The organism is Paraburkholderia franconis (assembly GCF_009362735.1).
GTDB classification, from domain to species: domain Bacteria; phylum Pseudomonadota; class Gammaproteobacteria; order Burkholderiales; family Burkholderiaceae; genus Paraburkholderia; species Paraburkholderia franconis.
On record NZ_WHNP01000025.1, the window covers coordinates 1 to 115,343 of the forward strand.

Annotated in this window: 101 protein-coding genes, 5 pseudogenes and 3 riboswitches (1 of these 109 running past the window's edge); of the genes and pseudogenes, 62 read left to right on the top strand and 44 right to left on the bottom strand. The window is 59.7% G+C overall.

Annotated elements, in window-relative coordinates; genetic code table 11:
• Positions 1-1,172, top strand: a 1,172-nt coding sequence (locus GCT13_RS24550; RefSeq protein WP_152762514.1) for an arsenic transporter, incomplete at its 5' end; no start/stop codon positions are given.
• Positions 1,173-1,764: 592 nt separating this feature from the next.
• Here GCT13_RS24550 and GCT13_RS24555 read toward each other — a convergent pair.
• The 3 genes from GCT13_RS24555 to GCT13_RS24565 are packed head-to-tail and all read right to left on the bottom strand — an operon-like array spanning position 1,765 to position 8,532.
• Complete coding sequence (locus GCT13_RS24555) at positions 1,765-2,994, bottom strand: EAL domain-containing response regulator (protein WP_152762516.1); 1,230 nt, start codon at positions 2,992-2,994, stop codon at positions 1,765-1,767.
• Positions 2,995-3,018: 24 nt separating this feature from the next.
• Positions 3,019-4,182, bottom strand: a complete 1,164-nt coding sequence (locus tag GCT13_RS24560) for a response regulator (RefSeq protein WP_152762518.1) — start codon at positions 4,180-4,182, stop codon at positions 3,019-3,021.
• A gap of 12 nt (positions 4,183-4,194) precedes the next feature.
• Complete coding sequence (locus tag GCT13_RS24565) at positions 4,195-8,532, bottom strand: PAS domain S-box protein (RefSeq protein WP_193727749.1); 4,338 nt, start codon at positions 8,530-8,532, stop codon at positions 4,195-4,197.
• Between the two features lie 511 nt (positions 8,533-9,043).
• Between GCT13_RS24565 and GCT13_RS24570 the strand changes: the two genes are divergently transcribed.
• Positions 9,044-11,062 carry a putative bifunctional diguanylate cyclase/phosphodiesterase gene (locus GCT13_RS24570; protein WP_152762521.1) on the top strand — a complete coding sequence of 673 codons (2,019 nt, stop codon included), beginning with the start codon at positions 9,044-9,046 and terminating at the stop codon, positions 11,060-11,062.
• 690 nt (positions 11,063-11,752) lie between these two features.
• Here GCT13_RS24570 and GCT13_RS24575 read toward each other — a convergent pair.
• Complete coding sequence (locus tag GCT13_RS24575) at positions 11,753-12,079, bottom strand: hypothetical protein (protein WP_152762523.1); 327 nt, start codon at positions 12,077-12,079, stop codon at positions 11,753-11,755.
• Between the two features lie 793 nt (positions 12,080-12,872).
• On the opposite strand from GCT13_RS24575, the gene GCT13_RS24585 reads away from it, so the two are divergent.
• Together GCT13_RS24585 and GCT13_RS49445 are read left to right on the top strand one after the other, a co-directional pair.
• Entirely contained in the window at positions 12,873-13,127 is a 255-nt protein-coding gene (locus tag GCT13_RS24585; RefSeq protein ID WP_152762525.1) for a hypothetical protein, read from the top strand.
• Positions 13,128-13,284: 157 nt separating this feature from the next.
• Positions 13,285-13,395 (top strand): annotated as a pseudogene (locus tag GCT13_RS49445) (alpha/beta hydrolase); the annotation flags it as partial.
• A gap of 143 nt (positions 13,396-13,538) precedes the next feature.
• Here GCT13_RS49445 and GCT13_RS24595 read toward each other — a convergent pair.
• The gene (locus GCT13_RS24595; protein WP_152762527.1) at positions 13,539-13,727 is read right to left on the bottom strand and encodes a hypothetical protein; all 189 of its coding nucleotides are present in this window, start codon (positions 13,725-13,727) and stop codon (positions 13,539-13,541) included.
• 395 nt (positions 13,728-14,122) lie between these two features.
• Positions 14,123-15,493: an FAD-binding oxidoreductase gene (locus GCT13_RS24600; RefSeq protein WP_152762529.1), complete on the bottom strand. Its 1,371-nt coding sequence runs from the start codon at positions 15,491-15,493 to the stop codon at positions 14,123-14,125.
• Positions 15,494-16,339: 846 nt separating this feature from the next.
• Here GCT13_RS24600 and GCT13_RS24605 point away from each other — a divergent pair.
• On the top strand, positions 16,340-16,777 hold the full coding sequence (locus tag GCT13_RS24605; protein ID WP_152762531.1) for a response regulator: 438 nt from the start codon (positions 16,340-16,342) through the stop codon (positions 16,775-16,777).
• A gap of 435 nt (positions 16,778-17,212) precedes the next feature.
• On the opposite strand, the gene GCT13_RS24610 is transcribed toward GCT13_RS24605, so the two are convergent.
• Positions 17,213-17,563 (bottom strand): hypothetical protein, encoded by a 351-nt coding sequence (locus GCT13_RS24610; RefSeq protein ID WP_193727750.1) that lies wholly within the window; start codon positions 17,561-17,563, stop codon positions 17,213-17,215.
• A gap of 706 nt (positions 17,564-18,269) precedes the next feature.
• Here GCT13_RS24610 and GCT13_RS24615 point away from each other — a divergent pair.
• Positions 18,270-18,518, top strand: coding sequence for a hypothetical protein (locus tag GCT13_RS24615; RefSeq protein ID WP_152762533.1), 249 nt, complete (start codon positions 18,270-18,272; stop codon positions 18,516-18,518).
• A 653-nt stretch (positions 18,519-19,171) separates the two neighbouring features.
• On the opposite strand, the gene GCT13_RS49450 is transcribed toward GCT13_RS24615, so the two are convergent.
• The 4 genes and pseudogenes from GCT13_RS49450 to GCT13_RS24635 all read right to left on the bottom strand — a co-directional run bounded on the left by GCT13_RS49450 (position 19,172) and on the right by GCT13_RS24635 (position 21,914).
• A complete protein-coding gene (locus tag GCT13_RS49450) occupies positions 19,172-19,687 on the bottom strand; it encodes a hypothetical protein (protein ID WP_227746986.1) in 516 nt (171 codons plus the stop codon).
• Positions 19,688-20,652: 965 nt separating this feature from the next.
• Positions 20,653-20,850, bottom strand: a pseudogene (locus GCT13_RS49455) (MFS transporter); the annotation flags it as partial.
• A 342-nt stretch (positions 20,851-21,192) separates the two neighbouring features.
• On the bottom strand, positions 21,193-21,360 hold the full coding sequence (locus GCT13_RS49460; RefSeq protein WP_227746987.1) for a hypothetical protein: 168 nt from the start codon (positions 21,358-21,360) through the stop codon (positions 21,193-21,195).
• The gene (locus GCT13_RS24635; RefSeq protein ID WP_227746988.1) at positions 21,357-21,914 is read right to left on the bottom strand and encodes a phosphatase PAP2 family protein; all 558 of its coding nucleotides are present in this window, start codon (positions 21,912-21,914) and stop codon (positions 21,357-21,359) included. The genes GCT13_RS49460 and GCT13_RS24635 overlap by 4 nt, the downstream gene beginning before the upstream one ends.
• Before the next feature lie 940 nt (positions 21,915-22,854).
• Here GCT13_RS24635 and GCT13_RS24640 point away from each other — a divergent pair.
• Both GCT13_RS24640 and GCT13_RS24645 read left to right on the top strand, forming a co-directional pair.
• The gene (locus GCT13_RS24640; RefSeq protein WP_321574600.1) at positions 22,855-24,414 is read left to right on the top strand and encodes a hypothetical protein; all 1,560 of its coding nucleotides are present in this window, start codon (positions 22,855-22,857) and stop codon (positions 24,412-24,414) included.
• Between the two features lie 117 nt (positions 24,415-24,531).
• Positions 24,532-24,798, top strand: a complete 267-nt coding sequence (locus GCT13_RS24645; RefSeq protein WP_152762539.1) for an alpha/beta fold hydrolase — start codon at positions 24,532-24,534, stop codon at positions 24,796-24,798.
• 89 nt (positions 24,799-24,887) lie between these two features.
• Here the strand turns inward: GCT13_RS24645 and GCT13_RS24650 are convergent, their stop codons facing one another.
• Positions 24,888-25,916, bottom strand: a complete 1,029-nt coding sequence (locus GCT13_RS24650; RefSeq protein WP_152762541.1) for an NHL repeat-containing protein — start codon at positions 25,914-25,916, stop codon at positions 24,888-24,890.
• Positions 25,917-27,004: 1,088 nt separating this feature from the next.
• Between GCT13_RS24650 and GCT13_RS24655 the strand changes: the two genes are divergently transcribed.
• The 4 genes and pseudogenes from GCT13_RS24655 (at position 27,005) to GCT13_RS49475 (ending at position 28,446) form a co-directional block, all read left to right on the top strand.
• Positions 27,005-27,292: a hypothetical protein gene (locus tag GCT13_RS24655; protein ID WP_152762543.1), complete on the top strand. Its 288-nt coding sequence runs from the start codon at positions 27,005-27,007 to the stop codon at positions 27,290-27,292.
• Positions 27,293-27,326: 34 nt separating this feature from the next.
• A complete protein-coding gene (locus GCT13_RS49465; protein ID WP_227746989.1) occupies positions 27,327-28,052 on the top strand; it encodes a hypothetical protein in 726 nt (241 codons plus the stop codon).
• Positions 28,053-28,127: 75 nt separating this feature from the next.
• Positions 28,128-28,238: pseudogene (locus GCT13_RS51265) on the top strand (hypothetical protein); the annotation flags it as partial.
• A 1-nt stretch (position 28,239) separates the two neighbouring features.
• A complete protein-coding gene (locus GCT13_RS49475) occupies positions 28,240-28,446 on the top strand; it encodes a hypothetical protein (RefSeq protein WP_227746990.1) in 207 nt (68 codons plus the stop codon).
• Positions 28,447-28,855: 409 nt separating this feature from the next.
• Here the strand turns inward: GCT13_RS49475 and GCT13_RS24665 are convergent, their stop codons facing one another.
• The 5 genes from GCT13_RS24665 to GCT13_RS24690 form a co-directional block, all read right to left on the bottom strand.
• Entirely contained in the window at positions 28,856-29,554 is a 699-nt protein-coding gene (locus GCT13_RS24665; RefSeq protein WP_152762544.1) for an OmpA/MotB family protein, read from the bottom strand.
• A gap of 58 nt (positions 29,555-29,612) precedes the next feature.
• Complete coding sequence (locus tag GCT13_RS24670; protein ID WP_152762546.1) at positions 29,613-30,377, bottom strand: flagellar motor protein; 765 nt, start codon at positions 30,375-30,377, stop codon at positions 29,613-29,615.
• Between the two features lie 76 nt (positions 30,378-30,453).
• Positions 30,454-31,689: a Crp/Fnr family transcriptional regulator gene (locus tag GCT13_RS24675; RefSeq protein ID WP_193727755.1), complete on the bottom strand. Its 1,236-nt coding sequence runs from the start codon at positions 31,687-31,689 to the stop codon at positions 30,454-30,456.
• 320 nt (positions 31,690-32,009) lie between these two features.
• Complete coding sequence (locus tag GCT13_RS24680) at positions 32,010-32,198, bottom strand: hypothetical protein (protein ID WP_152762550.1); 189 nt, start codon at positions 32,196-32,198, stop codon at positions 32,010-32,012.
• Positions 32,199-33,107: 909 nt separating this feature from the next.
• The gene (locus GCT13_RS24690; RefSeq protein ID WP_152762552.1) at positions 33,108-34,151 is read right to left on the bottom strand and encodes an NAD-dependent epimerase/dehydratase family protein; all 1,044 of its coding nucleotides are present in this window, start codon (positions 34,149-34,151) and stop codon (positions 33,108-33,110) included.
• A gap of 59 nt (positions 34,152-34,210) precedes the next feature.
• Between GCT13_RS24690 and GCT13_RS24695 the strand changes: the two genes are divergently transcribed.
• Positions 34,211-35,374, top strand: coding sequence for an RtcB family protein (locus tag GCT13_RS24695; protein ID WP_152762554.1), 1,164 nt, complete (start codon positions 34,211-34,213; stop codon positions 35,372-35,374).
• A gap of 921 nt (positions 35,375-36,295) precedes the next feature.
• On the opposite strand, the gene GCT13_RS24700 is transcribed toward GCT13_RS24695, so the two are convergent.
• The gene (locus GCT13_RS24700; protein WP_152762556.1) at positions 36,296-37,240 is read right to left on the bottom strand and encodes a LysR family transcriptional regulator; all 945 of its coding nucleotides are present in this window, start codon (positions 37,238-37,240) and stop codon (positions 36,296-36,298) included.
• A gap of 163 nt (positions 37,241-37,403) precedes the next feature.
• Here GCT13_RS24700 and GCT13_RS24705 point away from each other — a divergent pair, with 163 nt between their 5' ends.
• Positions 37,404-38,621, top strand: a complete 1,218-nt coding sequence (locus GCT13_RS24705; RefSeq protein WP_152762558.1) for an FAD-dependent monooxygenase — start codon at positions 37,404-37,406, stop codon at positions 38,619-38,621.
• A gap of 238 nt (positions 38,622-38,859) precedes the next feature.
• Here the strand turns inward: GCT13_RS24705 and GCT13_RS24710 are convergent, their stop codons facing one another.
• The 5 genes from GCT13_RS24710 to crcB all read right to left on the bottom strand — a co-directional run bounded on the left by GCT13_RS24710 (position 38,860) and on the right by crcB (position 43,034).
• Positions 38,860-40,068, bottom strand: a complete 1,209-nt coding sequence (locus tag GCT13_RS24710; RefSeq protein ID WP_152762560.1) for an MFS transporter — start codon at positions 40,066-40,068, stop codon at positions 38,860-38,862.
• A 252-nt stretch (positions 40,069-40,320) separates the two neighbouring features.
• Positions 40,321-40,737: a universal stress protein gene (locus GCT13_RS24715; RefSeq protein WP_152762562.1), complete on the bottom strand. Its 417-nt coding sequence runs from the start codon at positions 40,735-40,737 to the stop codon at positions 40,321-40,323.
• A 12-nt stretch (positions 40,738-40,749) separates the two neighbouring features.
• On the bottom strand, positions 40,750-41,961 hold the full coding sequence (locus GCT13_RS24720; protein ID WP_152762564.1) for a cation:proton antiporter: 1,212 nt from the start codon (positions 41,959-41,961) through the stop codon (positions 40,750-40,752).
• A gap of 221 nt (positions 41,962-42,182) precedes the next feature.
• Positions 42,183-42,242, bottom strand: a riboswitch (Fluoride riboswitch).
• Between the two features lie 55 nt (positions 42,243-42,297).
• Positions 42,298-42,636, bottom strand: a complete 339-nt coding sequence (locus GCT13_RS24725; RefSeq protein WP_152762566.1) for a DUF190 domain-containing protein — start codon at positions 42,634-42,636, stop codon at positions 42,298-42,300.
• A gap of 11 nt (positions 42,637-42,647) precedes the next feature.
• A complete protein-coding gene (crcB, locus tag GCT13_RS24730; RefSeq protein ID WP_152762568.1) occupies positions 42,648-43,034 on the bottom strand; it encodes a fluoride efflux transporter CrcB in 387 nt (128 codons plus the stop codon).
• 101 nt (positions 43,035-43,135) lie between these two features.
• A riboswitch (Fluoride riboswitch) is annotated at positions 43,136-43,204 on the bottom strand.
• Positions 43,205-43,316: 112 nt separating this feature from the next.
• Positions 43,317-43,385, top strand: a riboswitch (Fluoride riboswitch).
• Between the two features lie 22 nt (positions 43,386-43,407).
• On the opposite strand from crcB, the gene GCT13_RS24735 reads away from it, so the two are divergent.
• Complete coding sequence (locus tag GCT13_RS24735; RefSeq protein ID WP_152762570.1) at positions 43,408-44,997, top strand: MutS-related protein; 1,590 nt, start codon at positions 43,408-43,410, stop codon at positions 44,995-44,997.
• On the top strand, positions 44,994-46,520 hold the full coding sequence (locus GCT13_RS24740) for a MutS-related protein (protein WP_152762572.1): 1,527 nt from the start codon (positions 44,994-44,996) through the stop codon (positions 46,518-46,520). Before GCT13_RS24735 ends, GCT13_RS24740 begins: the two co-directional genes overlap by 4 nt.
• Before the next feature lie 82 nt (positions 46,521-46,602).
• Here GCT13_RS24740 and GCT13_RS24745 read toward each other — a convergent pair whose 3' ends face one another.
• A complete protein-coding gene (locus tag GCT13_RS24745; RefSeq protein WP_152762574.1) occupies positions 46,603-47,598 on the bottom strand; it encodes a YncE family protein in 996 nt (331 codons plus the stop codon).
• 523 nt (positions 47,599-48,121) lie between these two features.
• Between GCT13_RS24745 and GCT13_RS24750 the strand changes: the two genes are divergently transcribed.
• Positions 48,122-48,865, top strand: coding sequence for a hypothetical protein (locus tag GCT13_RS24750; protein WP_152762576.1), 744 nt, complete (start codon positions 48,122-48,124; stop codon positions 48,863-48,865).
• Positions 48,866-48,976: 111 nt separating this feature from the next.
• On the opposite strand, the pseudogene GCT13_RS24755 reads toward GCT13_RS24750, so the two are convergent.
• A pseudogene (locus GCT13_RS24755) lies at positions 48,977-49,171 on the bottom strand (IS6 family transposase); the annotation flags it as partial.
• Between the two features lie 809 nt (positions 49,172-49,980).
• Complete coding sequence (locus GCT13_RS24760) at positions 49,981-50,385, bottom strand: hypothetical protein (RefSeq protein WP_152762578.1); 405 nt, start codon at positions 50,383-50,385, stop codon at positions 49,981-49,983.
• A 447-nt stretch (positions 50,386-50,832) separates the two neighbouring features.
• Between GCT13_RS24760 and GCT13_RS24765 the strand changes: the two genes are divergently transcribed.
• Positions 50,833-51,246, top strand: coding sequence for a PPC domain-containing DNA-binding protein (locus tag GCT13_RS24765; protein WP_152762580.1), 414 nt, complete (start codon positions 50,833-50,835; stop codon positions 51,244-51,246).
• A gap of 118 nt (positions 51,247-51,364) precedes the next feature.
• Here GCT13_RS24765 and GCT13_RS24770 read toward each other — a convergent pair whose 3' ends face one another.
• From GCT13_RS24770 to GCT13_RS24800, 6 genes are all read right to left on the bottom strand, one after another.
• On the bottom strand, positions 51,365-51,538 hold the full coding sequence (locus GCT13_RS24770) for a hypothetical protein (RefSeq protein ID WP_227746991.1): 174 nt from the start codon (positions 51,536-51,538) through the stop codon (positions 51,365-51,367).
• 136 nt (positions 51,539-51,674) lie between these two features.
• Entirely contained in the window at positions 51,675-51,950 is a 276-nt protein-coding gene (locus GCT13_RS24775; RefSeq protein ID WP_152762702.1) for a hypothetical protein, read from the bottom strand.
• Positions 51,951-52,242: 292 nt separating this feature from the next.
• Positions 52,243-54,435: a penicillin-binding protein 1A gene (locus tag GCT13_RS24780; RefSeq protein ID WP_152762582.1), complete on the bottom strand. Its 2,193-nt coding sequence runs from the start codon at positions 54,433-54,435 to the stop codon at positions 52,243-52,245.
• A gap of 567 nt (positions 54,436-55,002) precedes the next feature.
• Entirely contained in the window at positions 55,003-55,350 is a 348-nt protein-coding gene (locus tag GCT13_RS24785; RefSeq protein WP_227746992.1) for a hypothetical protein, read from the bottom strand.
• 1,580 nt (positions 55,351-56,930) lie between these two features.
• A complete protein-coding gene (locus tag GCT13_RS48535; RefSeq protein ID WP_193727751.1) occupies positions 56,931-57,074 on the bottom strand; it encodes a hypothetical protein in 144 nt (47 codons plus the stop codon).
• Positions 57,075-57,399: 325 nt separating this feature from the next.
• Positions 57,400-57,786, bottom strand: coding sequence for a hypothetical protein (locus tag GCT13_RS24800; protein ID WP_152762588.1), 387 nt, complete (start codon positions 57,784-57,786; stop codon positions 57,400-57,402).
• A 560-nt stretch (positions 57,787-58,346) separates the two neighbouring features.
• Here GCT13_RS24800 and GCT13_RS24805 point away from each other — a divergent pair.
• Positions 58,347-58,581, top strand: a pseudogene (locus GCT13_RS24805) (cold-shock protein).
• 128 nt (positions 58,582-58,709) lie between these two features.
• On the opposite strand, the gene phbB reads toward GCT13_RS24805, so the two are convergent.
• Positions 58,710-59,450 (bottom strand): acetoacetyl-CoA reductase, encoded by a 741-nt coding sequence (phbB, locus tag GCT13_RS24810; RefSeq protein ID WP_152762590.1) that lies wholly within the window; start codon positions 59,448-59,450, stop codon positions 58,710-58,712.
• A 541-nt stretch (positions 59,451-59,991) separates the two neighbouring features.
• On the opposite strand from phbB, the gene phaP (GCT13_RS24815) reads away from it, so the two are divergent.
• From phaP (GCT13_RS24815) to ligD, 10 genes are all read left to right on the top strand, one after another.
• Positions 59,992-60,555 carry a TIGR01841 family phasin gene (phaP, locus tag GCT13_RS24815; RefSeq protein ID WP_152762592.1) on the top strand — a complete coding sequence of 188 codons (564 nt, stop codon included), beginning with the start codon at positions 59,992-59,994 and terminating at the stop codon, positions 60,553-60,555.
• Between the two features lie 1,475 nt (positions 60,556-62,030).
• Positions 62,031-63,773 carry a putative bifunctional diguanylate cyclase/phosphodiesterase gene (locus tag GCT13_RS24825; RefSeq protein ID WP_227746993.1) on the top strand — a complete coding sequence of 581 codons (1,743 nt, stop codon included), beginning with the start codon at positions 62,031-62,033 and terminating at the stop codon, positions 63,771-63,773.
• A gap of 428 nt (positions 63,774-64,201) precedes the next feature.
• Positions 64,202-65,233 carry a hypothetical protein gene (locus tag GCT13_RS24830; protein ID WP_152762598.1) on the top strand — a complete coding sequence of 344 codons (1,032 nt, stop codon included), beginning with the start codon at positions 64,202-64,204 and terminating at the stop codon, positions 65,231-65,233.
• Between the two features lie 380 nt (positions 65,234-65,613).
• Entirely contained in the window at positions 65,614-65,817 is a 204-nt protein-coding gene (locus GCT13_RS24835; protein WP_227746994.1) for a hypothetical protein, read from the top strand.
• Positions 65,818-66,308: 491 nt separating this feature from the next.
• Entirely contained in the window at positions 66,309-66,659 is a 351-nt protein-coding gene (phaP, locus tag GCT13_RS24840) for a TIGR01841 family phasin (RefSeq protein WP_152762600.1), read from the top strand.
• 75 nt (positions 66,660-66,734) lie between these two features.
• A complete protein-coding gene (locus tag GCT13_RS24845) occupies positions 66,735-66,932 on the top strand; it encodes a hypothetical protein (RefSeq protein WP_152762602.1) in 198 nt (65 codons plus the stop codon).
• 126 nt (positions 66,933-67,058) lie between these two features.
• A complete protein-coding gene (locus GCT13_RS48540) occupies positions 67,059-67,217 on the top strand; it encodes a hypothetical protein (protein WP_193727752.1) in 159 nt (52 codons plus the stop codon).
• Positions 67,218-67,854: 637 nt separating this feature from the next.
• Positions 67,855-68,583 (top strand): hypothetical protein, encoded by a 729-nt coding sequence (locus GCT13_RS24850; RefSeq protein WP_227746995.1) that lies wholly within the window; start codon positions 67,855-67,857, stop codon positions 68,581-68,583.
• Positions 68,555-68,860, top strand: a complete 306-nt coding sequence (locus GCT13_RS24855) for a hypothetical protein (protein WP_227746996.1) — start codon at positions 68,555-68,557, stop codon at positions 68,858-68,860. Before GCT13_RS24850 ends, GCT13_RS24855 begins: the two co-directional genes overlap by 29 nt.
• 64 nt (positions 68,861-68,924) lie before the next feature.
• Complete coding sequence (gene ligD / locus GCT13_RS24860; RefSeq protein WP_227746997.1) at positions 68,925-69,863, top strand: non-homologous end-joining DNA ligase; 939 nt, start codon at positions 68,925-68,927, stop codon at positions 69,861-69,863.
• 204 nt (positions 69,864-70,067) lie between these two features.
• On the opposite strand, the gene GCT13_RS24865 is transcribed toward ligD, so the two are convergent.
• The 3 genes from GCT13_RS24865 to GCT13_RS24875 form a co-directional block, all read right to left on the bottom strand.
• Positions 70,068-71,264, bottom strand: a complete 1,197-nt coding sequence (locus GCT13_RS24865) for an arabinose transporter (RefSeq protein WP_152762708.1) — start codon at positions 71,262-71,264, stop codon at positions 70,068-70,070.
• 35 nt (positions 71,265-71,299) lie between these two features.
• The gene (locus GCT13_RS24870; RefSeq protein WP_152762606.1) at positions 71,300-71,503 is read right to left on the bottom strand and encodes a tautomerase family protein; all 204 of its coding nucleotides are present in this window, start codon (positions 71,501-71,503) and stop codon (positions 71,300-71,302) included.
• Between the two features lie 67 nt (positions 71,504-71,570).
• The gene (locus GCT13_RS24875) at positions 71,571-71,981 is read right to left on the bottom strand and encodes a (R)-mandelonitrile lyase (RefSeq protein WP_152762608.1); all 411 of its coding nucleotides are present in this window, start codon (positions 71,979-71,981) and stop codon (positions 71,571-71,573) included.
• 114 nt (positions 71,982-72,095) lie between these two features.
• Here GCT13_RS24875 and GCT13_RS24880 point away from each other — a divergent pair, with 114 nt between their 5' ends.
• The 5 genes from GCT13_RS24880 to GCT13_RS24900 all read left to right on the top strand — a co-directional run bounded on the left by GCT13_RS24880 (position 72,096) and on the right by GCT13_RS24900 (position 78,877).
• A complete protein-coding gene (locus GCT13_RS24880; RefSeq protein WP_152762610.1) occupies positions 72,096-73,001 on the top strand; it encodes a LysR family transcriptional regulator in 906 nt (301 codons plus the stop codon).
• A gap of 297 nt (positions 73,002-73,298) precedes the next feature.
• A complete protein-coding gene (locus GCT13_RS24885) occupies positions 73,299-74,834 on the top strand; it encodes a hypothetical protein (RefSeq protein ID WP_152762612.1) in 1,536 nt (511 codons plus the stop codon).
• A gap of 635 nt (positions 74,835-75,469) precedes the next feature.
• Positions 75,470-75,961 (top strand): RidA family protein, encoded by a 492-nt coding sequence (locus GCT13_RS24890; protein WP_152762614.1) that lies wholly within the window; start codon positions 75,470-75,472, stop codon positions 75,959-75,961.
• A gap of 172 nt (positions 75,962-76,133) precedes the next feature.
• Positions 76,134-77,156, top strand: coding sequence for a zinc-binding dehydrogenase (locus GCT13_RS24895; protein WP_152762617.1), 1,023 nt, complete (start codon positions 76,134-76,136; stop codon positions 77,154-77,156).
• A gap of 746 nt (positions 77,157-77,902) precedes the next feature.
• Positions 77,903-78,877, top strand: a complete 975-nt coding sequence (locus GCT13_RS24900; RefSeq protein ID WP_152762619.1) for a hypothetical protein — start codon at positions 77,903-77,905, stop codon at positions 78,875-78,877.
• A 460-nt stretch (positions 78,878-79,337) separates the two neighbouring features.
• On the opposite strand, the gene GCT13_RS24905 is transcribed toward GCT13_RS24900, so the two are convergent.
• On the bottom strand, positions 79,338-79,826 hold the full coding sequence (locus GCT13_RS24905; RefSeq protein ID WP_227746998.1) for a DUF7686 domain-containing protein: 489 nt from the start codon (positions 79,824-79,826) through the stop codon (positions 79,338-79,340).
• A 449-nt stretch (positions 79,827-80,275) separates the two neighbouring features.
• On the bottom strand, positions 80,276-80,602 hold the full coding sequence (locus GCT13_RS24910) for a hypothetical protein (protein ID WP_152762710.1): 327 nt from the start codon (positions 80,600-80,602) through the stop codon (positions 80,276-80,278).
• A 754-nt stretch (positions 80,603-81,356) separates the two neighbouring features.
• Between GCT13_RS24910 and GCT13_RS24915 the strand changes: the two genes are divergently transcribed.
• Positions 81,357-82,001, top strand: a complete 645-nt coding sequence (locus tag GCT13_RS24915) for a MarR family winged helix-turn-helix transcriptional regulator (protein WP_152762621.1) — start codon at positions 81,357-81,359, stop codon at positions 81,999-82,001.
• A 204-nt stretch (positions 82,002-82,205) separates the two neighbouring features.
• On the opposite strand, the gene GCT13_RS24920 is transcribed toward GCT13_RS24915, so the two are convergent.
• Genes GCT13_RS24920 through GCT13_RS24935 form a run of 4 tightly spaced genes read right to left on the bottom strand, consistent with a single transcriptional unit; the run spans position 82,206 to position 86,140 of the window.
• Positions 82,206-85,265: an LPD7 domain-containing protein gene (locus GCT13_RS24920; protein ID WP_152762623.1), complete on the bottom strand. Its 3,060-nt coding sequence runs from the start codon at positions 85,263-85,265 to the stop codon at positions 82,206-82,208.
• A 3-nt stretch (positions 85,266-85,268) separates the two neighbouring features.
• Positions 85,269-85,502, bottom strand: coding sequence for a hypothetical protein (locus tag GCT13_RS24925; protein ID WP_152762624.1), 234 nt, complete (start codon positions 85,500-85,502; stop codon positions 85,269-85,271).
• A 14-nt stretch (positions 85,503-85,516) separates the two neighbouring features.
• On the bottom strand, positions 85,517-85,882 hold the full coding sequence (locus tag GCT13_RS24930; protein ID WP_152762626.1) for a plasmid mobilization protein: 366 nt from the start codon (positions 85,880-85,882) through the stop codon (positions 85,517-85,519).
• Positions 85,883-85,885: 3 nt separating this feature from the next.
• Positions 85,886-86,140, bottom strand: a complete 255-nt coding sequence (locus tag GCT13_RS24935) for a hypothetical protein (RefSeq protein WP_152762628.1) — start codon at positions 86,138-86,140, stop codon at positions 85,886-85,888.
• A 320-nt stretch (positions 86,141-86,460) separates the two neighbouring features.
• On the opposite strand from GCT13_RS24935, the gene GCT13_RS24940 reads away from it, so the two are divergent.
• Positions 86,461-86,958: a hypothetical protein gene (locus tag GCT13_RS24940; protein WP_152762630.1), complete on the top strand. Its 498-nt coding sequence runs from the start codon at positions 86,461-86,463 to the stop codon at positions 86,956-86,958.
• A 327-nt stretch (positions 86,959-87,285) separates the two neighbouring features.
• Here the strand turns inward: GCT13_RS24940 and GCT13_RS24945 are convergent, their stop codons facing one another.
• Complete coding sequence (locus GCT13_RS24945) at positions 87,286-89,184, bottom strand: ParB/RepB/Spo0J family partition protein (RefSeq protein WP_456093721.1); 1,899 nt, start codon at positions 89,182-89,184, stop codon at positions 87,286-87,288.
• A gap of 360 nt (positions 89,185-89,544) precedes the next feature.
• Here GCT13_RS24945 and GCT13_RS24950 point away from each other — a divergent pair, with 360 nt between their 5' ends.
• From GCT13_RS24950 to GCT13_RS25015, 13 genes are all read left to right on the top strand, one after another.
• Positions 89,545-89,952 carry an antirestriction protein gene (locus tag GCT13_RS24950; RefSeq protein WP_152762634.1) on the top strand — a complete coding sequence of 136 codons (408 nt, stop codon included), beginning with the start codon at positions 89,545-89,547 and terminating at the stop codon, positions 89,950-89,952.
• A gap of 52 nt (positions 89,953-90,004) precedes the next feature.
• Positions 90,005-90,832 carry a DUF932 domain-containing protein gene (locus GCT13_RS24955; RefSeq protein WP_152762636.1) on the top strand — a complete coding sequence of 276 codons (828 nt, stop codon included), beginning with the start codon at positions 90,005-90,007 and terminating at the stop codon, positions 90,830-90,832.
• 48 nt (positions 90,833-90,880) lie between these two features.
• Positions 90,881-91,189: a hypothetical protein gene (locus tag GCT13_RS24960; protein ID WP_152762638.1), complete on the top strand. Its 309-nt coding sequence runs from the start codon at positions 90,881-90,883 to the stop codon at positions 91,187-91,189.
• A gap of 77 nt (positions 91,190-91,266) precedes the next feature.
• A complete protein-coding gene (locus GCT13_RS24965) occupies positions 91,267-91,476 on the top strand; it encodes a DUF3717 domain-containing protein (protein WP_152762640.1) in 210 nt (69 codons plus the stop codon).
• A 1,957-nt stretch (positions 91,477-93,433) separates the two neighbouring features.
• Positions 93,434-94,696 carry a ParA family protein gene (locus tag GCT13_RS24975; protein WP_152762644.1) on the top strand — a complete coding sequence of 421 codons (1,263 nt, stop codon included), beginning with the start codon at positions 93,434-93,436 and terminating at the stop codon, positions 94,694-94,696.
• Positions 94,693-95,718, top strand: a complete 1,026-nt coding sequence (locus GCT13_RS24980; RefSeq protein ID WP_152762646.1) for a ParB/RepB/Spo0J family partition protein — start codon at positions 94,693-94,695, stop codon at positions 95,716-95,718. The genes GCT13_RS24975 and GCT13_RS24980 overlap by 4 nt, the downstream gene beginning before the upstream one ends.
• Positions 95,719-96,015: 297 nt before the next feature.
• A complete protein-coding gene (locus tag GCT13_RS24985; RefSeq protein ID WP_152762648.1) occupies positions 96,016-97,164 on the top strand; it encodes a hypothetical protein in 1,149 nt (382 codons plus the stop codon).
• Between the two features lie 1,689 nt (positions 97,165-98,853).
• Positions 98,854-99,192, top strand: a complete 339-nt coding sequence (locus GCT13_RS24990) for a hypothetical protein (RefSeq protein WP_152762650.1) — start codon at positions 98,854-98,856, stop codon at positions 99,190-99,192.
• A gap of 170 nt (positions 99,193-99,362) precedes the next feature.
• Positions 99,363-100,391 (top strand): tRNA 2-selenouridine(34) synthase MnmH, encoded by a 1,029-nt coding sequence (mnmH, locus tag GCT13_RS24995; RefSeq protein ID WP_152762652.1) that lies wholly within the window; start codon positions 99,363-99,365, stop codon positions 100,389-100,391.
• A 531-nt stretch (positions 100,392-100,922) separates the two neighbouring features.
• Positions 100,923-101,375 (top strand): hypothetical protein, encoded by a 453-nt coding sequence (locus tag GCT13_RS25000; protein WP_152762654.1) that lies wholly within the window; start codon positions 100,923-100,925, stop codon positions 101,373-101,375.
• A 296-nt stretch (positions 101,376-101,671) separates the two neighbouring features.
• Entirely contained in the window at positions 101,672-101,959 is a 288-nt protein-coding gene (locus GCT13_RS25005) for a hypothetical protein (RefSeq protein WP_152762656.1), read from the top strand.
• Positions 101,950-102,663, top strand: coding sequence for a helix-turn-helix transcriptional regulator (locus tag GCT13_RS25010; RefSeq protein WP_152762658.1), 714 nt, complete (start codon positions 101,950-101,952; stop codon positions 102,661-102,663). The genes GCT13_RS25005 and GCT13_RS25010 overlap by 10 nt, the downstream gene beginning before the upstream one ends.
• A complete protein-coding gene (locus GCT13_RS25015) occupies positions 102,647-103,651 on the top strand; it encodes a fatty acid desaturase (protein ID WP_152762660.1) in 1,005 nt (334 codons plus the stop codon). Before GCT13_RS25010 ends, GCT13_RS25015 begins: the two co-directional genes overlap by 17 nt.
• A gap of 43 nt (positions 103,652-103,694) precedes the next feature.
• Here GCT13_RS25015 and GCT13_RS25020 read toward each other — a convergent pair whose 3' ends face one another.
• Entirely contained in the window at positions 103,695-103,982 is a 288-nt protein-coding gene (locus tag GCT13_RS25020) for an Arc family DNA-binding protein (RefSeq protein WP_152762662.1), read from the bottom strand.
• An 89-nt stretch (positions 103,983-104,071) separates the two neighbouring features.
• Between GCT13_RS25020 and GCT13_RS25025 the strand changes: the two genes are divergently transcribed.
• The 13 genes from GCT13_RS25025 to virB11 all read left to right on the top strand — a co-directional run.
• A complete protein-coding gene (locus tag GCT13_RS25025) occupies positions 104,072-104,257 on the top strand; it encodes a hypothetical protein (protein ID WP_152762664.1) in 186 nt (61 codons plus the stop codon).
• Positions 104,258-104,462: 205 nt separating this feature from the next.
• On the top strand, positions 104,463-105,128 hold the full coding sequence (locus GCT13_RS25030) for a lytic transglycosylase domain-containing protein (protein ID WP_152762666.1): 666 nt from the start codon (positions 104,463-104,465) through the stop codon (positions 105,126-105,128).
• Between the two features lie 53 nt (positions 105,129-105,181).
• The gene (locus tag GCT13_RS25035; RefSeq protein WP_193727753.1) at positions 105,182-105,547 is read left to right on the top strand and encodes a hypothetical protein; all 366 of its coding nucleotides are present in this window, start codon (positions 105,182-105,184) and stop codon (positions 105,545-105,547) included.
• A gap of 9 nt (positions 105,548-105,556) precedes the next feature.
• Entirely contained in the window at positions 105,557-105,997 is a 441-nt protein-coding gene (locus GCT13_RS25040; RefSeq protein ID WP_152762668.1) for a VirB3 family type IV secretion system protein, read from the top strand.
• Entirely contained in the window at positions 105,994-108,564 is a 2,571-nt protein-coding gene (locus GCT13_RS25045; RefSeq protein ID WP_152762670.1) for a VirB4 family type IV secretion system protein, read from the top strand. Before GCT13_RS25040 ends, GCT13_RS25045 begins: the two co-directional genes overlap by 4 nt.
• Positions 108,565-108,588: 24 nt before the next feature.
• Complete coding sequence (locus GCT13_RS25050) at positions 108,589-109,266, top strand: type IV secretion system protein (RefSeq protein WP_321574606.1); 678 nt, start codon at positions 108,589-108,591, stop codon at positions 109,264-109,266.
• Entirely contained in the window at positions 109,256-109,498 is a 243-nt protein-coding gene (locus tag GCT13_RS25055; protein WP_152762672.1) for a hypothetical protein, read from the top strand. The genes GCT13_RS25050 and GCT13_RS25055 overlap by 11 nt, the downstream gene beginning before the upstream one ends.
• A 123-nt stretch (positions 109,499-109,621) precedes the next feature.
• Positions 109,622-110,437, top strand: coding sequence for a type IV secretion system protein (locus tag GCT13_RS25060; protein ID WP_227746999.1), 816 nt, complete (start codon positions 109,622-109,624; stop codon positions 110,435-110,437).
• A gap of 320 nt (positions 110,438-110,757) precedes the next feature.
• On the top strand, positions 110,758-111,615 hold the full coding sequence (locus GCT13_RS25065) for a virB8 family protein (RefSeq protein WP_152762676.1): 858 nt from the start codon (positions 110,758-110,760) through the stop codon (positions 111,613-111,615).
• A complete protein-coding gene (locus GCT13_RS25070; RefSeq protein WP_152762678.1) occupies positions 111,612-112,568 on the top strand; it encodes a TrbG/VirB9 family P-type conjugative transfer protein in 957 nt (318 codons plus the stop codon). Before GCT13_RS25065 ends, GCT13_RS25070 begins: the two co-directional genes overlap by 4 nt.
• Positions 112,569-112,584: 16 nt before the next feature.
• Positions 112,585-113,994 carry a TrbI/VirB10 family protein gene (locus GCT13_RS25075; RefSeq protein ID WP_152762717.1) on the top strand — a complete coding sequence of 470 codons (1,410 nt, stop codon included), beginning with the start codon at positions 112,585-112,587 and terminating at the stop codon, positions 113,992-113,994.
• A 20-nt stretch (positions 113,995-114,014) separates the two neighbouring features.
• Positions 114,015-114,644: a hypothetical protein gene (locus GCT13_RS25080; RefSeq protein WP_152762680.1), complete on the top strand. Its 630-nt coding sequence runs from the start codon at positions 114,015-114,017 to the stop codon at positions 114,642-114,644.
• Between the two features lie 56 nt (positions 114,645-114,700).
• Positions 114,701-115,343, top strand: the 5' portion of a protein-coding gene (gene virB11, locus GCT13_RS25085) for a P-type DNA transfer ATPase VirB11 (protein ID WP_152762682.1). The gene runs 410 nt beyond the window's last position; the window shows 643 of its 1,053 coding nt (coding positions 1-643); the start codon lies at positions 114,701-114,703; its stop codon lies beyond the right edge, outside the window.

Genomic DNA, 115,343 nt, shown 5'->3' on the forward strand with positions numbered 1-115,343 from the left:
TCCCCGAAGCCATCTGGGCCGTGCTCGGCGCCCTGACGCTGTGCGTCTCGGGCAGGCTGCCGTGGCTTGAGGCCCTGCATGCCGTCGGCAAGGGCACAGACGTCTATCTGTTCCTCACCGGCATGATGCTGGCGTCAGAGTTAGCGCGCAGGGAAGGACTGTTCGACTACATGGCGGTGCTCGCTGCGCGAAAGGCAAACGGTTCGGCTACGCGCCTGTTCTTCCTGCTGTACTGTGTCGGCACGGTCGTGACTATCCTGATGTCCAACGATGCGACGGCCGTGGTCCTCACGCCGGCGGTCCTCGCTGTGGTACGGTCGGTCAGGGCCGAAAGACCACTGCCGTATCTGTACATCTGCGCATTCGTCGCGAACGCGGCGAGTTTCGTGCTGCCCATCTCGAACCCCGCGAATCTGGTCATCTTTCGCGAGCACATGCCAACGCTTGCGGCGTGGGTCGCGCACTTTGCGCTACCGTCAATGCTATCGATTGTCGTGACTTACGTTGTCCTCCGGTTCCTGCAGCGCGACTCGCTGTCACAATCCATTGGCAAGGAATCCAAACCGCCCCGTCTGTCCGGAGCGGGCCGGACCACCGGATGGGGCATCGTAACGATGGCAATCATCATGCTCGCAGCTTCAGCACTCGATGCTCCGTTGGGCTGGCCGACCTTCGCTGCGGGTATCGCGGTCTTCGTTGCTATCTGCCTGCAAAAACGGAGCGTGCTCTGGGAATATCTCACCGAGGTTTCGTGGGCCGTCCTGCCACTGGTTGCGGGTCTGTTCGTGCTCGTCGAGGCCCTTCAGCGAACGGGCGTGATCGACTGGCTCGCGCGCTCCATAAGCGAGCTGTCACTGCATTCGCACGCGGGCTGCGTATCAGGCATGATGGTCGCGCTCGTGGCCAACCTCATCAATAATCTGCCGGCTGGCCTGATTGCGGGCTCTGCCGTCGCTGCGGCCCACATGCCGGACCGGGTAACAAACGCCGTGCTGATAGGTGTTGATCTCGGACCGAACCTGTCCGTCACGGGGTCCCTCGCCACCATACTCTGGCTGACGGCACTACGACGCGAAGGCATTGTTGTGGGAGCCGTTGGATTTCTAAAGCTGGGGGTCGCCGTCATGCTGCCCGCATTCGCTGCTGCAATGGGAGCCCTCCAGTTTGCGTGACGGTAGTCGACCTCTCTGCTCCACAGGACGAGACGCCGCATGAGCGAACCGCCCGCGACCGGAACGGCGAACCCCGGGACGAGGCGCTTTGCGTAACGCATCTCAGGGCTGGATCGTCGTATGCCGGAGGATCAATGCAACCGGTAAGGGATGAGAGAGAGAGAATCTATTTCGAAGCATTGAGTTCATCGACGGGCGTCCCGACACCTCGTGACTTTTTTGCGCTCGTCCAGGCGGGTGTGTTTGGTGTGCGACGGGCCGTCGCGAGGCTGGACGACTGCCACCGACGGCGGACGTGGTACCCACCCACCCCTTTTGAACGTTGCAAACGCAACATTGCTGCCACATCCACTGCCAGAAAAAAAAGACCGACGCAACGGGCCGGTCGAAATGGCTCCTGGCATTCCGAAGGTACTACTTTCCATGAACCTGAGAGATTTGAAGTTCAGGCCTTCGCCCCTTAAGGGCGCCTTATGACCGAGGGGATATGATCAAATCAAACGTCGTTCAGTATCGTGACAGTTGCGACTGTTATGCGGCCGAGCGTGATGAGAACTCTTCCCCGTCACATGACAATGGGCGCCGCTCTTTTTTATAATTTTCCGAAACGATCTTCCCACTCGCTTAGCCAACTGGGTAATTCCTCCACCAGCATGGGTCGACCAATGAAATACCCCTGCGCACGTTCGCATTGCAGCTCACGGACATGACGCCAGTCATCGGCATCCTCAACGCCCTCCGCGACGGTAACCATTTTCAGCTGTTTCGCGAGCAGCAGACTTGCCCTGAAGATCGCATCCAGGGAATCGTCCCCCCATGCGCCGTGAACAAAGCTGCAATCGATTTTTATCTCGTCGTACTGGAAGTCGCGTAACTGAGCGAGCGATGCGTGGCCTGTGCCGAAGTCATCGATCGACAAACCGATCCGCTTCAGTTTGAGCCTCGTCAGGATGTCCAGCGAAGACAGCTGATCGCCCACCAGTCTTCTCTCCGTTATTTCCATCACCAGTCTTGACAGTGGGAAATCGGCCTTCGCCGCTGCCGCAGCCACAAAGTCCGGGAAATCCAGGCTGTTCAGATTGTCGATCGACAGATTGACGCTAAGGCGTAGTTCGTTCCCCAGAGACTGCAAGGCGGCTATCTCGTTCAGCGCCGACGGCAGGACCTCGCGAACCAGTTCGTCGACAAGATCATACTGCTCTATCAGTTCGATGAAGCCGCTGGCGCTGACGATCCCGTCACGTGGATGCCGCCATCTGACCAGTGCCTCCACGCCAATCACGGCGCCCGTCCCGACTGCCACCTGCGGCTGGTAATAGTTGACGAGTTGCCCGTCGCTGATCGCCGCTCGAAGTTCCTCCCGTTCGTATTTCGGCACCGCGGTAGCGCTTTGGACCTGCGTTGTCACTTCGGCGCGGCTCAATTGTTCCTTGAGCTGTTCGCGGGTGGCAGGCTTCGAGAGTGCCCCAAGCACGCTTAACCCTCGAGCCCGGGCGAGTCTTTCCGCACTCCGGATGATCCGCGCGTCTTCGCCGCTAATCAGGACGATATGTCCGTCATACCTCGCACCAACGAGCCGCCGCACGAACTCCACTCCGTCCATTTCCGGCATCTGCAGATCGGTGAATACGATGTCAATACCAGGGCCGCTTTCTTCAAGGACCGACAGCGCATCCTGCGCACGCTCAAACGACAATACTTCATAGCCCAGGAGCGTAAGCTGCCGTGCCAGTACCTTCAGGACGAACGGCTCATCGTCAACAACAACGATCTTCCGTTTCTCTGGCGACTGTTCCGTTCCGGAATTCGTGATCTGGTTCATTTGCAAGGTCCGCAGTAGTCAGCGTCACGACAAAGCCTGCTGCGGCAGGAAATTGCGCAGCTTGTCCAGCAGCCTGTTCCTGTCCAGCGGCTTGACGAGGAAATCGGTAGCACCGGCCCGAAGGCTGTCAACGACGATGTGCTTTTCGCTGTGTCCCGTAATCATCACGATCTGTACTTCTGAAAAGTTCGCAATGTTGCGGATGCGCCGGGTCAGTTCCACACCATTGATGTCAGGCAGACCCACGTCCATCAGAACCACGTTCGCCCGGCGTTGCCACAACAGGGTCATCGCTTCCGATCCCGATGATGCGATCAGAATGTCGATATTCTGGCCGGCCAGCAGCCGGGTGATCAGCTTCTGCTGAAAAGCATCGTCCTCGACGACAAGAACCGCAGATCGCACACGCTGCGACAGCTTCAACGCCTTGCGCACAGGTTCAAGCTGTGTCACCAGATGCTGCTCGATTTCTGTCGCTCGTTGCTGCAATCCTCCGACCGCAGTGGATAGCGATCGGATCAGATCTCCAGGGTTGCCGAGCTTCAGATGGTCCAGTTCCCGAGTAACGTCGGAAATGACGGCCGTAGCGGTTGCGTTGTGCGAGGGATCGACGGTCCGGCCCATCATCTGCTCGGCCTGCCTGACGGTCAGCCCTACCATATCGAGGTCGCGCCCGATCTGGGCAACACTTCCCCGAAGGTCGTGTTCGAGCGAGGCGAGCGAGCGAACCTGTGTCGCGAGCTCGCTCGCGGTCACCGGTGCAAGCGCTTTCTCCTTCAACCGGCGCATGGCGTGGTGAACCGCCATTTTGAGCCTCGGCGCGTCATTGGTAACCGGCCAGAAGAGAACGTAGTCGTCGAACCGCTCTTCCCTGCAAAGTTCATAGGTGCGCCAGACTTCGTTCTTGTTGCAAAGTATCAGCGTACGACAGGGGACCTCATGCGCAACAACACTTGAGCGTCTAAGGTCAGAAAAGTACCGCTGCGCGGCATCTAGCGTATCGAACGCCAGGATCAGTACAGCGGGCCGATGCGCTTCGAAATCCCCGACTGCATCTTCCGGCTTCACAGATAGCAGGACGTTATCGAACTCGTCCCCGAGAATCGATGCGACCAGGTCGGCGTCCGCCACCGAGTCGGACGCCACAAGGACCGGCGCCTGGGCCGGCAAAAAGTCCATATCGAGCATATTCTTGAATGGTTATTTCAATTCGGATTCCAGCAGCCGGGCAATCTCTCCCTTGACCGCTTCGATTGCTACGTCGAACTCCCGTACCCATGCCTGCAGGCGCGCGGAGTCGGCACTTTTACCAATTCCCTCCAGCCGCGCGCATAGATCTCCTACACCAAGGGCACCAACCGAGCGCGAGGACGATTTAAGTTTGTGCGCGACAGCGCTGGCATCCTGGCCGCGCGCGGCCATGCAGTGATCTCTCAGTTCGACGGAAAGTCGCTGGACTGAACGCAGGTATTCCCCGAGCAATTCGCGAACGACGTCCGGGTCGTCGCCGACGACGCTGCGGAGCACCGCCAGATCCAGTGTGCCCGAAGCCGGGCGCGCAGATTCGGAGATTGGCATGTTATTCACCTCAGGATGTTCTGGCTCGGCGAGATATTCATGGAGAACCGCTTTCAGACGATCAAGCTGCAGGGGCTTCGTCAGATATGCGTCCATTCCGACCGCGATAGCGCGCGTCGCCTCCCCCTGAATCGCATTGGCCGTCAGGGCGATAATAGGGCGCCTCGCACCGCGTTCTTCCGCCCTGATGGTCGTCACCAGTTCGTACCCGTCCATTTCGGGCATATGGAGATCCGTGAACATCAGCGCATATTGATGCTTTCGCCACAGCGCCAGCGCCTCCTGACCGTTGTTTGCAATCTCCGCAACATGACCGAGAATTGCCAGTTGCCTGAGTATGACCCGCTGGTTCACTTCATCGTCTTCCGCGACCAGAATGAGCTGCCCCCGTTCCCGCGCCTCGTCGACCGACAACAGCTTGCCCTTTGCAGGGCGTGCGCTGGAAGGGGAATTGTCACGGCGGAGAGCGCCTTGGGTTCGACCGAGCGCCAGGCTCGCCGCGTCGAGCAGCGGCCGGCGCTGTAGCCCGACTGCGCCGATGCTGGCGACGCGATCCCTGACGCGTTGAAGCGCCCCCCTGACCCCAGCCTTGATCCACACCTGGGCGGGAAGCAACGAGGCTGCTGCGCTGTCCGGCAAAATGTGCGCTGTGTCACTGTGGTCCGGTTCGTCCTGCACACAGAGCAGCGTACCCGATGGGAGGCGGCTCTCGCGGTCGGCAGAGTTGAATGCCTGCTCAGTGACAATCCTCGCTCCCGCGCGCTGCAGCCAGGCTGCGACGCCACTGCGGTCATAGCCGTTCCCCGCCAGGATGCACTGCACATCGCGCAGAGGCGGCGGATCAGCAGTAGGCGCGTTCGCCGGTACGTCGACCCGGAGCGAGACCGAGAATGTCGCCCCCTCGCCTGGCGCGCTCGTCACGGAAACCGTCCCGTTCATCATGTCGACAAGCCGTCGACTGATAGCGAGCCCCAGCCCTGTGCCGCCAAACCGGCGCGTCGTCGACGCTTCCGCCTGTGTAAATGGCCTGAACAGTTTCGACATCGTATCTTCCGACATCCCGATGCCATTGTCCGCCACGCTGAAAACCAGTTCGAGCGGACTCGACGTGTGCACCGCTACGCGCACCGATACCTGTCCCGCAAACCCCGGCCGGCCACCGCAAAACTTGACCGCATTGCTGATCAGGTTGCCCAGCACCTGACGCAACCGCGTTTCGTCGGTGACGACATACTCGGGAACATCGGCCTCCACGACGAGTGACAGTTCGACGCCGCGCTTCTCGGCAACGGGCAGCATCGAACTGCAAAGACTTTCAACGAGATCGAGCAGAGCGACATCCGTGAACTCGATATCAAGCTTGCCCGCCTCGATCTTTGAGAAATCCAGGATGTCGTCGATGATGACGAGCAACGAATGGGCGGACTGACGGATGGTGGAAAGCATGTCTGCCTGATCATCGCTCAGCTCTGTCTCTGCAAGCGCTTCCGTCATGCCGATCACGCCATTCATCGGTGTCCTGATTTCATGGCTCATCGCAGCCAGAAAGGCGCTCTTTGATCGCGACGCGGCTTCAGCCTCCGATCGTGCGTGCTCGAGTTGCAGGGTCGCGGTCCGGCTGTCCGTCACGTCGCGCGCCGTCGCATAGATCATTCCATCGATCGCGACTGCTCTCCAGGCGAGCCAGCGGGTCGATCCATCGCGGCACATGTACCGGTTCTCGAAGTAGTCTATTCGGTCCTGGTTCCGCCGGATCTCGGCCAGGGTAGCCTCACGGTCGTCCGGATGGACGAATTCGATGAACGGTCGGCCCGTCAGTTCCTCGGCTGACCATCCCAGCACCCTGGTAAATGCCGGATTGACGCGTCTGAAACGGCCCGTCGGCTCAGCAAGCGTGATCAGGTCGAGACTGAGCTCGAAAAACCTGTCGCGCTCGGCTTCTGCCTTCTTGCGTTCCGTGATGTCGGTCAACATGACGAGCGCGCCTGGCTTGCCGTCGATGTCGTACGGAACGGCAGTGACTTCGCAGTCAAACGAAGAACCGTCGAGCCGGATCCACTTTTCTTCGAGCGTGGGAGCCATCTCGCCGTACTGGTCCATGCGTGCGATTCGTTCCTCCACGACCGGAATCCAGTCGGGGTGGAGGAAATCATGCGGCCCCTTGCCGAGTACCTCCGCAGCCGCGCGCGCACCCAACATCTCAAGCGCCTTCGGATTCGCGAATTTGATGGTTCTGTCTTGCCCCAGGATCACGCCGTACGGCGACTGCGTAATCAGCTGCCGGTAGCGCGCCTCACTGCGGATGAGCGCCTGGTCGCTCAGGTACTGCCTGCTGACATCGCGCAGTACCATCACGACGCCATGCACATCGCCTTCGTTTCGTCGCAAAGGCGCCATGCTGATGGAAACTTTTCGCTCGTCCTCGCTCGCGGTGACAAGTACGCGCGATTCCGCCAACCGGAACAGGTGACCCGATTTCATCACCTCCTTGACCGGAAGCGCCGCATCGTCGCCTGTCGCTATGTTCCTGATGCGAAGGATCCGCTGGTAGTGCTGCCCGATGACGTCCTGCTGCCGACAGCCGGTCAGATTCTCCGCTGCGGAGTTGAAGCGTTTGATTCGCCCCTCCTCGTCGGTCGCAATGACCGCATCACCAATCGCCTGTAGCGTCGCATTCAGGTCCTGCTCGTTGTCCCGGATGCTCGTCTGCGCCGTGACGTCGCGAATTAATGCGATCGTTTGTGCAGGCGCCTCGGCTCTGCGCTCGATGCGTAGTTCGTAGACGACCGTTTCAGGCACAGCCATCCTGAACGTCTCTGCGACAGTGCACTCGTCCGGATTCCCTCGCAGTAGTGCGGCAAGGTGGCGTTCCTTGACCGGCCGGTCGCTGCCTTCATCACGCGCCAGTAACGCGCGCGCAATATCATCTGGCGTAGCATCCGTTGTTGCGGCCTTGTCCCAGCCAAGTAGCGACAGCAGGCTCGGGTTGTAACCGTCGATCCGGCCATCCGCCGAGAAGCCTACGACTGCATCCGGTATCGCCCTGAAAAGAGACTCGATGCGCTGCGCCTTCTCGATCCGTCGCAGATCGCTTTCTCGCTCCCGCCGCAAAGAGGCTTGCATTTGCCGCGAGAGCTGCCTTCTGTAAAGTTCGGCGGACAGAATCAGCAGGCTCAGCACAACACCCGCGATGACCAGTGCCGAAACCCGGGCTCGATAGATTGCAAGATAGTCAGTGACTGAAAATCCGACGACAACCGCAACCGGATAGTTTTGCAGCGTCCGGTAGGCGAACACCCGATCAATTCCATCGATTCCACTCAGACCGGTAAACGAGCCCCCGGCGCTTTGGGTCAATGCACGCCGAAGAGGACTTTTGCCTGGCAAAGGGATGTCGACGCGCGTCGAAGGCCCGCTGCGACGCACACGGATCGTCATGTCGTCCTTGCCCACGAGTTCCACGACGCCATGATCACCGACGCGCAGCGCTTCGTAGAAGTCCGTCAGATATGAGGGCGCCATTGACACGACGACTACGCCCATGAAATGGCCCTGCGCGTCGTCAATCCGACGTGATAGCTGGAGGGATGTTTTGCCACTCACCCGGCCGACCACGGATTTCCCGACATAGAGTCGCGTGGAGCGGTCCTGGATGTGCACACGAAAATGGTCACGGTCAGACAGGTCGACGGGGCGGAATCCTTCGATCGTTGAGGCGCGCAAGATTCCGCTTCTGTCGACGACCGCTACCTGCATCATGCCGTCGAGTCTGACCAGTCCGGACGCCACGTAGTCATGCAAGAGGATGTTGACCCCCTCCCGTTGTACGTGCCAGGCGATCGTTGCGGCTATTTCCTCCGCTTCGTGTAGCGAGCGATCAGAATTACCGGCTAACGCATCCGCCAGTGCCTGCGCCTGCGGTACGGCACGCGACAGTTCGGCGTGGCGGTCCCAGGCCATGAATGTGATCAGCGCAGTCCAGACGGCGATGAGCAGCGCGACCGCGAGAGTATGACTCTGCTTTTGTCGGTTTGCCCGCCCTGCATTGCAGTCACTCGGGAGAGAGCTCATTTTCCGGTAGAGCGTGGTGTGTGGAACGACGCAGACGGGCCTGCGCCCTCAGTTGGCGAAGAATGAAGAACTTTGCGTGCGACCTCGTGTCGCTGGCACGCGCGTAAAGTCTGTCAATCGTTAACGTCGTCGCAACCGGAAACTTTAGAAAAACCGGGCAACGCGATCCACGCATAGCATTCGCAAAGCGCGCGGAATCCAGCGCGCAACGCGGCTCGCGACCATGCCAAATCATCGTCACGTCCCGCTTATAGTCGGACTTTTAAAGGAATCTAAACCAGTTATCATTGGTGGATAAACACGTTCGATCAGCTTTTGGCTTCGAACATATCAATTCCGTGCCTTAAGCTCACGCCAAGAACAAAAGAGCCAGGCTGTGATACCTGAGAGAAACTGAAAGATGAAAAAGCAAACAGCAGGACATGCGAGAAACGCAGGGCCGATGCGTTTTGCATTTCCCCGATTTGTCGGATCGAAACCAGCAGTTGCGCTTAAGCAGGTGCAATACGACGCGTTCAGAACGGAATTACCCTTTCTTTATGGAATTCTGATCCTGAACGCTGTGGGATTGGCCATTACGCACAATCAGTCTGCCCCAACGTGGCTAGCGATGGATGTGCCCATTGTTCTGAGCACGGCCTGCGCATTGCGACTGGCCTACTGGTTGCGCGTGAGGTTTACGGGCTTCCCGCATCTTCCCGGGGCCGGCAACAAGGTAAGGGTCAGGCTTGGCCTGGGCGCCGGTCTCGCCATTGGGTATGCCTGCTGGGCATTCGCACTTTATCCCTACGGGAATGCATTCGCGCGGTGCCACGTCGCTGTCAGCGTGTTTGTGGCCGTGCTCGGCTGCATATTCTGCCTGACCTATATGCGTGTCCGTCTGGTGGTCGCCGGTGCGGTTTCGATAGTCCCTTTTGCGCCGATGGTTCTGTTTTCGATCGAAAGCCGCGAATACGCACTCACGGCGATCGTGACCAATCTGGCGATTATGGCTGGCGCTATGGTTTTCGTATTGCGCGGCTATTACGACCGGCTAGCAGACCTGATGCAGTCGCAGCATGACCTCGTGAAGAAGCAGCAAGAGGCAGCGTTGCTCGCCGAGGAAAATTTCCGCCTGGCGAATGTGGATGCACTGACACTTTTGCCCAATGGACAGCGCTTCCTGTCTGATCTCGATGCGCTGCTACTATCGAGGAGTGCTACGCACTCCGGTTTTGCCGTCGGTATTCTCGAGGTTGACGGCCTGAAGCCGCTTAACGATCTTTTTGGACACGAATTCAGGGACCGCGTCCTCAAGGAGATCGGACGAAGACTCTCGCTACTCACGAATCCGGATGTCATCATCGCGCGGACCGGCGATCGCGCGTTCGGGTTGCTCGTTCGCAGTAACGTGACGGCTTCGCAGCTTCAGGACATGGGAACGATGATGCGCGCGCATCTCGAACAGCCATATGAGCTGTCGGGCAGGCTGGCTCGACTTTCGGTCTCAGCTGGCTTTGCCCTGTACCCGGAGGCCGGCACCGTCGCACAACACCTGTATGAGCGTGCGGAGTTCGCCCTCCAGCATGCGAAAACCTTGCGCAACGGACGTGCAGTTGTGTTCGCGCAAAATCACGAAAACTCGATCCGGCGTGACAGCGAAATCGAGCTCCATCTCCGCAGAGCTGACCTGGAGCAGGAACTCTCGGTCCGTTTTCAGCCTATCTTTGACGTGGCGTCCAAAGGCATCGTGGCATTTGAGGCGCTCGCCCGTTGGAAGAGCCCGGTCCTGGGCGTCATTTCCCCTGTTGACTTTCTTGCAGTCGCCGAGCGCACACATCTTATTCACGCCTTGACGACCGTACTGTTGCGAAAGACCCTCGATGCCGCGGCGGCCTGGCCGCCTCAGATCCGCGTCTCGTTCAACCTGTCGGCGCGCGACCTTGGCTCTGCGGAGGCGATCGATACGATCATCAATATCGTTCTCGCAAGCGGAATCGCGCCACACCGGATCAACTTTGAAGTAACGGAAACGGCGCTCATCAACGATATTGATCGCGCCAGCGAAGCACTGCTGGCATTGAAGCGCATGGGCGCACAAGTCTATCTCGATGATTTCGGAACCGGCTATTCGAACCTCAACTATATTCATCGTCTACCAATCGATGTCGTCAAGATTGATCGCAGTTTCATCACCGACATCGCAGAACAGCAAACCGCTCAAATCGTTGTTCAAACCATAGTCGACCTGTGTCATCGCCTCTCTCTCGAGTGCATCGCAGAAGGCGTTGAAACCGTATCGCAGGTTAATGCGCTTCTGCGCGTGGGTTGTAATGTCATGCAGGGGTATTTCTTTGGCAGACCCGTGACCGGTTCAGATGTCGTTGACTCGTTTGTCTCGACTGGCTTTCTGGAGGAGCACAGCGGCTGTCAACCGTAGCCCCTGGCTAGCGGCTCCAGATATCGAGACATCATGATTGCCGTGGGAGCTGTTCAGGCGTCGCGCCTGAAGTCTCAACGCGGCGAACCCGCAACCTCCAGACGTTCCCCAGTATAGCTATCTGCTCCGGCTGTTCGGGGCCTTCCGCCCTTTACAAGATCGTCGCATACCCAACCCCGGAGTACGCCGAAATCGATCTGTTCCCGAAATTATCCGTGAGCGGCTTGATGATCTGATCGACTCCATACAAAACAGGCGTGGCGCACATCGATCGAGACTGGTTGATGACAGCACGAGCGCAGCCTGGCGGTAGCGATGCGGGAAATGATCAATGATTTTCGTTCGCAAGCCATTCAGCCAGCACCCAACTGACCAGGCCGCCTCGCATTGACAGCTTCGCGGTTGGCTGTGTTACCGACCTGACGGATAACAACGCGGTTCGCTTCATCGTACCGCCAATCAACGACGAAAATGGTCCCGCAAGCGCAAGGCTTCCTGCGTTGTGCCTGTCGTACTGTCCAAAACGCGATGCTGCTCGCGTCACAAGAAATCCAGAACAGAACCCTGAATTGCTCCGCACACGGAAGCAGATGGCCGCGTCGAGCGAAAGCGCGGCTGTGCGTGTTGACGGCATCAAAGTGTAAATGGCCCCGGCCGTTGGGCGCCGTTGGGCCGGGGCCGCCAGGCAGCTCAGTGCATTTGTCGCTTCAGGTCAGAGAGTTCCGAATGCATCGAACTGACTGCATCCCTGATCCCGGCGTCGAGACTGCCGGCCTGTTGAAAAGCGCGCTCTGCACGATCACCGATCCGTTCGAGATCATCGACGCACTGCCGGATTCGATCCTCATCCTTGGACGACATGACCTTCTTTGCCGATTTGCATTCCTTATCGAGTTCATCCACCCAGTTCATCAAGTCTGCTGGAATCGTCTTGTCGGCATGGCAGGTCCGCGATGCATCGCTGACGGTTTGCTGCAGATGGCTAAAGCGCTTCTGGATTTCGCTGGCTTGCAACATGATGCCCCCTTTTTGAACATCAGTTCCAGATGAATTCAGGCAGCAGATAACAGAGTGTTGCCCGTGCTATCGTCATTCGCCCGCTTCGGCCGGCTGCCAGCGCTGTAGCATTGCGTCAAGGCGGCACGCGAGTACGCGAAAGACGCGTTTTTAGTGTAGGTCATAATCGCTCGCCTGCGCCGAGGCGTCCCTGAGGGCCGGATCGGCTCAACGCGACCGTGACCTCGGTTCAGCGATGCGCCCTGCCGCGCGCGAAAGCTGCAAACGTGAATCACGGTTTATCTGTTGGTTATCTGCCGGGAGCCAACATCGGGACGCTGAATGCCAGTGATAAGCACTGACGATGTGCACAAGCACACCGGGCAACGAAGCGCGGTCTACCCTTCTGCTGGTTGAAAGTTTTGCGGATGCGACGTGACGAAGCGGTCGGTCGAGACAGTTATCGGCAAGTACGAGTGACATGTAATGCCAGGAACACCCGTTGCTACTTGCGGGGAGTACTAGGGATGGCCGTGGCCGTTTTGCTGGTCGACGATGATGCAAGGCTGCTCGAGGCACTTATCACGCTGGAGGGATTCCGCCTGGTCCGGGCACAGGACGGCGAAGAGGCGTGGCGCTGCGCCCGTACGGAACACCCCGTATCTGGTTGTCACTGATTGCGCGATGCCGATAGACCAACCGCGGTCAGTGTCGGGCTGACGCCGCGATCAGTTCAGGCGCCTGGAACTCCGCCAGCGCGCGGCACGCGGTGAGAAAGCACACGCCAAGGCTTGCACGATGGTCGAGAGATGTAATGGTAAAGTCTGAAGTTCATCGATTTACCTATACACGCACGCAGGGACTCAAGCGTACCTACGATGTAACGCTCAATGTTGCCAGGCTCGATTCAGGAATATTCGAGTACGTAGCATGGGTGCATTACGCAGGCGCATTCAAAGGGAATGGTCTTGTTTTTCCCCTCACGTCGAGCGATGCAGACGATGCAGCAGCTGAGGCGCGCAGCCGCATCGAGGACGATATTGAGCAGTTAGCAGGCGTGGCCGAGTGACAGTCCTCTGAAGTCACGCTTCTGGGACAGACATGGATCACGTCGCTGTGCAGACCGCACCACAGAGAGGAAACGCTGGAAACATCGCGGCGTCACAAGATCGGCCGCGCGTGGATGACCGTGTGGCTCGAACGGAACCTTCAGCCAGGCAAAGACGCTCGAATGTCCAAAGGATCTTGTGGTCGTTCCCGGCGCGACCCACCTGTTCGAAGAGCCCGGCACACTGGAAGCCGTTGCGCGGTACGCGGTGCAGTGGTTGCAGCGTTATTTCGGCGCCTACGTGCGAATCTCGATGCACAATGCAGCCCATTCTCAGATGATTTTGGACGCGGCAGGCCGGAGCACCATATCGCATGGCGCCTCCTGAATTGCTAGCCCTCTTTCACTGAGCGCCTACGAGCGAACTCCTCATCAGCGTCTCGTAATGTTGACGGCCACGATTTCGTATCCGGGGTCGGCGTGCTCGTTCGCGACTTTGTTCGCTTCCTCATACGAGAGAAAGGACGTGGCTTCCTTAATCTCCGGTGCCATGCCGATATCGCCGTCCTCTGCGGTGCAGAGAAACTTTTCACCAGTCTTCACGACGTAGACGGTCGTCATGTCTCCCTCCTTGGCTTGCAGGGGAACTTCCAGTCTAGCAGGCCGGAAGGGTTGCACACGGTTCGCTGAGTCGTTTCCGTAACGTCCTCGCGGGAGGCATTCCGCTCTCCGATTTTTTGTGCGTCATTTCATAATTCTGTTCGCAACCCATCAGTCAAATTGATGTGCCGTTATCCTCTAGCATCCCGGTCATAGCGGTTGCGTCATTGGGCATGTGCGCCCCCCTAAAGACAAAGCTCGGCGATAGACGCTTGACGTGTTTCCCTTGCACTCGGCAGGGGTTCCGACCGTTGGTTGCTGCGCCTGAACCAGCCAATCACGCGTAAAAATAACGGTCATCGGTTTCCACTGAATACCACTACGCGGCGCGGGCGCGCGAGGCCGCGCGCGTAGGTTCACGCTTTCGGGCTAATGTTCTGGTTGACTCGAAAGAGGTTATTGGGATCGTACTTCGCCTTGATCGAGGCAAGGCGCGTGTAGTTCCCGCCGTAGCTTAGTTCGACCCGGTTCCCGGCCTCGTCGGCGTCCATGAAGTTGACGTATGCGCCTTCCAGATTGAACGGGTGGACGGCCTCCCAGTAGGCACGGCCCCACGTCTTGAGTGCCTCGGCGTCCTTGGGATCCGGGCTGATCGCCGCAATTACCATCGAAAAAGACGCGTCCCGCGCGCTCCACGGCGTGGCATCCTTGGCGACCCGCCGAACGGCGCCGTCTATGGGATAAAGGTGCATCAGGCAGAAAGGAGTGGGTGCCTCGAGCGCGTTGGCGATGTGCACATCGATCGCCTCGTCAGGCAGCGCCTTGACAAAGTCCCCCTTCCAGTACCACTGCAAGCCTTTAGGAAAGAAGGGGTCGAAGAGACTGTTGATGGCAGTCCACGGCATCTCGCCCATCCAGTTGAACAGCGGCGCGGGCAGTTTCTCGAGCAGCGAGGTCATGACCTTCTTGCCTTCCTCGATTGGCCCATTGAAAGCACCGATCAGAGCACAGGCGCGCTTGTTCCAGTGCTCCCTGGGGAATGGATCGGTCGGAGGCACGGTTTTGAGGCCGACAAACAGGCCGAGTTCTTCGGGAGCGTCTGGGATGAAGTCGCGGTACATCGCTATAACTTGCCGGGCTTGCCTGGCGTCCCAGAAGATCGGACCGGCGAACACCATTTTGGCCGGGTGGGCCTGGAACAGAAAGCTTGTGACCACGCCGAAGTTACCGCCGCCCCCGCGCACTGCCCAGAAGAGGTCAATGTGCTGATCCTTGTTAGCGGTGACGAAAGAGCCGTCGGCCAGCACTACATCCACCTCCAGCAAATTATCGATGGTGAGGCCATGCTTGCGCGTGAGGTAGCCGGTACCTCCGCCCAAAGTCAGACCTGCGACGCCTGTGCTACCGACGATGCCCAGTGGTACTGCGAGGCCGAATGCGTGTGTTGCGTGATCGACATCCGCTGCAGTGCAGCCCGGATCGACACGCACGGTGCGGCTCGCAGGGTCGACACGCACGCTACGCAACTGGGACAGGTCGATGACCAGCCCACCCTCGCAACTGCCCAGACCAGGGCCGTTGTGCCCGCCTCCGCGGATTGCGAGAAGCAGTTCGTTTTCGCGCGCATAGTTGACCGCCGCTATCACGTCGGCGGCATCGGTGCAGCGCGCGATCACCTTGGGCCGCTTATCGATCATGCCGTTGTACAGCGCTCGCGCCTCATCATAGTCCTCGTCTGACGGACCGATCAGCCTGCCGCGAAATCCCTGAATCGCGAACTCGTTCATGACGCTGCCTCCTTGAACAGTTAATTCATCGCGCACCCACGCGCGACGATGCGCCGACGTATCAAGAAGCCTCGCGCCGAACTGTTGATAAGGACAATATCTGGCGCATGGAATCAAATCGGCACAGCGCACCCTATCCGGTAGCCGTTCGCGAGCTTGGCCTCGCACATCACTTGAAAAAAAGCATAGTGCTCCCACGCAAATGCCGTGAGGAACTTGCGATTGACGACACCCATAGCAAGACGAGCGGGGGCCCTGCCGAATGAAGCTCGACAAATCGGCGCCCGCTCTGTGGTCCAAAAAGCACGCCCCAGCCGGAGACTTGATCAGCGAGAGGGCTTTTAGTGTCCAGCGCAGACTCAAATGATCATTTGAATGGCCGCCGGGTCGCAACTATGCATTCGCTTGAAAGCTGACCTTCGCCGCCGCCGAAGTTGGGAATGTCGGCAAAGTGACTGCATAGCCGCCTGAGGGTGCGGTACGGCCGAATTCTGCGCACAGCTCGGCCGTCGTGTTCCGGAGTAATGCAGCCGTTCTAATGGCGGGTTGCCCCACTCGCTGAACGGCAGTTTGTGGCCGACTGTTGCCGGATGCGGTCGGTGTAATCGGACCCAAGTTGGCCGTTCGGAATGCATGGCCAGTTTAGGCCCCCATGCCAGTCGGTCGTAAGGCTCCCGGTCTGAGCGCCGCCCGACATCGGCAAAACATTCAACGACCACGCTTTCCAGATTACAACCGGGAAAATAAATCCCGATCAGACCGGCGACGAAGCGCGAATCCACCGGAGGCTGAAGCAGGTCCGCTTGTTGCTGCATTCGCTTGGACTGATCAACTGGCGATAAGTGCTTGAACCTGCCAACCTCAAAGCACGTCGTTCTGCTCGCCGAGGATGACGAGGCGATCGCACGCACATGGACAGAGGCACTGCGCCTGAACGGCTTTAAGGTCGTGTGGGCCGCCGCAGGTGAGTCCGCACTGGCGCTCGCGAAGACCGCACGTCCAGATCTTCTTCTTACCGACTGGCTCTTGCCGGAGATTGACGGAATGACGTTGCGCCGCCTGTTTCGGGAGGACCCGGCGCTCATCCACGTGCCAATCATTCTCGCTCTCGCTTCGCCGCTGGCGCTACCCGACGAATCTGCATCTGCATTACAAACTGTTTATCTCAGGAAGCCCGTCGACGTCTCGCTTCTGTGCGCGACCGTTTCCGCCCTTTTGGGTAAGGCGAGCGAGGCTGGCAAGCCGCCGGCGGTTGATGATTCAGCCGGCAAGCGATGGCCCTGAACCGATGGTGCGCGCTCCCTGCGCACGTGAATTCGTCTCGTGTTCGTGGCGGCTCGTTCGCTCATTCTCCGTATTGCTGCGACCTGTTGGAAGTGTGGCAACGCGTTGTTGGAAACCTTGTCACGTCATCCGTCATACCCGGGCGCGGGACTTACGGGTTTGCACCAATAAAACGGTAAAGGCGCGAGGCCGTTATTTGCATATAGCGGATAGGCGCCGTCGATGGACCAAACATGTGCGCGCAAACGTTTGGCGAGAAGCTCTGGTTGTCGCTGCTACCGCGGTTGGTCTGGATGTGCGTGATCCCGAGCGTCGATGTGTGGTTGTTACGCCAGCTACATCGGACGCATCGCTAGCCGTTTCCGACGGCCGGGCCAACTGTTTCGCCGGTTGGCGCTCGCAGTAAAGTATCGGGGCTTCACGCAATTCATGCTGTTACCCGCCCTTGGCGGCGAGCACCGGCCGGCTGACCGTCGCATCGAGCGTCGTCGCGACGGGTTCGCTGGACACTGCCGCTCGCGCACCCGAAAGTTCCAATTCGGGCCACAAGCGTGGCGACATTTCCTGACATGCCCGGCGAACGTCGGACACCTGCTCAATACCCTTCCTGACTACCGCTTCACAGAAGACAATGCGCGTGCAATAGTAGTCTGCCTCCATGCGGGCATCGAGAATAAGTTGCTCGGCCCGATAGAGTTTCACGCGCAACTCGCGCAGCGCACGATCAGCCAGTCTTTCCGGGTCAGCGCACTGATGCGATGCCCAGCGTATCAGCCATTTCAGCATCGTGAAGCCCTCCTCCTGCCATGTCTGTGCGGTGTGTTGAAAAGCGCACGCTGTGCCCGTCAGCCACCGCTTTAGGCTATCAGAACTTCCGGCGACGCTTCTGTGACCCGACCCACATGTTGTGAAATCGATACCTGAACAGCTTCACCATGATAGATGCGGCGGCTCCGCTGTTTTCACGTCGACCTGGCGCCGGTCTCCGCTAGAACACTCCAGACGTCGCGCATTACCGCGGACTGCGCGCCTGGCATTGCCGCATTTGTCTTCGCCGCGCTATGCACCCGTCCCTCGGGCTGGCTAACGGGCATCCGGTTGCGAGACCGTGCCCGCCCTGACGGATGCAAACAGCTGCGTTCGCCTGACGACGGCACCGTTCCGTTGCCGACCAGGTGTTTTTCCCAGTATTGCTGTGACAGGATTCTGCCGTTACCCGCTTCAGGATCAGAAGGAAAGAGTCGAGGGTGCGAGCGATAACGTTTGCGCACGAACGGTAGCGACCGCTTTTCGCCAGCACGAACAGCATCCGGGCAACCTCAATCGCCGTTCCCGACGATCCACCGGACGGATCGTGGGGGCGCTGTGCATCGGGACGTCTCCTATGTGCACCCCGCGTACGATTCGACGGGCGGACGGTCCACGCCAACCGCACGCCGAAGCGTCGGAGCCGGCATACATTCATCGCTTCAGAAGTCCGAAGGAGGGGAATGTGAACACCATGAAGACCGAGATTGGACAACTGGCAAAGGCCGTCAGCGCCCTGACCTCATACCCCCGACTTGTCCGTCGCGATTACTGGATCGCGCAGATCGAAAACCTGCTGGAGCAGCGCGAGATATCGGCGTCGGACAGACAGCGATTGGATACGCTCCTCGATCTGCTACGGAACACACCGGCGGAGCGCTTTGCCACAGCAACCGATGACGAGTCCATTGGCAGTCTGGAAGCCGTGTGCTGACAGGCAGGAATGGTTCTGGCCACGCAAGCGGTCGCTGTGATCCGCCCGTTGATTGCCCGCAGGCACAACGAGCGCTGGCGAGCGCTTTCAGCGGCATCGCATTTTGAGAGAGAAATCGAATGCCTTCCACCATCACGCTCGGATTGGCCAGATGGCCGTCGAGGTTCAGACTTCCAGCGGTCGTTCTTTTATGTAGCACGGGACTCCTTCTTCTCGGAGTGTCAATCTTTGGAAGAGATAGTTTTGTCCTGGGTAGAGTGCCAACGGCTGTACTCGCAGATGCGGATCGACAGGTTGCGCAATACGGTCCCGCTCTGGTGGGAAGCACGTGCGCAATCGATGGCACCGTGTCGAGAGACTCCCGCGGTACCTTTCTCATGTGCTGGAAGCACATCCGGGCGAAGCCGTGACAGAACGCTCGCTCTGCGTGTCAGTTTTTTCGCGTTCCGGGAGAAGCGATCCACGGTCGACGATTGTGAACGTCGTCGTCTGAAACGTTGGGCGCTGGTATGTCAGTCCGCTGGCAGCAGCGCCCCTCCGGATCTGGGCGCCCGGTGGCGGCGACGCAGTAATCCACCGCCGCTATTCGACCGGAGTGCGTGGCACGCCTTCAGATCAGAGAGCCGGTTGGGCCTGCCCTCCATCTCACACCATTACGGCGTGCGCGGAAAATTGAATGCGTCAAACAGGTCATCAATTGCGGGTGCATTGACGGGCACATAGGGATGCGTCTGCAACTGGATCGGATTGGGCAGATTGTCGCGGCTTCTCTGCGTGACCGGCTTCAGATGCCAGTTGCGTTCGATGAACTTCACGATCGACACGTGATCTGCGTACTGGTGCGCGACGCGGCCACCACGCGAGTATGGCGGCGGCTTGCCGTTCGAACCGACGCCCACCGACGTCTCGACCCATGCGAACAGATCCATCTGGCAACCGCTCGGATTATCGAGCGTGGCTTGATCGATATCGCAATCGGCCTGTTGCAAGTTCTGGTAGAGGCGGTGCACCGGGCTGTTGATGCACTGGCCATAGTCGGGACCGACGCGCGAGATCTGATACGGTCCATTCGGCAGGTTGTACGTGTTCGAGCCGAAGCGCGTATCGACGCTATGCTGCAGCAAGCCGCTCGCGCCAGTGGTCAGGTGCACGACATCCCACGGCTCCATCGTTGAGCCCTCGGCGGCCTGCGCCGCGGCGAGCGTGGCAAACGGCGGTGGACTGGTATCGCTCGGCGCTTGCCGTACTACCGGTATTCGGTGCTGGCAGGACGGTATATGGTTGCTTGCCGCCCGGCGCTATCTCGAAGCGCTTCGGGTCCGTAGCACCGGACGTGTATTGCTGCGCGGCCAGTGCGAAGTTCGGGCCCGGGAGGCCATCGGCCGTGATGATGCTCTTCAACCTTCGACAGCAGGTTCGAAATCGTCTGCCCCCGGCGCGGGTGTAAGCGCCGAATACGTGCTCGAACGTGCGTTCTCGCTGACGACCACGATTACATGCTTGATCGGCGACGCAGGGTTCACTGCCACAGCCCGCTGCTGGCCTGCTGGCTGTGCGCAAGATCTGGCCAGACGGCTGCGGCTGGCGCAACGGAAAGAGTGCCTCAAAGCAGGCCGCCTTTAAATGCGGTTGTACCAATTACATTGACGATTTTTTTCACGAATGCCTCCATGACGTTGCCCGGATGAGCACGCGGTAATGCGGCGTGTGGAAATGACGGGCAGCCTTGCGTGAAAACACTGCCTCTCTCTTGCAAAGCGTTACGAGACGGGAGGAAATTATGGGGCGGCAATAACTGTAAAAAGCAAAAAAATCGATCTCGTGTGGATTCGCTGACGGATTACCTTCTACGACTCATATCGCATAATTCACTTGCCGTGATGGACCGGGGACAGTGCTGAGTATCTTGCCGACGCTGGGGAGCGATGTCTTCCTCGTCTTTGCCATTGCCGCCTTCAAGCGTATGGGAGGTGGGGAACTCTACCGCAGCCTGATTGCAGCAACCTGTTACGTGCGCTACGTCATCGACGTCTGGACCGCAGGCGCACCTAGTCCAACCTGACAGGACCTCTCGACGACCGCGAGCCCCACTGCGTCGAATGGCCGAGCCTCGGCAACCAGGCGAAAGCGACGACGCGTCGACAAAGGTCGGGGCCGCCTGACCCGTCAAGAAGCCGGCGCACACCATGATGAAGCCGGACCACGACACCGGACGCCCCGCCAGGTGCGGCAGTCTGTCCACAGCGCCGGCCTGTCCGCAAGGCTGATGGATGCCATGTCCGAGGCTATACACTGCATGGCCCAGCAGCGACGAAGCGGTGCCGGGCAGCAACACCTGATTCGCACCCGGCACCGGAGCGAATGCGGCATCGGGCGGCACGACGTTTTTTGCACAAAGGGACGCAACCGGTAACACTGCGGCAACGTTTTAATCCGCGGCATAGCAGACCCGTCGCACTGGTTAGTGCTGCCAACAAAGGAATTGTTCCACAGATCGCCAAGGCCCATCGGCAAATGGACACCCGCTCGTCGGCCGTTGCGGCCCCACAAGCCGCGAGTAGGCGATCCATCCAGCTTTAAACGCCTTCACACACCGATCAGGTGCCACGCGCTGCGTGCGAGTGTGTCCAACAGGGGGCGATGAGCGCCCTCCCCTCCATATCTTCCCGACCAGCTACATTCCATGTATCAGGCCGTGCGCCAACACGCGCAGCTCCTGGAACTGTGTCGCCAACTCGAAACTAAGCACGAACGCGGCGCCATAAAACACGCCGGGATAGTGCTGCGCGAACGCCAGTATCGGTGCGGCGATGCGCGTGCGTATCGCCCTGGCGTTCATCACGGTTGCGATGCCGATGCCGAGCGCCGCACCCCGGCCAGCACGTCGGTCGGGTAGTGCAAGCCGAGATAGATGCGCGGCAGGCCGATCAGCACCATGGCGTGCAAGAGCGCGTAGATTCCCGCGGGCCGCGAAGCGAGGAAAATGCCCATGGCGATCGAGCACCAGAGCATGGCGTGATCGCTCGGAAACGCACTCCATGTTCGCAGCACCGGCTCGTCCACGTTGGCCTCCGGAAAGAACGGACGCAACGCCGGTTCATACATCGGCCGCAGGCGAAACGGCAGGTAGTGCGCAAGCAGGCGGCCGGCCGCCAGCGCGATGAGGCCGCTCGCGACGGCGATCACGACGAGTTCGCGATGGTGTCGCCGGGCGGCCTCGCCGTCAGGTCCTTCCGCACGTTCGGGCCTGAACCAGACCCACCACAGCAGTGCAACCAGCACCACGCCCTTGGGCAAGTATGCGTTCACGACCGCTTCAGCTACGGGGGTGAAGCCTTGAGAGTGAACGGCTACTTTACTTAGGGAAGCGATGAGCCACGTATCGATGACGTTCATTTGTCTTTGCTCCCCTATGTGCGGCGATCGACACAACTTCATCGTTGGCCGCAGCCATTGTCACGACACGGCATCGCGGGCATCGCTAGTGCCCGGCTACGCGGCGAAGTGCTCGAGGGCCGGTAACGACAATCATCGTATTGACCCGAACACGCGGTATGTGCGCTGGCGCGTAGTGTTCCAGCGAATTGCCGGATCCCCCCGCTCAGGCCTCTTCCAGAAGCATTCCCGCCAAACGCCGTTCACGGTTGCCAGCAACCGCTGTTATGGCTACCGTCACCGCCACCAGCACCGTCGTTTCCCGCCTCCGGATTCACTCGTTAATTGGCATTCAAATACCGGGTTGTCTCACTGGCGCAGCCATTGTCCGCCGACGGCCAGGCTCACCGGCTGCTGGCCACAATGGCCGACGAACAGCAGGCGAAGCGACATGGGTAGATGGCCCCCGCCCGCCCTCTTGCCAGCAGCCTTGCATACCCGTCGAATCGCCCTCGCATGTTGTTGGACGATCGTTACGTCACCCGATACGGCGAAAAAGTAACCTCCGATCGCTATTTGTCAGAAGGGTAAACCTATTTTGCACCTGCCCTAATGTCCCGCCGGTTTGTGCCGATACCCAGGTATGAGTTACTTGATGAGAGATCGGGGGGCGAAGCATAAATTACCGATCGCTTTTCCCTTGCCAATGCGCCCGCTCACGGCCAAGGCGGGCCAGGTGACGGTCGCTCCGCTAACCGAAATTCTTAAGACAGGCAGTTCGATAAGAAACGCGGCGCCTCGGTAACACGTGGAGTCGCTGACAGATCGATCCGTACCGCAGGCACTTTATTCAGGATACCGAACCATACGGCAGATTCACTTTCCGTCACCTGTGTCACGCGTGTGATTCGGGCGATTACCTACTGACTTTTGCCGGGTCCTCCGGCTGTGGATTATTTCTGTGATCAATCGACGACAATTTCTCGGCTGCCTGACGGCGGCGGCAAGCAGCTATGTTCTGGTGGCGTGCGGGGGTGGTGGAGACGGCAGCGATACCCCTACGCCTGGTGGCAAGAAAAGTTCAGTGACCAGGGCGAGCGCGTCGCCCTCGGCCAACAGCACGACGGTCCCGCCTGCGGCGTCCATTGTCGACAGTGCCGGCAATGTGTGGACGCTCTCGAGCGGGTATATCTACAGGAATGGGACAAAGGACCCGTACTCGTACAACGTCACCATGCTGCTGTGGTTCAGCGGCAGCGTCTACCAGGAAAACACGAGCGGCAATTTCTATCAGTGGACAGGGTCGACATGGGTACAGTGTCTCGATCCGCGCCTTGGGGGCACTTCCGCAGACGGCACGGCGATTCCGCCTGCCTCCTACATCATCGACAAATCCAGCAACATCTGGACGGTTTCGAATGGCTATATCTACAAGAACAGCGTCAAGGATCCCTATTCCTACAACGTGAGCCTGCTGCTGTGGTATGGCGGCATGATCTATCAATCGGGAACGGGCGGGCAGTTCTATGTCCTGAGCTGCGCCGGCACCTGGTTACCGTGTGCGGACCCGCGTATCGCCGCGGCGGCGACACCGGGTGCGTTCTACGGCATCAACGGGCACTACGACTATCCGTTTACGCCCGCTCAGGTCGTCGGCGCACTGCGTACGCTGGGGTGCACGACGTATCGCCTCGGTTGCATTAACACGCCGGCCCAGCTGAACCCGGTGGTGGCCATGGCAAGCGCTTTCCAGTCCGCTGGACTGACGCTTTTCACCCTTGTCAATTATGGGCTCCACGACGCGAACGGCGTGCTGTACACGAGCGAAGCGGCGGGCTACCAGGCTGCATTTGCAGGGGCGGCGGCAATTGCCAGGGCCCTGGCGCCGTATGGCGTCACGATGTACGAATGTGGCAATGAACTCACGCGCGATCCGGCGATCATCATGAACTCGGCAACGGCTGGAACAGGGCGCGCCGACTTCAACAACACAAACTGGCCGATCATGCGCGGCGTCATGCGCGGCATGATCGATGGCATCAAGTCCGTGCAGCCGAACGCCAGGTGCGGCATCAACTTCTGCGTGGCAGATGTTGCTGCTTCCGACATGCTGTGGGATGGCCTGCAGCCGGATGGAACGGGCGGCTACCCTCAGGTGCGCTGGGACATCACGACGTGGCACAACTATCAGGCGTACGGCGATATCTTCAACGTGGGCACAGATGGCGCCGCCCCAGGCTTCAACCTGCCGGTCTATTGCAAGGCGCGCTATGGCGTGCCGTTCATGATTACCGAATGGAACGCCAGCCCCGAAGATACCGAAACATTCCGCGCGAGCTACGTCACCCAGCAACTCGGCGAATTCTATGCGGCGCGCAAGACGGATGCGATCCAGTCGGTGATGTACTACGAGCTGGATAGCGGTGACAATACGTACGGCATCCTGACGAACAACCTGGTACCGATCCAGCCGACCTGCGGCGCGTTCCAGAGCTTCGTCACGGCGCATCCCGACACCTGAGCCGAATTGCGGGCACAACTGTATGCGCTTTAAGCGCGGACCATCTCGGGCCAACGCGCTACGACCGCTCGATTTGCCGACCCGGGTAATGTGGGGTGCCCACGACCCTATATTTCCGTGGATTATGCCGAGCGACAGCGCGAGGTCTTTCCCAGTGCCGAGGTGTTGATCCTGCGGGAGAGTGGGCACTGGCCTTTCATCGACGATCCGGACGCTGTTGCCCTCACTATCGTGCCGTTCTTGCGCATGGCAGTTAGCTGTGGACTAAAAACGGTCAGTGCTGAACCAGCATCGCATCGGACGCTGGCGAAAGTGACGAGCACGGTGGCGGCTATCTATCAGACTTCGGCCGTTGGTTACGAGGCGTTGATCGTCGCCTCCTAACCTTGAACAGAGCTTCAGATTTACCCAAGCGGTCGTTCGACGCTTGAGGTCCGCGTTTGACCGCGTTATTTGCCACCGCCTCGTCCGTTTCATTGAGCATCGTCATTTGCATTCTGCTGCCCGCCTCCGCCCGAGCGGACCGCGATCCCTCCGAAGGTGACTGGACCGGGGGTGGAGTCCTCGATGACCTGAGACGGCGCCACATTGCCCCTTGCTCCCGGCGCGAACGCGAGAATGCGCAGGTTCGGCTCGGCGACGAAGAGCCGCCCGTCCGAGGAGATGGCGATCTTGTTTCCCGGCAAGCCGGGGCCAGTGATTCCTGTGGCTGGACCGCTGATTGTCCGTACCGGCGCCACGTCGCCGTTCGCCTTGGCGGCAAAAACGCTCACCTGGATCTGCGTCAGATCCGTGCTCGTGTTGTAGACGAACAATTCGTCCGTACGAGGATCGACAGCGATCGACATGTCGTTCCGTGAGAAAAACACTCCCCTCCCCGAAAGCAGCCCGGTTTGGGGACCCGTGATGCTGCGCAGAAGCGGCGGGGCGGTGATGCTCCGGCTCGTGCCAAACGTGTCGATGATCGCCGTCCCCTGTATGTCATAACCCGCAACCAGCAGATTATCGTCGCTGTCAATCGCGACGCTCTCATACTGGCTGATAGTCGGATCGGTAATGTGAATCGGATTGCTGACAGGCCCAGAGGTGTTCGCGAGCGCGACCAGCACCCCCGCCGTCGAGGGACGAACGCTCATGACGAAGTCGTTAAGGTGGGAATCCACCGCGATGCTGACCAGATCATTCGTATCAAACATGAACGAGCGACTGGGCGCCTCATTGCCCTCGGCCTTGCGCGAAAAGATGTCGATGGTGCCGTTAGTAAGAAACTGCGTGACGTGAAAGGACTTCTTTCTGTCGATCACCGTCGCGCCAGCGGTCATGAGGGTGGTGTGCGGCCCCTGCAACACCTGGCAGGGCTCGGTCGCTCCGTTGGCGCGCAAGGAGTAACCACGAATCTGATCACCGAGCACGAGGAAGACAGCGTCGTTGGGGCAGGCGGCGTGCGCCAGTTGAACCCCGAACAGCGTACTGACGACGGCGACACATAGCGCGAGTTTCATGACACGCCTCCTTGGTCATTGTGCGATGCGCCGATTAAGCATAGATCGCCGAACGGAGTTCCGCGAGGTGGAACCTGTATTCTGGCGGGCGCCGCGAGGGGAACACCCATCGCAATCGAACGGTAGTTCGACATGCTGACGTGTTATGGCCCGATGTCGTATATGGATGACCGTTTTTTAAACGCATGTTGGCCGAACCCGGAAGATCGTCGCCTGCCGACGATTCGCCCGCACTTTTGCCGTGCCGAACTTGTCGCTGTCGCGAGTACTGGAACCGCGAGGCCGATCACCGCAATCTGCATGGTGCCCAACAACAAAAATCTCAACCAGGTAACCCAGATCTGGGCGTGACGGAAGTCGCCCCGAAGTACAACGCGTCGCAGCAGATTCCCAATGTTCCCTTTACGTCGACGAGGCGGAGCAACGGATACGTGGAAAATGGCGCTTGCCGCGCAACGGCCCGTCGTGCTCGAAGTGAAGTCCGATCCGGTAGTGCCCCCGTTACCCCTCAAATGACGACACTGGCGCAGGCTCGAACGATTTCGCGGGACGTTGATTGAAGCCGATCCGAAAGTAGCAAGCACGAATGCCAATACGACGTGTCAGGTGTTGGGCTCGGTCATCCCGGGCGGGAATGAATAACGGCACCGGTTACGCCCGTGATGCACTTGCGTTCGCGGGGATTGTGCCCAGTCGTCGTTCGTCGACGTGTTCGCCATCCCTACGCCTCGCGACGCTGATGAAGCGCGAACCTATTGTTCAAGCGGTCGGGCTGTCATGGCAGGCACTATGGCAATTTTTCTGTGCCAGCAACTTCGCACTGGTGCCAGGATTGGGGGTTCGCAATTCTTGTCAAGCGCTTCCGAAATATCGACCATTCAAAACGCGCGGCACGATCGTACCGTTCGTTGCTGTATGCGTTACGTCGCGGGTTATAGGGTAACAACGCCCCCATTGTCCATCTGTGCGCGATGACCCGGAGCCAACGCTGACACACGTTATGGCGACCTCATCCAGCGGCCGCCCCATCCCGATATGCTCGCGCGTGAGACCGGATCTGCCGTGTCCAGAAGAGCCCGCCACCTTCTATGAGCAAGCAGAATGCGCGCATTCATGCGCAGAACCTCGCCAACTTCGGCGTGCTGCCGCTCGTGTTTGTGAAGCCGGAGGATTACGAACGTATCGAAGCAGGTCAAACGGTACGGCTCGATGAAGTCAGGCATCGGCTCGCTGAAGGCAGGGAACTGCACGCCGAAGTCGACGGCGGAAAGCTGGTTTTCGCGGTTCGCCACTGCCTGTCGCCGCGTCAGGTCGAGCAGGTGCTCAAAGGCGGTCTCATCAACTGGATGAGGGATGCGCTCGCACAGCGAACGTGAGTATCGAGGCAACGCCGACAAGCAAGAGACGGTCATGAGACACGAGATTCAGCGGGCACATCACTATCCCGAGGTCGGGGTGCCACTGTTCTGGCCGTTCGGCCTTGCACTGGAGCTTGAAGAAACGGCCCCGCATACCGTAGAGAAGGCGGTTCGGTTCATGCGCGAGATCGAGAAGACCCAGGTGAGCCGTGCCGCGCCGCAGTGGGCAACAAGAAACCGGATCGCCCTCGATCTGCCCACGATGGCGCTGCGCGAATTCTCGCAGGGCAGTTGCGTACCCGTCCTGGTGCTATGTCCATATGCCGGCCATTCATCGACGATTGCCGATTTTCTCCCGGGCCAGAGTCTGATCGAAACGCTGGTGAATGCAGGCTGTTCCAGCGTGCTCGCGACAGACTGGCGAAGCGCGACGCCGCAGATGCGCTTCTATAACATCGGCAACTATCTCGCGGAAATCGATCTGTGCGTGGATGAGCTCGGCGACCGGGTCAACCTTGTGGGCCTCTGTCAGGTGGCTGGTGCGCGGCGATGTACGCCGCGCGTTTTTCCGGGCAAGGTGGCGCGGCTCGTGATCGCCGGTGCGCCGATCGATACCGATGCCGGCGACGGGGTAATCACGCAGGCGGCACACGCGCTGTCGTTAAGCTTTTACGAAGATCTCGTTCGGGGGTGGGGATGGCCTTCTGAAAGGCGCGTACATGCTGGAGGGCTTCAAGAACCTGCAACCTGTCACGCAGTATTTTGGCAAATTTGTTGAACTCTACGAACATCTGGACGATCCGAGCTACGTGATGGCTTCGAACAGTTCGAGCGCTGCTACGAATACACGCTTGACTTGCCGGGCACCTGGTACCTGCAGGTGATCGACCAGCTGTTCAAGCAGAACCGCCTGGCCAGAGGCGAGTTTGTGGCCCTGGGCAAAAGGTTGATCTCACGAATATAAAGTGCCCCACGTGTATCTGCTTGCCGGTGCGCACGATCACATTACGCCGAAAGAGCAGGTGTTCGCCGCGAAGTTGCTGCTTGGCACGGAACCCGCAAACGTGCAGGAAGCCGTTGCCAACGGTGGCCATATCGGACTTTTCATGGGGCAGCGGGCACTGCACGAGAACTGGGTTCCGATTGCGCGCTGGCTTGCGCAGGCACGCTGAGCGCGCGGTTTTTCGTATGATCCGCGCGGCGGTCATACGGAGCGCGAAGGGAGGTCGAAATGGCCACACCAGAATGACGGGCAGCACAGGACAGCGTGCAATCAGCAGGCAGCCAGATTGGCTCGACATCACCTCGCCTCATCACGTACCTGCGCGCAGGCTGCTCGCCAAACGACGAAGGCGATGGCACTGGCTTCCTCAATCGCGCCCAGATACGCGTATGCAATCCGGCTCATCGGCAAGCGCGTGAAGGCCTGGCACGTCCGACGTACTACGCCGTCACGTGGGCTCCCTTTCGGTTGCCTGTTTGCTGTCGTCCTCTACGTACTCTGATATTGCTGTCTGGGTGTTCCAAACACCTGGTTCATGTACCCGCAATCGCTGGGAGCCAAACGGGATTGCCTCGCCCCTAGTACTGGACGAGAATGGTCACACGACGGTTCATTGAGCGTGCAACGGGATCATCACCTACGACCAGCGGAAAGTTGTCGGCCCGTCCGACAGCCGCAAGGCGACGTGGTTCAACACCCCTGTCGACAAGAAAACGCACGACAGCTCCCGCCCTCGCCGACGACAGCTCCCAGTTCGATGCGTATCGCACATTCGAAATGGGCACGCTATCCGTGTGCCCTTCGACGAGCACGTTGCTCTCCGTCTGTTTGCGCAGGATCGTCGCTATCTCATCGAGCACATCGGATGACTGTGATAGGAGGCGCGCGTCGCCGGAATTGAAGAGAACACGTGCATCGATGCCGATCTCGACTCCCTGCACGTCGTTCTTGACCGTGATCTGCCGCTTGTCCTTGGTCGTCTCGAGCCGCAGCAGCAGGTCCTTCCTGGCGGCCTCCCGCCCGCCAGCGACCGCGTCGACGCCGCCCGTCGCCACTGCGGCCCTGTCGTGACTGGCGTGCGCCCCCAGAGACTTGATTTCGACTTCTCTGGTTTTGGCAAGCTGCAGCACGTAAAGCGCAAGGAAGAACACCATCAGCGTAGTGATCAGATCCGCATATGAGAGCAGCCAACGATCCGAACCTGCGTCGGAGTCGGCATCCTCGTGCTGGCCGGATGTCTTGGCGGCTTGACGCCGGTAGCCGTATTGGGTGTCCATTGACTGAATACCTTTCTTCGAAGTACGCCCGAATGCAATAGTCGCGTCGTCCGTCCTGTCAGGCGAGCAGCTCCGCAGCCCGCCTGCGGACATCCCCTGCCAGCCGCGTCTCGATCATGTGCGGCGATTCCTTGCGCGAGATCGCCAGCAGGCCATCGAGGTACAGGCGGCGGAAGCGCAGCTCGCTATCAATCTGCGCCCTGATCTTGCCGTGCAGCGGCAGAAAGACGAGATTCGCGGCGGCCAGCCCGTATACCGTCGCCACGAAGGCGACCGCAATGCCCTGCCCTAGTTCGGCCGGTTCGAGTATGTGCCCCGTCACCTGGATGAGACCCAGCACTGCGCCCAGGATGCCGAACGTCGGTGCGTAGCCGCCCGCCTGCTGCCAGATGCGCGCTGCGGCCATGTGGTTGCGCTCGTATGCATCCAGTTCGCGCTGCAAGGCATCCTCAAGCACCGCTGTAGGGACGCCACTGGCAAGAAGCTCCAGGCCTTTCTGCGCGAACGGGTTGAGTCCCCCCGTATCGATCGATTCAAGCGCGAGCATGCCGTTGAGCTTGGCCTGATCGCCCCACTCCAGCAACAGCGCCAGGTTCTGCCGGTCAACCTGTCGTGCCTTGAGGAACGCAAGGCGAATCTGGCCTACGCCGTCGAAGAATCGCGCCCACGTGTTCTGGATCATCACCGCGGCCAGCGTGCCGCCCAGAACGATGACGAGTGCCTGCGGCTGCAGCAGTGCAGCAAAGTGCCCGCCCTCGAGCGAAAAGCCGACAACGATCGCGGTGAGCCCCAGCAGAGCGCCGAATAGTGTGAGAAGGTCCATGAGATCCTCGATGAATTGCGAAGCCGTGCCCGCATCCGGGAAGGGTGCGCTCGTCGCCCCCTGTCTGCCAGTACGCTCAGACGCCCAGACCCGGAGCCGGCCCCGCGACCGAAGCAGACGATCGGATCGTCCGTACGGTCTCCAGGAACCGCTGTTCGATATCGCCGACTTCGACGGGGTCGATCTTGATGTCGCGCCGCATGACCCAGGACACTTCTTTCTTTCGCGCCTCGGTCATCACGCCCAGCAGGCGGTCTGCAATGGACTGATCCGGCATCGCGACGAGCATCTTGGCCAGATCGTAGGTGTCAAAGGCGCTCACCGCGTCGAACAGCGAGCGCTGGTCGACGAATTCGAGATCTTCAAGAGCGGCGACCTCTCCCGGCGCGCGGCGCGCGGGCCGGGAAAAATACGTAATCCCTTTTTCTTCCACGTAGTTCAGCACCTTTGTCTTGCGGAAGGCAAAGACGTCTTCGGCAATTTCGGCCCGGGAAAGCTTGTTCAGGATCATTTTCCTCTCGACGCCGATCAGTGCCTCAAGGTCGTTCAGTTCGATCAACTCGAGCTCGCTCGCCACCGACACTTCCAGATCCTGGTCCGCGACGTTGTGCGCACGTTCGGTGATCCGCTTTGGATCGAAGGTGACGAGTTGACGGTCCGATGCGCCTTCGGACGCGTTATGCCTGGTGGCCGCTGAACCCGTGAATTCCGAGCGGCCGGCTTCCATCGAGATCAGGTTGAGTTTTTCCATGCGCCTGAGCATCACCATCACGTGAAGACGCGAGTGCCCTGCGATGGCGCGGCACTTCTTGATCACCTCACGCAAAGGCACCGAGACTTCTTCCGTCTGGCTTCGCCAGCCGCGCTCGGCTTGCGCTTCGGCGCCGGCCATCAGCGAAAGGACATGGGCGTAGGAGATCACGCCCGGCATGAAGTCGGCATGGGTGTAGGTCGCGAGCAGATCGTCCTTCTTTTTCACGCGGCGAATCATCGTGCGCACAATGTGCCTGAGCAGCGGCGAGACACGTTCGAGCTCTTCCTCGATCACGCGTGCATTGACCACTGTCAGCTGACAGAACGTCAACGCTTTTGCCGTGTTCCCTCGCGGCTCGGCCGGAAGCAGCGCAGTCTCCCCGAAGAACTCCCCTTTTCCGAGCGTGGCGACGATAACTTTCTTGTCCTCGCACTGCGTCGAAATCTCGACCTTTCCGTCCGCAATGACGTACATGACGGATTCCCCGCCAAATCCTTCGGAATAGATCACCTCTCCCGGTGCCGCCGTTCGCGACCAGGTTGATTTTTGCTGTTGCAATTTCATACCCCGTTAACGTTTGCCGATGCGCGCCGACACCGCCCATGCAGGGTTTCGACGCCGCCGAATAGTGACTAGTTATCGACAGGCTCGGTCCCATCTTTAGCGTCACGAGCGACGATTTCGAACCTGTGCAGGCGTTACCAAACGTCGCCGAAAGAATGTCCTGGCGCAATCGTTTGCGCGACTCCGACTGTTGCCGCGGCGCGGACAATAGTAGACAGGTGCATTTGCGTGATGGAGGGTGCGTGATGACGGCGCACCGCGATATAGAACTTTACAGATGGTGTGGGCGGGCGGATTCGAGGACAGCGACGCAGTCACGTTGCCAGAACGTCCAGCAACTCCTCAATGCTCATGATGCGGATACTGTCTTCGAGCAAACCCAAAAAGACCTTGTCGTACAGGGTCTCCTGGTCGCGAACCGATAGATCGATGCGCGCGGAAGCTATGGCCAGCGCAGCACTGTGAGCCGACTGGAGGGTCTGTAGGGACGTTCTCTTTTCCATGCCTGTATAACGGCAGGGATGGGAAGAAATGAACCCTGCCCTTCGGTGACCCACAGGATAACGGCGTTCGCAGCGGTCATGCGTATCAGCAGTGAGTCCGAGCACATAATATTTTCGACCCCGATTCATCGTGGATATATTTAGTTTTCCTGTCGTATAAGGCCGTGCGCCACAGACGACGGGCTCGATCAGTGATCTACTGGAGCGCATTGGCGCCAACCGCCATCCAGCCTGGCGCATGGCAATGGCCATTTCCATCGTTAGGCCGACATGTGGAGAGGCGGACTTCGAAAGAGGTAATCCGCATGCGTCGATACCGCACCCTTTATGTTGCGCCTCCCCTCCCCCTTGCATAGGCTCGACCGCTGCTCGGCCTTTATAGGTCACTCGGGTACCGGCTCCCCGGCCATCTCCCTGGATGACGGTGATGGCGATCAACCAGGCCGACGCTACTAAACAGTTCGCCGTCTAGCCCTTCACGTCAATTCCAGTCGCCATCCAACATCATCGGCTTCGACCCGCTGCGCAACCGCATCTCTTCGCCCTCGATTCAGATCGCGGCGTCATAGGCGTGCTGGAACTGGATTCCGACGGCCTGCAAACCGTCTGAACCGCACAGCAACGCACCACCGAATTCCTTGCCCTGATCGGCCCGCGCGAATGCCGCGTTGTAGTGGGCACCGACATCCCAGCGAACCAGGCGATAGGCTCGAACACCGAGGACACCGTCGTCTGGCGCGAAGCCGAAACCGGACGCGAACTGGCCCGATCGGAACTGCTTCCTGTAGTCGATACTGGGACCATGATCCGGCCCGGCTGTGCAGGGCGAAGGTATTCCATGGCGCAGGAAGGGAGAATGGCAGCTATGCGACCTGCCGATTGGAGTGCGCAGCTTGACGGAATCGTCATTCAGCGACCGATCAAACCTTCCTGCTTCATCCAGGCGAGGGTATCGGCAAGCAGCGTACTTAACGGTGTTTCGACATAGTCCAGTTCACGCTTTGCTTTTGAGGAATCAACGCGCAGCGTTGCGCAGACGATCGCCGCACCTTCGGGTGTCACGTCGGGTTCCTTACCCGTGACCCGCGACCATGCATCGGCGGCGCGAGCGAATGTCATCAATGCCCACGCCGGTGTCGCGGCTTGGGGTGTGCGCTTGCCCAATGCGGCACCCACGCGGTGCACGAAATCGACAAAACTCGCATGCTCGCCGCCGAGCAGGTACGCCTGGCCGAACCGCTGTCGCTGCCAGGCACGCACCTGTGCGCCGGCAATTTCCCGCACATCGGCAAATGACCCGCCGCCGGACGGAATGCCGGGAAGCTTCTCGCGGTCTACCAGCATGATAAGGCGTGCCCAGTTGTGACGGTCGCCTGGACCGAGGATGTGCGACGGATTGAACACTATCCACGGCAGGCTGGCGTGGCGCACCGCCTGTTCGCTCAGGTATTTCGTGCGCTCGTAGTTGATCCAGCTTTCGACGTCGCGCTGCGGTATCGACTCGTCGAGCGTCCGGTGTTCGAGATGCGAGTAAGCGGACACAGACGACGTGTGCACAAACGCCTGCACGCCCGACGACTCGGCGGCACGCAGCAGGTTGCCGGTTCCCTCGACGTTGGTGGCTGTTTGCACCGCTGCGTGAGCACGCCACATGCTGGTGCTGGCCGCTGCATGGAATACCGCCTCACACCCGTTAAGCGCCGTTTCCAGAGACGCTACGTCCGCGAGATCGGCGCGGACCGGAATGCCGCCCTGAGCAGCGATGGCGTTGTCCGATTCCGCCCGACGCGACAGCGCGCGCACTTCGCAGCCCGCCGCGCGCAGCTCGCGCAGCAAATGTCCGCCCAGAAATCCGCTTGCGCCGGTCAGGAATACGGTCGCCATCTTCGTCCCGGAGTCTTTACACCGTGCACAAATCGCGAAAAAAGAAGGGAACGGCGTCTGGGCTTCCATTTTGCCGTGGGTCGCGGGATTCAGGGTATTTCGATTCGTAACCGTTGAGTCCAATCAAGATGTGGACACGGGGCGTCGTGATTGAGGAGGCGGCTCGCCGGCAACTGAGTAACACGGCCCGCATGCCGTTCGTGTTCAGGCACGTCGCCGCAATGCCGGACGTGCACGTGGGCAAAGGGTCGACGATCGGCAGCGTGATTCCGACACAAGGCGCGATCATCCCGGCGGCGGTGGGCGTCGACATCGGCTGCGGAATGATGGCAGTTCGCACGACGCTGACGGCCGCCGACCTGCCCGATTCGCTTTCCGGCGTGCGCGGCGCGATCGAGCGTGCCGTGCCGCACGGCGGTGCGCCGGGGCGACGCGACCCGGGCGCATGGTCGCGTCCGCCACCCGCCGTCGACGACGCCTGGAGGCTGCTGGCGCCCGGTTTTCAGCGCATCGTCGACAAGTACCCTTCCCTCGCGCGCACGAACAACCACGCGCACGTGGGCACGCTCGGCACCGGCAATCACTTCATCGAGGTATGTCTCGACGAAGATGACGGCGTCTGGTTCATGCTGCACAGCCGATCGCGCGGCGTGGGCAACGCGATCGGGACCCTCTTCATCGAACTCGCCCAGGCCGACCTGCGCCAACACCTTGCGAATCTGCCGGACAAGGATCTCGCGTACCTCAAGGAAGGCAGCCGACACTTCGATGACTACGTGGAGGCAGTCGGCTGGGCACAGAACTACGCGCGCAGCAACCGTGAGGTCATGATGAATGCCGTGATCGACGCGGTGCGCTCGATTATCGGGAAACCCTTCACCATCGACGAGCACGCGGTGAACTGCCACCACAATTACGTACAGAGGGAACGGCACTTCGGCGCCGACATGTTCGTCACGCGTAAAGGCGCGCTGTCGGCGCGAGTGGGCGAGTTCGGCATCATTCCCGGTTCGATGGGCGCGAAGAGCTTCATCGTTCGCGGCCTCGGCAATGAAGAGAGCTTCTGCTCATGCAGTCACGGCGCCGGGCGCGCGATGAGCCGGAAGGAGGCCAAACGGCACTTCACGGTCCAGGATCAGATCAGCGCAACGGCGCATGTCGAATGTCGCAAGGATGCAGGGGTCATTGATGAAATTCCTATGGCCTATAAGGACATCGACGCGGTGATGGCCCAGCGGAGCCTGGTCGAGGCGGTACATACGCTGCGGCAGGTGGTTTGTGTGAAAGGTTAGGCCCTGATTGCTTTACGACCACCGCACAGGCGGCGATACCGGGTTTAATCCAGGCCCGACATGAGTAAGGAGGTCCCGTGATTGGCCGGGGCAACCCCGGCGCATTGTCGAAGGTAGTACAACCTGGACACAATACCAAACGCAACTTGCCCACAATGGCAACTGCCGTCGACTTTCATGCCACTCCTCGCGTGGGGCTAAGTCCAGGCGCCAACGGCCACACGCCGTTTTCGGCTACGACCGTGTTCCAACTTTGACGTCTTCATAAATCGACGCGAGGCGCTGGCTTGGAAAAATCATCACATACGGGGCCTCACACAGTGACGGGTCAATATCGGCTGGCAGGGCACCGCATATCGCATCCAGAGGACTTGCAATCGTGATGGTCCTGCCATCACGATTGCGTGTACAGGGCTACAGATGCTTCTTGATAGCTTCGGATAGAGACGGACGCCGTGAGTATTCTTTATAGAGTCCAGATTGCCGTGATGGTTTGCGGGGTTGCCGCCGGATGCGTGTCGCAGCCCATCGGGCCAGCGGTAGCCGTGAAGCCGGGGCGCGACAAGCCATTCACCGTCTTTCTGCAGGACGATTCGCAGTGCAAACAGTATGCGAGGGACCAGCTGGCGCGCGGCGGTGACGCGCGCGCTGCTAGCGATGCCCACGTGTCGCGGGCACAACTGAACATGCAGCAAAGATACGATCTCGCGTACCTGGAATGCATGCACGCCAAGGGAAATGTGGTGTCGGAGGGTGCAGCGCCAAGTACGCAGCCTGAATAAGCGACCTCGCACAGGACAACTACATGCAGCTACCGGGCGCCGGCGCGGGCGGCTTAGTTGGGCCCGAATCCAGTCAAACGTGCGTTGAGTTCGCGCGATCGCCCGTAATCGAAGCAGATTGGGCCATCCGACAAAACTATTATTTCTTTTGTGCGGACCTTGCTTTGCGCGCCTGCGTTCCCGCGTCCGTGAACAGATCGACCACCACACCGCGCAGCCAGCGATTCGCTTCGTCCTGGTGGGCTCGCGCGTGCCAGAGCAGATGGATCGGCGCAGCGGGCAGCGTCAATGGCAACGGGCGCAGGATAAGCGAGAACGGGATGGCCAGTTGCAGGGCAAGTCGCTCCGGCACCGTAGCGATCAGATCAGTGCGTTGCAGGATGAAGCCCACGCTCATGAAGTGCGGCACCGTCAGTCGCACCTGACGCCGTACACCGCGCCGTTTCAGCCATTCGTCCACCTGACCGTGGCCGGTGCCGGACGACACGACTACCAGGTGCTCGGCCTCGCGCCAGGCAGCGAGCGTGAGCGGCGCATCCTCGAGCGGATGGCCGTGCCTGAACAGACAGACATAGCGCTGATCGAACAGGCGGCGCTGATAGAAGCCACCTTTGAGTTGCGGCAGCAAGCCGATTGCCAGATCCACGCGGCCGTCGGCCATCTCGTCGCTCAGATTGACGCTCGAGTTGCGGACTGTATTGAGTGCGACACCCGGCGCTTCTCGCGACAGTCGCTCAAGCAGCGCAGGCAGGAACACGACTTCGCCGATATCGGTCATGCCGATCGTCATCGTACGCATGGCGCGTAGCGGATCGAAGCCAGACACGGGATTGAGCGCTGCATGCAGGGTGGCAAGTGCCTCCGAGACCGGTTCCGCCAGACGCAGCGCAAACGGTGTGGGAACCACACCCCCTGGCCCGCGCACGAACAGCGGATCGCCAATCCGGCGGCGGAGCTTGGCGAGCGCATTGCTGACGCCGGGCTGGCTCATGTTCATCTGTTCGGCGACAGTCGCCACACGCCGTTCCTGCATCAGCCGCTGGAAGAGCACCAACAGATTGAGGTCGATGTCACTCAGTTCCATGTCTCTGTCATAAACCGGTTCATTCAATCCAGTGATGAATCACATTCATTCCATCTTATTGAGGGATGAAGATCTAGTGCTGAAAATACTGACATGGCTCACGCATTCGACCCGCCGTCGGTGGGCGCCAGAGCAACGCGAACTGGATATCGGAGACACATTCATGCGACAGATGGACCTGAAGATTGCTATCGTCGGCGCCGGCATCGGCGGCCTTACGCTTGCGCTCGCGCTGCGCGAGCATGGAATCGATGCGCAGCTCTACGAGCAGACCGACGAGTTGCGCGAGGTGGGAGCGGCCGTCGCGCTCTCGGCCAACGCGACGCGCTTTTACGAGCGCATGGGACTACGTCCGGCCTTCGAAAAGGTCTGCGCGGAGGTACCGGGCCTTATCTATCGCGACGGGCGCAGCGGCGCGGTCATCGGCCATCATCGCGGCGCACCCAGCTATCGCGAGCAGTTCGGCGGCTCATACTGGGGCATTCATCGTGCCGATCTGCAGGCGGTGCTGTCCAAGGCTGTCGGCCTCGAGCGCATCAAGCTCAGCCATCGGCTCGTCGGTCTCGCGCAGCATCCCGATCGCGTGAGCTTGACCTTCGAAAACGGTCAGCGGATCGACGCCGACCTTGTGATCGGCGCCGACGGGGCGCGCTCGATCACGCGGCACTGGATGCTTGGCTATGACGACGCCTTGTATTCGGGTTGCTCGGGCTTTCGCGGCGTGGTGCCGGCGGAGCACATGGATCTGCTGCCCGATCCCGAGACCATCCAGTTCTGGGTCGGACCTGGCGGCCATCTGCTGCATTATCCGATCGGCGATAAAGGCGATCAGAATTTCCTGCTGGTCGAGCGTCATCCATCGCCGTGGCCGTCACGCGACTGGGTCCTGCCAGCCAGCGAGGGCGAGCAACTGCGCCTGTTCAAGGACTGGCATCCGGCCGTCGTGCAGATGATCACGGCCGTGCCGATCAGTCAGCGCTGGGGCCTGTTCCATCGTCCGCCGCTTGGCCGCTGGAGCAAGGGCCGCGTGACTCTAATCGGTGATGCCGCGCATGCACTTGTGCCACATCACGGCCAGGGCGCCAATCAGTCGATCGAGGATGCCGTGGTGCTGGCCGCGCAATTGGGCGGTGCAGGTCCTGGCAATTGGCGGAAGGCTCAAGAAGCCTACGAACGCCTTCGCAGGGGCCGCACGCGCAAGGTGCAGTACGCGTCGATCGCCACTGCGGACGTACTGCATCTGCCCGACGGGCCGGCCGCGCTGGCGCGCAACGCCCGCCTCGGTGCACGCGACAGCCTGCTGCATCACCTGGACTGGATTCACGGATTCGACGCCCTCACGGCAGAGCCAAACGAACGTCAGGGCGGCACCTGGCTTTGAGCCAGTCGCCCTCTAGCGATTTCTCCGCGTGTCAACGTCGCTGCGGCCTTGGGCGCATGACGCGCCCTTCTCGTTGACGCAAAGCTCCACGGGCCCAGTTCGACCCATCTCGGACCTTCAGACCTTGTCGATGAGCGTCAGCATACTGATTCAAAGCGGACATACCCTCTGGACTTACATCGAATCCGGAGAGCATTAGCGGCACGCGACGAGTGGACGCAAAGAGAACGTCAGAAGGTCAATGCATCTCTGCACGGGTATCCGGTGCCTTCCCGGAAAGAAGCATCACGATTGTCACCAGACTGAACGCGACACCTGCATAGAACGTAGCGGCGGCCCCTACCTTGTCCCATAGTTCGCCTGCAATGACGCTCGACAGCAACGTAACCGCACCACTAAGCAGATTGAAAAAGCCGAACGCTGTGCCGCGCAGTTGCGCCGGTGCAGTATGAGACACCATTGTCGCAAGCAGTCCCTGCGTCATGCCCATGTGCAAACCCCACAACGCGACGCCCAGCAGCACGACGCTCCAGTGTGTTCCGTGCGCGAGCACTACGTCTGACGCAATCAGCACGACGAGGCCGGCGATCAGCAGTTTGACATGGTTCATTGTGTCAGCGAGCTTGCCGAATGGATAGGCCGACAGCGAATACACAATATTCATCGCGACCATGACGAGCGGAACCAGCGCAACGGGCACCCCGCTGTTCATCGCCCGGAGCACCAGAAATGCCTCGCTAAAGCGGGCCAACGCAAACACAGCCCCTATAGCGACCACCCACCAGTAGCTTGAGCCGAGATTCCTGAGATTCTCCAGACTGACCGGATTCATCCTCCTAGCGCCCGGTTCGCGTGCCGGTTCCTGAATGCCAAAAGCCAACAGCGCGACGGCGAGCAAACCGGGTATGACAGCGAGCCAGAAAGCAAGCCGGAAGTTGTCCGCCCACAATGACATGCTGACCACAGCGAATAGCGGCCCGAGAAACGCGCCAACCGTATCGAGCGACTGCCGCAAACCGAATGCCGCTCCTCTCAGGTGAACGGGCGTAACGTCGGCGACCAGCGCATCGCGCGGTGCTCCCCGGATTCCCTTGCCAATCCTGTCCATGACACGCGCGGTCACCACTACGCCGATGGTCGGCGCGATAGCGAACAGTGGCTTGCTTAGCGCCCCCAGGGCGTACCCAGCTACCGCGAGCCTTTTCCGGTTTCCAAGGTAGTCGCTGAGTGCGCCAGAGAACACCTTGACAATCGGCGCCGTCGCTTCCGCAATGCCCTCGATGAGACCGATGGTTGCGGCACTTGCACCGAGGCCGACCATCATGAACATGGGCAGCAGACTGTGGATGATCTCCGATGAGATATCCATGAAGAGGCTGACACAACCTGGCACCCAGACGCTTTTGGGGATGCTTTCAAGAACACTGATTCGAGATCTGACTTGCATGTATCAGTTCCGTTTGCAACAAGGGACAAGCGACAGGTCGGCGCGTGGCACGCGCGTGTTTGCGATGCTATCCAGCCAGGGGGCCCTATGACAGAAAAAGCCGAAATATCGTCGGGCTGGGCCTATCATTGTCACCTGCGTTTGCGACATCCAGCCTTCGTCAGCGTCGACGACGGTCGGTTGAGACGCACCTCTTTTTGCTTGCGCGAGGTGGACGCACCCGTCACGAGCGCACCGCCGCTCCACTACCGTTCAACGCACAACCATCACGGGGCAGTGTGCATATGCGATGACCAGCCGGGAAACCGAACCCAGCAGCCAGCGATGGAAAACGCCACGTCCGCGATGACCGGTGACGATCAGGTCGGCCTTCAGCTCTTCCGCGCCAAGCACGATCTGTTCTGCCGGATGCCCGACGCGCACGTTGAAATGCGCTTTGACGCCCGCTGTACCGACACGTTCACGCAGAGTGGAGAAGTGCTTTTCGAAGAAGGCCTCAGCCTGCTCCAGCAGCGCTTCGGTTTCAATGTCTTCGGCGATTTCCGGCGGTCGCTCGACCGATAGCACATGCAACTCTGCGTCATATTTTCGAGCCAGGTCGAGAGCATAGTCGAAAGCCTTGTCGGCCGCGTTCGAACCGTCGTAAGCGATCAGGATCGTGTGGAACATGGTGCTTTCCTCTCAGTCCGTTTCATCGGTCGCCACTTCGGGACTAACGCGCTTTCCGTGCCGCGTCGGCGTCTCGCGCGGCACCAGATGCCACGGAAGGAAGAATGCGTTGGCGATGAGCGTCGGCACGACGGCGCTCCCGATGACAGTGGCAACGAGATACGAGTACTGCGCCTGCGTGATGATGCCGTGCGACAGCCCGAACAGTGCAGAGATGCTGCCGAAGGTCAGGCCCGTTGACATCAGCAGCGTCGTGTACATCGACTCGGGGTGCGGGGACCTGTAGAACTTCGTGACAGGGAAGACGCCGCAAAACTTTGTCGCCATCTTGGCAACCAGCAGAATAACGAAAGGCAACGGCACCGCGACGAGGTCCGGCACGGACACGAATGAACCGGCGCGAATGAAGTAAAACGGCGTGAGCAGCCCGAAAGTGAGTGTGCGCAAGCGCCGGATCAGCACGTGGTCCTTGCCGACCGTTCCGGCCAATACCATCCCCACCACATACGCCGGCAACACCGCTTCACTGCCGGCCCACGTGGCGAGCGCACCCAGACCGAACAGCACCAGCAGCAGGTATTTAGCCTCCAGTTCGGACGGGCGGTTGCCATAGCGCGCGAAGAAGCGCGGCGTGAGCCAGGGGAGGACTGCAAATGCAATCACCGCCACTCCGAAGAAAACCAGTGTCCTGACGGTGAACGGCGAGAAGATAAGTCCAAGCGCGAGCACGGTGCCCAGATCATTGACGAAGCACGCTGCCAGTACCGTCTTGCCGTATCCGGTCTTGTTGAGCCCGAATTCCAGCATCACCGCGTAAACGACTGCGACCGATGTCGTCGAAAGGGCCACGCCGGCGAGCCAGCTGGACGGGCCGCTCCAGCCGAGCACATAGCGTGCGACGGCGGCACATCCGAGAAACGGTGCGAAGAATCCGATCAGGCCTACAGCTGATGCCTGTTTCCATTGCGCGCGAAACACGACGGGATCAAGCTCGGCGCCCGCGAGGAAAGTCAGTACGATCGCGCCAGTACCGGCCAGAAACTGTATCCATGACGCGTTCGTTCCAAGCGCCGCGCTCCCTACGAGTGCGCCGATGGCGAGTTGCGCGACGGTGCCCACCACGATCTCGGACAAGGCTGTGGCAACGCGAAACCAGATCGACAGGAGCGTTGCAGCCAGCGCCAGGCCCAGCCACAGCGCCGCAAGCATCCAGACGTCTTTCATGCCCGTCTCCCGCCCACAGGCAGAAGAGGATCTGCCGCATCCAGCCACACAGCAAGGGCGCGCGTCCGTGACAGGACAAGGCCGACGATCACTCGAGGGGAGAAATGCGAAAGAAAGGATATGGCCGTCATATGCGCTCCGAAGTACTGGCACGTTGGCCCAGCGGAAGCGCACCGCGCTTGCCGATGGCCTGCTCACTCCGCTCGCTTACGCACGAGCGGAATCTCGCAGGCATCATCAGCCGTAAGGCGGTTTGGGAGGATGCCATCTCCCTGCTGCTTGTCAGTCAGTATAGGGCGAATTCTCGACGGGGTGCAAAAGCGTACCGGCCGGTTTTCAGGCGCCAGCGGACCCCGTATCCTTTTCGCCTAGCACCCCGTACTCGACCGGAATCTTCACGTAAAAGAGGTGCACGCCTTCCGCGCGCAACCGCTCGAAGAGTCGGTCTGCTTCTTCGGCGCTGACCGCCATGACTACCGACAGAGGCTGGTCGGCCAGTTCGAAGAATCGCGCCGAATGAATGCGGTGGTGATGCCCGATGCCCTCGGCTCCCGCGATCAACGTGGCCCCGCACAAGCCCATCTCGCGTGCGAGATGCACGAGCCAGTCGCCAACAGGCTTGCCGTGGTGACGACGATCCTGCTGCGTGAAGAAGGTGATCTGATAGCCGTCCATGCGCTTGCTCCTCAGCGGGCATTCAGCCAGTGCCATGACGCCAGGCCCGCCAGCGTCATCAGCAGCGAACCAACCACGTGAATCCCGATCGCGCCCGCCGCCCCCGCTATCCGCCCCTGCTGCAGCAGCGTGACGACTTCGGCTGAAAAGGTCGAAAACGTTGACAGGCCGCCGCAAAACCCCGTGATGATCAGCAGCCGCCACTCGGGAGCAATGCCGGGTGCCTGCGCGAAGTATGCTGTCGCGATGCCGATGACATAGCCCGCAATGAGATTCGCCGAGAGCGTACCCGGAGGCACCGTCGGAAACAGGCTGTTGAGCTTGAGTCCGAGAAACCATCGAAGCAGCGCACCTGACATGGCGCCCAAAGAAATGGCGAAGACTGGTTTCCAGATCATCGGTACTTGTCCTTGTTGCTTGTTGTTCTGTCGGGACGGGCACCGCAACACCTGCGCAGCCCGTGCCGGTGCAACCGGCGGTGCCGGCGCGTTCGATTCAGGGGTCCACAGGCATCATCATCCGCAATAAATGCGGCGGTTACCGGAGGTATGCCATCTCCGTAGTGAAAATAATACGCGAAATGCATGGCCTGGCGAAACGGCCGGAAAAAGCCGGTTGTCGCGAGAGCCGGGACCGGAGAAGCCCCGGCCGCTTGCCGAAGCCGCTTTGCCTTCATATAGTGTCTGTCAGGAGATGGCATTCCTCCCGCCCGACGAACCGCCGCAACGGCTGATGATGCCTGTGCAACCCGACTGGTTGTCGAGGTGTCATATGGGCGAACGACCTGCTCCTGCATCGGTGTCGACGTCACCGGAGCCCCCGACGGGATGTTTCGAGAGCATCCTGTTTCCCGCATCCTTCCCTGCCTCGGAGCGACCCGCGCACGACATCGCCGGTTTCTTCAGCGATCTTCTGTTGGACCAGATCGTAGAAGCCGTCACGGCCGCGTGGCAGGACTACAGTTTGACGCCATTCTTTCATTTGCCGCTCCGCGACACTGAGGCAGTCATCTACCGTCAGGAGATTTTCAGGGATCTGGAAGACGGGCTGGTGATGCAGGCCGTGCAGGAGTTTTCCCGGCAGATGCGGGTCATGCGCGAGCGCCTTGACCGTACCCAGAAGCGTTCATACCTGCACGAGCGGCAACGGTGGTTTCTGGCGGCTGTTGAGGCCTATTGCGATGGTGTCCGGCGGCTGTATCAGGACCTCGGCGCACTCTCGCTGTGCTCGCGAGGGTTGCGCGCTTTTCACGGATACCTTGGAGCTTACGTCGCATCAGCCGGGTTCCAGCGCCTTGCGGGAGAAATGATGACTGTGAGATCGCGTCTCGCGGATGTCCGGTATTGCGTGCTGATCAAGGGTGACACGGTCACAGTTGCCCGCTATCACGGTGAACCTGACTACACGGCCCAGATCGAGGCGACGTTCGAGAAATTCCGGCGTGGCGAAGTGCAGAACTACCTGGTCGCCTACCGCGACGCTGACGCGCTCAATCACGTGGAGGCAGGAATTCTCGAAAGGGTCGCGCGACTTCATCCGGACGCATTCGGTGCGCTTGGTGCTTTCTGCGCACAACATCCCGACTTTTCTGATGAACGCATTGTCCGCTTCGACCGCGAAGTCCAGTTCTATGTGGCCTATCTTTCGCATATCGCCTTCTGTCGGCGAGCGGGTCTCGCATTCTGTTACCCCAACGTTTCTTCGACATCGAGAGATATTGAGAGCCGTGAAAGTTTCGACCTCGCGCTGGCGACGCGTCTCGTCGCAGAGAACGCCCCGGTTGTGTGCAACGATTTCTATCTGTCCGGGCCCGAACGCATTTTTGTGGTATCTGGTCCGAACCAGGGCGGCAAAACAACATTCGCGCGCGCATTTGGACAGTTGCACTATCTGGCTAGTCTTGGCTGTCCGGTGCCGGGATCGCAAGCTCGTCTGTTTCTGTTCGATCGCATATTCACCCACTTCGAGCGTGAAGAAGCTATTGCGAATCTGCGAGGCAAACTTCAGGACGATCTGGTCCGCATCCGGCACATTCTCGAAAACGCCACGCCGTCCAGCATCGTCATTCTCAACGAGATCTTTTCTTCGACCACTGTCAGCGACGCGCTCTTTCTCAGCACGAAGGTGATGACGCAGCTTTGCCGGCTTGGAGCGCTTGGTGTATGCGTCACATTCCTGACCGAACTGACCTCGCTTTCCGTGAGAACCGTCAGCATGGTCGGCAGCATTGACCCGAATGATCCAACGGCGCGAACGTACAAACTGGAGCGACGACCGGCTGATGGCCTGGCTTACGCCCTGGCCATTGCGCGGAAATACCGTGTGACCTACGACTGCGTGAAGGAACGCATCAAGCCATGAAAGCCCACCTGATGCATCCGGATCGTGACTTCGATCCCGACAAGATCCCTGTGTATGCCGACGACCTGATTCGGGATCTGGCGCTTGACACGTTGCTTGGCGGCATGGCGGCCGACGACGGATTCCTGCGAAAAATCGCGCGAGCGGCGTTGCTCGCGGGATGCGACAACGACGCCGAAACCGTATGCTACCGGCAAGCCGTCCTGCAGGACTGTCTTCAACATCGCACCGTAGTCGAGGAACTTTACCGCTTCACGGTCGAAACGCTAGACGCAAAGCGGGATCACCATTATGGTGTTTTCGGTCACTATCCTCCAGCGATTCTTCATGGCGCAATCGATGTGCTGCGGATGTTCGTCGAGCGACTTCGCAAACTGAAGGTGATTGCGGATGCGCACGCGTCCACATTCCGGTCACCTGGCTTCAAAAGATTCTTTGACACGCTGAAGACTGAACTCAGTGATGAGTACCTGCACAGTATCCAGCATCATCTGAAAGAGGGCCGACTGAAATCCGGGGTACTCATCAGCGCGCGCCTGGGGGAAGGGAACCGTGGCAAAGACCCCGTTCTGCGGGAACTGCGCGACAAAAGGCCACGCTGGATCAGACTGCTTATGGACCCTGGATCGCGCGCCTACAGTTTCCGGATTCCAGAGCGCGATGAAGCCGGAGCGCGGGCACTGTCCGAACTGGAGGCGCGCGGCATCAACCTCATCGCCAATGCACTGGCACAGTCGATGGATCACATCAACGACTTTTTCACGATGCTGCGCACCGAACTGGCGTTCTACGTCGCGTGTCTCAGGCTGTATGACAGGCTCAAGGCGCTGAATGTCCCACTGTGCTTCCCGGGCATCGATGCCGTCGGCACACGCCGGCTGTCCTTTACCGGACTGTCAGACGTATGCCTCGCTCTCCAGTCGGGACGCGCCGTCGTCGGCAACACGCTCGATCTGGACGGCAAGGATGTGGCGATTATCACGGGCGCGAATCAGGGCGGAAAGTCCAGCTTTCTGAGGAGCATCGGTCTCGCGCAACTGATGTTGCAAAGTGGCATGTTCGTCGCGGCTGGATCGTACACCGGCGAACGCTGCAAGGCGCTCTTGACGCACTACAGGCGTGAAGAAGATGCCTCGATGAAAAGCGGCAAACTCGACGAAGAACTCAACCGCATGAGCCGCCTTGTCGATGCGATGTCGCCGGACTGGTTCGTACTGTTCAACGAGTCCTTTGCCTCCACCAACGAGCGTGAGGGATCGGAAATCGCGCGACAGATTGTCGGCGCGTTGCAGGAAAGGCGCATTAGGGTCTTCTTCGTGACTCACCTGTACGCATTCGCACATGGCCTGTATGAAACAGCGACGGCACAGGTGCAGTTTCTCCGGGCCGAGCGGCAGGATGACGGCACGCGCACCTTCAGGATCACACCGGGTGAACCATTGCAGACCAGCTATGGCAAGGACCTGTACTTTGAAACGTTCGCCGGTACGGATGACACGCTGAAGGATGTGTCAGGTACGTGAACCGAACTCCGCAGGACCCGGGCTCGTGCCGTGACTGCCCGAGTCTTCTCCGTTCAAGTTCGTTAGCAATGCCGATTCTCTTTCATTTTGGCGAAAATACATCCACCTTGTTGCTTTCGTTGCGGTACACGTACACCGAGTGAGTGACGGGATTGACCGTTAGCGTATGAACGTTGGGTTCCGATGGAATCGCGCCAACGACCGTTTTCTCATCCAGGTCGACGATCTCAATCATGCCTGCCTTGTCACCGACAAACGCGCGCCGGGCGCCCTCGTCGATGACCGTTTCATCGACCTTCCCCTTGACGGGTATCGCCTGCAGGACTTTGCCAGTGTCGGCGTCCAGACTGAGCATGCGCAAATCCGTCGTACCGAGCAGGAATCGCCCGGTCCGCGAATCGAAGACCATCGGCTTCGTCTGGCCTTTCACGCCCACATCCCACGTTCCGACGACCTTGTGCTGGCTCGGGTCGACGATCGCTACGGCGTTGTCAATGGGCTGGTAGAGGCGGTCCTTCGAGGGCACATAGAGCCCGACATCAGGACCGTCTTTTGAGGGCTTTTCCGATAGTTTGAACGTGGCGACCTGGGTGAACGGCGCCTTGCCGCTAAAGACGGTCATATCCGCGCTGTCGCTGCCAACGAAAACCTCACCCGTCTTCGGATGAACGATCACGCCGTTTGGCCCCTTTCCCGAAGGATGCAGGACCGCGGCCTGCTTGAAGGTTCGTTTGTTGACCACCACGACCACGTTCTTTGCATTGTCGGCGATGAATGCGAAGTCGCCCCCAAAACCGATTCCGTGCCCGTCTTCGATTCCGCTGATAACGTGCTTGACTGTATTGCTTGTAGCGTCAATGACGACGACGTTGTGATCGGGTGATTGCGACAGCCAGACCGAGCGCGTATCGCTGTCGAAGGTGGTCCAGTCGCCATGCCCTCCCTTGTCGCCCGGCAGATCAATGGTTTTTACCAGCCGGTACGCAGGCTCTGCTGCCTCGGCGATGTGCGCTGCGAACATTGTTGCAAGGAAGGCGAGGCCGAGCGGCGGCAGCATGCCGCGGATAGAGGCTTTCATGGCGATGTCTCCGTAAGGTCTTTATAAGGATCGGTATTCCTGCATTTGGAATCCGTCCGATTGCAGCGTGCCTTACGCCGAACATCACGAACAGTTGAAGTTTCTTATCGTAACGGTAATGGCAACCTTATGCATGGCTCCCCGATCTCGCCTGCCGGGCCACGCCATGATCGCTCGTGCCCGATGCGCTTGTTGCTGTCTCCAGTAGACACTTGCACATCGCGCCCACCCGCCAGTTCAACATTGCGAATGACCGGAGTACCATTCGAAGACGTCGTTAATAGAGCGCACGCCAACGACTGGAACTGGCCGTACCCTGCCGGATGCGGTCGGCCGAGTTCGCACCCGAAGCGACCCCGGAAATCTCTGCTGCTCCTCCAGATGGGCATGAAACAAGCGCCGTCCCACTCTGATCCTGGCACCCTATGATGTTGCTCACGCGGCACAGGTACCCTGGTCGACGCGAGACAGATAATCAGCGCATACTTGTCCGCACCACCGCTTCAGGTAGCAGGAGCGAATCATGGCGCCCCGGCTCGTGAATTTTCTCATCCTGGCGATAATGCTGGTCGGGATGCTCGACGCGTTGACCGGTTGTGTGGGGAACGCCGTCGCGCCCTCGCCTTCCGCGAGCGCCCCTGCGCCTGGGATCCCTGCCGGTGCGACTCCCGCTGGTTTCTTCAAGATCTGCAAGGGGCAGACGTACGCGCTCTGCGCGACCGCCAGCTGCACGGTGATAAACCAGGTGGCCTACTGCAAATGTGACGTCAAAGAGGGGGACAGCATCAGTTTGCCGCTGCGGGTCGACGGCGAGGACGTCTGCTCGATAAATGCCAACGGCGTCGACAATGGGTACATGGTGAGCACATTCAGCTTGCCGGAGTCCGTGGTTGCGCCGAACGGCCATCGTGCGCTCTATACCTGTCCAGCGGGGTCCACCGGCGGCTACGCGCAATGCGACGGCGGCATTTGCTTCACCAGCAGCAGCGGCAGCTCGTTCCCCGGGTTCGACAGGCAGCTCGGAAGCACGGACATCATCTGCGCGTGTCCGATAACCCAGGCTCAGGGATCACCAGTCGGCTATCAGATCGCCGGTCCCTATCCTTGCGCCGATTCGTATTTCCGCTACTGCAACAGCCAGACCGCCAACACCCGCACGGGCTCGACGGTCAAGGTCGGCGCCCCGACAGGAACGGCCAGATTCCTGGCCCTGCAGCTCAACGGAAACGTTCCGAAGTTGAACGAGTGCCGCGCTCCCTCTCAGTAGCCGCGAGAGCATAGCCCGGCCCGGGCGTTGTCACGTTGAGGTGCTGGCAACGCAGTAGTACCAAGGAAGCACATCTGCTCAGAAAGCCGATGGATTTTGGGCGAACTCAGTGAAGAGATGCCAAGGCTCACCGCGGGGCGTAACAAACACTTTGTCGAGATGCCATGTGGCGCCGGGCTTACGGCGAGCATCCTTGACGCAACGGGCGAAGCCCGTGCCAAAGTCATCGCACCAGCGCTGGAGCGTTTCATAACTGACCACGACGCCGCGCTTGAACAGCAACTCTTCAACGACGCGCAGACTCAACTACGCTAATTGCGTCTGCTACTGAACGTCTTGGCGGCCAATGGGGCAACGGACTGTTTTTCGACCCACCGATCATACACGGTTGCTCTAACGCGACGGCCGCTTCATGCACATCGGCCATCCGTGCCGTCACCGCGCAGGCGTTTGCGTTCATTGTCACGAGGCAGCCGTCCAGTTCCACCTTTGAAGACCAGTTGGTATTGCACATTCCATCCTCTCCGTGCCGATTGCGTTTGCCACGGGCGGCAAACTTGCGGCGGTCATGTCCAACGCTGTGGCCTCGGCATGATCGGCGCGCCATGGAGACGCAAGTTGGCTCGAGCGGGAATTTGCCAACGCGAGAAGTGATCGCGTTGGCTGCGGACTGCATCACCGAGTCTTCACTCGGGCCGAGTGCGACCCTTGAGGCATCATTCGCTTACTTAATTGCAGTTGACCTGGTTAGTACATTCCGATCCGGACATTGCCCCATGTTACTTGCTTGGTCGGATCTAACTGCCTATCTTTCAACCGCCTAAAGTTCTCTTACCTGGAACAGATGGGCGCAACGCCGATAATTGGCGCGAGCTACATCGCCTGAAGTACCGGTACATTCACTTCTAACATCTCCTTCGAAGCGCTCATGGCACCCGCAATTGGCCGGCTAGCCGATACCCTCATGAAGATAAAGCCCGACTACTACATTATTCTTTATGCCCAAGCCAGAAGCGGCGACTGCAAATCGCAATTTGGCTGTCACGGCGACCGCTGCGCGACCAGCCGTGACCTCCTCGTTCTAAACAATTCTGCGCTCGTCAACGCCGCCCCTCTCAATGGTCGCGCCTCTCGTCGCCGTCGCGATGGTCGTGGTGCCAGTTGCGTCGCGGACCACCGCCATCGCGGTCATGCCCCCAGTCGCCGCGATGTCCGTCGTAATGGTCCCGAGCGTCGTGCCATTCCCGTTCATCATGACGGCGCTCTTCCCATTCCCGGCGCTGCCAATAACGATGCCCGTCGTAGTACCTGTCGCCATACCAGCCCGGACTAATGACAACAGGAGCGGGAGGTTCGACATATACCGGCGGTGGAGCATAGACTGGCTCGGGTGCATACACGGCACCGGGGATGCCAATGTTTACTCCAACATCGACGTGTGCGAGCGCGACGGACGATACGCCTATGCCGAGGCCGGCAACCAGCGATATCGTGAACCAGCGACTGCGTATGTTGCTCATAATTTACCTTCTCTGATATGTATGCTTGGGCAACTGGGCATAAGGAAGTCAGCTACGATTAGTAACCGTCGTGGTAGTAGCCATGGTAGCCGCCGCCTGCAGGCACAATAATGCAGCCGCTCAGCGCGCTTCCAAGACATATGGCCATCAGCATCAGCGCAAGAATTCTCTTCATAACGTGCCTCACTGGTCAGTGAACGCACTATATTGAGACGGCAGATTACCGGTGTTTTTGTGTGTAACGAGACGTGTAATCTGAAACACAGTTCGGCAGCGTCAAAGGAGAACGCGCATCCCGTTTCGAGCTCGATGGCGGCGAGCCGGCACGCCGGCCGTAGCGCTCAGCCGTGCCGATCCGCCGACGTTCCTGGACCGCTCTCTCGACGCTGAAAATCCGGATTCGGCTTGCAGGTTGGATAAAATATAACCTCTATCCGCGACCAGACCATGCAAGTCCATCCTTTGCGCCTTTCCCCCGGCGATGATGTGCGCGACGCTCTCGAAGAGGTGTTGCGCCAGCGTCAGTTGCGCGCGGCCTTCGTCATCCAGGGCATTGGGAGCCTCAGCGTCGCCCAGTTGCGATTCGCCGGCGCCGAAGCTCCAACCGGATTGCGAGGCGACCTCGAAATATTGACGCTGGCTGGCTCCGTATCGCCTGATGGCGCGCACCTGCATATGTCGGTTGCCGACGCGCGCGGTCAGGTGTTTGGTGGTCATGTCGCGCGCGGGTGCATCGTCCGCACGACAGCCGAGCTGTTGCTCGCGCTGCTTGCCGGGCACCGCTTCACCAGGGAGCTCGACCCGGGCACAGGGTTCATGGAACTGGTGATTCAAAGCGAGCCAGGCACGAACGCGGCGTGAACCACGCACCCGGTACGACTGCAATCGACGTGTATTCCATCTGCTCCAGGCCGCTTTCTTCCGGTTGGCCTTCGTCTCTCGACAGGCTCGCCGACCCGGCCGGGAGGCGTCACGACAGTCAGGATGATCGCACCGGCCAGACGGCCTTTTGCACCGTGTTGAACTGCAGATCGTATTCCACGTCGACCTTCACCTTCTTCCTGATCGCATGCCCGTCGTACAGGATATCGGCGATCTTCTGCTCCTGACTGACAAGGCCGGCATCGAACTTGACGAAATTGCCGCTGCGCACTTCGTATTCGAACGCCGCCCGTCCGTCCGGAAACCTTGAGCGCGTCTTTCAGGAAGCCGATGACCTCGACCTTGTGTGTCATGCCGGGACCGGTAGCCGGCCAGCCATTCCTCCCGGCGGCGGCTCGCGGTGCGGGCTAGCATTCGCCCTTTTTCGCGTGGCCGGGCGGACAGTGATCGTGCCCGTGATGGTGGCGATGCTCCTCCCATTCGCCGCGGTCCCAATAGCGGCGTCCGTCCCAGTAACGGTCTCCGTGCCATCCGGGCGACACTACGACCACCGGTGCCGGTGCGACCACGACGGGCGGCGGTACGCCAATATTGATGCCAACCCCAACGTCGACGGCGTTCGCAAGTCCTGATGCACCGATTCCAATACCTGCTAGCGCCGCGGCAATGAAAAGACGTTTCATCTTATCCCCCGAAAGAGCAGCAACAAGTTGCTGGTCGGCCACTTCACACGTGGCCGTGTTGTTCAATTTCACCCAATGTGCAGCATTATCATGGCTGCTTCAACGCAAAGCTGTAACGCCTGCTCGACTCGTAGCGGGCAAAGCAGCACAGAGGGGCATAGTTGGAAACGCGCGATACGAGACGCGATAGTTGCTGCCGGTCGTGAATCGGCCATAGCGCTCCATCATATTACGGAACGCGATATGGCCAGTTATAACGTCTTCGTCAGCGGGAGCGTCGCCAGCGACGCCATCAGAATGGCCAGAAGAGGAAGTGGCGATGACGTCGCGGGCGAACCGCGCGAGGGGAGCGCGTTTCGGGCCCGAGCTGGGCACGGGGATCGATGACTCGCGCGCGCAGCGCCATGTCGTAAAATGCGCCCACCATTGGCAACGCGCTGTGGGCCCCCTCACCCCAATAGTCGTTGCCGAGCGTCACACGTGCATCGTCGAAACCCACCCACGCGCCAGCGACCAGTTGCGGATGCATCAGGATGAACCAGCTATCGGTGTTGTCCTGCGTCGTGCCCGTCTTGCCGGCTACGTCGGCGCGAATCCCAAAGCGCGTCCGGATGTCCGAGCCGGTGCCCCGGTTCACGACGTCGCGCATCACGTCGACGAGCGTTTGCGCTGCGCTGGCCGGTAGCGCCGCTTCTGGCGAGGCACTCGGGAATTCTGCGAGCATCTTGCCGTTGTGATCCTCAATGCGCGTGACCATGCGCGGTTCGACATAGGCGCCGCGGTTTGCGATTGTGCAATACGCCGAGACCATTTCTTTCAGCGTAACCGGGCTGGTGCCCAAGGCGAGCGACGGCACCACTTCGAGCGGACTTTCGCGCACACCCATCGCGCGCGCGAGCCGTGCGACCTTCTCGGGGCCTTCCTTTTGCATAAGCTGGGCGGTGACGCGATTGCGCGAATACGCGAGCGCGTCGCGCAACGTCATTGGTCCGCCAGTGGGCGGTTCCGCGTCGGTCGGCCGCCAGATTGCATGTCCGCTTAGGGGAATGGCGACGTTCCGGTCGACGATCGTATCGCCCGGTCGCGCGCCGTCCGCAAACGCCGCCCCATAGACGAACGGCTTGAAGGTCGAGCCCGGCTGACGCCGCGCCTGCTGCACGTGATCAAACGGCTCGTCGCCGAAATCGCGACTGCCGACCCATGCCTTGACATCTCCGTTGCGCGGATCGATTGCAACGAAGCCCGCCTGGATCTGGGTCTTGCTCTCGCAGAGCGTGCGGACGAACGTCGGGGTCAACGCAAGCTTCCTGAGGGCGGCCTGATCCGATTGACCCGCGTCGCGTGCGGCGCGATAGTCGGGCGTCTGCCGGATGAACGTCTGGAACAGGTCGTTGCCCGGCGAACAGCCCGTGCGTTCATTCCAGGCGTCGTTCGCGATCCATTGCAACCGGTTCGTCTGCCAGTTCATCGCCTGCGTCGCCATTGCCTGCAGACGGGAATCGATAGTCGTGCGTACCACCAGCCCGTCGGCATAGATGTTGTAGCCGTTGCGATCGGCCCATCCGATCAGCCACTTGCGCAATTGCGCCGCAAAATGCGGCGCGGGGCCCGGCGATGCGCTCTGGCGCTCGAAATCGACGTTGAGCGGTTGACGCTTCGACCATTCATACGCGCCGGGCTTGAGCTTCCCGTACCTGTTCATCTGCCCGAGCACCGTGTTGCGCCGCTGCAATGCACGCTCGGGATTCAGCACCGGGTTGTAGGTGCTGTTGGCCTTCAGCATGCCGACAAGCATCGCGCTTTCTAGGATGTCGAGCTGAGCGGCCGATTTGCCGAAGTAGGTGCGCGCGGCCATTTCCACGCCGTACGCGTTATACAGGAACGGCACCGTGTTCAGGTACGTTTCGAGAATCTGGTCCTTGCTGTACACGGCTTCGATCTTGAACGCCGTGATCGCTTCCTTGAGCTTGCGCGTGAGGGTCGGCGCCCGGCCGATTTCGTCGGGATACAGATTGCGCGCGAGCTGCTGCGTGATCGTCGAGCCGCCTTGCCGGTCACCCGAGAATGTATGCAGCGCGGCCGACGCGATGCGCATCCAGTCAATGCCGTGATGCGCGTAGAAGCGACGGTCTTCGGTCGCGATCAGGGCATCCACCATGTAGGGCGAAATCTGCCTGAGTGATACCCATTGGCGATTGACCGGCCTGAAGTCCGCGAGCAGTTTACCGTCGGCGGACACGATCAACGCCGGCCGGTCGACGCGGGCTTTGCGGATGTCGCCGATGCCTGGCGTGAAAGGCACAAGCGCGAGCACATACAGCAGGAGCAGCGCTGGCACTGCGCCGAGTGCCAGCGCGATGCCGCGTCGCGTCGGGTGACGCAGGCCTCGCAGCGCGGCAACGACGACGAGCCTGACTTTCGTTCTGCTGATAGCGGCCAGCGACTGGATGCGGGCGAGCCACCTTGTGCAATGTTGACGAAACAAGGACAGGTATCGGCGATTCACGGTGACGACGCGCAGGCGGAAAAGGAGGGATCGTACCAAAACTCAAGGGTGCCTCTGCCGTCGAAACAGGGCTGCCGCCCACGTCATTAACAGACGATTACATTTGTTTCGACTGGACGACGTTCACTTCTCCGTTGCCGATGTCATCGAAATGTGTGAGTGTTTTCGTGCCCAAGCTATTGAAAGTTTTCCTGTCGAGCATCCCGACGAAATCGGGGCCGACGCACCAATCGCAGTTTGCCAGAGGGGGCGTGACCAATGAGCCGGACGCGCTGCTTTGTGCATGAACGCACATCACAAGAGCGGGTGGATGCGAGCGCAGCGAGGAACAGTCGTCTCATGTTTCCTTCTTGACCAACGGCATCCCCGACGACGACGCACGACCAGGATCAAAACGACCAAGGTCACCACGCCAGCCTCGTTCACATGTGTGATTGTTACGCCAGCTACATCGGACGCATCGCTAGCCGTTTCCGACGGCCCGGCCAACTGTTTCGCCGGCTGGCGCTCGCAGTGAAGTATCGGGTCTTCACACAGTTCGTGCTGTTACCCGCCCTTGGCGGCGAGCACCGGCCGGCTGGCAGCATCGAACGCCGTCGCGACGGGTTCGCCGGACACTGCCGGTCGCGCATCCGAAAGCTCCAATTCGGGCCGCAAGCGTGGCGACATCTCCTGACATGCCCGGCGAATGTCGGAAACCTGCTCAATACCCTTCCTGAGTACCTCTTCACAGAAGACAATGCGCGTGCGATAGTAATCCGCCTCCATGCGGGCATCGAGAATACGTTGCTCGGCCCGATAGAGTTCCACCCGCAACTCGCGCAGCGCACATTCAGCCAGTCTTTCCGGGTCAGCGCACTGATGCGATGCCCTGCGTATCAGCCATGTCAGCATCGTGAAGCCCTCCTCGTGCCATGTCTGTGCAGTGTTGAAATGCGCACGCTATGCCAGTCAGCCACCGCTCTAGGCTATCAGAACTTCTGGCGACGCTTTGGTGACCGAACCCACATGTTGCGAAATCGATACCTGTGCAGCTTCACCATGATCGACGCGGCGTCCCAGTTTCATTCCATTAACGGGCCGTTTCCACGTCGACCTGGCGCCGGTCGCCGCTAGAACACACTTCCAACGTCGCGCATTACCGCGGACTGCGCGCCTTCCCGGCATTGACGCATTTGTCTTCGCCGCCCTGCACCCGTCCCTCTGGCTGACTAACGGGCATCCAACTGCGAGACCGTGCCGCCCTGACGATGCACAAAGCTGCGTTCGCCCGACGACGGCACCGTTCCGTTGCCGGCCAGGTGTTTTTCCCAGTATGGCTGGGACAGGATTCTGCCGTTACCAGCTTCAGGATCAGATGGAACGAGTCGACGGCGAGAGCGATAACGTTTGCGCACGAACGGTAGCGACCGCTTTTCGCCAGCCCGACCAGCATCCAGGCAATCTCAATCGCCGTTCGCGACGACCCGCAGGACGGATCGCGGCGGCGCTGTGTATCGGGATGTCTCCTGTAGGCACCCGCGTATGGTTCGACGGGGAGACGGTCCACGCCAACCGCAGGGAGAAGCGTCGGAGCCGGCATACATTCATCTCTTCAGAAATCCGAAGGAGGGGAATGTGAACACCATGAAGACGGAGATTGGACAACTGGCAAAGGCCATCAGCGCCCTGACCTCATACCCCCGACTTGTCCGTCGCGGTTACTGGATCGCGCAGATCGAAAGGCTGCTGGAGGAGCGCGGGATATCGGCGTCGGACAGACAGCGATTGGATACGCTCCTCGATCTGCTACGGAACACGCCCGGCGGAGCGCTTTGCCACCGCATCCGATCACGAGCCCATTGGCAGCCTGGAAGCCGTGTGCTGACACGCGGGGATGGTTCTGGCCACGCAATCGGTCGCTGTGACCTGCACGTCGATTGCCCGCCGGCAGGATGAGCGCCGGCGAGCGTTTTCCGCGGCATCGCATTTTGAGAGGGAAATCGAATGCCTTCCACCATCAAGCCCGGATTTGCCGTATGGCCGTCGAGGTTCAGACTTCCAGCAATCGTTCTTTTATGTGGCACAGGTCTCCTTCTCGGCGTGTTAATCGTTGGAAAAGATGGTTTTGTCCTGGGCAGAGTGCCAACCGCTGTACTTGCAGATGCGGATCGACACGTTGCGCAATACGGTCCCGCTATGGTGGGAAGCACGTGCGCAATCGATGGGACCGTGTCCAGAGACTCCCGCGGTACCTTGCTCATGTGCTGGAAGCAGATCTGGGCGAAGCCGTGACAGAACGCTCGCTCTGCGTGCCAGTTTTTTTGCGCGTTCCGGGAGAAGCGACCCACAGTCGACGATTGTGAACGTCGTCGTCTGAATGACGACTCTTGAGCGTTTGGCCGCCTGGCATCAACGCGATGCGTCGCCTCCGAGCGGTATCCTCGGCTGCTCTCTTGCGAGAGCGGATCGGAGCCTCTACTCGCGCGCCGCATCTACAGGATGAAAATGTGGCATATCTGCCCCATGCCGTCGGTGAACTGGAACACATTCAGTCGGCCGGCTCTGACGTCAAGCAGAAGCTGCTCGACATCCACAATAGCGTGCGCAAGGGACGGGTTGCATTCGGTCTCGGACATGAGGTTCCGCCTTCTCTCGAGAAGTCGTTGGATCGCGCTGGCCCGGGAAACAAAGATTTGCTCCATCGATAACCACCTCAACCAGAGCGAATACCGGCTAACGCCGCTGCCCCACGCAGACCGATCGGTATGTGGCGCGAACCACCGCACGAAAATTCACTCACGCAAAGCGCAATCTTCAGCAAAGCGGCAAACCTGAATGCCTTGATGCAGACCGCTGCAGCGCTCGTAGCTCGCCGGATAGTAGATACCCGACGCAGAAGAGAACATCTAGCCCTCTCCCTCGCCCCGCGCCCTGGCAAAGCGAGCGTGAGGTAACCCTTGCTTACTGTGCTTCGCCGTCGTGTGAGCGCAGCCTGCTGAACCGGCTCATCTCCACGAGATGGTCCAGGCACATGTCATAGACCGCTCGCACAAACGTAGCGCGGAAGTCGGGTCGGGGATTTTTGGAAGCCGCGGCTGACTCGTCGCCGAGCAACACCGGCAAATTTACCTCGGCGCGTTCAGCAAGCGTCTGCGACCAGCTTGAGATTGACACCCGCTCAAACCAGTCCGCGTCGCCCCCGTTTGCGGCCAGCCAGATTCGTTCCAATTCGACGACGTTCCCGATAGTGAGCCAATCGCCACTAACGAGCCTTGCCAAAAGTTGAGACTCAACCAGAAAGGCGAGCAACTCGGCTCTCGCCCGAAGGTCCAATTTCAGTTCGCTCATGACTTTATATGTACTCCCTAAAGATAAACAAAGCTCATCGCAATAACGCGAACAAAAACCTTGTCTTCAGGCGATCACTTAGTTGATTCCTTAAGACACCGCTTTCAGAATAGTCAACAAGCATAATCTCGGGGCACACTGGGCAACGGTCGCACGCGTAACCCGGCCGATATGCACGATGTCACGCTCGACAACTTGATTCATCTTAGCCCTCAGAATCGCTTAATACTTGTCCATACGGGATGCTTGGCGCCATCTCGCTTAAAACGTACACAATTGAGAGACTCAATTCAATCATATTGCCGTGAAATCTAACGGCATGCTCGCAATTAAAACCAGGATTTAGTAATTTCTGCCCACTCGCATCAAAACGCATTAAAACTGGAATCGATATCACGGTAATAAAGTCGCAAGCTGCAGGCATTGGACCTCTTGCCATCAGCTGGATATGCTGATCGGCAGATTTCCTCCCTGTGTGGGACAAAGTCGTCCGTCGCGGCTGGTCGCGCCGTGCGATACCGCAAGCGCAAATGTGACTCTCAACATCTGCAGGATTAAAAATGGCAACTGGTGCTGTGAAGTGGTTCAACGATGAAAAGGCTTGCGGTTCATCAGGCCGGAATGATGGCGGCGAAGACCTGTTTGCACATCTCTCGGAAATTCTGAGCAGTGGTTTTTATATCCGCGCAGAAAAACCAGATGGTGAGTTTTCACGCAAAACAAGGCCGAAAGGGCAAGCAGGCAGGCAACATTCAATCGAGAAGCATGAACGTGTCATGGCACGCGAAAAAATGAATGGTCCGCCAAGGCGGACCATTCATTGTCAAAGGCGAGTGCCAGCGCTTGTTACCGCGGCTGGATGCGAGTTGGCGAAAGCACAGGCGGGGGTTGTCAATTCTGCATCTACCCACCTCGCGCAGAGCTCAGCCCATGTGCAGGCCGCCGTTCAGCGAGAAATCCGCGCCCGTCGCGAATGCGGCTTCGTCACTGGCAAGCCATGAGACGATTGACGCAATTTCCGCAGCCTCGCCGAGGCGACGCACGGGGATGCCCTGGACGATTGCATCCAGGACTTCGGGACGAACGGCACGGACCATGTCTGTCCCGATGTACCCGGGCGAAACCGTATTCACGGTGATGCCCTTCGCCGCTACTTCCTGGGCAAGCGACATCGTGAAGCCGTGAATACCCGCCTTGGCAGTCGAGTAGTTGGTTTGCCCAAACTGCCCCTTCTGGCCGTTCACTGACGAGATGTTGATTATCCGGCCCCACTCCTTGCGGACCATCTCCTCAATGACCTGCTTGGTCACGTTGAAAAGACTCGTCAGATTCGTGTCAATGACGTCGTTCCAGTTCTCTCTGGACATCTTGCGAAACGTACCATCCCGCGTGATGCCGGCATTGTTCACGAGCACGTCGATTTCACCGACTTCTTTCTTTACCTTTGCGAACGCCGCTTCCGTCGACTCCCATTCCGCGACATTGCCCTCCGATGCCGTAAAGGAGAATCCCAGCTCCGCCTGCTCGGCTAACCATCGCTCGCGTCGCGTCGATTTCAATCCACAGCCGGCCACGACGGTAAACCCATCTTTATACAGACGCTGACATATTGCTGTTCCAATACCGCCCATACCGCCTGTCACGTACGCGATCCGACCAGCCATTTATGCACCGTCCTCTTTGATAAAGGCTCTCATGCTCTGCGCTATCCACCCCTCACGTCAATAAAAATCATTCGAAAGCAATTCGTTATGCATAATCTCGGTCATCTATTCGCCGAATATGCGTCGAGCATCCAGCAACCACCTGACGGGAGCGCAATTATGAGCGTCAAGCTCGTGTTGAATTCGAGCGCGACCGTGGTCGGTGATAGCGCCGAGTAACGGTTCATGCGGAACGGCAGCGATTTTTTTTGCGGCATCGCACACACACCAGCAGAAGTTCACCCCAGCTTCCCGTGGATGCATCAACCGCTGGCCGTGGTCTGCCCCGAAGGTCCTCTGAACCTCAATGTCATCGGGGCTTTCGACGTGACTGCCCCACCGCTTCTCGCCCCGCGTCGATAATCGGTTGACATTCGCGCGCTCAGCCCTACAATGGGACACTGCTGCATCGCACCAACGATTCCTGTCTTGTGGCTCGTCGTTCGTGATTCCGTTCAGCGGTATCCCGGACACTCGCCACTTCACCCTTATGGAGTTAGTGATGAGCAGTCCTGTCCCTCAACAGCTGTTCGCCGCGCAGAAGGCCGGCTTCGAGACAACATCAGCATTCCTCACTAAGTCTTTCGAAGGCATCGAAAAGCTGGTTGTGCTGAACCTGCAGGCAGTCAAATCGATCTTCGCCGAGTCTCAGGAGATCGCGGCCAAAGCGTTTTCGGCCAATGCCCCTGAGGACCTGCTCGCCCTGCAGGCCAGTTACGCGCAGTCGGTGACCGACAAACTGCAGTCATACGGCCGGAACGTTTACGACATCATCTCCAGCACGCAAGCTGAATTCGCGGCGAGCGCTGAAACGCAATTCCAGAAGCACTATCGCGAGACGCAGAAGTTTGTTGACGAGTTCGCAAAGAACGGACCGGCGGGAAGCGAAACCACTTTCGCGGCATGGAAAGAATTCGTCAAGGCGGCCAGCGAGACGTATGAAGCTGCCGCAAAAGCGACGAAGGAGGTACTGGAGACTGCCGGAAGCAGTGTCGACGCTGCGTCCTCGGCGCCAGTCAAACGGACCCGACAGGCGGTTACACCTCCCGACGTCGCCGAGAAGTAGCGGCGGCTCTGGCGCACCGCAGTCAAATTTTCAAGCGAGCCCCTGTCCGCTTTCTCTTTGCACGTCTTGAGGCCCAGCGGCGCAGGTACCACAGATGCCGTCATCAAGCGGTGTTTTGAGTTGGAAATTCGCAGACAACGCTGCGCCGGCCGCCACCCTGGCTTCGTTGAATGAGGTCCGGTGTCCAACCCGCGAAATAACCAGAGGCTTGTGGCCAGAAGAACTGGGGCGTTGAGGATACAACGGCGCACAACCGAAACCCGGGGAACGAAGTTGAAGGAGAAGCGGATGAACACCGCAGAAAAGTCCTTGCGTTCACTGGTTGACAGATGGCTGACGCCAACTTCCGCTACCCCAGTTCGGGTAATCCAATTCGGACGCACAAGCTCCAGCCGGGGACGTTACGTGCGTGTTGAGGCACATCGACCAGATGGGCCGGTTGCGCTTTTTTTCTTCCGGCACAATGACGGTACCTGGCGCGTGTTTCCGCCTGACACTGCGCGCTCACAATACCTGTACTGGCTAGGTGCCGTGTGAATGCGTTAGCCGCGGCAATGCCGGTCGCTTGAGCCTTTTTGAAAACGACTTGTCGCCACAGTCCTCGTGGTACCAGTTTTCTCAATGTCAACTTCTTCGCCTCAGCGGTCTTCCCTTCCGCGACCTGCAAGGTCGCAGCCCTGTTATCCAGCAGTCCACGATGACCGCAGTTTTCGCCTTGCCTGCAGCCCCCCCTGCATCGGCATCGACCGATACCGGCAACGCCGACTCGAGGTCAGCCCCAGCTTCCTCAGCAGGTTCATGACGTTGCGCTTCGCACGATAGCTCTCCCGGATAGCCTCCAGCTCGTCAGCGAACTCGGCGTACTTCGTTCGGTTGATTTGCGCAATCAGGTCTTCGTAGCTTGAAACCCTACGATCCGATTCGCGTGCGTGCCGGTATCGGTATTTTCTGGGGACGACGTGTCGGTCATGCTCAAGGCAACGCATTGAATGCCGTCGATTTACCAGAATGCACTCCTTGCAAGCGAGCGGGCAGTTTCGCAGTTACCCGCATCGAGGCGACACGAGGTCCAACCGAATGCTGTACCAGTTCCCGCGCTATAACCCTTCCATGTACCAACATTCTCCTCGAATGGCCATGCTGGATGACCGCAGATTTCCCGGTTGCAGAAAGCAGCCGAACTTGTGAGACGAACACGGGCAGCTATACTTTTAATCGTCTGACCAGACGGGCACGCGGGAACGTCAACCCTGCGCGGCGCAGGGCTTCGGCGGGGTCCGCACACCGGCTCGTCGCTCTCGGAGGCAATCATGGTTTCGGCACAAGCGGCGCACCATTGGCCATCGCGGGGCGGGGCACATCGCGCGAAGCAGGCATCGGCCGCCCTGGGGAGCGCAAAGGTTCTACCCGGGCACAGCCATCGCGCCCAGGACCCGAGATCCCGAACGACAGGCCCGGGCACTTCCGCTCCGGCAATGGGTAGCTTCGCGCAGGCAGTCGAGGCAAGACTCGAGGCGCTCGACGAGGTGCACGTCAGTGTGGAGAACAGGCCCGTCGTCCTTTACCGTCTGCGCGGCGAGCCGGCGCTTCCGCTCGTATACCTATCCCACGACATCGCACGGTTCGGGCATGACCGAGACGCGTTGCTCGCGTCGCAGGCACGCATCACGAACCTGATCGATCCGCGCGACCGGGCGAGAGTCGACGCGGCCATGGCTCGCGTGCTGGAGCGCAACTGCAACGGCGCATCGGTCGAATGCCGGATGCGCGCTGGCGACGGCACCTGGGTCTGGGTCGAGAACCGGCTCGTTCCGGTGCGCGACAGGGACGGACGGCTCATCGAAGTCGAGGGGATGCTGCTCGGCATGATGGGAAAGGAGACCGCGGACGAGCACCTCGCGCGGCTCGCGGGCACGGATGCGCTGACCGGCCTCCCGAATCGCGCGACATTCGTGCACCGGCTACGCCACACGCTGGCGGCTGCCCAGCGCGGCGCAGTGCCGTTTGCCGTTTTCCTGCTCGACATCGACCATTTCGGCTCAGTCGGCGACACACTGGGTCATGGGATCGGCGACCTGCTGCTTCGGGAGACCGCGATGCGCCTGACGGCCTGTACAGGTGAGCTCGATCTCGTCGCCCGGCTTGGCGGCGGCGAATTTGCTGTACTACAGACGGAAGCAGGCGAGCCGGCCGCTGCAGGCTGCCTGGCGGTGAAGTTCCAGCATGCGCTGGCGGCAGCCTGCCGCCTTGACGGCAACGATGTCCATATCACCGTCAGCATCGGTGTGCGCCCCTACCTCCATGGCGATGCTGACGTGCACGCCTTGCTCGCCCATGCCGACCTCGCGCTGCGCCGCGCGCGGCAGGAGGGCGGCAACCGGTATCGCTTTCATGCCGACGCGCTCGATCACGCCGTCTGCGAACGCATGACACTCGCAGACGATCTGGCACGCGCCATCGATCTCGGCGAACTGGAACTCCAGTACCAGCCCGAGGTCGAGCTGTCGTCCGGGAACATTGTCGGGATGGAAGCATTGGTTCGCTGGCATCACCCGACGCGCGGCCTGCTCGTTCCGGACGTTTTCATGCCGACCGCCGAGCAGGCTGGAACCATGTCGACGATTGGACACTGGGTACTGGATCAGGCATGCCGGCAGATGCGGGCATGGCGCGACCAAGGGGTCGCTCCACTCATGATCGCCGTCAATCTGTCCTTATGCGAACTCGCGAGCGGCCAGGCATTTGTCAGCGATGTCGAAGACGCCATCGCCCGATGGCGGCTGGCTCCGTCTGATCTTGAGTTCGACGTCACGGAGGCGACGCTGACCCGCCTCGCCTGGGCGCAAAACGATGTGCTGCTGGGGTTGCGCAAACTCGGGGCGAAGATCGCCATCGATGATTTCGGCAACGAATACGCGTCGTTCGACTACATCCGGAGTTTGCCTGTGAGTCATGTGAAGATCGCCCGCCCGGTCATCCAGCGGCTCACTGGCGACCCCGAAGGCGCAGCGACGATCCGCGCCATGGTGTCCCTCGCGCGCGAGGCGGGGATCGGAGTGATTGCCCAGGGCGTGGAGACCCAACAGCAGCGCATGTTTCTCGCGGATACGAATCGGGCGACCAAGGCGCAGGGGTTCCACTTCAGCAAGCCAGTGGGCGCTGCTGAAGCCACTGCACTCCTGCGCCAGGGCTACACCGCCGCATTGATGCGAGAATGAGACTCCACACCGGCAGTCAAATGGGCTCACCAGGCGATTGCCTGCGGCATCGCTCCTGCCCGTCTTCAGGCCGCGCCCTGTGCGGCGCAGGCACCCATGATCGCATCTGCAGCCCGCTCGACATCTTTGCCCGTCGTGACGACCCACTCGGGATTCCAGGAGGCCCCAACCTCCGCGCACCTTTGATTGTCGTCGGTTGCGCGCGCAACGCCGGTGTGTTTGCCACCATTGTGTTCAACAGCGCCGCATTCTCGCTGCTGCTCTTTCCTGCGGCGCCCGTCACCTGTTAGCACGAACGTCACCCGGTGGTCGGCGGTGAAAATCAGCGCATGCTGTCCGCGTTCATCGTCGAGGTCAACTGCAGGACGCTCTGAAGCCTACGATTTCCTGTTTTCGCAACAGGAGCGCCCGCCCTCCTCGGCCAGTTCATGCCGGCGCTCATCAAGGTCGCTGACCCGTCAGGGTCGTTTCATGGCAGGCCGACCGGAATGCCCGTTCCGCAGGAGGCACACGAAAGTGCAATGCGTCCGGCATTGCACCTCAAGGCGGATTCAGGCGAACTGCTGGTCGACGTCCATCAGCGTCTGCGAAAAGGCGATCCGGCTCCCAGGCGCGTCGTCAATCGTCGCAACGACGTGCTGGACAGCGTCGATTTCAACGTGAGGGAACGGCTGCCGTTGCGAGACACGATCGGTCATGGAGAAGATCACCGTCGAGCCGATGCCCGGTCAGGGCCTGCGATTCATGATGCAGGAAAAACGGGCAACCGCGTCAGTATTCGTGAATGCGGACAGGATCTGCTTGAAAGCACAACGGACGACGGCGCCCTTCTGCGGTACGAGGCGGTCCGATCGATCTGGCTGACACTTCAGGAGCTCCGGATCGTGCGGCAGGTGGAGCCCGCATCAGGCGAGACGCAATCGATCCTGGCGACATACGTACAGGGAACCGCGCATCTGGACGACGGATATCTGTGCGTGATTGGAGAACCCGGGACCAGGCAGCACGCCGTCAGCGTCACGTTTGCGGCCCGCGAACTTGATGATGGAGATCATCGCGGTCTTCGCGAATGGCAGGATGCATTGGGCATCACGTTTTCTGACATTCCGCTCGGTACGGCCAGGCTTGGCTATAACGCCGCTGATCATGCGATGCAGGAACCAGGCCAGTGGTGGGCATCGCTCCATGTTCCCGCCAGCAGCATGCCGGGGCTTATCGAAGCAATCGACGCGGCGCGGCTCACGGACGTCAGGCTCGCGCTATCAATGAAGAATAGAATCGGTATTCGCTCGCGACCAAAGTCGCCGAAACGCAGGGCAACGCGTGCGTATATCTCAGACCGGATAGTGTCAATGCAACGGTCTGCCCGAAGTCGCGACAGGCTATGCGACCCACATGACGTTCGACCTGGCCAGGATCAGGCTTGGCCATCCCGATGGAGGACGTTCAGGCGACGATGATGCGTCCGGGCGAGGCGCCATTCAGGAAGCGGGAGCTGTTCGGGCGCTTGACGAGAAACTGGGTACGCTGGCCATTCTGGTGAAATGGCGTGCCGCACTTGTTGTCATGCTGGTTATTGCATTTGCATTCGCGAATCATTGACCGTGTTCGGTGATCGGGCGCTGCGTTCGCATCGGCGATTTTGAATCCGCATAAGGACCGCTCCGTCGTGAGACAGCATAGCCTGCTTCTGCTGCGGTTTCTCATCATTCGAATGTTCGAAAGTTCATAGCCACTTGAAGCCAGAACTGAAGCCGCCTACGCTGGAAGAGCAGCGCCGGGTCGCGAGCTTCATAAAGCGCAGGCAGTGAACAACGTATCGCGAGGTACGACAATGAAAATGTCTCACCGACTGCGGTCCCATTCGGCAGGGCCGGTTTGGGGGCTGATTCAGGGCCTGTTCCTGACGGCCGTCGGGATCAGTTTCTGGATCTATGTGAAGTCGTTGCTACCCGGTCGTCGCCTCGATGAATCGCTTGCGATGGCCGCCATGCTGATCGGCGCGTTTTCTGGCTGTTTATGCCGGACGGGAACTCAGGCATAAACATCGGTAACGTCACGGCCCCGGTAACCATTCGTTGCATTGACAACGGCGCGGTCGGGTCGGGGCCCTTCCCCATGTTTCACCCGTACGACGGCGGACACGAGGACGCGATTTAACGCCTCAATGTGGCGCGCGGGGATGCGTCGGATGTACACCTGCCTCAAACTTCATCGCTCATGCGTCGCCTGCGAGCGCCTGAAAGACACGCATTTATTTCCATCAGTCCGACCGGGTTGCATGCTGTCTAGATCAGTGCCGAAGTGCGAAGCCATTGCAGTTCGTGAATGGGCGGAACGGCAATCGCAATCAGGGTATGTCCCTATCAAGAAGCATTTCGAGCGCTGATTTAACAAAGTTAGAATGTTTTATCTAAATGAGCAAAACAGTCTTTGCTCGGTCAGGTACGAGGTCGTGGGCCACACCCGATAAACACCGATCTTCCGCCTGGCACTGGTCAGGCGCTCGTCGGAAAAAAATCACGGAGAGAATGAATGAGCGCACTTATCCCCGAGCAGTTGATCACGTCGCACAAGGCAAACATCGCTGCCCTGTTCATGCTGACCGGTCAGATGTTTGACGGCTATCGCAAACTGGTTGAGCTGAACCTGGCCGCAGCCAGGACGGCGTCCGCCGAGAGCGCGAAACTGTGCCAGGAGCTCTTTTCCTGCACGACGCCCGAGCAACTGCTCACGCGTCAAGCAGACCGGGTGCAACCGGAGGCCGAGCGGGTCCTGTCGTATGCAAGTCATTTCTGCGACATCGTGCGCGACACCCAGTCGAAATGGATGCAGGCGGCACAGGCACAGTACGACGCGAAGAACCAATACCGTTCGCGGTCCTGAGTTTATGACCGGAAAGATGAATAACTGGCAGGCGTTTTCGTACCCTGCATCTCTTCGCTCGCCCAGGAGGCAGCCGTGCTGAGTCCGCACGAATTCACAACGCTGATGGTCGTCAGGGACGCGCCGGACCAGATCGAAACGGACCGTCTTGAGCTTCGCACGCTGCTTGATCTGCGGCTGGTAACGCTTGAACCGCTCGCGGCAGGCCGGCAGGGCCCGCGCATCACGTCGGACGGCAAGGCGATTCTGGAAGCCGTTGCCCGCATGGGTTAACTGGCAGCGGTGATTGCCGTCTGCCGGAGTAACCGCGTACAGCCCCCGGCGTTGTGGCGGCAACTGTTTTTGCAAGGACCGGTGACCCGTCAACGTCTCGAACCCGGTGTGACGAAGGAGACAAAAATGAGTGCGTCATCGATCGGTATTGTGGTCGGCATCTTTGTGCTGGTCATTGCAGCGATCGGGGTGGCTGGACACTATCGACGCGAACATCGTCGCGAGCAGTTGCTCAAGAATCTCGACCATCATGACTGGTGTCACTGGATCCGCGCCCGCAGGTAGGCCTGGCCAGGGCGGAATGCGGCAGCAACGTGGAGGAGACTACCGCGCGCGTCATCGTGCGGCCTTTGGGAGAAAAAGTCTTTCCAGCATGTATTGCGATCCCCCGTCAGCTGTCTGGGCCGGCATTGTTGCATCGTCGACGAACTGATTGATAGGCAACCTGATTGTGAGAACGCCCTGCCTTTTCGAGCGGGCCCGGTTGTTAAACGGGAGCCAGTTGTGTATCGTTTGGGGTTCCGGAAGTTATAGCAGTTACCCCTGACTTTTGGTGCGTGTTGCGGCCCACCGTCCCGATAAGGCGGTGGGTCTTTTTTATTGACCTGCTGACCCAGCGACGCGCATCCGTATGCAGGCCGAATGTACCCTTGCCGTGAGGGAGGGACACCCAGGTGTAAGTACGGCATGCGGGCAATAGCGAAAGCCCTGTTCCTCCAGCCGTCGGATGCAACTATCCCTCGATTGCATGAGTCGGCGCCGCCCTCCCTCAAAACTTCGAAGATGAACGCGACCGGCACAACCTCGCCAGACCGGGCCGCATGCGTTCAGCACGCCCGACGACCCCGGTGTGTGTGATGAACCGTCGCGTTCGAGGTCGCATCGACAAAACGTGCACTACGGTTAGGTGATGCAGGTAGCGATGCTGGCCGCCGGATTCAGCGCCGGCGAGGCGGACCAACTCGCAAGGGACCACGACACGAAGGTCAGCTCTGGTCGAGCGAGCGCCCTGCATGTGCTGCTCATCGCGCGCTCACGGTGTGACGCCACCATCCTGCCCGCACAGGCCCGCCGGGAAATTCCAACCGGCGCGAAGGCTGGGCAGGCATCGGCGATGCTGGGAATCTTTCATCCCGTTCGAGGCTGGATCATGGAAACCGCGATCTTCATTCAGTGCGCGAGCCAGCAGGCCGCCGATAATGCGCTGGTTCTTCATGCAGTGGAAGTCGCCGTCCACACGCTGGAAGTGCATCACGGGCTTACGGTGCACTGCGAGGACGACGTCTTTCAGCTGGACTTTGAGCCCCAGCTTCACATCGTCACCCCCGCGATCCATCTGATCAAAAGCGGCACCGTCGCCGTGCCTCCCGCGCCCGGTGTTGCGAAGGCGATCGACCTCGACATGGAGCAACAGACGACGGACGAGGGATGCGTGCTGCGCGCCTTGCACGTGGCGTCGTACACCCTTTCGGTGCATTGCGGCATGCTCGGCGTATCGGAGGGCGACGCATGGACTCTCGACTTCAAGCCTCAAACGGACATGCTATGGCAGGCGATGGCACTGATGGGCGTTGATACGTCGAAGCCCCTGCGCGCGCCCATCCCCCGGCGAGATGCCGAGGATGACGATGATGACGCGCCAACGCTTTGAGCAGCAGCTTGCCGCCCTGCTTCAAAGGTGGCCCGTCGGCACGACCGCCGATCTGAGTGATTGCATCGTGGCCTATTGGAACGGCCACCAGATCACCTACGCGTTCCTGTGCGATAACGAAAGCGGCCAGGTCGACGAGGAATTTGACGTCGACGATTACGTGTGGGACGAGTGTCGTCCCGTGTTTGAAGAATGGCTGGCCGAGCCTACCTTTACGCTTCGCGACGAGGTGAAGCGATGGTTGGCTGACGCGCCGCCATTCGAAGAGGGTCGATGAGATGGGTCGCTGGGCATCCGCGCGTTCAACGCGCGTCCGTGCAACCACGACGACCTCCGGCGCAATGCCTCTCCTGATCGAGCCGCAACTGGCGACACTCGCCGCGCATCCGCCCTCGCGTGGCGACTGGCAATATGAGATCAAGCTCGATGGTTACAGAATGCTCGCGCGGATAGACTGCGACGGCGTGCGACTGATCACCCGCAACGGCCACGACTGGACCACGCGCTTGCCCAAACTGCGCGACGCGCTTGCAAGGCTTCCGGTAGACGACGTGTGGCTTGACGGCGAAGTCGTCGTGCTCGATAAGGAAGGCCGAACGGACTTCAACGCGCTACAGAACGCTTTCGACCTGCGCAGCACGGCCAACGTCACCCTCTACCTCTTCGACCTTCTCTGGCTGGATGGAATCGATCGTCGCAACGAACGTCTCATGACGCGTCGGCGACTACTGCGCGAGCTGCTCGAAGTCATCGACGAACCACTGATTCGTTTCTCGGAAAACTTCGACGCTGATCCGACCCAGCTCATGGAGGCAGCGCGCTCAATGAAGCTCGAGGGCATCATTGGCAAACGTGTCGATGCCCCGTATCGGTCGGGACGCTCAACAACCTGGATCAAGCTCAAATGTGGACGACGCCAGGCGTTCGTCGTCGGCGGAATCTCTCGCGGCAGCGCGGGTGTGGACTCGCTGATGCTCGGTGTGTTTGAGCAAGGCGGCAGGCTCCGCTACGTCGGCTCAGTACCACCGTACTTCAGAAGCAGACAAGCCGCGGCATTCCTCGCGCGCGCGACGCCACAGCATGAGGCACCCTTTCGTAATCCGCCAAGACCCGAACGCGATCGCGAGTATCTCTGGCTTTCTCCGGAAATCGTGGTCGAGGTCTCCTTTCGGGAATGGACGCCTCGCGGCGAACTCCGGCACACGAAATTCCTCGCGGTACGCCACGACAAATCGGCGCACGATGTCAGCATGGAGGCGGTGACCGATCCTAATCAGTAAGGCATCCATTGCATTCCAGACGGCGAGTTCCGGGTTCGGCCAGTTGCGGCCACTCGCCTGAACCTCGAAGTTGTCATTCGAACGGCTGCCTTGTAGCTGGAAGATATCAGCGATCTTTTTGCTGGAGAATTGCGGCCAGCGCGCGCGGTCGGCAAATGCAATCCAGCCTTGCCACCTCCGACAGCCAGCAGCCAGCTCGTTGAGTCACACAGCGACGCGATGCTTCCGGAGTAGTTGGAAAGCCACGCCTGCCGTGCATGCAACAACGACGGCACTGACCAGAAAGACCGCACGCAGGCCGGCGTGTCCGCCAACCCATCCCAACGCCGGGCTGCCGACAGACATCGCAACATCGAGAAAGGCCGTGTAAGTGGCCATTGCCATGCCTCGGTTCTTTGGCGTTATCCCGCTGACTGCTTCAACGCCCAACCCCGGATACACAAGCGAATAGCCGAAGCCGGCAAGAGCGGCCCCCGCAGATGCAAGCAACCAAGTCCTGGCCAGCCAGATGAGCAGCAGGCCCGCCGCATGAACGATGACGAATATTGCCGCGACTCCTGCCCCGCCGAACCGGTCAGGAAGGTGACCGACAATTGTGCGCGCCGCGATCAGTGCGACACCGAATGCAGTGAAAGCCATCCATACCGGCTGCCAGTGCATGTCTGCGAAGAAAAGCGAACCGAACGCCAGAATTGCGCAGTAGCCGATACTGGCGAGCGCTGCGCCGAGACCGGGTAGCCAGACAACCCGCATGATCGTGTTGAAGGAGGCATGCTCTCCATGCGTGTGGGGCGCGACTGCTGGCATCCGGATCAGATAAGTGAGCACCATCAAGGGCAGGATAGCTGTTAGGAGTGCGATCGCTGAAAATCCGAACGACGTGTACAGGATGGACCCGATGGGTCCGCCGAGCGCCATCGCTGCGAACATCGCGGTTCCGACCCATGCAATCACTTTCCCGGCATGTTGTCTGTCTACCAGCCCGAGCCCCCAGGCGACGGCCCCTGTGATAATGAAGCTCTCAGCCCCTCCGAGCACCGCGCGACCGACAAGCAGGATGGCAGCGGACAGCGCGGGCACTTTGAGGAAGGCGAGCGAAAGCAGATACAGCAGACCCGCCACCACAGCAGCAACGAGACCGGCGAGCACGGCGCGTTTCGCGCCCCGCCTGTCGGAAAAGGACCCCGCCCAAACGCGCGAAAACAACGAGGCGGCGAACTGCGCTCCTGCAACCAGACCGACCATGAACGGACCGAAGCCGAGACCGTTGCTGACATGCAAAGGCAGCGCCGGAAGTGCTACGCCAATGACGATGAAACCGGCGAGCACTGCGGCCATCACCGGCATCAGGGTCGCAACAACGGACTGCGCGGCAGCTGCTGCCGCAAGTGATTTGTACATGAAGCGTGCCTTCACATCCTGTATCCGGGTTTCTTCTAGATCGTTTGAGAACGCTCCTCAATGTCCGGCAGATAGACTTCCTGCTTCCATCGGTCAGACGGAATTTCCTCAAAGCCGACTGAAACGGATTCCTCGTCGTAGCCAAGAATCTGCATCACATCACGGGTGATGGCCTCGGCCAGACGTCGCTTCTGCTCCTCCGTCTTTCCGGGCCATGCTTTAACGACGACATGGGGCATGGCGTCTTTCTCCTGTGGTTGAAAAGACCGGGCAGGTGAAGCAGGCTTGCGGCCTCGTGAACTGCACTTACACCTGCTCGCCGCTGCCGAGGTACTGCTCGTCAGTGACTTTCTCCAGCCATTCGACGTTCCTGCCGTCGAGCGCTTCCTGAATGGCGATATGTGTCATCGCGGTCGTCGAAGTTGCGCCATGCCAGTGCTTGTGGCCAGGCGGGCACCAGACGACGTCACCAGCGCGGATTTCTACGCGCGGCTCGCCTTCGCACTGGGTCCAGCCGCAGCCGGCTGTAACGATCAAGGTTTGGCCGAGCGGGTGCGTATGCCAGTTAGTCCGCGCGCCCGGCTCGAAAGTGACGCTCGCACATGAAACGCGTGCCGGCGGAGGTGGAGCGTTCAGCGGGTCGAGCCGCACAGTGCCCGTAAACCATTCTTCAGGGCCTTTCTTCGAGGGCTGGGAGCCCGCACGTTTCAATTCCATGACTGTTCCTCGTCGGTGTCGTCCGGGGGTATGCCCGGTTCAGCTAATCTAACTCCTGGCAATTGATGCGACTAGATGGCAATATCGGCATGCCCTTATGCTGTGGAGCATTAATTGAAAGAGGATTTCAACGATCTGGTCGGCTTCATGAACGTCGCGCGTGAGCGCAACTTCACGCGGGCGGCCGCCCAACTGGGAGTCTCGCAGTCGGCCTTGAGCCGTACGGTTGCCGGCCTTGAAAAGCGGATGGGCATCCAGTTGCTGACGCGCACTACCCGCAGCGTCTCCTTGACGGAGGCAGGCGAACGGCTACTGGCGGCGATTGCACCACGTTTCCAGGAAATTGAAGCGGAGGTCGATTCCTTGCGCGCAATGACAAGCCGCCCAGGCGGAACTGTCCGGATCACGACCACCGACTACGCGGCGAACTCGTACGTTTGGCCGCGTCTGCAACCGTTGCTGCGCCAGTACCCGGAACTGAAGATTGAATTGGTCAATGACTACGGGTTAGCCGACATCGTCGCGGATCGGTATGACATCGGCGTGCGGCTAGGCGACCAGGTGGCCAAGGACATGGTAGCGGTGCGAATCGCCCCTGACATGACGATGGCAATCGTGGGCTCCCCCGGATACCTGCAATCGATTGCACCTGCGAAGACGCCGCAGGATCTGACGCTGCACAACTGCATTAATTTGAGACTGCCAACGCGAGATTCACTGCTCCCCTGGGAGTTACGGAAGGGACGACGAGAACTGCAGGTGCGGGTCGAAGGGCAGCTCACCTTCAATAATGTCTACCAGATGTTGGACGCGGCGCTTGAAGGATTTGGGCTCGCGTACGTGCCCAAAGACCTGGCCGAGATGCATGTCCGGGCGGGGCGTCTGCGTTGGGTGCTGGAAGACTGGTTTCCCACGTTCGTCGGGCATCACGTCTATTACCCTGGTCGTCGCAAGTCATCGCGTGCAGTCGAGCTTGTAGTCGACGCATTGAAGAGCGGCTATAAGCGTCGAGCGCAGTGACCGGCAAACGGCGATCACGACGCAGATTTTCACCACCCGGGTCATACGCTATCCGCTGAATGCGGCGCAGGCCAGCAAGTGAGTCATCGGTTGCGCGCCCGATGCGCCGCGATTGCTGCCTGCGGAGCAACCCCATCGGGAACCGCTTCAACGCGTCTGGGTAGCGCCCATCAGGCGCAATCCTGCCTGCTTGCTGGACGTCACATTGCGCTCGCCTGTGCCTAATCCATGTACTAGTATCCATCAGGGTGCTTCGACAGGCTGGTCGTACCAATCGACGAGCAGAAGGAGAAAACCATGGGTATGCGCGCACTTCCCGTCATCACCGCACTCGCCGTGATGCCTGCAATGGCTCTCGCCGGACCCGGCAGCAACGCTCCCTGGTATCCCTCGCTGATGGCCTTCGAGCACTACGACTCGGGCCGCAGCCACCTCTTTGCCCAGGCCAACTTCCACGGCTCCTTCGCACAAGGAGGCAACGTGGTCAGCGCGCGGGTTTCCCTCGATGATTACCTGACGCCCTACAACGTCGTGTACCTCGGCGCCGACTCGATGTTCATCTATGGGGGCGGCTATGGCGACAAGGGCGGAATCGGGGCCTTCGTTGCGCGGGTGGATCCCAAGACGCTGAAGACCGTCTGGGCCAATCAACTCATCAACACGGTCGACACCAACGAGTGGGACTATCCGGGCGTAGTGAGCATCCTGCGCGATGGCTATCTCTACGTCATCTACGGCTACCGGATTGCCAAGCTCGATCCCCGCGACGGACACGTGGTGGCGGGGCCGGTGGAACTGCCCACCGCGCCGACTGCCGATCTGCGCGACACCTCTTACAACGGCCTCGACGCGCTGCCCGACGGCACGCTGATCACCAAGACCGTGTACCGCGAGAAAGGCTGTGAGGAACAGGGCTTCTCGGCCTTTCTGGATTGCCCCCATCCGGCAGCCGTTCCCCGCTCGATCATCGTGGCCATCGATCCCCGGACCCTGGAAGTCGTTGATAAAATCACGGCCGAAGAGTTCATCGGCGGACGAATCACCTCGGTCCGATTCCAGGGCAAGGACTACGCCTATCTGGCCGGCTCGACCAAGATTTTCCGCTACCTCTACGAAGACCGACATTTTTCGCTCGACAACTCCTGGGGGCCCGTCGTCTATCGGGATTCCAGTTCCGGCCAGACCGCCGCCTCGGCCGTCATTGTCATGAACGACTGGGTCGTCTTCGAAGACAACGCCACCCCGGTGGACAACCCGCCTGCCGGGCCGTCTCCCTGGATGACAGTGATGGCGATCAACCAGGCCGATACCACCAGACAGTTCGCCGTCCAGCCCTTCAAGTCATTCCAGTCGCCATCCAACATCATCAGCTTCTCGCCCTCGTCCGTGTCGGTCGACCCGCTGCGCAACCGCATCTTCGCCCTCGATGCCGGTCCCGGCGTCATTGGCGTGCTGGAACTGGATTCCGATGGCCTGCAAACCGTCTGGACCGCACAGCAACGCACCACCGAATTCCTCGCCCTGATCGGCCCGCGCGAACGCCGCGTTGTAGTGGGCACTGACATCCCAGCCAACCAGGCGATAGGCTCGAACACCGAGGACACCATCGTCTGGCGCGAAGCCGAAACCGGACGCGAATTGGCCCGATCGGAACTGCTCCCTGCAGTCGATACGGGGACTGATCCAGCCCGGCTATGCAGGGCGAATGTATTACATGGCGCAGGAAGGCAAGGTTATCGAGCTTACGGTTGGCGCTGCTCCCGCAAGAGGAAATTAGGGGTTTTCTGTCCAGGGGGCGGCAAGCTCGCAGCGGTAGCGAGAACAGCACAGTGACAACCGAATAGCGTTTATCCGCTGCCGGAATGGGTTCGAATCGCGCTGCGGCGGCCAACTTCTTCAAGCCGATTAGCGATGACGATTCCTCGACCTTGATCAAGCTTAGCCCAGGTAGCTCTTCCTCCGGATGTCCGAATCGCCCCGTGAGCAGTCGTTGATGCCTCCACCCGTGCGAGCGTCTGATGCGGGTCCGGCTGCTGCCTGACGCGGCCGATGAGCGGGCAACAACGGCGACGGCACTATGTCAGACCGGGATCGGCGATGAAGAGACACTCGCGATTTCGCGTCGAACGGCCGCTCACCGACTGACTCGGGACGACTGCAAAACCGCGCCACTTTTTGCTCTGCAATGTTTCAATTTTTCAAAGTTCGCACCAGAAGTGCTCTGTTTTGTGTTCGGTTCCACGCGCCGATATCTGCGTGCCGCTTGTCGCTGTTACGTACCGTCCACCGATACGTTTCCACTTTGCACACTCAAGCCATATTTGACGGTGGCACAGGCGGACCAATGCTCGACGGCATCCACTACTCAGATCGATGTGCGGTCAGGATCGTCCTCGCGATACAGCTGTCGCAACCTTGAAAGCTAATCGCTGACTACTAAGGTGCTTCACAGGATCAAGGAGAGAATCATGGCAAGAATCGAAGCAAAGCTGGAACAAATGGGACTGGCGTTGCCTCGTGCGCTACAGATGCCGGCAAACGTGCAAATGTCTTTACCGTTTGCATGGGTACGTGTGAGAGGTGCGCGCGCCTTTGTCTCTGGTCATGTACCGCTGAACCCGGACGGAACAATTGCGCAACCTGTCGGTAAGGTGGGTGCCGATGTTTCTCCAGACGAAGGCTATGCTGCTGCCAGGCTTGTCGCGCTTGCACATTTGGCGAGCCTCCACAAGGCGCTCGGGGACCTGGATCGTATAACAGGCTGGCTACGTGTTTTTGCGATGGTCAACGTCGCACCCGGTTTCGACCAGATGCCGCGGGTCGCGAATGGCTTCTCGGATCTCATCCTTGAACTGTACGGACCGGACATTGGAACGCACGCTCGCTCGGCGATTGGCGTGGCACTTCCGCTCAACGTACCCGTTGAATGCGAGGCAGAAGTCGAGATCGACGGAGCATGATGAGCGCCCCATACATCATCGGGTTCTAGCCGGCCATGATCTCTCCATGCCAGCGCAGATGAATTCTCGCGACCCGCTGCCGGCTGGTATCAATTGCCACACCCGTAGCGTTTTTTAACTCACGATTTGCGCGTGGGGCGCATTAAACGAAAGGCTGTCGGAATAACAACCTATGAAGCAAATCTGGATCACTGGTCATGGCGGACCGGAAAAGCTCCAAGTGCGTGAAGTGCCCGACCCGAATCCGAAGGCAGGGGAATTGCGCATTCGCGTCAGGGCATGCGGCATCAACTTTGCCGACATCCTCGAACGACGCGGCTTGTACCCGGATGCACCGCGCCCGCCAACAGTCGTTGGCTACGAAGTATCGGGTATCGTGGATCAGATCGGCAGCGAAGTCGACGAGCAATGGCTTGGCCGCGACGTGTTCGCGCTCGTCCACTTCGGCGGGTATGCCGACACTGTAACGGTTTCGACCGCGCAAGTATTTGCCAAGCCGATCGCATTGGATCACGCCCATTCCGTCGCCCTGCCCGTCCAGTACCTCACTGCCTGGCAGTTGCTGGTCGTGATGGGGGCGGTGACAGCCGGCGATTCGGTGCTCATCCATAATGCAGGTGGAGGTGTCGGATTGGCCGCAATCGATATAGCACGCCACTTGGGAGCGACGATCTACGGGACGGCAAGTCCCGGCAAGCATGCATTCCTGCGCGAACGTGGCCTCAATCGCGCGATCGACTACACCCGTGGCGACTGGAGGGAGGAACTCATGCAGCTTACCTCAGGCGCCGGGGTCGAACTGATCATCGACCCTCTCGGCGGCACACATTGGAAGAAGAGCTATTCGGCGCTGCGTTCGACAGGTCGTCTCGGGATTTTCGGCATTTCCAGCGCCACGAGCTCGCAGCTACCCGGCCTGCTGCGCTTGGTAGCATTAGTCGCCGCAACACCATGGTTTCATCCGCTCGGTCTGATGAGTCGCAATCGTGGCGTATTTGGGGTTAATCTTGGTCATCTCTGGGGCGAACTCCCAAAGCTGCAAGTGTGGATGAGAGCACTGCTTGACGGAGTCGATGCAGGTTGGATTCGGCCCCATGTCGACCGCACTTTTTCATTTGAACGCGCCGGCGATGCACATGCCTGGATAGAAGATCGCAAAAACATCGGGAAGGTTGTATTGAACGTCGAAGAGTAGGCTTCTCCGAAGTGCCATCTCCGCGCCCGCGCTGCGTGCGAATGTCCGTATCGGTAGGACAGCGGACCCGCGCCCATGCTGCGCGAGTGACTCAAACGGGTCTCAACGCCTTCAAACCCCAACTCATCCACAAAAACATCCACCACGCGCACCGGATTAGTGTTTGTCACGTAGTCGTCAAGCACTTCGGGAAAGAGGAAGCTTTGCGTACGATCTTCGCCTTGAACGAACCGCTCCATCTCGCTTCTCCCCGTTCTACGACGAATACATTTAGCACTACGAAATTGCGTTTTGACACAGTCTGGTCCGGTTGCTGCCTTTCGCAGCATAGGTCCGAGCATTTCGAAACGAAGGGAGTGGCGTGTCCCCGCCTTCTTCGTCCGAAGTGACGAGCAACGTCCCGTTATGGTCGTCGGTTGCCCAGATCAAGCCTTGGTCGTCGACCTTGATGTCGGATGGTGCACCGTCATAGCGCAACAACGGCGATCGCCTGCGAGAAGCTCATGATAACCGGGACGAAGCCCGCGAGTCGATTTCGCGCGAAAGCGTGCGACATGGGCCACCGGCGATCGCGGGAGTCGACTGTGCTAAATTGTCTTGCTCAACGTCGCGAGGGATAGGTTGTGAATTGGATGACCCGCTTGTTAAAGAGAGCGCGAACGGAGCCGGAAACACCCAGGCTTTTGAGTGAAGCATCTGTTCACCGTACGCAAGAGACAGCCGCAACGACCGCGCTGATGCGGGCTATGGAATCGACCGTGCATCAGCGTCATTCCGACGCGCTGGCGACCTACCGGCGCCTCACAGCCGAATTCGCGACACATCAGGCAAACGCCGCACTCATCGCAACCTGGCGCCGCCAGATTTCTGAGCAGAGAGAGTTGTTGCGGGCGCTCGAGCCGGAGGCCGAGCTTATCGTCTATCTCCTCAACCGTTATGCGATGGTGGACGGCCGCGACCATCGAACCCTGAGTGCATTAGAGCAGGCCGAACTGCTGAGGACGGAGCTTCCCGAGGAACCAGCCCGGGTTGCTTGCGAGAGGCAAGAACCGGCGGTGCCGCGCGACCTTCTCGACAGATCGTTGCGGACCGCCCCTCAAGCCGGCGAAGCAGGCGAATTGAGCACTGAGGAGCTTGAACGGGCGAACGCGCAGTTGGCTCAGCAATGTGCCGACGTAACAGCCGGCATGCCAGCGGACGAATGCGCGGAAGAGCTCGAGCGGGAAATTGCGGCGCTTCAGCACTCGGTCGAATCGAAGCAGTCGGAGACCCATGCGCTGAAGTCAATGTTCCTCAAATATGGTGCTGTGCGCGGTATCCTGCTCAACAGGATGTCCGAGCGGGAACGCCGAGACGTCTTTTTGAAAGGCGCGCGGGACCTGGCAAGGGCGAAGCGAGATCAAGAGCGCGCAGCGGAGAAACCAGCGGGGAGTGAATTGCCACCCGCGGTGCAGGAAAAGGGCAAGGTGTACCTTCGAACTCGTCCAGAGGCAGGGTGGCGGGCCAAAGCGTCGGGGACCAGTGAGAGCAAGCCCGTCGATAGCTTACTTGCAAGCTGGAGCGACGCGCAGGGGCGAGTTTCTCCGCAGCACGTAGCGGACAAGCTAAGGATTAAGCGGCGCGCAGCCAAGAAAATTCTTCAGGACGCAGTCCAGCGGGGAGTCCTCGTCGCGCTGCCAGATGGCTGGTACGAGGTCGCTTCTCGCCAGCCGCTCACGTAGGTCTTATTCGCAGCTCGTCACCTATATGCGCGGTAAATATAAGTCTCTTGTCATGACAGGGCGCCCGGTCGCGCGGTAGCGAGAATCTGGAACACCAGAGCCCGGCGCACCAGGCTTTCATGTTCTTTTAGAAAAATGAGTCTGCACATCCATTTAATCAGCAATGCTTACTACTGCGCTTCATTCATTGAATCCCGAAGTGTGCAATTTACGGCTGTAGAATTGGAACACCAATAAATAGACATTAGGGCGATAGTGTTTAAAGGAATCGGGATTGAAGTACACATGCAGCGGCTGACCAATCGGTTCGCACATGCCCGCTAGCAGAGAGCTGTCGTATCGGACATATTCGAAATTGATGTGCGGGCCGCCCCTACCGTTAAGGTTGCCGCGTATGGTAACGACGCACGCCTCCTGTAGCAGTCGCGTGACAACAGTTCTGCGGCGTCGCCCCCGCGACTCAAGGCTCTTCGCCCGGATCAGCGATATCAAGCCTGAACTGCCATCCTTCCATGCTCATCAGCATTCGCCCAAGATCGATCCACGAGACCTCCTGGCCGTCGACCACCACGAGTGGCAAGTGTCCCTCCTGCGACTCGTCCCATTCGATACGCCCGCGCACCGTGCTGTCGATGATCCGGCGCTCACGAAAAACAATGTGCCTGACTGACAGTGCGCGACGAATCTTTTCGACGAGGCGCCCGAGCAATACAAGCACGTCATCGTCGAGCTCGCCGATCAGCTGGAACCGGTAGCCGGCGGGAAGGTCTCCGCGAAGCTCAAAGGCATCCAGAGCGATCAGGTCGCCCAGAAGGCGGATCTGGAAATGGAACTGGTGGGACTCCCCGCTGCAATCGATCATCCGGATGGGATCAAGCCGGACATTCTCGAACCCGGTGAAGCCGGTTGACTCGGCAATCCTGGCGTTGAAGCAAAGACTGCAGACCAACTCGTGGCGACCATCATCGGAGCCACAGTTATCATGTCATAGGGCGGCGTCAGGTTTCCACATTGTTCGCAACGCTCATGTGCCATGTCGTGCTTGTTGTAGCGGTTCTTCCTGCGATCGCAGGGAGGATGGAATCAGGTTGCCTTCTTCGGAGCTGTTCGCCACACGTTGGCAGCCCTGTGCCACGTAACGCATGCTCGCATTGACCCGGGTCGGAGCCGACGGAACGGAGCCGCTATTGTGATAGAGACTGCCTGGGTTGCGACCCGGTTTTGCGATCCCACGGTATGGGCGTGACACCGTTCTTCCTCGACGTTCAGCTAGATGCCGGGTCTCTTGACTGTTGGCAATAGAGCAGAGGTGCACAGGTAGCACGAGCAGAGCCGTCGTGCAATGGGGCGCCGAAGTGCAAACAGCCCCAGTCGGTTGGACCGGGGCTGCCGGACAGGTCAGTGCAGCTGTCGCTTCAGGTCGGAGAGTTCCGAATGCATCGAGCTGACCGCATCCCTGATCCTGTCATCCAGACCGCCGGCCTGTTGACAAGCTCGCTCTGCGCGATCACCGATCTGTTCGAGATCGTCGACCCACAGCCGGATACGATCCTGATCCCTGGACGACATCACCTTCTTTGCCGACTTGCATTCCCTGTCCAGTTCGTCCATCGAGTTCATCAGTTCTGCTGGAATCGTCTTGTCGGCGTGACAGGTCCGTGATATATCGCTGACGGTTTGCTGCAGGTGAGTAAAGCGCTTTTTGGTCTCACTGGCATGCAACAAAAAGTCCCACAGGTGAGTAAAACGATCTTTGAAATCACTGGTTTGCAACATGATGCCCCCTTCTGGAACATCAGTCCCAGATGAATTCAGGCAGCACAAGACGGCGGGTTGCCCGTGGTATCGCGGTTCACCGTTTCAATTGGCCGCCATCGCTTCTGGATTGCGTCAAAGCGGCCTCCGGGCACGCCAAAGGCGTCTTTCCAGTGTAGGTGATAATCGCTCGTCTGCGCCCAGATGACCGGGCCTCGTGCGTTAGCTGCAAACGGTCCTTTCCTGCGACGACGATGCGAGCGGAGCGTCCACATCCGCCGGGGTCGGCCATGAAAAATCCTGCCTATGTATATAAACGTAGTAGTATTTAACAATGGTTTCTTTTCCTGTCGATCTTGCCGATATTGAAGCTTGCGTGTCTGCTCGCAAGATGTGGCGCCCATGCATTAGAGCGGTCGTATCCCACGGATCTCGACAGATTGCACGATAATTAGTTATACGACTCTCCGTTCTTTCTCGCATAGAATGTCGTTTTTCACTTGCGGCGGTTGCAGCAAACTACCTGTCCGCAGGCAAACGCTCGCAACGGAATCTGGCGAGTTGAGAGTCCGGCGGAAGAGGCCTGAACTACGCGATATTTTTGAGATTGCTGGAATCGGCGTGCCGGAGGTGCGACCACGCTGCCCCCAGTGACTGTCAGCTTGCGGGCATGGTACATCGGATGTCAACGCAGGACCACACTGTCAACATCGAACGGAAGACCATGAGCGAAAGCGTATACGGAGAGCAGGCAACCGGGCGGGTGACCCACAGCCTGCTGCGACTCAGCACGGCGATGCGAAGCCAGGCATGGGAATGGGCGGAAGGCGCGAGTTTGACGCCGACGCAAGGCGAAATCCTGGTGCTGCTGATGCAGCGCAAGGGTCCGATGCGTCTGGGTGAGATCGCACGCGAAACCGCGCTGACGGCGGCCACGACGAGCGATGCCGTCAGCACGCTCGAGAGCAAGGGGCTCGTCGAAAAGCGCCGCGCCCTCGACGACGGCCGCGCGCTCGCGTTGCGCCTGACGGCTCGCGGCCGCACGGCGGCCAGGCGCGCCGCGCAATGGCCGGACTTCCTCGCGAAAGCGGTCGGCACGCTGCGCGACGAAGAGCAGTCGCTGTTCTATCGCACGCTGCTGAAGACGGTCCGTCAGCTCGAAGTGCAGGGTCACATTCCGCCGCACCGGATGTGCGTGACATGCACGCACTTCGAACCGGGCAGGAATCCGAAGAAGACGGCGCACCATTGCGCGCTGCTCGATCTGTCGATGGCGGATACGGACTTGCGCCTGGATTGCCCGGTGCATGAAACGGCCGATGCAGCGACGCAGAAAAAAACCTGGAAGATCTTCGCGCAGCAAGGCTGAGTCCGCTACTGCGAAGCCCGGCCGCCGCTGGCACGATGCACGCCGGCTGACCCGCGTTCCCATACCCGGAACGTAGTCAGGGAAACCCGATTCGACCTGGGACGGTGTGCCGCTGAAGATAACGCTGTGCGCGACTGCCACAGCGCCGTCGCGGTTAACGGTGGTTGCGGGCCGGCGCATTCAACGCGTCTCCAGGCTGGTGGCTCATCCTTCAATATCCGGACCGCTGTCGGCTGCGTCGGGATCGGCGGGAGGTTCGGTGTCCCTATCTGGGGTGGGTTGGTCGCCATCGACGGGTAGTTGCGTATTACGTACGGCGTCGCGCAGTTCATCCCGCTCCCATGCGTCGCGCTCACGCTGTGCCGCCCGGCGCGCCTGCGCCTCGGCATCGAGCTCGGCAACGCGCATCTGCCGGATCGCCTCCAGCTCCGGCTGCCCGAACACGATGCGCATGCGCGTGTCGGCCGCCACGCGCGCGGCGGCGGCCTGGAACGCTTCGGGACCGGAAAGCGAGAGCGTCGTGCCAAATTTCTGCTGCGCGAAACGCAGCGCGATTTCGATCGCGTCGCGCTCGCTATCCCACAGGCGCAGCGAGCGGCCTTCGTCGACCAGGAACGCGACACCGTCCTTGCGATAGTCGACCTCACCGCTGGCGCGCACCTCGGAGGTGATCGTCGGCCCGTGATAGATGATCTCGTTGTGACCGGACGCGAACGGTCGCTGCACGCCATGTGACGGACCACTGAAAATGACACCCCGTTCGTCACCGGCGCTCCTCGCCTGCAGGCGGATTTGCTGCATGCGTCGCAGTTCGCGCAGCGCGCGTGCGTCACCGGCCTGTGCGCGCTCGCGCAGGAAGTCCTGGTACTGGTCCGCGATCGGCCGGCGAGCGGCAGCCTTGAGCGCATGACGCTCCTTCGCGATCCGTTCGCGCAGCGCGGCCTCAGCCTCGAGGCGAGCGACACGTGCCGCCGACAGCTTCTCGCGCCGCTCGCTGACCGGCAGGTCGTTGCGATCCGCGAGGTCGTTACGGGCGCGGTAGAAGGCGCCCTTGATGTCGAGACGTCGTGCTTTATCGTGCTGCGCCTGTTCATCCCACGCACGACGCAGTTCGTCGCGATACGCCGCACGCCACTGCTGGAATTCGCCCCACAGATCACGCTCGGGGGTGTGGCGCGGCGCATGACCGGGACTGCGTCCCATCTGCGCCCGATACGCGTCGCGTAGCAGTTGTGCAGCTTCGTCCCACGACAGGTTCATTTCCTTCGTCAGAAAATCCGACACGTTTAGATTGCGTGAGCCAGCCCGAATCCGGTCGCCGCCGTCCGCGCCCTTGCCAATGTCGTACTTGTCGACGATCAGCCCGTGCGAGTGGGCGAGTGCAGCCAGCAGCCGGCTGGCATCGAGTGTCGCGCGGATCTCTGCAAACTCCGCCCGCTCGCGCGAGCGACGGACACTGCGTAACTCCACAAGATCGCGCGCGAACTGGTCCCGAACCGTATCCGCTTCCCGGCCGGTTGCCGCTCGCGCGCGTGCATTGAAAGGTGCTGCCGGCGTCTCGCTGCCAGCAGCGGACGACGCAAAGGGAAGCGACTCGACCGCATCGAGCGACTGGACATCTGCAAGGCTGCTAATCTCGTTACGCGGACCCAACGCTGCCAGCAACCGGCCACCGCCCAGTCGTGGATTCAGACCGAACGAACGGCTCGCGTACTGCTGATCGCCAGGCGGTCCGTCGTGATGCATGAACTTGTCGGCCGCTGTCGCCGCAAGGCGCACTCGCGCTGCATCGTCCGCCTTGTCCCACGCGCCGTACATGCGTGCCGCGATCGCGTCGAGCAGCGGATTGCTGCCGCTGCTTCGTGGATCTAGCTGTTCTCTTCCCGTTCGCTCGCGATCGCCAGTCCATCGCAGTGAGTCAATTCGGTCGGCTTGATGGTCTCCCAGCTCCAGTAGTGCATCAGCCGGCAGAAGCATTTGACGTCGCGCGGTGTCGCCATCCACACTGCGGCGGGGCACACCTCGCACACCGTGTGCGGAGCCGGTCGGCGGGCGGGGTCGATCGAAGCGAGCGTCAAGGTCGTGATCCGCGCCTCGTCGCCACCGCCCCCGGCGTTCGTGTTGCGCGAGCTGCGGCTCGTGCCCTGGCTGCTGTCGTTGCCACTCTCGCCAATCTCGCCAGTCTCCTGGTCCACCACTGCTGCGTCGTGTTCGCTCATCGAGCCCTCCTGCTGCGTCATAGAACCGCTGTTCGCGATGTTCGAGAATGCGCCGCTGTTCTGCCGGCGACGCGGCCTGATACGCCTTGTAGAAGCTGCTTCCGCTGTTCAGATACTTGATCTCCCTCGCACGTATATCGTTCCACTCGAATAGGGCATCGAGATAGTGCCGGGGCGTCACGCGCGGCACACCCGGTTCGATGTACTCCGCATGAACATCGTGATCGAGCGCTTCGCGCTTACCGTCGACGTCGAGTTCGATGAATTCGCGCGAGAACATGAACTCCTTCAGGTTCACGCCCTTCGCGGCGCCGGGCGGCTTGACGTTTTCGTATTCGCCATCGCGGCCCGCGTTACGCGTGCGTGTCGCGCCGAATTCCGTGAGCAGCGCCTTGAAGTCCTCGTAACGCGTGACATCGCGCGCAATCAGCGCCTCAAGAATCGCGGCCTTCAGTTCGCGGTTCATCGGCTCGAATACGTCGCCTTTGTACCGGCTGATCATCTCCGACGCATCGGTGAACTGCACGCGCCGGTTGTCCTTCGGACTCGCCAGTCCGTATTTCGCGTTGATATGCTCCTGGAATGCTTCGAGGAACCGGTGATGCCGGTCGACCTTGCCGAACGGTTCCAGCCGTCGTCCCGTGAGCAGGTTCACTTCCGGTATCACGACGTGTAGATGAACCTTGCGCTCGACGAGTTCGCCACTGCGCCGGTCGGCATAGCTCTTCAGACGCGGCACATGTGCTTCTGCATAGAAGTTGTACTCGTCGGGCCGGTACGCAGCAAACGCGAACGCCTCGAACTCCCGCACGATGTCCGCGAGCACCTCGCGCGAAACTTCATCCTCCTTGAACGACAGCGTGACGTTGATATAGCGTTCTGCCTCCGTATCCATCGACTGGATGATGTCGTTGGTCAGCGCCAGATCGCCCGCCAGAATCACCCGCTCGTCCATCCCGTCGCGCTCGAACTCACGGTCCTGCTTCTGGCCGTCCTCCAGATAGGCCTTGATGCCATCGTGATAACCGCGCACCCGGATCAGCATTGCTCACGTCCCCTGCTGTGCGAGCAACTGCTCACACTGCTCGACGCGACGAAGCAACGTTGAATACACGATGGTGGGCAGTGTGTGCCGGGCCGCCTCAACGGCCTGCCTCACTTCCGCGCAGTCAGCCACGCGCAGCGCTCGCGCGCCCTGCCCTTCCTTGTCATTCTCCGCCTGCAGCTTCTTCTCCAGAGCAAGGACCTTGAGAATGGCTGGGTATTTGTCATCGATGCTCATGGGGACGGTCTCCTTCAATCCACCTTTTCCAGTGAGCATCTCAGGTACCGCGAGATCAGATGCAGGTGCGTGAGCAGTTCCTCATAGGTTGTCTCCGACAGCTGACCGCGCACGTGTTCCGAATTCGCCCGATGGGCGATCTGGTTCAGGTTGTTGCTGGTCTTGTTGAAGATGTACAGCAGCCGCTTGCGATCCGCGCTGGCAACCGGTCGCGCGATCACCTGCGTGCGGTTCGTTAGCACGGCCTGCCGGAAAAATTCCGATTGCGTGAGTCCACTTCGGGCCACCTTTTCAAGATAGGCTGCACGGTCCGCATCTGACAACCGGAATGCGATCGGTTTGCCGAGTCCTGCCCCATCGTTGCTTTTCCGGCGTGACATCGTCTATAGCTCCGCTGGATGCGTCCAGTCTGCTGACAGACCTGGCAGCGTGAAGCGCGTTTCATCGCCGTTGATCGTATGCGCGCGGAATTCGTAGGCTGGCCAATGCGCCTCGCATTCACTCAAAACGCACATCGCCTGATCGCCCGTCATCGGGTGCGTGTAGCCAGCCCACGGCAGGTAACGCGGCCGACTGTTGCGTGCATTCGCTCGCGACCACATCACGAGCTGGATCACCCATTCGCTGTCCGGAATCATCGCAAGCGCCTCCTATCCGTATTGCATACCAGGCAGTGCTTAGTGTCGTCGACAGACTTGTCGGCGCGATGGGACGCGGTGCAGTGTCCCGCGTCAGGGTTTCAAAGGGGCCTCGCCCCTTTGGCACGAGATATTTTACGAAGCGCGTAGCGATGCGTAAACATATCCGACGTGCCTCGCTCCGCGACCGACATCACAAGCATAGTGCAGATAACCCACTTCCGTACGTCATCCACACTACTTCATGCCACCAGGATAAATCGCATACCAAACGTTTTATCACGATCGATCGACTGCTACACTACTTCCATCCTACATTCATGTCACATCTGACCATGGACCGGGAAAAAACCGCTGCGAGTCTGCGCAGTCTCGCGCTGAACAGCCCCAACCGCAGCAAGGCCGCCCGCCTTCGCGCAGTATTGCCCGATGTCGAAGCGGCTCTCTCCGCTGGCGTCCCGTCAGCGGAAATCATCACTGCGCTGGCAGAAAACGGCCTGGCGTTCACGCCCCGCACGTTTCATGGCACGCTCTACCGTCTTCGCAAGACCGCCCGCCCGCCAACCCCGCACGCCCCGCGTCCCGCAATGAACGCGAGAGATACAAATGCACGATCCACAGACGAAGCACCATGCACCAATTCGATGACAGGTACAACTGACCGGATCAAGACCATTGAACAACTGCGCGTCGAGCACCCCACGATGCCCCAGTTCCAGCTCACCAAGCTGTACGCGCAACAGTATGATCAGCCCGCGTTCACAAGCGCAGACATTGAAGAACTGAAACGGAAATACCCGCCCAGGCCGAAGGCCTGACCACATCGCCCGGGCGCACCGCAACACGTCAGTCCACTCGCCCACGCTTCCAGCGTGGGCCTCCCTAGCCCTGGGTATGGGCGCGCGGCGCGCACGTATGCTCAACGGTTCACAAACGTAGCAGGGCGCTTGCAGAAAAATGGCTGCTTCAGCGAATCACCTGCCGTGCCGTAAACGGGGTTACCCGGCTGGTCACCCGATTAGTCCGGCGTGTGTTGACGGAGCCGGACGCGCGAGCGGTCCCGGCTCTTTTTTTCGGCAAAGGAAAAGCCGCCCAGGCTTTCGCCTGGACGGCTACGTGACAACGAACGCTTACCGGATGTCGGGTCAGGCAGCTTCGGTTTCCTCGGCCTCCCCGTCTGACGGCGAATCGCCCGTCTGGACCGACGCTGTTTCTGTTTCAGCTTCGTCGCTGGTTTCGCCGTCATCGTCCCAGCGTCCGTATGCGATCCGCTCGGGTACCTCGCGGTTACGCAGCACTTCCGGCAACCAGCCCGAGTCCGTCATGCGACGCTCGGCAGCCGCGGCTGCATCACCCTTCTTCATGCCGCGCAGTTCACCCGCAGCCTGAGCCGAAACGGTCTCGCCAACAACGGTCACGATGCGGTCCTTCGGTACGTGCTCGAAGTATCCCGCGCGCGTCGCCTTCCAGTAGCGCGTGAGATCCACTTCAAGCGTGTTCGCCAGTTCGTTGACCGGGTGCGCGCGATCCGCAGGGCTGATGCCGTCCACCGTCGCCGCCACACAGAACGCAAAAAGGTTCGACATCACGTCCGAGTCCTGTTGCAGCAGCCACGGCAGCAGTTCTTCGGTCCGCTTCGGCAGCATCCGCGCCCACTTCGCACGTTCGCCTTCAAGCGCATTCCACGCGACGCTGTCGGCCATGTCATCGGCATTGGACACCAGTGCGTCGCGCGTCGTATGTACATCGATTCTTACCGCTTGATCGATATAGGCATGGCCATACACGTCATCAAACACAACGGGAATCATGCGGTACATCAGCGCGGCCAGCGCGACACCAGGCTGCCGGGCAAGCTCGATCTGTACGGCTGCGGTTCGGTGTGCAGTCAGCCGCTTGCAGAGTTTTTCGCCGTGCAGGGGCCGCTCCTTCGGTGTCCGCTGTGACGTCGCCGTCTGAAGGACGGCGTGCGCACTCGCCGGTTGACCCGGTGCGCTGTCGCGCCGGACCAGTCCGCGCTCGATGCACACCTGACCGTCATCATCGAGATAGACGAAGGCCCCCGCACCTTTCATGTCGCCCGCATCGAACGATTCGAACCGTTCGGCATATCGGTCAACGGCATAGGTCGCAGCCGTAACAGCAGCATCGAGCACGTCCTGCCTGGCTTCATCCGGTTCGCCGTCCTCGTCGTAGTAGGCGTTGAGTTCCATGTACGCGGCATCCCGCCTTGCGACCAGCGCCGCAAGTTCGTCCGCTTCTGCTTGCGTCGGCTGGCGTGTGGTCGAGGGGATGCGATCGTGGCGCATGATCTCCAGGGCTTCGTATCGCGTTCTCGTCTCGACCCAAGCCCAGCCTTCGGCGCAAACGCCCTGGGACAGTTCGATCAGGCGATCCGTCGCGAGCCGGTGCAGCAGATCAGAATCTTCGATGTATCCGGCGTTCTGGTCGTCACTGAACAGATCGCGTCGGATGTACCCGCCAGCCGCCTCATAGGCCTCCAGTCCGACAAACTTCGCCAGCGCATTGTCGCGCGCGTCGATTTCGGCGGTCGTGATCGCCGCACGCAACTCCGAAGGGCGTTGTTGCCACGCGTTGTGTGCGTCGTTCCATACACGCTCCTGTGTCGCGTGATCGTCGGCCAGGACAAGCACCTTCGCCTGTTCATAGTCGAGCCTGTCGTCACGCAGCAGGTCAAGCAGTACCGGCGACAGGTTCGCGATTTTCAACGCGCGACGCACCGCAATGTCCGGCAGCTTGAATAGTGCCGCGATGTGCACGACGCTCTTGCCCTCCTCCGTCAGCAACCGGAACGCCACGCATTCGTCCGCGATATGCATCGCCTCGCGTTCGCGGTTCTCGATCAGCGACGCGGCCAGCGCTTCGCCTTCGCTCACGGTCAGTACCGGCACCAGGTAATCCTTTGTGATACGCCCCTGCTCACACAGCAGTTCAAGCGCGGCCAGGCGGCGTTGGCCCGCGCATACCCCGAGCTTTGGCACCTTCGTCCGGCCTTTTATTTCATGTGCGACCAGGTTCTGCATGACGCCCTTTGCGTCAATCGTTTCAGCCAACGCCTCAATACCGGTGGGGCGTTTTTTGCGCACATTCAACGGCGAGCGGCAGAGCCGGCTGAACGGTACGTACTCGATAGTAGACGTCCCAATTTCCTGTTTTTCACTCATCAGATTTCTCCGGTTTGGCCATCGCTCTATTGCGAGGCACATTTTTATTTTATAGGACTTTTAGCCCTTACATTGACAGATTAATAAAGGTCATTGTGCAATGATTTCCAGTAAACATATTTAATCATTTATATTCTGATTGAATTTGTTTAATAGGTCTGCACGTCCTATTATGGAAACGTGCCGCGCAATAGAGCGATGGCCAAACCGGAGAAACCGATGCTCGATATCAAAGTCAATTCTTCACTCATCCCGGACGAACTTCGCGTGAACGTTCTGCCTCAATTCCTCGGCCCTCATTACCTGACCGGCGAATCGATGGTCAATGACTGGGCCGCGCGACTGTGCAGCAGCTACGAGGGCGGATACTGGAACTTCTTCACGCTGTCCAATGGTGGTTTTTACATGTCCCCGTCGAACATGGGTCGTGTGCATGTCCGCTGGCACATGAACGGCTACAGCGACATGATGGGCGCGGACGCCTTCGGCATTACCGTCACCCTGTTCGCGCTTTGCCACCTCGCGGAACATACGCTCGATGACGCCATCGTCGGGCGCTATTACCAGTTGCGAGAATTCGCCGCGCATCACGTGGAAGCGGCCAACATCCTCCGCGCTATCGACTGACCAACCGGCCCCCGGCCTGCGGGCCGGGACTGCTCCTTGTCTGGAGACGTCAATGAATATGCTTGCAAGCCGTTTTAGCCGTAACGCCCTCGCCCTGCGCTCGGATCATCCGCTGTCGAATGACGAGATTGCTGAGGTTGCGCCTTCCATCCTTGCGCACTCTGCGCACGAAAGCCGGTCGGAGCGGTACAGCTACATTCCGACCGTTGATGTGCTCGACGCTCTGCGCAAGGAAGGTTTTCAGCCCTTCATGGTGTGCCAGACCCGCGTGCGCGATGACGGCAGACGTGCATATACGAAGCACATGCTTCGCCTGCGTCACGTAGACCAGATCAGCGGATCTGAGGCGAACGAGATCATCCTGTTGAATAGTCACGATGGCACGAGTAGCTATCAGATGCTCGCCGGTATGTTCCGCTTTGTCTGCAAGAACGGGATCGTGTGCGGCGATAACGTGAGCGATATCCGCGTGCCGCACAAGGGCGATGTGGTCGGTCAGGTGATCGACGGCGCCTTCCGGGTACTGGACAGCTTCGAGGGCGTGACGCAGCAACGCGAAGGGATGGCGGCGACGATGCTCGACGAGGGCGAGCAGACGGCCTTCGCCCGCGCAGCGCTCGCCCTGCGCTATGACGAGGACAAACCCGCGCCGATCGCCGAACGGCAGCTTCTCGCATCGCGCCGCGTTGAGGATCACGCGTCCGATCTCTGGAGGACCTTCCAGCGGGTTCAGGAAAATATGCTCCGTGGTGGCCTTCACGGTCGCAACCCGAACGGCAGGGCGACCACTACCCGCGCGGTCACCGGCATTGACCAGAATATCCGTCTTAACCGCGCCCTGTGGGTGCTCGCCGATGAACTGCGCCGCCTGCGCGGCTAACCGGTTTCCCCGGCCTGCGGGCCGGGGCATCCCGACCAGGAGACATTCATGAATACGCTCAATATCCGGCCGACATGGCTGGCTGCCCTTCTCCCCTTGCTGGCGATGTGGCAGTACGGAGACCGGAATATCGTTCGGGGCGAACTGTATCGCATGGCGCTGTCGGCTGATGCGGCAGCACAGTCAGCCGATGCGCTCAGGCGCATTGCTAGCATGCTCGATCGTGACGGTAACGCCATCGACATGCAACGCGAAGAGTTGCGCTCGATTGCCCGCGCCGCTCTGGCCGATTTCGACCGCGTGCCGCCCTCCGCACCCGCTGCGATGCTCGTCGAACATAGTGGCGACATTCAATAAGGCACGCCAGGGCCGACCGACACATAACGCCCGCTCAGCGCGGGCTTGCGAGGTTTCCACAACGACAAGCTTTGACTATGGCCGAACGTGAACAGACACTCAACTACTGGTGCGCCGGACAGGCTCCCGAGGAGGCTGAGGCGCTATGCGCAAGGGCGCGTCCGCTGGCCGACGTCGATGGGTTGGTGAGTTACGAACAGGCATCGTCTATCGAGGTGTCGCGGCTCACCCCCGAGCAGATGGACGCCATTCGGGTTGCGCTATACCAGCGGGAACTGCCGCTGTAATGGTGCGTCGGGCAGTTGGCGGCCGCTTTCGCGAAGCGCCGTCGATCCGCCAGGGTGACTGCACCAGTCGCGCCGTGGCACACCCTACCCTACCCTCCCCGCTGCAAGCCAGACGTCGGATAATCTCGGGTGTGTCGCGCGCGCCGCGCGCCCGGATCGAGGCGCACGGGGACCCGCGCGGAATGCGTGGGGAGAGCGCCATCGCGCCGCGGATCGCGGCGGGACGATCCGGTTCGGGCGCAGGCGGACTGCCGGTCGGGGTCGTCAAGCGCCCGGAGGGCGCGTGAATCCCCCGCGGCAATGCCGCGGGGGCTGAATGCTGGATTCGAAAATAAAGAGAGGTGTTGCCGATGAGTTACGGAATCACGATCCGCCCTGAGTGCTTACGCCCAGCCGACGACGGTTGGGAACGACCGAGAGGTGCCGAGATCCAAGAGGTGATTAGGATGACTGGACTGCCGGGACGAGCGGTTGCCAGATATCTTGGCATGTCGGAGTTGGGCGGTCGCCAGGTACGCCGATGGATTAGCGAAGATGCAACCATTCCGTATTCTGCGTGGGCACTCCTCTGTGATCGCGCCGGCCTCGGGTGTATATGGCGACCGAAGGAAGGTTGGAGCGCATCGTCCACAGAACGAAACTGAGATACCGCTTCATCGAGGCTTTGCCAGTGACAGCAATCGAACATTCAATCAGCTCGCCGCGCGCGCTTGTCGCCACCCACCCGCACGAATATTAGGAATCGGCGTCAAGCGGTGAACGCATCGATCGTGATCCTCTGCGGGCACCGCCTGCATCTGATCGTTACGGCAGGGTGTCTAGTACGAAACGGAGCTGTTACGCGTCTGCTACGTTTCGAAAGTGTGCCAAACAACCGGCTGCTTGATGATTACTTCCCTACTTGTATAGTGCCCTCTGTGACCTAAACAGATGACGTCAGAACGATCTGGGAGATGACACAGATGAAATCCGCCAGTTCAGGACGCCAGCATCCGGCCGAAAAGAGGAACTGGGCCTAGATCGACCGGAAGATGACCCGGCGGGTCATGAAGAGCCCGTTGCCTGAAAAAGAAATGACGATGTGCAATTTATATAATCTGTAGTCCGAGATAATTGATCTGCTGCTCTTTGCAAGGTGCGGTAACCTTGCGTGCTTCGCGACAGGCCATGGCTGCGTTGAGGCTGTCTTCTTCATGAGAGCATTTCGCGATTCGCAACTTGGCGGTTGCCCTTTCAGACATAAGGCGAGATCTCCCCACGTTCATCCCACAGCCGCCGAATTTACGCCGCCTGATCCTTGACTACGAGAGCTTTGCGGTTCTTGGCCTGCTCGCCCCGATCGGTACCGCCTTCTATCCGATTGTTCTCCATCGGCTCGCGGTTTCGCTCGACGCGTCCTTCCCCGTGCGTTGCGCTGCCTCGCCTCATTCGCTGTGGTCACCTCACACCCACAAGATTGCGCCCCCGCTGGGCGCACCAAGAAAACAACCGGGTACGGGGGGACTCGGCCGTGCGCTGATCGTCCACCGGCTCGCGCTCCTGTGTCGCGTGTTCGATTAAGCACACGCTGGAGGCGTACGGACGACTTTCAAGAAGTGTACGACTCGATCCGCAGACATGGAGTCGGACAAGGCTGCGAAGAACGAGGCGGCGCGCGTTCCTGACACCGCGCTCCCTCCTAACACCTTGACTGTCCGATGACCGAGCCGCGACGCAGGCACCGATTCGCTGGGGCTGATATGGGTCGTTTGGGACGTGAAATTCCATACAGCCAGTCCAGGTTTGCTCATCCAGATTCGAGTTTTTAGGCTCTCTGCCAGGCTCGATGCGGCTCACATCGGGGTCGGACCGTGCAAAGTTAACTTGAGTTTACCTCGCGCAGCGTATACATTGCACGAAATTCGACAGCCGCAGACAATTTTCCTCTTGGCTGTCCAAAATCACGGAGCCACTAACAATGACCCCTGACACCCGCACGCCCGACAGTCCAGTTGCCGAACCTCCTGCGAAAAATTCGCCGGACGCGCTTCCTATTTCGGCACCAGGCGACACGACGGCAGAGGATCTGCTGCTACTCGCCAACCGATCGACGCTGATGCTGAAAAAAATCCGCGACGAGATCCTGAAGCCGGAGCCTCGCAAGGTCCCCCCGCTCGTCTCGTCCACCCGCGTCCAGGAAATGTGCGGGATCGACCGCAAGCGGATGGCCTACGCCCTCAACACAACCTCGCTGCCTCAAGGCACGCAAGGTCGCCCCGGTGGCGTGCGCTCGTTCACCGTTGAGGAAGCCGTCGAGTGGGTGAGAGCTGAGCGCAAGCCGACACCGCGCGTGGGTCGCGGCAAGGTTATCACTGTTGCGAACTTCAAGGGTGGGGTGACGAAAACCACGACCTCAACTTTGCTTGCGCAGGGCCTTGCCATGCGTCGCGCGCGCCGGGTTTGCCACATCGACCTTGACCCGCAGGGCAGTGCGACGACGCTTTACGGATACAACCCGCACGCCGAGATCGAGGAAAACGACACAATCATTCCGCTGATCCAAGCGTACGTAGATGGTACTCAGTTTGACATGCGGACCCTTCCCGTCAGGTCCTATTGGCCGAACCTCGACATCATCCCCGCCTCACCCCAGCTCTTCAATGCCGAGTTCATGCTGCCGGCCCGCGCGAATCTCGCCAAGGAAGGCGATCTGCGATTCGAGCAGGTGCTGCACCATGGGCTTGAAGCGCTCACGGAAGAATACGACTACATCATCATCGACACTGCGCCGACGCTCAGCTACCTGACGATCAATGCGGTGTTCGCCGCCGACGGCGTGATTGTCCCCGTCGTGCCCGATATGCTCTCGTTTGCGTCGATGGTCCAGTTCTGGCACTTGTTCTCTGACCTGATCACCGGCATGGAAGAGTTCGGTGATGCGGAGAAAAAGCGCTTTGAGTTCGTCGACGTTCTGGTTACCCGTGTTGCCCCGAACAAGGCCGCAACGCGCGTGCTCCAGCAATGGATCTCGAATCTTTACGGCTCGCGCGTAATTCCTGTCGAGATCCCGGAGACTGATCTGGCCCGAAACACCAACCTGCACTTCCAGACGATTTACGACCTCGACAAGTACGAGGGGGGACTGGAGACGCTTCGGCGGATCCGCAACCCGATTGACCAGTTCGTGGACTATGTCGACGAGAAGGCCAGTGCGTCCTGGGCGACGGGAGTGAAGGCATGAGTTCGCTGAAGGAAAAGATGGCAAAGGGCTTCGCGATCAGCCTGACGGAAGAGGAAGAAGCGACCGCGGCATCGATGAGATCGACGACACCGGTCACAGGCCCCGGCCAGACGATGCAAATTACCGCCCTGCGCAAGCAGATCGAAGAACTGAAAGCCGAACTGAAGAAGCGTGACGACGCCGGCGGTGTTAGTGAAGCGCGGCTGAAGGAGTTGGAAGCCCAACTCCTGGACGCATCCGCCCTAGACGTCGAGATCTATTCGCTGGTTGAAGTGCCGGGTCGACGCCGGTTCATGACGGAAGAGAAAAAGCTCGAACTACGGGAGAACATCCGGCACAACGGGCTCGTGCAACCCATCGTGGTCAGGCCTCTCGGTAACGGCAAGTTCGAGATTCTCTCTGGCCACAACCGCAGCGATCAGGTCAAGGCGCTCGGACAGGAGCGCATCCGCGCGGTGCTGAAAGAGGCGAGCGACGAGGAAGCCGAAGGCGCCGCTTTCTGGGCGAACCTGCTGCAGTCTGACCTCACCGACTACGAGAAGTATCGCGGCTTCAAGCAGATGCAGGAGCGACATCCGAAGATCACGCAGGCCGAGATGTCGGAACAGTCCGGTATCTCCGAGACGGTGATTTCGTATCTGCTGTCGTTTGACGATCTGCCGCACGAGGTGCTTTCCATTCTATCGGAGCAGCCGGGTCTGATCGGCGCGACTGCCGGGAAGACACTGGCCGGACTCGCCAAGGGTGGACGGGCCGCAGAGGTTATCGCGGCAGTCGGACAGCTCGCGGCTGGAAAGATCGACCAGACGCAGGCGGTCAAGCTGGCTTCGGCGAAGCCGCCGAAGGTTGCGGCGCCAGTCGATACGGTGAAGATCAAGCGAGGCAAAGCGGTGTACTGCGAGCTGCGGCGCGCGGCCAATGTCCTGCGGTTGCAGTTCAAGTCGGATGAAGAAGCGAAGCGCGTGCAGGCCGCGATCCAGAAGATTCTGGAGGCCGAAAGTGCTGTTCCAGCGTCCGAGTGACGGGATTCTAAAAACAAATCCCTTTTAAATCAAATACTTCTAAGTTAGAACCCTCGGTATCAGGAGCCGATGATGAGCCAAACCTAGCGTAGAAAAACAAAAGCCCCCAGTTGGCGCTGGAGGCTTTTGAATTCACCGGCTTGACGACTTACGAAAGTCCTCTCCCCGCTGTACTCGACCGATTGGCGTCGGCGAGCTGTACGAAGATTTGGCAACCCACGTACGGCTCTGAGTGTAGCGGATAGATCGGGTCAGTCAAGCGTTTTCAATCCATTTTGGCGAATGGAAAGACTCCGTATGTCTATCGCGCAACAACTCGTTGCTGGCGAGGGTAACGCTTACCCTTTTAAAACCGACACGCTCTCCACAGACGCGGTCAATCTCCCGTGGGTGATCCTCCGAGCTGTCCACCAAGCATCCCGTCTGGATGGCATCCCTACTCGTGCCCGTGCTGTGCTCGCTGCCCTTGCCCGTACGGTCGACGCAGCCAACCCATACGGCCAGATCTTCGCCCGACGCGAGCTCCTCACCGAGCGCGCCATGCAATCCGAGCGGACGTTCTATCGGAGCCTCACGGACCTCGAGGCAGCGGGGTTGATCGAACGTCCGGCGCAGCGCCGCTACGTCCAAGCCGGTCTCTTTGGTCGCGCGTACCTGCACCTCACAGAACGTGCAGCGATCCTGCTGGGTCTCGTCGAAGCCCCTGCAGAGAAGGCCGCAGATCCCGCACCGGCTGAAGGTTTTACACCCCCGACTGCCACCGTGGCAGACGGCGCTATATGTAAGGATCTTAGCCCTACTGCTTTTCAAAAGAGACAACCGGGGCAGGTGCCTGTAGACCTTCAGCGTCTGCGGCCCTTGGGTTTTCGAGATTTCTTGATTTTCAGACTCATGCGTGAGGCCCGGGCGCAAGGCAAGCGTCTTTCCGATGTCGTGGAAGCCACGTGGTCGCATCTGCGTCAAGCCAAGCGCCCAATCTGCTACCTGCGCAAGCTGCTGGCAAGCCCGACCGACTTCGGTCATCAGGTTCGTGCTCGTGCTGCCGAGCACGCCCAGGCTGACGCTGCACGATGTGAGCGTAAAGCTGCGCTCAACACCATCCGGAAACTCGATGGTGCGACGTTCGTCGACGCGACTGGCGAGCGTCGATACACGGTGGAAGAGGGCGGTGCGATGCTCGCGGTCTATAGCATTGAGGAGGGGGTTGCGCGTCGAGACGCCGGTGACTGGGCAGTCCGATTCGTACGAGCCCTCCATACAGGCCAGATCCGGCCGGCGACTCAAGGAGACGTCGAGGCGTTCGGTCAAGCACGCCGTCACGCAGCCGTCAGCGCGCGCCCGCATGTCGATGTACCACGCGTAGCCACGGAAGCCATTTCGGACCATCTGGCCCTCTTGCGGGGAGCCCTGCGTCGATTCGCGCCGGGTCTTGCCCGCGTGATCTGAGGGAACCGAAAAATGGAATCCTAGAATCTCTGGCTCTTTGCCTAGACTGGAGAAATTTGGGTTGCATCGACGTTACGCCGAGCATCCTGAGGAAACGCAGACTTGCCGTCTCATCGACAATGTTCAGGATGCCGGATCCGGCGGATGTGTTGATGAAAGAGTGGTGTCGATGCCGGAGAAGACCCTGACAATCGCCTAACATTCAGCGGCGGCACCGGGAGCTACCTCACACTGGTCATGAACAATTGCAAGAGCCAATGGACAGGCGGCGTGTAAATGCTGCTCAAGCACATGGCCGATCGTAACCACCCCCACCACCGACCCATTAAGTAAAGGTATGACTCTAGGCTGCGGCGGAGTCTGGGTGGCCCCTTCGGGAAGGGGAGTGCAGAGCGCAAGGATCCTGAAAACTTCGAACGGTGTCATCGAAAGGTATTTGTAATAATATGTGCCAGCACGGCAGCACGGCAGCACGGCAGCACGGCAGCACGGCAGCACGGCAGCACGGCAGCACGAGTTACCGCGTCAATTGGCCTCCGGATCGCGGCTCAAGCGACGCTACGACCGGCCTGCGTGCCAGCGTGAAACATGGGATATCTTTTTACTACATCGTGCAAGGCCGTACCTAGCTTGGCTTCCCGCCATTTTGAGCGCCATTGTTTCACGGGCCCGAAACCAGTTTTTGGGGAATTCAACCTCTGGCCATCGAATCAGGCGCGTGAATTCCCTAGAATGGACTGCGAGATGGTGTCCATTACATTTTTCGTAACAAACAACACACGGGAGGATTGATCCACCAGAGATTCGAGCCGTGAAACCCGACACTTCAAAGACCGTGAACCAAACACAACTCGCTAATCCTCATCTTAAGACCCAGCCCCACGAAGACATCAGGGGGCGTGGACGATTTCTTAGCCGAAGGAGGGGGAGGGGAGTGCACCGACGGTCAAGATCGAGCATGCGGTGCTCGGCGAGAATGGCGTCCCGAACGTAGTCCCGGTCCACGTATTTGAAGCCCGTTAATATGCAAGAGGGCAGTGAGGTGCTCCAGCCTGCGGAGGACGGCCATCTCTACTACGGCTTCCGGTCACAAGCTGCGGCTTTGAGGTTCGCGGTGTTCCTGCGTTAGCGCGAGGATATCGTGGGTTGTGCCTTGCTGATTTCTTGATCCTCACGAGTGTCGGTGAATCGTATTTTGTGTGAAAGCATGACGCCAAAGATCGATCGGAGTGAAGCGCTATTTCCAGACGTTAACGCATGGGGCCTAGCAAACTAGATGTTGTTGGTGACGGCTGAACCATAGGAAATCAGCGACCCGGGCCCACTGCACAGAAACTGATCATGTCAGAGATTCCGGATGTATACAGAAAGCGGGAAGACGATCGGGCTTAAGCGTTACCTCGAGGGGGGTGATCATGCATGTACCATCCCACAATCGCTATTACCGCACGGAGCCGAAATCCGGCCAGCGTTCTTTCCCAGCACAGCGGACGGGCACCACGTGTTTCAACTAATTTTGAATCATTCAGGGTCCCCGGACTTGAAAGACATGTAAAGCGGTGCACGATTCAACCTAAGCATGTGGCGCAATGGACGCGCGGCAGTTCGGTAGTGACCGTTGCGTGTTACCCCCATCGGACAACCAATGTCTTCTTCAACACTTCAATCCGTGCAACGGAGGGAATTCTCGTGAACGCTGATAAACCACGCAACGATGTGCCGCTCGACGCGATGGTCGACATGCTTACTGGGCAACTTGCTGTTTACGAAAGTATGTTGTTCGCGCTGATCGCGACGCACGAGCGTCCACATATTCTTGAAAGAACATTCGAGGGAATATCCGAAAGTGCAACCGCCAATGCGCTGCCTCTGGAGGTGTCCGAGATGACACTCGAGGCACAGCACGAATTTCAGCTAAGGCTCGCGGGTGTTTTGGGATCCGCGCTGAAACGTCGAGCAGATCTTGGCCACCGTCAACCAAGGCCTGCCAGTGCTAACGATTCGGAACAGAACGCTCGAAATAAATAGTGGCACCATAGAATGAAGGGGTGATAGGCAGACGTTGGTGCTCTCCCCGACGGGCAGATCCGCTTTAGGACTTTTATCTGGACTCGCGTTCATGCGTGTCAAGCTGTCCGCATATTTGTCAGAATGTCCGCTAGTCGGCGCTGGCAGTTTCTATCGGAAGGCAGACGCTTATGTATCGCTTCGACGAGTACGACCTGATTATCGACGCGCGTTGTGAGCGCGAATTTGCAGAAGATCACATCCCCGGCGCAATCAACCTCCCAGTAGTCAATAACGAGGAATATGCGGAAGTCGGGACCCTGCACCGAACAGACAAGATGAAGGCGTACCTCATCGGCGTCGCGTACTCCCTCAAAAATATTTCGCGATATCTGGACACCGTGATCGCGTCTCGCCCTCGACGGGACAGGATCCTCGTATACTGCTTTCGAGGAGGCAAACGTAGCCGACTCTGGTTCGATGCGCTCGACACAATTGGCTATAAGGTGGATCGGCTCCCGGGGGGATGGAAAGGGTATCGCCGTTGGGTTAACGGACAACTGGAAGAACGGCCGCGTCAGTTCACTTACTTCGTTCTTGCGGGCCCGACGGGATGCGGAAAGACGCGTTTGCTGGATCAGCTAGCGCGCGCCGGCGCTCAGGTGCTGGATCTCGAGGCGGTCGCTGCTCACCGTGGCTCTGTCATTGGTGCAATCCCTGGCATTTCGCAACCGACGCAAAAATACTTTGACAGCCTCCTGCTGCAACAGCTCCTCACGTTTTCGACCGACCGACCGGTGTGGGTTGAGGCTGAAAGCAAGAAGATAGGTAACGTTCAGATGCCGCCCGCCCTGCTCAATACGATGTACTCGAATGGGAAGCTGATCCGCATAAGCGCCCCGATGGCCCAGCGCGTCAGGTTGTGGCGAGAGGACTACGCACACTTTGAGCAAGATCCCGCAGCGTTTCTGGCGCAGCTCACCCATTTGCGAAGTCTCGTGGGTGGCAAAGAGTTCGAGAGGTGGCAAGACTTGACGGAGTCAGGTCAAATTCCTGAATTGTTCGAACGACTAATGACTGTCCATTACGATCCCAGCTATGAGCGGTCGATAAAGCGCAACTACCCGACATTGTCGGAAACGCCACTCATTGAACTGGATGAGCTTGCGCCGGATGCGCTATGCCTTGCGGCTAAAAACCTCATCCACCTGTTCCATTAGGAGACTTTAACAGGCTGTCATATTGCTGAAGACTCCCCCCATGTTGCATAACATTTCCTGTAATCGCCAATACACTGCGGATGCGTAACGCATTGCGCGCATGCCCCGGGGGTTCGGGAATGTTTCTGTTTGTAACTTAGTTGGTAGGCTTCGAGCGACAGGGCGTACCGTCATACGAATTGACCCAATCAGGACAGAATGGCTGATTAGGACTGTCGGGTATGACGACCACAATCGAAGACGGCATGATCCTGCTCCTAAACGAGCAGGTTCGTCTTGGCTCAACTGACAGTGAGCAGCAGAAGAGCAAGTCTCGCGGGTCGGCTCTTTGCGGATCTGATCCAACTGTCCTCGCCGGGGCCGGCTTAATTTGAACGGCTCACGAAGTACACACGTACTTCTGCTCAACGGTGGCGCACGGTTGCAATAGAAAACGCACAAACGTTTCCAGAGCGATTTCATGTCGAGTCTCATGACGCATTCCGATGCTTCCGCCTAGTGCTCTTTTGGCGCATGTTTCAGGAGGTGCAGGTGAATCTTGAAGACGATACGGCGCGGATGTACGTCGCGAAGCAGACTCGACCTCTTGCGCACTGGCACGACAGTCCACTTATGGATGCAGCATATCGCATCGCTCAATCGAAGGAGTACGCCAAACTGAATGAGCTCTTGATATCTCACGAACACGCTCTGACTTCCGATTGCGGCGCATCTGACCTCACGTGTCTCGAGGATCGCCCGGGGACTGAACGTGCCAACAGGGCAGACAACACAGGTCCGTTCGCATCGGCGTTGCGGGTCGACGCACGCACGGTTCAACAGGATCTTTGGAACCTCTTTTCCGTGCCCTCATACCATGAGGCCAACGCAATTCGCATTGCGCGTTCTGGACATCACGCCGGCCGATCTCACCGGGATGAGGCTGCTTCGTTCGTCTGGCTTGAAATGACTGATACCGAAATCGAACGCTCTACGTCGTTCTAGCAAGAACATGCGTAGGCGCGGACAACCGAGCATTGGATTGGGATCTATGAGCGACAGTATCAACATTGTGTGCCCAGACTGTGGGGCAAATTTCGGCGAAGACGGCTGGGAGGTCTTGGCAGAGCACGAGACCCACCAGATCACATGCGAGATTTGCCACTCAATATTTTTCATTTCATTGTTCGAGTGCGCGGCGTGCGCGGCCGACAACGTAATTTCGTCTCTATCAGAGAAGGACTGTATGGATCGGACATGTCGCAATTGCGGGTATCGTCCAGAGACATCAGAGGAAGACGATGAAGAAGCTTATCTATGAGAGGGACGTGGCCGCTGATACAGATCGGGTTGGAGTAAGGCTGTACCAGGTCGACCATGGGTTCGTTGCTGAACGGTTTTTGGTCCAGTATGACCAGATGACTCTAGTTCAGATTCTTCCCGTTGCATCGAGGAATGATTTCGAAGGGTTCGCTCGCGCAGATCCGCACCACGCAGTCATGCGTCCTGTTTACCAGGAAGTGCGAACGATCGTTTGGAAAAACGAAGATGGCGTTGGCATAACCGCGGAACTTGACCCATGGATCTGAGCTTCGACGATTTAATGAATGCCACGGATGAGTTGGAGCTGATTCCGCTGGTGAAGGAGGCTGTTCAATCTCATGGGGCGGAATGGTTTGTGTTTGCGTCCTTGCATCCTATGGACTACTCCGCCAGTCGCTCAACATACAGGTTCCTGATCGGTTGTCGTCCTGAGTGGTGTCAGCTTTACAACGCGAATCGGTGGTATCTGACGGATCCTTGCCTGGCGTACGCGCGCACGAACACGGCGCCGGTATTGGGTTCTGACTTGCCTGTTCTCACCTCCGGCCAACAGCACATACTTGAAGTTGCCGCGCAGAACGGTTTTCGAAGTATCTATATCGTTCCAGCACATGCGAGTGGGAAGGGGCGTATCGGTATCCTCTACCTTGGATCAAGTGTAACGCCGGAAGAGGGGGAGCCGATATTCCGGGAAGGTCGTCCGTTTTTCCGGGCATTATCCCTGGAGCTCCTTGACTGGTCGTCTCAAGCAGTGCGCATAGAAGCAATGCAATCGAGTGGCCTGACTATTGACGAAATTCGTGTACTTCGTCTTGTGAAGGCAGAATTCACTGCCAACGCGATCGCAGGCGAGCTTGGCGTGTCTCCCACCACCGTGTATCGGCAGTTCCAACGGATCAACGAGAAGGTGGGTGTCTCGCATATCACCGCGGCGGTGAGATTTGCGGAAGAGCATGACATCTTGGCGTAAGAATCAAGCTTGGTTCTGGTTATCGGCGCTCATGCCGATGCTAGCGATGGTGTCCTTTCTCTTCGAACGACCGTGGTTCTTCTTCCTTGCGCTGATTGTGACAATACTCATTGGCGATCCGCTGCTCGGAAGGGATGTTGAGGCGTCAAAAAAACAATACGTTCAGTCGTTCACTGGTGCTGCCGTTCCGACGGTGTTCATCTTTCTATGGTCAATAGCTGTCCTTGTAGCTCTTGCGCGAGCGCTGCAATCCCGCCCGCTGCAGCTTGTCGGGCTCACACTGGCATCGGGTGTATTGAGCGCCTTTGCGATGGCCCATGTTCACGAAGTCATGCATCGCCGGGATAACTTATCGAGGGTGGTTTCGGACCTGGCGCTCGCTCTGGCCGGCTATCCGCACTACAGGGTTGTGCACCAGCTTCATCACGCGCATGTCGGCGAGCCGCGCTACGGATCGACCGCGCCTGTTGGGATGTCGCTCTGGCGGCACGTCGGGCGCTCATTTTCTGGGGCGCTTGTCGAGGCCGCCACGCATGAGATCAGACATCTTCGTCATGATCGAAAATGCCGCATCCTGTGGCCGTGTCTCGCTTCCATGACGATGCTGATATTGGCCTCGCTGTTCGGTGGCCGCTGCGGCGCTCTGTTCTACATCGGGCAGTGCGCAGTGTCCGTTTTTATTGTGGAAGCCATCGGCTACATCCAGCACTACGGCCTATGCGTGGACGGCGCTGGCGGAGGTCAAATCGCTTGGGACGTTGTGTCCTGGCTGTCCAGCCGACTGTTTGCGAACAACGGGCGCCATACACATCACCATCTCGAACAGACCCAGTCTTACGATCAGCTGGCCTGTATTGGTGAGCCATTGCCTGCGGGCTATCTGCACATGTTTCTACTCGCCGTGATTCCGCCCCTCTGGTTCTTCATCATGGACCGGCGCTTATCGGACGAGACGCATACCACAAAGACAAAGATCAGGCAAGGCTAAGCGCGGCTCTTGAATTAGCCATACAGCTTCGACGAAAGTGTCACTACGGTGTCGGCCCAGTGTTGTTCTTGCGAGCAGCCAGATCAAGAATCCGCTCCGCAAGATTGGTGATTTCATCAGCAGTCATCAGTTCGCCGAGCGACATCTTCGAGATCGTGTCGCGAACCTCACCTATCCCGCTGTTCCCGTTGACGGACAACTGCGGATACGTCGACTGCAAGCGCGCAACGATCTCCGCATTTAGTGATCGCTGATTTTTTTCTGCGGACTCCTTCAGCAGCAGGTACAGGGGCCACGGGAGTCGATGTTGTGAGCGGTAGGTGTCTTTCATAGTGATATTTGACACTACGATAGCACTGACATATAGTGACGTAAAAATGTCACTATAAAATAGTGACACATTCGGTGAGAGGAGGGGGAATGAGTGACATCATTCGTTCGCAATGTCGACTCCCAAAAGAGCTAAACGAATGGTTGATTAATCGTGCAAAACAAGAATCTCGTTCTAAAAACGCGCAGATGGTTGTCGAGCTTCGCGCACGCCGTGATGAGGTGGAACGTGGGGCAGTTTTCAACGGGGCGGTGAACGGCGCGCTTGGAGGATAAGACGTCAGCCGGAACACCATAGCGGTCTTGGTGTGAGTGAAGACGGCTCGGTGAGGCGAGCCGGGAAACGAAGCGGCCGACGCCAGTGTTGCGAGCATCGGCGCCGACACGACCAGTTGTTGGAATCTGAGGAGGTCGATAATGGCTTTAGCCATCATATCGGTCCGTAGCAGGGCGCGAAGTAGGGCGCATGCGGGAGTGCGTTATGCTTGATTTCACTGTTCTTGCCCAGCAATGCGCACCGACAGTCCATCCAGTGACCATGCAGGCTGTGGTACGCACCGAGTCGGGATTTTACCCATACGCAATCGGAGTAGTCGGCGGGCATCTCGAACGACAGCCTCGCGATCTCAATGAAGCCGTCGCGACGGCACGGGCGCTCACGGCTCGCGGAATCAACTTTAGTGTCGGCATAGGCCAGGTCAACCGGTTCAATCTCGCCCGCTACGGACTGACTTACGACACAGCGTTCGATCCATGCGCAAATCTGCAGGCCGGCAGTGCGATTCTCCGCGACTGCTATGAAAGGGCAGCCGCGTCGATGGGAAAGGGTACCAAGGCGCTTCGGGCTGCGATCAGCTGTTACTACAGCGGCAATTTCACACGCGGCCTGCTCGCCGACTCACGCGGATCCAGCTACGTTCAGCGCGTAGTCACAAACGCCCAGCAGGGAGACGGCCAAATCAATGTCGTTCCGGCTATTCCGGTCACGATGAATCACGCTCCTGATGCGCGTGCAAGCGTCCGTGCGGTTTCCGGCCGTGTAACCGTTCCGAGGAGGACTGTAGGCAGCAATGGAATGCGCGACGGGTTACACCCGACGTGGGACGCATTCGGCGAATATTCATGCGACGGGCAATCGTGTGAGTGAGGTGAACGGCGCGCCAGCCGAGTGGAATGCAATAGCCATCTGATGGAGAAATCATGCATCGCAATCCAAATTTACGATTTATTCATTTAGCACAACAGAGAGAATGTGCGTTTTGCATGCGTCTTTGCCGGGTTGTCGGCACGGCGCGTACGGCGTGCTTGCTTGGCGCGATCATTGCCCCGCAGCTCGCGTTCGCCGGTGGTGGTCTGGAATCGGCGACGCAGGGTGCCAACACGTTCAGGATCTGGCTCTACACCTTCCTCGGGGTCTGCGCGTCGTGTGTGCTGCTATGGAAAGGCGCCGAGTGCTGGGCGGATCGTGCCCACTGGAGCGAATTCATCACGCTCGGCGGCAAGGTCGCGGTCGTGGGGGCCGTGGTTGGAGTGCTCGCGCCTTATCTCTGGAACCTGTTCACCTGAGCTCCTGCCATGCTGGACGAAAAAGCCCGCTATCCTGGCTTCAACGGTCTTGGCCGCACCGCGACCTTCTGGGGCGTTCCCTACATGGCGATGCTGGTGGTGGTCGTATCGTCGATGTTCGCTGGTGTGCTCACCGCCCTCATTGTCGGCCCCGGCGGCCTGCTGTTCGTGTTTCTCGGTGTGCCGGTGCTGATGTACTTCAAGCACATCTGTGAGACGGACGACCAGGGCCTGCGCATCATGTGGCTCGAAATGCGCTGCCGTTTCTATTTCCGGATGCTGAAGGTTCGCGCGTTCACCAACGCCAACCGGTTCGCACCGCGCTTTGGCAATACGGCAACGCTTGCACCCCTTCGCTATGGTCGGCAGCGGCGGGTCTACCGCAATTTCATCGAACCCTTGTCTGGCGGCATGCGTCGCCTGCGCGAGCTTGAGCCGGAAGAGTCATGACACGCAAATCTGAAATATCGAGTGAGGTGCTCGGCAGCCTCGGCGCAATCGAAGACTGGATGCCGAAGTTTGGTCATCCGGTGACGAAGCACGTGCAGCATCTCGAGGGAACACGCTTCATGGTGACGCTTGTCAAGAGAGGCGTGCCGTTTGAAGTGCATGAGAATGTCGCGATCGAGCGCATGTTCGACCGCGACACCGAAACATACAGCAAGCTCGGACGTGACCTTGGTGGGCGCCTGGGTTACCACGCCACCTTTACCCGCCGGCGCGTAAGGTTCGACCGCGTGTACAGATTCACTCCTCGTTTCATGAAGTGGTTCTCGCGGGAATATGTCGGGCGGTTCAATGAAGACAGGTTCTACGAAAACCTCTACTACCTGTCGCTGATCCTGAAATACGACGACTTCGACGACGGGCTGAAGGAAATCGAATCTCTCGCGCAGCAGGCGCTGTCGCAGTTTGCGGACTACGAGGCTGAGCTGCTGGAAGTGTACGAGCGTCAGCACATGAACGGCACGAAGATGCTGTTCTCAAGGCACTACGGTTTTGTGAGCGATCTGGTTAACGCCGCGTGGACTGATGTGCCGGTCGCTGCCGAACCGGGTACTGATGTGATCCCGTCCAGCTGGCTGCATTTCGGCTATAACACGGTCGCGATCCGTGGGCCTGGCGTCGCGGTGTCTCGGCAGTTTGCGACCTGCCATGACCTGCGTGGTTTTCCAGACAAACCAGGCTGGGGACAGTTGGACCCGTTGCTGACGCTGCCGATGGAATTCACGATAACGCAGTCCTTTAACTGCCTGACCGGGTTCGAGGCTAACCGCACCATCGATTCCGCGATCAACAAACTGGAGTCCGCGGGCGACAAGGCGAAGCATCAGGTCAAGGAACTGCGCGAAGCGCAGGGGTATGTCAATACGGGCGAACTGAGCTTCGGCGAGTATCACGGAGCCGCGGTGATTTATGGCGAGACGGCGAAGAAAGCGATCGCGAATGGCGATCTGTTCACGTCCCGCTCGCTGAATGAGTGCGGCGTCGAATGGATGGCCGCGACCGGTTCGGCGCCGTTCACGTATTTTTCCCAGGTGCCTGGTGCTAAGGTCAAACCGCGGCCGAAGGTTCAGTCGTCGCGCAACTTCGCCGCGATGCATGCGTGTCACGACTATTCGACAGGCAAGGCTGAGGGCAATCCGGTCGGTGACGGTTCGGCAATCATTCCATTTCGCACCAACGCTGGCAATGTCTTCAATTTCAACTTCCATGCAACCCGGCTCGGTGACGTCAGCGTAACCGAGAAGCTAGCCGGACACTTCGAAGCCAAAGGAACGACGGGCACAGGCAAGACAACGCTCACCGCAGCCGCCATCGCGATGCTGTTCCGGTTCGAGCCGCTGCTCTATGTGCTGGACAAGGGGCGCGGCTGGGAAGCGTTTATCCGCGCGATGGGTGGTGCGTATGTGTATCTGGAAAAGGGCAAGCCTACGGGCTGGGCACCGTTCGAGCTGACCGATACGCCTGAGAATCGCGAATTTCTTTACGGTCTGGTCGAACTGTGTGGCCGCAGGAATGGTGTCGACCACCAGGGCAAGCAAATCAGGATCGACCTGAGCGCCGCTGAGAAAATGCAGTGCCGCAACGCGGTTGACGCCGTGATGGACATTGATGACGTGCGTCTGCGCCGCTTCAGCCTCTTGCTGGACAGCATTCCGGACGAGGGTGACGACAGCCTGCGCGCGCGGCTGTCGATCTGGTGCAAGTCGGAAGGGGGACGCTTCTGGTGGGTGTTCGACAATCCGCCCAACCTGTCGCTGAACATGAGCGGGCAGCGGTGCATCGGTTTCGACGTCGAGGCGTTCCTTGTGGAGAACTATGAACCGTCTGAGCCCGCTTTCGCCTGGCTGTTCCACCTGAAGAGGCTGATGCGCCAGGAAGGCGGGCTGATGGCGACGATCATCGAGGAATACTGGCTGCCGATCCGGTTTCGTACGATCCGGGAGCAGATCGAGGAGACCCTCGCCAGCGGACGTAAGGAAGGCGAGTTCATCGGCCTGGTTACGCAGCAGCCGGAGCAGGCGCAAAAGGCAGCGGACCTGTATCCGGCGCTACGCAGCCTCGTCGCCACCAAGATCTATCTCGCGGACCCGGCCGCCGAAGAGGCGCCGTATCTGCGCGATGGCATGACGCGAAAGGAATTCCGGGAGTTCAGGAAACTCACGCCGCAGTCGCGCCGCTTCCTGATCAAGCAGGGCAACCAGTCGGCCTTCGCCAGTTTCGACCTGAGTGGCCTTGATGATGCGATCGCGGTCTTCTCGGGCGACCGGGAAAACGTGCTGATCCTCGACGGCGTGCGCGCCGAGATGGGCGACGACCCGGATGCGTGGCTGCCGGTGTACCTGCTACGGGTATTCGAGCGCAGGCAACGCACGCGTCTGACCGCAAAGCACGGTGCTGACGAGCAACTTTGGATGAGTGAATTGCGGCACGCGCTCGCGCGCAAGCGTGCCGAGCTTGCCGCAATCTATCCGCCTGTAGATCAGGAGGTGGCCGCTGTGACGGCTGTCTGAACCGCAAACTTGATGGAGGGATCTGTGAAACCTCACCTCGTTGTGCCGGCCATGCGCCGGACCATCCCGCGCCGCATCGTTGCGGCAGCATCAGTCTTCTATGCGGCGGCGGCTGCGCATGCCCAGGGGGTTCCAACCATCTCGCCGGCCGAGCTCGCGCAGCAGATGGTCATGGTGCAGCAGCTGATCAAGCAGGTCCAGAATCAGGAAGCGCAGTTCCAGGCCCTTACCGGCAACAGCGGGCTGGGCATGATCAGCAACAATCCGGCACTGCGCAACTACCTGCCCGAGGAATGGCAGGACATCTACATTCAGGCGAAGGGCGGCGGGCTTTCGGGCGTCAGCTCGTCGATGCGGGTCATCGAGCAGCAGGAAGGAATGACCGGCGCATCGACCGTTGGACAGCAACGTTACTACGACACGCTGGCAACCAACAAGGCGATGAACGAGCAGGCGTACACCGCGATCATGGCGCGTTTCAACAACATCCAGTCGCTCATGCACCAGTCGAACCTGACCCAGGACCCCGCGCAGAAGGCCGATCTGCAGAACCGGATGGCAGCTGAAGAGGCGATGGTCACGAACGACCAGACGCGACTGCAGTTGACGGCGCGGTTGCAAGAAAACGAACTCCGGCTCGCAGAAGAGCAGCGAGAGCGTGAATTTCGCAAGGACTTTTTGGGAGCGTCAAATGATCAATAAGCCGATCCTTCTCATCATCGCGGTATTGCTAGCCGGAATCGCCGCATCGTTAGTCTATCTGGTACATGACCGACAGGTTCATAACGCGCAAGAAGAAGCCGCCTACCAGGATCATTTGAAGTTTAAGGCCGGTCTTCTTGGCATCACACCCCAGCAGCTCGAACAGGAAGAGAAGGCTGACGGGAGCGAAGCAGGAGAGCGTGCGGCTGCCGCTGCAGCCGTTGGGCACTAACCCAGTTACGTTTGTAGGGAGATAGCGATGGCGGTTGGTCCAGTTACAACGACGATATTTTCGACAATGGTAAGTCGGTTCGATCAAAACGTGCTGACTACAGTCGCCACAGGATCGGCGAGGATGATCTCGCTCATCTCCCCTCTGATGGCGACGTGTTTCAGCATTTATGTGCTGCTGGTTCTTTGGAGCTATTGGCAGGGGCGGAATGACGAACCCATCAACGATTTTCTGGTGCGAATGGCGACCTGGGCATTCATTCTCGTCTGTGGGATGAATATCCAGTTTTACAGTGACTACGTCGTACCGTTCTTCAACGGTCTCGGCGAGCAACTGGCTTCGGCACTGACCGGACAAGACAATCCCGTAAGCGGGCTGGATAGTCTCTTGAGTGCGTACATCAACGCATGTGCACAGATTTACGACAGGTCCCACAGTTTCGACGTCATCGGGGCGGTATGGGTGATTTCCGTGATGATTGTTTTTGCCACACCGTTCATGGCGCTTGCCGTAGCGTTCGTGATATTGGCGAAGTTTGCCTTGGGATTGTTGCTTGCCCTTGGTCCATTGTTCATCTCTACGGCGCTCTTTCCGCCGGTCCGGCAGTTTTTCTGGAACTGGGCCGGGCAGTGCCTGAACTACTCTCTGCTTATCAGTCTTTTCGCAGCGACTACCGCAATTGAAATCAACTTCGCCAACTCCATTGTTCCGAATGGCACGACCTTTCCGAGTATGAGCCAGATCGTGGGAATTGACGTGATGGGCGTTGTGTTCTTCATCATCGCGTTGAATCTTCCAGGTCTCGCGTCTGCACTGGCGAGCGGTATCGGCATATCCGCGATGACAGGCCGGTTGGGCGCTCTTGCCAGAGGCGCGATGGCGATGGGTAAAGTGGCGGGGGGGGCGAGGATCAACCGGCACCGGCGGAACGATTTCTGAATAGCCGGAGAACCTCGTGAGAAAAGTTGTGATCTGGATAGCTCGCGCGTGGTTGATGTTGATAGCCGTGTTGACGGCGGGCGGGATGCTGATAGCCATTGTTGTGCGAATCATCAAGCACATTCAAAACATCTAACTGACTTCTCCGGTCGCTGAAGAGGAGGAACCTTAAATGAGTCGGGTGGTGAGTGTGCTATTCGGACTGGTGGTTTTGACAAGTTGCAGTTCGCCACCGAAACCGCCCGAGCCCACGGGGCGATGGGTCCCTGTCAACCAAGCTGCGGCTCACCTGAGCCGCGCGGAATCGAAGTGAGGATGCAATGCCGGCACTGATCAGACAGTGGTTTGCCGCAGCGACGACCGGACGCCGCCGGTTGCCGGTCAGCGCGCCGGCTGTCAGCACGGAGCCGCTGCAGGCTAAGGTGACTGCCGACGAGCGTGACGCCGTAGCGTGGTATCTGAAACAGGCGCAGAATTTCGAACGGTTCAAAGTGCAGGCTGCCGAAGAGAAGGCCCGAATTGCGGACCGGCGCTCGATACTCTCGGGCGGCATCACGCTCGCGGCTGTTTTTGGCATGGGTGCCTTAGGACTACTAAAGCGACCCAATCCGCCCGCCGTGCTGCGGGTCAACGATGTCACCGGCAAGGTGGACGTACTGCCCACCACGGCGAACGGCCGCATCTCCTTCACCGAAAAAACGGACCGTCACGACCTGCACACGTACGTCGAGCTGCGCGAAAGCTACGACTGGGAGACGATCCAGGACGCCCACAGCGCCGTCATGCTGATGAGCGGTGATCAGGAGAAGAGCGCCTACGACACGTTTATTCGTGGACCGTCGGGACCGCTCAAGATGCTGAAGGACAAGTGGCGCGTGATTGCGAAGGTGGGATCCATCACCTTCGTCGGTTCGACCGCGCAGGTTTTCTTTTCCCGGCAGGCGATTCCGTTGAACGTCGCGGTCCGCCGTCCCGATCCGACGTACTGGATTGCGACGGTCGCCTTTGCACGTGTGAATGTACCGGAAAAGCAGGATGAGCAGGACATTGATCCGGATGGCTTTCGCTGTACGAGCTACATCGTCACACGGGACTGGACACGTGCGCCTGCCGATGCGACTCCCGACGGCGCGGCTTCGGGGGCGGCGACTGCGCCGCCGGCCGGAGGCGCGACATGACCGTGTACCCGCTTTCCGCCCGGACTGCGATTGCGTTTGCCGTTGCCGTCGAGGTCACCGCAGCCAGTACGTCCGCTTTCGCACTCGACACGCCGCGTAGCTGCGGAGCGGATCCGCATGTGCAGTGTGCATCCTATGACCCCGACCAGGTGTATCGGGTGGCGACCATGCCAGGGCGTGCGGTGATGATCCAGTTCGAGCCGGGTGAGCACATCGTCGATCACGGCGCGGGCATCGGTGACGCAAAGGCGTGGCACATGGCGATGAACGAAAGCGGTGCACTGCTGAAGCCTGGCGCCATCCAGCCGGAAACCAATCTTGTTCTGGTGACCAACCGACGTACCTACACGCTGTCTCTCGCCGACGTATCGACATTGCAGCCCGCCACGTGGGTCTTGCGTTTCGACTATCCGGACACGCGCGCGAGGGCCTCTGCCGCGCAGTTGCGGCGACAGCAGGCCGTGACTGCGGCGCTCGCCGGCAGTGCGGCGAAAGTGCCGCCGTCGGCGGAGCCAGCTGCAATGCCGCCGGCAGTCGCAGCGAACGCACCGACGGCAACAGGCGGCAACGCGACACAGACGTCGGTAATGGGCAACAGCGCGAACATGCAATACATGATGCGCGGCGATCGCGCGCTTGCGCCGACGGCACTGTGGGACGACGGGCGCTTTACCTACTTCAAATATGCGACCGCGCGAGATCTGCCCACCATCTTTACGAAACTCCCGGATGGGGGTGAGGCGACCGTGAACTTCCACATGGAGGGTGACACCGTAGTCGTGCACGAGGTCTCAAGGGACTTTGTGATCCGTTACGGTCAGTCGGTACTGGGAATCCGCAATGATGGGTACGCGCCGGATGGTCGTTACAACGGGTCCGGCTCATCCCTGCCCGGAACCGCGCGTCTGCCGCGTGACCATGCCGGATCCGGTAGTGCCAATGCGGGTAGCTGATCACGGACGAATGCACATGAATGAACCCAACGAACTCTCGAACGCTTCACAGCCCGACACTGGGCCCCGGGCCTCGCTTGATCTGCCGGGACGCCGCAAGACCCGGGTCGGCAAGGTGCGGCTCGCGCTCGTCGCGCTCGCGGTCATCGCACTGGGCGCATCGGGCGTGACGATTTACCTGCAGCGTCTGTTCCAGCAGCATCAGGACGCGAGGCGGGCGGCGCTGAACAAACCGAAAGATTCGGGGAGCAGCGAGACGGGCGCGGATCTCGAGACGCAGAAGGCGCGCATCAAGCGCGATGAGCAGGAGCGCGACCGCGAGGCCTCGCAAGCGGCGGCGGCTACTGCTGCCGCGTCCGCCGCGCGAGCGAGCCTCGCGGTACCCGCGGGTGCGCCCTCGCAACCGTCTGCGATTGGCGTTCAGATGAACACGAATAATCAGCCGCGACCGCAGACGCCAGCGGAGCGGCGTCTGAGCGGCAGTGTGCTCGCGTCCCGGTCAGATGATGCTGGCGCCGATCGCGCGGATGGTGCTGAAAGTGCTGAGGGCAGCGGCCCGATCGCGTCCGACGAAGGGCGCGGCAGTTCGGGCGGCGGTGGCGCTGATGCGGGGCCGGACAGTGAGCTATCGGGCATGGCGAAGTCGATGGGTTTGTCCGCGCTGCGTGGTGGATCCGGACACGGCACGAATGCCGATGCCCGTGGAAGTACCACCCGCAGTCACAGCAGCAGCAGTAATAGCAGCAACGACAGCAAGGGCACGTCGTTCGACCAGTCCCTGCAGCCTTCGAAACTGCAGCCAATGCAGGCTTCATTCCGACCGGACAGGCACTACCTGATCAGCCGTAACACGATGATCCGCTGCGGGCAGGCCACGGCGATCCGGACTGACCGGCCCGGCCTGATTGGCTGCCCGATCGCACAGGATGTCTGGTCGGACGACGGAACGACCTTGCTCGTACGCAAGGGTGCATTGGCCAAGGGTGAACAGCGCGATGCGGTAATCCAGGGGCAGGGCGTCATCGGTGCGATCTGGGACGAGATCGACGATGGCGATGTCCGTATTCCCCTGAATTCGCCGGCGACTGATCCGCTTGGCGCGGCAGGGATTCCTGCCTACGTCGACGAACACTTCTGGCAGCGCTTCAAGGGCGCGCTGATGGTGAGCCTCATCGGCGACTTCGGTCAGGCATTGGCGAACAAGGCGATCGGAGCGGGACAGACGATCAACTTCTCGAACAGTTCGAACGCCACGCAGGATGTGGCTGCCGAGACGCTTCGCAGCACCATCAACATCCCGCCGACCGCCTATTCGAACCAGGGCTCGGTGATCAACATCTTTGTTGCGCGCGACGTTGACCTGCGCAATGTGTACCAGAACGTCGGTCTTGACGGAAACGAGATTGACCGGACGAACCAGCAATGAGGACGGGCGAGGACATGACGATGCAGTCGCACATCCATTTTCCGGAGAACTTCCCGCTCCACGGTATTGAGCGCGACGCGTTCGAGACGAAGCTACGCAACGCTCTGTACGATCTGTTCGACGGCAACCGGGTGAGGCGGCTCGTCGACCAGGTCGATGCACGCCGGTCGTTCGACTCCGCCGGGGTGCTGCCGCTGTGCCGCATCGGTGACGAGTACACATTCGCGCAATACATGGCGCTCGACCGTTGCACGTTCGGTGATATGTCGGCGGCGCTGCGCCGCTTCATCCTGCGCGCCGTCGGCGCGCGTCCGGGCTTCGATCTGATAAAGCCACACTTTGCAGCGGACCTGGTTAGCGAAGAGGGGGATGCAACTAACCGTCTGTCGCCATCGTCGCTCTCAAACAAGATCCAGCGTCCGCGGGCAGCCGAGCCAACAAAACCCGGTCTCGCAGTGATGCTCGCGGCAACGGCTGGCGGTGCTGCGGGATGGTGGGTTGCGCGACCCGTCGCGGCGCCGATGGTTGCGGTTTCCACGTCGCCCGCCCAGACCCTACGCAAACTCGCGGGCAGCGTGCCGCATGACCGGCGGGCGTATAGGATATCGGTGCAGGTCGAGCCACAGGCCACCGCACCTGTGCCGTACTGAGCCAGCCACAGTGTCAATTGTTCCGGTCGGTATGGATCTATCAGAAAGGACTACTGATGAGTGCAGTTGTTATCGACGTTATCGAGAAGGGGACTGTCGCCCGCAATTTCCTGAAACAGATGGGCATTGCGAATTTCTTCGACGGCAGTCTCACTGAGGTGGCCATCAACCGACCGGGCGAGATCTGGACGCAGGGTTCCAGCGGCTGGAATCGGCACGAGGCGCCCGCCTGCACGCTCGATGCGTGCTTCAAGCTGGCCAATGCGCTGACGGTCATGAAGGGTGGCAAGTTATCCACGAAGGAGCCGATCCACCCGGTGGTGTTGCCAGAAGGCCAGCGCGGACACGTGCTGATGCAACCGGCGTGCGAGCGGGAAACGATCTCGATCACGATCCGCATTCCGTCGAACGTGCGGTTTTCCGTCCATGAGTATGAGCGCAACGGCTGGTTCGACAGCTTCCGCGATGTGTCGCCCCGTCGCACCGTTCCGGACGGTGTGGACCTGCAGCCGTTCGAGGTCGAGATGATGGACGCGAAGTCGCGGCGCGATGTCGCCCGCATGCTTGAACTTGCGGTGGCCAACCGGCTGAACATCGTGCTGGCGGGCGGTACCGGCTCCGGCAAGACGACGCTGAACAAGGCCCTGTCCGATCTCGTGCCGTCCTGCGAGCGGATCGGCACGATCGAGGACACACCGG

Bases quoted from the DNA above. Each gene is read 5' to 3' on its own strand.
- GCT13_RS24895 (WP_152762617.1), top strand. From the start codon at position 76,134: ATGAAGCAAATCTGGATCACTGGTCATGGCGGACCGGAAAAGCTCCAA.
- GCT13_RS25060 (WP_227746999.1), top strand. From the start codon at position 109,622: ATGATCTCGCTCATCTCCCCTCTGATGGCGACGTGTTTCAGCATTTAT.
- GCT13_RS24785 (WP_227746992.1), bottom strand. From the start codon at position 55,350: ATGCTGACATGGCTGATACGCAGGGCATCGCATCAGTGCGCTGACCCG.
- mnmH (WP_152762652.1), top strand. From the start codon at position 99,363: ATGTATCGCTTCGACGAGTACGACCTGATTATCGACGCGCGTTGTGAG.
- GCT13_RS24650 (WP_152762541.1), bottom strand. From the start codon at position 25,916: ATGAAACTCGCGCTATGTGTCGCCGTCGTCAGTACGCTGTTCGGGGTT.
- GCT13_RS24760 (WP_152762578.1), bottom strand. From the start codon at position 50,385: ATGAGCAACATACGCAGTCGCTGGTTCACGATATCGCTGGTTGCCGGC.
- GCT13_RS24965 (WP_152762640.1), top strand. From the start codon at position 91,267: ATGGCCGAACGTGAACAGACACTCAACTACTGGTGCGCCGGACAGGCT.
- GCT13_RS24585 (WP_152762525.1), top strand. From the start codon at position 12,873: ATGGTAAAGTCTGAAGTTCATCGATTTACCTATACACGCACGCAGGGA.
- GCT13_RS24775 (WP_152762702.1), bottom strand. From the start codon at position 51,950: ATGAAACGTCTTTTCATTGCCGCGGCGCTAGCAGGTATTGGAATCGGT.
- GCT13_RS24870 (WP_152762606.1), bottom strand. From the start codon at position 71,503: ATGCCCCATGTCGTCGTTAAAGCATGGCCCGGAAAGACGGAGGAGCAG.
- GCT13_RS24925 (WP_152762624.1), bottom strand. From the start codon at position 85,502: ATGAGCATCGATGACAAATACCCAGCCATTCTCAAGGTCCTTGCTCTG.
- phbB (WP_152762590.1), bottom strand. From the start codon at position 59,450: ATGGCTGGTCGGATCGCGTACGTGACAGGCGGTATGGGCGGTATTGGA.
- GCT13_RS24655 (WP_152762543.1), top strand. From the start codon at position 27,005: ATGAGCAAGCAGAATGCGCGCATTCATGCGCAGAACCTCGCCAACTTC.
- GCT13_RS25055 (WP_152762672.1), top strand. From the start codon at position 109,256: ATGATCAATAAGCCGATCCTTCTCATCATCGCGGTATTGCTAGCCGGA.
- GCT13_RS24635 (WP_227746988.1), bottom strand. From the start codon at position 21,914: ATGAACGTCATCGATACGTGGCTCATCGCTTCCCTAAGTAAAGTAGCC.
- GCT13_RS25010 (WP_152762658.1), top strand. From the start codon at position 101,950: ATGGATCTGAGCTTCGACGATTTAATGAATGCCACGGATGAGTTGGAG.
- GCT13_RS24885 (WP_152762612.1), top strand. From the start codon at position 73,299: ATGGGTATGCGCGCACTTCCCGTCATCACCGCACTCGCCGTGATGCCT.
- GCT13_RS24565 (WP_193727749.1), bottom strand. From the start codon at position 8,532: ATGGCCTGGGACCGCCACGCCGAACTGTCGCGTGCCGTACCGCAGGCG.
- GCT13_RS25040 (WP_152762668.1), top strand. From the start codon at position 105,557: ATGCTGGACGAAAAAGCCCGCTATCCTGGCTTCAACGGTCTTGGCCGC.
- GCT13_RS24835 (WP_227746994.1), top strand. From the start codon at position 65,614: ATGTCTCACCGACTGCGGTCCCATTCGGCAGGGCCGGTTTGGGGGCTG.
- GCT13_RS24750 (WP_152762576.1), top strand. From the start codon at position 48,122: ATGGCGCCCCGGCTCGTGAATTTTCTCATCCTGGCGATAATGCTGGTC.
- GCT13_RS24950 (WP_152762634.1), top strand. From the start codon at position 89,545: ATGCTCGATATCAAAGTCAATTCTTCACTCATCCCGGACGAACTTCGC.
- GCT13_RS25020 (WP_152762662.1), bottom strand. From the start codon at position 103,982: ATGAAAGACACCTACCGCTCACAACATCGACTCCCGTGGCCCCTGTAC.
- GCT13_RS24930 (WP_152762626.1), bottom strand. From the start codon at position 85,882: ATGTCACGCCGGAAAAGCAACGATGGGGCAGGACTCGGCAAACCGATC.
- GCT13_RS25005 (WP_152762656.1), top strand. From the start codon at position 101,672: ATGAAGAAGCTTATCTATGAGAGGGACGTGGCCGCTGATACAGATCGG.
- GCT13_RS24975 (WP_152762644.1), top strand. From the start codon at position 93,434: ATGACCCCTGACACCCGCACGCCCGACAGTCCAGTTGCCGAACCTCCT.
- GCT13_RS24690 (WP_152762552.1), bottom strand. From the start codon at position 34,151: ATGGAAGCCCAGACGCCGTTCCCTTCTTTTTTCGCGATTTGTGCACGG.
- GCT13_RS24955 (WP_152762636.1), top strand. From the start codon at position 90,005: ATGAATATGCTTGCAAGCCGTTTTAGCCGTAACGCCCTCGCCCTGCGC.
- GCT13_RS24710 (WP_152762560.1), bottom strand. From the start codon at position 40,068: ATGCAAGTCAGATCTCGAATCAGTGTTCTTGAAAGCATCCCCAAAAGC.
- GCT13_RS25035 (WP_193727753.1), top strand. From the start codon at position 105,182: ATGCATCGCAATCCAAATTTACGATTTATTCATTTAGCACAACAGAGA.
- GCT13_RS25070 (WP_152762678.1), top strand. From the start codon at position 111,612: ATGACCGTGTACCCGCTTTCCGCCCGGACTGCGATTGCGTTTGCCGTT.
- GCT13_RS24920 (WP_152762623.1), bottom strand. From the start codon at position 85,265: ATGCTGATCCGGGTGCGCGGTTATCACGATGGCATCAAGGCCTATCTG.
- ligD (WP_227746997.1), top strand. From the start codon at position 68,925: ATGCCTCTCCTGATCGAGCCGCAACTGGCGACACTCGCCGCGCATCCG.
- GCT13_RS24890 (WP_152762614.1), top strand. From the start codon at position 75,470: ATGGCAAGAATCGAAGCAAAGCTGGAACAAATGGGACTGGCGTTGCCT.
- GCT13_RS24980 (WP_152762646.1), top strand. From the start codon at position 94,693: ATGAGTTCGCTGAAGGAAAAGATGGCAAAGGGCTTCGCGATCAGCCTG.
- GCT13_RS24600 (WP_152762529.1), bottom strand. From the start codon at position 15,493: ATGAACGAGTTCGCGATTCAGGGATTTCGCGGCAGGCTGATCGGTCCG.
- GCT13_RS24945 (WP_456093721.1), bottom strand. From the start codon at position 89,184: ATGCAGAACCTGGTCGCACATGAAATAAAAGGCCGGACGAAGGTGCCA.
- GCT13_RS25080 (WP_152762680.1), top strand. From the start codon at position 114,015: ATGCAGTCGCACATCCATTTTCCGGAGAACTTCCCGCTCCACGGTATT.
- GCT13_RS24830 (WP_152762598.1), top strand. From the start codon at position 64,202: ATGCCGGCGCTCATCAAGGTCGCTGACCCGTCAGGGTCGTTTCATGGC.
- GCT13_RS25025 (WP_152762664.1), top strand. From the start codon at position 104,072: ATGAGTGACATCATTCGTTCGCAATGTCGACTCCCAAAAGAGCTAAAC.
- GCT13_RS24855 (WP_227746996.1), top strand. From the start codon at position 68,555: ATGACGATGATGACGCGCCAACGCTTTGAGCAGCAGCTTGCCGCCCTG.
- GCT13_RS24560 (WP_152762518.1), bottom strand. From the start codon at position 4,182: ATGCTCGATATGGACTTTTTGCCGGCCCAGGCGCCGGTCCTTGTGGCG.
- GCT13_RS24850 (WP_227746995.1), top strand. From the start codon at position 67,855: ATGCTGGCCGCCGGATTCAGCGCCGGCGAGGCGGACCAACTCGCAAGG.
- GCT13_RS49450 (WP_227746986.1), bottom strand. From the start codon at position 19,687: ATGGAGCCGTGGGATGTCGTGCACCTGACCACTGGCGCGAGCGGCTTG.
- GCT13_RS24900 (WP_152762619.1), top strand. From the start codon at position 77,903: ATGGAATCGACCGTGCATCAGCGTCATTCCGACGCGCTGGCGACCTAC.
- GCT13_RS24800 (WP_152762588.1), bottom strand. From the start codon at position 57,786: ATGAGCGAACTGAAATTGGACCTTCGGGCGAGAGCCGAGTTGCTCGCC.
- GCT13_RS24715 (WP_152762562.1), bottom strand. From the start codon at position 40,737: ATGTTCCACACGATCCTGATCGCTTACGACGGTTCGAACGCGGCCGAC.
- GCT13_RS48535 (WP_193727751.1), bottom strand. From the start codon at position 57,074: ATGTCCGAGACCGAATGCAACCCGTCCCTTGCGCACGCTATTGTGGAT.
- GCT13_RS24935 (WP_152762628.1), bottom strand. From the start codon at position 86,140: ATGATTCCGGACAGCGAATGGGTGATCCAGCTCGTGATGTGGTCGCGA.
- GCT13_RS25065 (WP_152762676.1), top strand. From the start codon at position 110,758: ATGCCGGCACTGATCAGACAGTGGTTTGCCGCAGCGACGACCGGACGC.
- GCT13_RS25030 (WP_152762666.1), top strand. From the start codon at position 104,463: ATGCTTGATTTCACTGTTCTTGCCCAGCAATGCGCACCGACAGTCCAT.
- GCT13_RS24875 (WP_152762608.1), bottom strand. From the start codon at position 71,981: ATGGAATTGAAACGTGCGGGCTCCCAGCCCTCGAAGAAAGGCCCTGAA.
- GCT13_RS24745 (WP_152762574.1), bottom strand. From the start codon at position 47,598: ATGAAAGCCTCTATCCGCGGCATGCTGCCGCCGCTCGGCCTCGCCTTC.
- GCT13_RS24985 (WP_152762648.1), top strand. From the start codon at position 96,016: ATGTCTATCGCGCAACAACTCGTTGCTGGCGAGGGTAACGCTTACCCT.
- GCT13_RS24720 (WP_152762564.1), bottom strand. From the start codon at position 41,961: ATGAAAGACGTCTGGATGCTTGCGGCGCTGTGGCTGGGCCTGGCGCTG.
- GCT13_RS24940 (WP_152762630.1), top strand. From the start codon at position 86,461: ATGTCACATCTGACCATGGACCGGGAAAAAACCGCTGCGAGTCTGCGC.
- GCT13_RS24595 (WP_152762527.1), bottom strand. From the start codon at position 13,727: ATGACGACCGTCTACGTCGTGAAGACTGGTGAAAAGTTTCTCTGCACC.
- GCT13_RS24670 (WP_152762546.1), bottom strand. From the start codon at position 30,377: ATGGACCTTCTCACACTATTCGGCGCTCTGCTGGGGCTCACCGCGATC.
- GCT13_RS24765 (WP_152762580.1), top strand. From the start codon at position 50,833: ATGCAAGTCCATCCTTTGCGCCTTTCCCCCGGCGATGATGTGCGCGAC.
- GCT13_RS24960 (WP_152762638.1), top strand. From the start codon at position 90,881: ATGAATACGCTCAATATCCGGCCGACATGGCTGGCTGCCCTTCTCCCC.
- phaP (WP_152762592.1), top strand. From the start codon at position 59,992: ATGAGCAGTCCTGTCCCTCAACAGCTGTTCGCCGCGCAGAAGGCCGGC.
- GCT13_RS24705 (WP_152762558.1), top strand. From the start codon at position 37,404: ATGCGACAGATGGACCTGAAGATTGCTATCGTCGGCGCCGGCATCGGC.
- GCT13_RS24700 (WP_152762556.1), bottom strand. From the start codon at position 37,240: ATGGAACTGAGTGACATCGACCTCAATCTGTTGGTGCTCTTCCAGCGG.
- GCT13_RS25015 (WP_152762660.1), top strand. From the start codon at position 102,647: ATGACATCTTGGCGTAAGAATCAAGCTTGGTTCTGGTTATCGGCGCTC.
- GCT13_RS24725 (WP_152762566.1), bottom strand. From the start codon at position 42,636: ATGGACGGCTATCAGATCACCTTCTTCACGCAGCAGGATCGTCGTCAC.
- GCT13_RS24575 (WP_152762523.1), bottom strand. From the start codon at position 12,079: ATGTTGCAAGCCAGCGAAATCCAGAAGCGCTTTAGCCATCTGCAGCAA.
- GCT13_RS25045 (WP_152762670.1), top strand. From the start codon at position 105,994: ATGACACGCAAATCTGAAATATCGAGTGAGGTGCTCGGCAGCCTCGGC.
- GCT13_RS24825 (WP_227746993.1), top strand. From the start codon at position 62,031: ATGGGTAGCTTCGCGCAGGCAGTCGAGGCAAGACTCGAGGCGCTCGAC.
- GCT13_RS24740 (WP_152762572.1), top strand. From the start codon at position 44,994: ATGAAAGCCCACCTGATGCATCCGGATCGTGACTTCGATCCCGACAAG.
- GCT13_RS24610 (WP_193727750.1), bottom strand. From the start codon at position 17,563: ATGCTGAAATGGCTGATACGCTGGGCATCGCATCAGTGCGCTGACCCG.
- GCT13_RS25075 (WP_152762717.1), top strand. From the start codon at position 112,585: ATGAATGAACCCAACGAACTCTCGAACGCTTCACAGCCCGACACTGGG.
- GCT13_RS48540 (WP_193727752.1), top strand. From the start codon at position 67,059: ATGAGTGCGTCATCGATCGGTATTGTGGTCGGCATCTTTGTGCTGGTC.
- GCT13_RS24665 (WP_152762544.1), bottom strand. From the start codon at position 29,554: ATGGACACCCAATACGGCTACCGGCGTCAAGCCGCCAAGACATCCGGC.
- GCT13_RS24735 (WP_152762570.1), top strand. From the start codon at position 43,408: ATGGGCGAACGACCTGCTCCTGCATCGGTGTCGACGTCACCGGAGCCC.
- crcB (WP_152762568.1), bottom strand. From the start codon at position 43,034: ATGATCTGGAAACCAGTCTTCGCCATTTCTTTGGGCGCCATGTCAGGT.
- phaP (WP_152762600.1), top strand. From the start codon at position 66,309: ATGAGCGCACTTATCCCCGAGCAGTTGATCACGTCGCACAAGGCAAAC.
- GCT13_RS24680 (WP_152762550.1), bottom strand. From the start codon at position 32,198: ATGGAAAAGAGAACGTCCCTACAGACCCTCCAGTCGGCTCACAGTGCT.
- GCT13_RS24555 (WP_152762516.1), bottom strand. From the start codon at position 2,994: ATGAACCAGATCACGAATTCCGGAACGGAACAGTCGCCAGAGAAACGG.
- GCT13_RS24865 (WP_152762708.1), bottom strand. From the start codon at position 71,264: ATGTACAAATCACTTGCGGCAGCAGCTGCCGCGCAGTCCGTTGTTGCG.
- GCT13_RS24570 (WP_152762521.1), top strand. From the start codon at position 9,044: ATGAAAAAGCAAACAGCAGGACATGCGAGAAACGCAGGGCCGATGCGT.
- GCT13_RS49465 (WP_227746989.1), top strand. From the start codon at position 27,327: ATGAGACACGAGATTCAGCGGGCACATCACTATCCCGAGGTCGGGGTG.
- GCT13_RS24915 (WP_152762621.1), top strand. From the start codon at position 81,357: ATGAGCGAAAGCGTATACGGAGAGCAGGCAACCGGGCGGGTGACCCAC.
- GCT13_RS24695 (WP_152762554.1), top strand. From the start codon at position 34,211: ATGTGGACACGGGGCGTCGTGATTGAGGAGGCGGCTCGCCGGCAACTG.